This window comes from Pseudomonas sp. REST10 (assembly GCF_029542605.1).
Lineage (GTDB): Bacteria > Pseudomonadota > Gammaproteobacteria > Pseudomonadales > Pseudomonadaceae > Aquipseudomonas > Aquipseudomonas khazarica.
This window is the reverse complement of the sequence record NZ_CP035677.1, coordinates 4,366,927-4,477,475: the sequence shown is the minus strand read 5'-3', so window position 1 is coordinate 4,477,475 and position 110,549 is coordinate 4,366,927. Positions and strand designations below refer to the sequence as shown.

Genomic DNA, 110,549 nt, shown 5'->3' with positions numbered 1-110,549 from the left:
GCCAACGGGTTCCTGCGCCTCGCCCTGGCCGTAGTCGTCAGCGTCGCGCTCCAGGCTGCTGCCGTAGCGGTCGAGCAGGGCGATGGCGGCGGCCCCGTAGACCTCGCAGTTGCGGCAGTGGATGTGGCGCTCCAGGCGCTCGCAGCGCTTGTCGCCAAACACGCCGATACGGTTCCAGCAGTCGTCGACGGCGGGTTGGCTCTGGAGCAGGTCGTGGTCAGTCACGTTCGCCTACCTCGGGGTTCTGGGCGCGTCGGTACAGGCGCTGTGCGCCGGCCAGATCACCCTGGGATTCCAGGTGCGCGGCCAGGTGCGTCAGGGCTTCGCGGTGCTGCGGTTCGAGATAGATCGCCTTGCGGTAGTAGGCGCATGCCTGGTCGCTGCGGCCTGCCGAGTCGCTCAGCAGGCCCAGCCAGTAATAGGCGGTGGCGCTGGGGCCGCTCTGTTGCAGGTGCTGCTCGCTGCGCTGGCGCGCCTCGTCGGTGCGCCCGGCATTGGCCAGGCTGGCGACCTCGGCCCAGATGTCCACGGCAGCGACCTGGGGCGCGGCTGCGACCACGGCCTTGGGCGTGGCGCGGGGCCTGGCCGGCGGCTGCGGGCGGATCGGCGGTGTCGGGAGCGGGCGCGCGCGGCTGACGGCGCCCCGGCCGGGCACGCTCCTGGCGGGTTTGGCCGGGGCCAGGCGGAAGGCGAAGGTCTGTTGCCGTCCCAGCGCCTGCAGGCCGTTCTGGCTGGCCAGGCTGGCTTCGGCAGGGCCGATGAACAGCATGCCGTCGCCCTGCAGCTGGCGCTTGAGCAGCTCCAGCACGCGCACCTGGGTGGGACGGTCGAAATAGATCAGCAGGTTGCGGCAGAAAATGAAGTCATAGGCCGGCTCGCCCGCGAACAGGTTGCTGTCGAGCAGGTTGCCGGTACGCAGCCTGATGCAGTTGCGCACCCGCTCATCAATGAGGAAACCGCCACCCGGCTGCTCGTGGAAGTAGCGCTGGCGAAAGTCCAGGGCGTCGCCACGGAATGAATTGCGTCCGTAGAGGCCGGCGCGGGCCTGCTCCAGCACCTTGTCACTGACGTCCAGGGCGTCGATCTGGAATTGCTGGGGCATGAGGCCGCTGTCGAGCAGCGTCATGGCAATCGAGCAGGGCTCTTCGCCGCTGGAGCAGGGCAGGCTGATCAGGCGCAGCGGACGTGCGCCGTGCAGTTGCGCGTGGCGCTCCAGGGCCAGGCTGCCGAGTGCGTTGAACGACTCCGGATAGCGGAAGAACCAGGTCTCCGGCACCACCACTGCCTCGACCAGGGCCTGCTGCTCGCGCGGCGAGCCGCCGAGCGTGGTCCAGTAGCTTTCCAGGTCGTCCTGGCCGAGCTGATTCATGCGCTGGCGCACGGCACGTTCGATCACGCTGCGCCCCACCGACTCGGCGTCCAGGCCGATGCGGCTCTTCAGCAGGCGTTCGATATGCTCGATCATGGCGTCAGCCCTGTGCCGGCGGCTGGAACAGCAGGGCGCGCATCTCGTCGTCGAGCAGGCCGCCGACTTCGATGCGCTGGATCATGCCGCGGGCGTCGCGTTGCAGCGGGCCCAGGTAACCGGGCTGGCTGGCTTCCAGGCCGCTGGCCTTGAAGGCCTCGGCCGGCAGGCGCAGGGTATCGGTGGCCTGCTCCAGTATCAGCCCGAGCACCGGGGAGCGCTCGCCCAGCTGCGGATCGAAGCGCACCAGCACCACGCGTGTGCTGCTGCGGGGCAGGGCGGGGCGGCCCAGCACCCGGCGACTGAGGTCGATCACCGGGGTGACCCGGCCGCGATGCTCGAACACCCCGGCCACCCAGGCCGGCGCTTCGGGCACCTGCTTCAGGCGCCGCAGCGGCAGCACTTCGACCACCTCCTGCGCCGGGAGGGCATAGCGGTCGTCGCCGAGCTGGAACTGCAGGTGCAGTTCGCCGGCCTGGGCCTTGCTGGAAACCGGCATGTTCAGACCTTGAAGCGACTGACGCCAACACGCAGGTTGTTGGCCACCTGGTTGAGCTCGTCGATGGCGGCACCGGCCTGGCGCAGCGAGTCGACGGTCTGGCTGCTGGCCTCGCTGAGCTGCACCAGCGCCTGGTTGATCTGCTCGGCCCCGGTGGACTGCGCCTGCATGCCTTCGTTGACCATCTGGATGCGCGGTGCCAGGGCCTGGACCTGCTGGATGATCTGGCTGAGCTGATCACCCATCTGGGTCATCTCGCCGATGCCACGGCGTACTTCCTCGGAGAACTTGTCCATGCCCATGACCCCGGCCGAGACGGCGGACTGGATCTCGCGCACCATCTGCTCGATATCGTAGGTGGCCACTGCCGTCTGGTCCGCCAGGCGGCGCACCTCGATGGCCACCACGGCGAAGCCCTTGCCGTACTCGCCGGCCTTCTCCGCTTCGATGGCGGCATTCAGCGAGAGCAGGTTGGTCTGGTCGGCCACCTTGACGATGGTGGTGACCACCTGGGTGATGTTGCCGGCCTTCTCGTTGAGGATCGACAGCTTGCCGTTGACCACGTCGGCCGCGCCCATCACCTGATGCATGATTTCCTCCATGCGCGCCAGACCCAACTGGCCGGTGCCGGCGAGGATCGAAGTCTGCTCCGCGTTGTCGGACACCTCGCCCATGGTCCGCACCAGGTCGCGCGAGGTGGCGGCGATCTCGCGTGAGGTGGCGCCGATCTCGGTGGTGGTGGCGGCGGTCTCGGTGGCGGTTGCCTGCTGCTGACGCGAGGTGGCGGCGATCTCGGTGACCGAGGTGGTCATCTGCACCGCCGAGCGCTGGGCGCTGCCGACCAGGGTCTTCAGCTCGCCCACCATGCTGTTGAAGCCCAGCTCGATGGCGTTGAACTCGTCGCGTCGATGCAGCTCCAGCTTCATCGACAGGTCGCCGCTTTCCAGCGCTTTCAGGCCGTTGACGATCAGGTCGACCGGGTGGGTGATGGCACGCACCAGCAGCCAGCCACAGACTGCCGAGGCGATGATCGCCAGCAGCACGGCGAGCAGCAGGTCGATCTTCAGGCCGAGCACTTCATCGCGGATCGAGCGCGCGGCGTGGTCAGACTGCACGCGATTGTTCTCGACCAGCTCGTCGAGCACCTGCTGCGCCTGGTCCCAGGCCGGGAAGACGTTCTGGATGCTGAATTGGCTGGCCTCCTGTGGCGTGGCCTGTTGCAGCATTTCCCGCAACTGCACATGCTGGCGCAGGTACTGCTGGGCCTGCTGCTCGAAGCGTTCGATGAGGGCGCGGTCGCTGGTCATGCGCACCGTCTGCTGGTACTGCTTGAGCAGTTCCACCAGGCTGCTTTCGATTCTGGCGAACTCCTCCTGGTGGGCGGTCATTACCGTCGAATTCGAGCGCGTCACCAGGTCGACCAGGGTGCGGCGGGTTTCCAGCATATGCCGCGCCCACTCGTTCTGCGTCTTGTTGATGTAGTAGGCACCCGGAACGGAGTCATCGAGCATGCTCTGCGTGCCTTTCTCGATCTGCGCCAGGCGCAGATACGAGGCGCCTGCCAGCAGGGCCAGAATGGCGATGATCAGCAGGAAGCTGCCAATGATTCGATTGCGTACGGTCAGGTTCATCATGTCCATTGGGCCTGGCGGGTCAGGTGTGGTGATCGATTAGAGCATATCGGCGCATGGCCGGTTTGTCCGAGGGTAGCGAATTCGCACTGTCGGCCAGGAGCGAAAGGCAATGAGCATACGCGTGCTGGCGGGTTTTCGGCTCGCATGAGCTGCTGAATTATAAGTGCCTGATTTTCAGGAGTCTGGTCCGGGCGTTGCTTCTGTCACGGGTTGAGGATAAAGCCAGCGTTGCGAGTTCTTTGTCGTCACGTCACCGGGGATCTCTTTTTTGCCCATGGCGCCTTGAGGGCCGCGTTCGACGGACGGGGCCAGGAGGGGCTGTCGAGATTGTGGATCGGCCCCGGGGTTCGCTCGGGTGGGCGGGGAATCTACTTCAGGACGATGATCTTTGAGACCAGCTCGGCGCTGTTCTTTGCCGCCAGTTTCTTCATCAGCCGACCCCGATGCACCTCGACAGTCCGGTGCGAGATATCGAGCCTGCGCCCGATCTCTTTGCAGGTGAGGCCGTTGACGATATGAGCCGCTATTTCACGCTCTCTCGGTGTCAGGTTGACGGTTGGACGAACGACCTGGTCGATGCGCTCGAAGTGCCAGACCATCAGGTGGAAAGGATCCTCCGGCGTCAATGTGTAGCCTCTGGCGCGTGCCCAGAAAACCTCGCCACTGCGGTGCTGCATGAAGCGCTCATCCGAATAGGCACCGTTCTCGGCGTGCCGCAGCCAGTTCAGGCTGCGAGCTCCGATGGCCTGATAGTCCGCTCTCGATGGGTAAAGCTTCAGCAGAAGCTCACCTATCATTTCCTCGCGCCTGTACCCGAACAGGGCTGCAAAGGCATCGTTGAGTTCAAGAATGTAGCGATCCCCGGTAATCATCTGAGGTGCGGGCGAAACCTGAAATGCCAGGCGCTCAAGGTCCTGCAGTTGTCGAGGCGTCGGGGTCGTCATGGCCTTTCACCGTGCAGATGAACTGATCCAGGAAGTATTTCCTCGCAGGCTACCAATCCCTATACGTAGTTGCACGAATGGCAGCGGCTGATGGCGCTGCGGCAAGCTGGGCGATAACGGGTGGACAGGAGACAGGTGCGATTGCCGTGCCCCTGATGACCTGTCGAAAAGAAAGTGCTGCCAAGCGCTGTCGTTGAAAACCCATCAATAAGAAGTGAGGTATGCGACATGAGGTTCGAGAACAAGACGGCCTTTGTCACTGGCGGCGGATCGGGAATTGGCGAAGCCGCGGTGGTTGCACTTGCGGCTCGAGGTGCTCGCGTTGTCGTAGCCGACGTGAATATCGAAAACGCTACTCGAGTGGCCAGGTCGATTCAGGACCAAGGTGGTAGTGCGATGGCGGTGCCGGTCGATGTGTCGGATGCGAGCTCCGTCGATTCGGCCTTCAACGCTGCCGAACACTGGTACGGCAGTACGACCCATCTGTTGCTGAACAGCGCCGGCATCCTGGGTATTCATGCATTCATCGACTATCCGGTCGACCTTTTCAACAAGGTAATGGCGGTGAACGTGACCGGCACCTTCCTGTGTGCCCAGCGCGCAGGACGAAGCATGGTCAAGGCCGGATATGGTCGTATCGTCAACGTGGCATCGGTCAGCGCAGTGCGCGCCGGCATTGGCCGCACGGCTTACGGTACATCCAAGGCCGCGATGGTCGGACTGACCAGGCAGCTCTCGATGGAGCTCGGGCCGCATGGCATCACGGCTAATGCAATTGCCCCTGGCCCCGTTGTAACGCCGATGACCGAGGCGAGTTACACGGCGGAGACCGTCGAGGCGTACACGTCAATGATTCCGGCCCGCCGCCTTGGCGCACTGGATGATATGACGGCGACAATTCTGTTTCTTCTCTCTGATGGCGCTGCATACATCAACGGTGCGTACTTGCCTGTCGATGGAGGGTACCTGGCCAGCGGTGTCGGCAAGACGGGGACGTTGAAGTAGGTGTGCCGCCAGGACAGGTTCGGGACGAGCTGCGTTGAATGCCTTGGCAGTACTTCCTTGGACGTACGGGGCTGTCGGGGCGGCTTGATCTGCGCCGAAGCAAGCATGCAGGACCTGGAATGAGTGAGTCATCAACCTGGCCTGACGGCTGGGGAGAGGGTGGACTCGATCTCGCATGATTGATCATTGAGAAAGTAAGGAAGGTTATGGCACAGACCCAATTGGACGTGGCGCTGGAGCTACCGGCGTCCGTTGACGAACTTGCTGGAAAACTGACCTACGTGACTCCAGAGCATGCTGCGATGGTTGCCGGACGTCGTGCATTCTTCAAATACCGCGATCTGGGACTGACCGATGCCACTGGAGGTCTTGCAAGGGCCCAGGTCACTTGCGCTACCGATGTGATGGAGCAGACAGGGTGGCACTACCACATCTGCGACGTGCACTTTGTCTATGCCCTGCGCGGCTGGATCGAACTTCAATTTGAGGATGGGCGCACGATCCGGGTGGAGACGGGCGAGTCGCTGTACATCCCGCCAGGCCTCAAGCACAACGAAACCGCCATCTCGCCTGACCTGGAACTGTTCGAAATGTCGGTGCCGGCAAAGATGGAGACGGTTGCCTGCGAGCGGCCAGCCCACTTGCCAGCAGATTTCTAGTCCTCTGCACAGCCTCCAGAATCAGGGCCGTTTCAGTCGCAGTGCATCAGGCCCTGGCAAACAGGCTACGTCGCCGGGGCTGTAGTCCTGATCGAACAGCCGCGCGGGTGAGCGCTCGCTCCAGCCCGGGGTAAAGGCGCTGCGTTGCCTGCTCAACAGACACCTCACCAGGGGGCAGCGGCCCGGTCGGATTGTTCCAGGCAATAAAAAAGCCGGCTTGTGGCCGGCTTTTCGGAGGTGGTCAGGGCTTATTTTTGGTAAGCCGCGACTGCCTTGTTGATCAGGCCGCGGGCTTCTTCAGCGCCGCCCCAGCCTTCTACCTTGACCCACTTGCCCTTCTCGAGATCCTTGTAGTTCTCGAAGAAGTGCTTGATCTGTTCGATCAGCAGCGCGGGCAGGTCGGTGTATTCCTGAACGTCCTTGTACAGAACGGTCAGTTTGTCGTGCGGTACGGCAACCAGCTTGGCGTCGCCGCCGGCTTCGTCGCTCATGTGCAGTACGCCGACCGGACGCGCGCGGATCACCGAACCCGGAGCGACCGGGTAGGGGGTCACGACCAGCACGTCGAGGGGGTCGCCGTCGTCAGCCAGGGTGTGCGGGATGAAACCGTAGTTGGCCGGGTAGAACATCGGGGTGGCCATGAAACGGTCGACCATCAGGCAATCGGTGTCGTGGTCGATTTCGTATTTGATCGGCGCGTGATTGGCCGGGATCTCGATGGCGACGTAGATGTCGTTCGGCAGGTCTTTGCCAGCCGGGATCTTGCTGTAGCTCATGGGGGAACTCCCAGGGAGGGCCAAAAAAGTGGGGCGCATTATAGGCGTATTCGCATGGCGTTACTACGTTGGCCTACTCAGCCATTGGTCGCGTTTTCGACCTCCCTGTAGTCGGGGTGCTCCGCCTGCAGGCGCTGCAGCCTGGCCAGGGTGTCCTGGCGGTAGAACAGTGACAGCTGCCGGTAGACCTCGGGAAAGGCCGCTGCCAGCAGGTCCGGGGCGGTGAAGAAGTATTCGCTGGTCACGGCGAAGAACTCCGCCGGGTCTTCGGCGGCATAGGGGTCGATGGCCGTGTGTGCCTCGGGGTCGGCATCCAGTTCGGCATTCATCCGTTCATAGGCCGTCTGCATGGCATTGGCCCAATCGAGCACACGCATGTCCCGGTGCAGGGGCGGCAAGCCGTTGGCAGTGCCATCGAGCATGTCCAGCTTGTGCGCCAGTTCGTGGATGACCAGGTTGTAGCCCTCCCAGCCGCCGCTGGCCACGACGCCGGGCCAGGCCAGGATCACCGGACCCTGTTGCCAGGCCTCGCCGCTGCGGGCGTCATCCCACTCGTGCTCGATGCCGCTGGCGTCGCGATGGCGCTGCGGGCTGAGGAAGTCATCCGGGTACAGCACGATTTCGTGAAAGCCGCGATACCACTCCAGTTCGCCCAGGTGCAGCAACGGCAGCTGCGCCTGCACGGCCAGCAGCAGGCGCTCGACCGGGCCGAGCGCGAGGCCGGACAGCGTGGTCAGGTGCTTGTCGTGCAGGAACAGCACCGCGCGTTTGCGCAGCAGTTGCTCTTCCTCTTCATCGAGGCCGTCGAGAATGGGCAGGTGCCTGCGCACCTCGGCCCACTGGGCGGGATCGATTGGGTTGTGTTCGAGGGTGCGGCGGCGGCGCCAGGCCTTGAAGGACCACATGCAGACAGGCTCATGGAAAAGACCCGTTCACCATAAGTGCGGGTGGCCTTTGCCACAAGTCGGCACAAAGGCTGCAACGCTGGCAGTGACATCGCTGCTACAGGAGGGCGGGGTATGGCGTTGCAACTGCTCGAACATCCCGGCGTCAGTCTGGCGTCCGGCGCGGGACTGGACTTGCCGCAGCAGGCTGCGCGCACGCGGGCCATGTGGCTGGCGGGCCGTCAGCAGCGCCAGCCGTTGCTGCTGGTGATGCTCCTTTGGGCGCGCCACTGCCCCGATGTGGTGCAGTACCTGGAGCGCCACCTCGATGCCTTGTTCGCCGATTTCCGCTGTACCCCGCAAAGCTGGAGCGAGACCCAGGCCGCGCGCCAGGTGCTGGCGGCGTTGAACCTGCAGCTGTTCCGCCGGCGCCAGAACGGGCAGGGCGTGGCCGAGCTGCATGCCGGCATGCTGTTGATCCAGGGCGAGGAACTGCAGTTTCTGCAGGCAGGCAGCGTCGGCCTGACGCGGGTTCGCTGCGGCGCGCCGAGCACCCTGGTCGGGCGTGACGGTCAGGCTCTGGGCGGGCAGGCGGAGCTGGCCCTGGTGCAGCACAGTCTGCTGTTGCAGCGTGACGAGCGGGTGTTGCTGGCGCCGCAGCCGTTGCTCGACGTCAGCGATCTGCAGGCATTGTGCGGTCAGCTCGACGCGTCCCCGGGCGAGCTGCTCCAGCCTCTGCTGCAGGCCCCCGGGGCGGCGGTGCTGCTGCGTGCCGGAGCGGGCGAGGAGTGGCCGGTGCTGGCACCCGTGGCGAGCTGCCCGGCATTGGCCGAGGTGGCGTGCGGTCAGCGGATCGACGGTTGGACGCTGCGCCGCGACTGCGCCTATGGGCCTGCCGGGCGGATGTTCCTCGCCCGTGACGAGGCGGGAAGAGACGCGCTGCTGTGGTTTGCCGAAGAGGCAGCCGACGAGGCGTTCTGGCAGCGTGAGTGGGCGTTGCGGCGCAGCACGCACCAGGCGCTGCCGCAGGTGCTGTCGTCACTGCGTGCCCGCACGCGGGCCTACCTGGTGCTGGCCGCGCCGCCCCGTGGCATGCGCAATCTGGTCGACTGGGTGGCCGCTCAGGGGGCGCCCGATGCGCAAACGCTGCTGAGCGTGCTGGCGCAACTGATCGGCGCCGTGCGCTCGTTGCAGCGCCGGGGCATGCAGGGGCTGTGGCTCAACCCGAGGCAGATCCTGCTGGGCGATGACGGCCGGGTGCTGTTGCTGCCCGGCGCCGCAGCGATTCTGCCCACCGTGGCGCGTCAGCCGTTGCCCGAGCATGCGCTGCCTCTGGCGCCGGAACTGCGCAGCGGGCGTGCCCTGGATGGCCGCGCCGACCAGTTCGCGCTGGCGGCGCTGGCGTACTGGCTGTTGTGCGGGCAATGGCCCGAGGCGGCGCGAGCGGATGTCGGTCCCGGACATTGCTACGTGCCCCTGGCCAACTTTGCCGTGCGCGCCCCCCAGGGCTGGGATGGCGTGCTGGCGCGGGCACTGGCCCCGCAGCCGCAGGCGCGCTTCGAGGCGCTGTCGGAGTTTCAACTGGCCTTGCAACAGCCGTTGCAGCAGCGCCGCAGCCGGGCCTTGCAGCGGCCTACGCTGCAGCCTGCGCGGCTGCTGACCCTGGCTGCGCTCGTGCTGCCGCTGTTGTTGGGCCTGCTGCTGAGCCTGGGCGGGTGAGGCTCAGTCGCTGTTGATCGGCAGCACGTAGTTCTTGAACTGCTCGTCTTCGACGAAGCCGATGGACTCGTAGACCTTCTGCGCGACTTCATTGTCACGGCTGGTGGCCACGCGCATGCGCACCGCGTGGGTGTCCTTGGCCATCTGCTTGGCGGTATGCAGCAGGCGGTCGGCTACCAACTGGCGGCGAGCGTCTTCGGCGACATAGATGTCGTTGAGGATCCACACGCGTTTGAGCGACAGCGAGGAGTAGCTGGGGTACAGCTGGCAGAATCCGAGCAGCTTGTCTTCGTCGTCGGCCAGGGCGAGGTAGATCACCGACTCCTTGCGGCGCAGGCGTTTTTCGAGAAACTTGCGCGAGGACTCCGGGTACGGCAGTTCGTTATAGAACTCGCGGTATTTGACGAACAGCGGGTTCAACAGGTCCAGGTGCTCCAGGGTGGCTTGGACGATGCGCATGGTGGGCCTCGGCTTCTGTCTGTGATGGGGCAGGCGTGACGATGCAGCTGTTGTGCCAGTCGCCCGAACGATGCTGCCTCAAAGCCAGTTGAAAGCGCAATCCAAGCAAGCGTTTGATTCTGTTCGGCTGCGAACCTAGCGTCGGATTCGTGCCGTGGCTCTGCTTGCCAACCTGCCGGCAAAGGCGGCGTGCAGGTCGGTGGTGGGCGGCGGGATGAAGCGCAGGCGGGCGAACAGGTTGCGCAGGTGATGCTCCATCAGGGTTTCAGCACCGGCGTTGTCACCTTCGGTCAGCCGCTCGATCAGTCGCTGCTGCTCATCGCAGGCGCTTGCATCGTAGGGCTGGGTGCGGCTGAGCGCGACATGCAGGGAGGTCTGGCGCAGGAGCCTGGCGAGAAAGTCCCGGAGCCAGGGGTTGTCCGCCAGCGTTGCCAGCTGAAGGTGCACGCCGTTCACAGCTTCGATCAGGCCTGCGTGGTCGCGTCGCTGCAGGCAGTCACGCTGGCGTTGTACCTGGCCGCAGAGGCTTTCGAGTTCGGCCTGTTCCAGGCGGGCAGGGAGCAACCTGAGGATCTGCGTCTCGAGTGACAGGCGGGCCTGCAGCAACTTGCCGGCGCGTTTTGCGCAGGGGCGCGTCACCCGTGCGGGTTGGTTGGCTGGCAGTTCCACGGCGCCATCCTGCGCCAGACGTTGCAGCGCTCGCTGCACGGCGTTGCTGCTCAGGCCGAACAATTGGCCGAGCGTCGCCTTGTCCAGCGCTGCCGCCGGTGCCAGGCGGCGTTGCAGTATGGCGCCCTGCAGTGCCTCGTAGAGCGTCTGTTCCGGCGGTCTGCTCATGCCCTGCGGAGGCTGCTGCTGCTGCTGCGCGGGCGCTGGGCCGGGGGTGATGACTCGCATCGCTGAGGTTCTCCGAGGGCACGAGCCGCGTTCAGGTTTCTGGCAGTTGCAGCTGCAGGTCGAGACGGCTGCCTTCGTTGAGGATGTGCTGGCGCATGGCGCGGCTGGCCAGTTCGCTGTCACGGCGGCGAATGGCGCGCAGGATGGTTTCGTGCTCTTCGAGAACCTGCTCGGCGTGTTCAGGCTCGCGCAGGGTCGGGCCGTCGCTTTGCTCCAGTGCGCCAGCGGTCTGCTGGGACACGCTGAGGAAGATCGGATTGGAGGTGATTGCCACCAGCTTGCGATGGAAGGCCGAGTAGGCCGTGCCCAGCGCCTGCGGATTGCGTTCCTCCACCGCTTCGCGCATGTCCAGAACGAGCAGGCGCAGCTGGCTCAGCGCGCTGTCGTCGATCGACTGCGCCACCAGGCCGGCGATGAATGGCTCCAGGGCGTAGCGCAGTTGCAGCACGTTCTCCAGGGTGGCCGAGCGAGGAATCGCTTGCCGGGCCGCGCCGTCGCGTCGCTGCGGCGAGCTGTCCAGCACCTGCACGCCCTTGCCCGGCAGGGAGCGCAGGACGCCCAGCGTTTCCAGCACGGTGATGGCTTCACGCAGGCTGGGGCGGCTGATCTGGAGTTGCTCGGCCAGCTCTCGTTGTCCTGGCAGCATCTGGCCCACGGCCCATTGTCCGCGCTCTATGGGCTCAAGGAGCTTCTGAACGATCGAATCGACTCGTTTGGATGAGGCGAACATTGAGCCTTCCCCTATGGTTGAAATCGTCTGTGGGCCGCCGTCATCCCTCAGGCGTCTGTCTTGCCGGGGCGAGCCAGTGGCGCGTGTGGGCTGCCGGAGGGCTCGGCGTTGCGCGCTTGTGCATGCTCGGCGATGCAGTGCTGGGCCCGAGTGAGGTCCATGTCGTTCTCCCAGCGGGCGATGGCGACGGTCGCGACGCAGTTGCCGGTCAGGTTGGTCAATGCCCGACCGATGCCCATGAACCAGTCGACCGAGAGTACCAGCACCAGCCCGGCTGCGGGGATGGCGGGAACGGCCGTCAGGGTGGCTGCGAGGATCACCAGGGCCGAGCCGGGAATGCCATGAGCGCCCTTGGAGGTGACCAGCGACACCAGCAGAATGGTCAGCAGGTCACCTGCCGAGAGCGCGGTACCCGTGGCATGGGCGATGAACACCACGGCCAGCGTGAGATAGATCGAGAAACCGTCCAGGTTGAAGGAGTAGCCCGTGGGGATCACCAGGCCGACGGTGGAGCTGCGAATGCCCATGCGTTCCAGCTTGCGCATCACCTGAGGCAGCACGGCATCGGAGGAGGCGGTGCCGAAGACGATCACCAGTTCTTCACGGAAGTAACGCAGAAACGGCAGCAGCGGCAGGCCGCAGACACGCAGGACGCTACCGAGCACCAGCACCACGAAGAGGATGCAGGTGAGGTAGAAGACGGCGACCAGGGCGCCCAGGTGGCTCAGGGATTCCAGGCCGTAGCGGCTGGTGGTGAAGGCCACCGCGCCGAACACCCCGATGGGGGCCAGGCGCACGATCATGCCCATGATGCGGAAGATCACGTGGCTGACCTCGCCGATCAGCTTCGACACCCCGGCCGCCTGCTCGCCCACCAGGTTCAGGGCGCTGCCGAACAGCACGGCGAACAGCAACACCTGGAGGATGTTGTTTTCGGCGAAGGCACTGAATACCGAGGTGGGGATCAGGCCGAGGATGAACTCCACCGGGCCGTGCAGGTGGGTTCCCGAGCTGAGGGCCGCTGCCTCGTTGCCGGACAGGCTGGCCAGGTCGATGTTGGCGCCCGAGCCAAGACCCAGGCCGTAGGCGACGCTCAGGCCGATGACCAGGGCGACCGTGGTCAGTACCTCGAAGTAGATCACCGATTTCAGGCCGATACGGCCGACCTTCTTCAGGTCGCCCGCACCGGAAATGCCGTTGACCACGACGCAGAAGACGATCAGCGCGATGAGCATCTTGATCAGTTTGATGAAGCCATCGCCGAGTGGCTTGAGTTGCGCCGACAGCTCCGGCAGCGCAACGCCGGCGAGGATGCCGAGGATCAGGCCGATGATGACTTGCAGAAATATCGAGCGGGAGCAGAGCTTGAGTAGCATGGCGGGGGTCTCCGTTCGGCGCGCTCGCGGTGCCTCTGGCGGCATGGGTGGCGAGCGCTATTCATTATTGTGGTATTACCGGTCAGACCAGTTGAGCCTACTGCCAAGACTTACCGGTTGGCAAGCGCCGTTTGTCCTGCGTGCCGTGCGCAGAATTCTGCGAGGTGCCGTGATCTTTTCCGCGCGCGCGGGTCAAACGGCTGCTGCGTCGGGCATGGGGTTGGCCTGGGCGCTGTGCTAACCTGCGGCAAGCTTTCCGGGCTGAAGCGGCCCGTTCTTGAGGTCATCCATGCATATCCACGTTCTCGGCATCTGCGGCACCTTCATGGGGTCGCTGGCCGTCCTGGCCAAGGAACTTGGCCACCGCGTCACCGGCTCCGACGCCAATGTCTATCCGCCCATGAGCACCCAGCTCGAAGCCCAGGGCATCGAGTTGCTGCAGGGCTACGATCCGGCGCACCTGCAGCCGGCACCCGATCTGGTGGTGGTGGGCAACGCCATGAGCCGGGGCAACCCCGCCGTCGAGTATGTGCTGAACCAGGGCCTGCCTTACGTCTCCGGCCCGCAGTGGCTGGCTGACCACGTGCTGCAGGGGCGCTGGGTGCTGGCGGTGGCGGGCACCCACGGCAAGACCAGCAGTTCGAGCATGCTGGCCTGGGTACTGGAGCATGCCGGCATGAGCCCGGGCTTCCTGATCGGTGGCGTGCCGCAGAATTTCGGCATCTCCGCGCGCCTGGGCGGGACGCCGTTCTTCGTGGTCGAGGCCGACGAGTACGACAGCGCCTTCTTCGACAAGCGCAGCAAGTTCGTGCATTACCGTCCGCGCACGGCGATCCTCAACAACCTGGAGTTCGACCACGCCGATATCTTCCCGGACCTGGCGGCCATCGAGCGGCAGTTCCATCATCTGGTGCGTACCGTGCCGGGTGAGGGGCTGGTGATCCATCCGGCCAGTGAAACGGCGCTGGCGCGGGTGATCGAGATGGGCTGCTGGACGCCCGTGCAGACCACCGGGGAGGGCGGCCAGTGGCAGGCGCGGCTGCTCGCTGCCGACGGCTCGCGCTTCGAGGTGAGCTTCGCGGGCAAGGTCGAAGGCACCGTGGAGTGGAACCTGACCGGCCAGCACAACGTCGCCAATGCCCTGGCCGTCCTGGCTGCGGCGCGCCATGTCGGCGTGGTGCCGGCCCTCGGCATCGAGGCGCTGGGCCGTTTCGTCAATGCCAAGCGGCGCATGGAAAAGGTCGCCGAGGTGAACGGCATCACCGTCTTCGACGATTTCGCCCATCACCCGACGGCCATCGCCACCACCCTGGATGGCCTGCGCAAGCGCGTGGGTGACGACACGCAGGTGATCGCGGTGATCGAGCCACGCTCCAATTCCATGAAGCTCGGCGCGCACCGTGATGGCCTGGCCGAATCGGCGGTGCAGGCCGACGCGGTGTTCTGGTATGCGCCAGCGAACCTCGGCTGGGACCTGGCCGCCACCGTTGCCGGGGCGAGCAACCCGACCCGTGTGTGCGATTCGCTGGAGGCGATCATCGATGGGGTGAAGGCGCTGGCGCGACCGGGCACCCAGGTGGTGATCATGAGCAATGGCGGTTTTGGCGGCCTGCATGGCAAGCTGGCGCAGGCCCTGGCCTGAGACGCATAACCCGGTGACAGGGCGGGGCAGCCCGCCACCCAGATGAACCGGCGGGGCACACCCGCCCAGTGGAGCATCCATGAGCGGTCCTGAACGCATTACTCTGGCCATGACCGGCGCCTCCGGCGCGCAGTACGGCCTGCGCCTGCTCGACTGCCTGGTGCAGGAAGATCGTGAAGTGCACTTCCTGATCTCCAAGGCTGCGCAGCTGGTGATGGCGACCGAAACCGACGTCGCGCTGCCGAGCAAGCCGCAGGCCATGGCGCAGTTCCTCACCGAGTACACCGGTGCTGCGCCGGGGCAGGTGCGGGTCTACGGCAAGGAAGACTGGATGGCGCCGGCGGCATCCGGTTCGGGGGCGCCGACCGCCATGGTCGTGGTGCCGTGCAGCACCGGGACCCTGTCGGCGATTGCCAGCGGTGCCTGCAACAACCTGATCGAACGCGCCGCCGACGTGGCGCTGAAGGAGCGCCGCCAGTTGATCCTGGTGCCGCGCGAGGCGCCCTATTCGAGCATCCACCTGGAGAACATGCTCAAGCTGTCGAACCTGGGGGTGACCATCCTGCCGGCCTCGCCGGGCTTCTATCACCAGCCGCAGACGCTGGATGACCTGGTGGACTTCGTCGTCGCGCGCATCCTCAACTGCCTGGGCATTCCCCAGGACATGCTGCCGCGCTGGGGCGAACATCACATGGTCTCGGACGACTGACGTGCGCCTCGCCGCCCTGGCGTTGCTGATTCTGGCCATGCAAGGCTGCGCCACGGTGCGTACGCTGGATGCGGCCAAGGCCGACGCGCCGGTGGTGTACGCGGGGACGCGGCTGGACTGGTACGCGCTGAACGGTGGCTGTTGCCCGCTGGAACGCTTCGGCACCGAGGCGCCACGTTATCCGGGGCTGGATCTGCCGGGCAGTGCGCTGCTCGACACCCTGCTGCTGCCGTTCTCCCTGGCCGCTGCGCTGGGCGTGAGCCTGGGTGTCAGCGGCGGCCTCTAGCTTACGCGGGCGTTCAGCAGGCTTCGGTTTCCACTGCCTGGCAGACATCGACCCATTCGGCATCGACCAGCTCGGCCATGCGCCGCGGCGCGATGCGCACCGCGCTGTGGGTAGCGCCGGCCGCCGGCAGCACTTCATCGAAAGCCAGCAGCGAGCGGTCGCAATAGACGCTCAGTGGCGTGGCCAGGCCGAACGGACAGACGCCGCCGACCGGATGGCTGGTCAGCTCGATCACGGTCTGTGCGTCGAGCATCTTGGCCTTGGCGCCGAAGCACTCCTTCATCTTGCGGTTGTCGATACGCGCATCGCCACGGGCGACGATCAGCAGGTCGCGTTCGGCGATGCGGAAGGCCAGGGTCTTGGCGATCTGTCCCGGCGATACACCATGGGCTTCGGCGGCCAGTGCCACGGTGGCGGTACTGGACTGCAGCTCGATGATCGAAATGTCGGGCGCCTTGGCGGCGAAGAAGGCGCGTACAGAGGCCAGGCTCATGAAGCGGTTCCCCAGGGCTGTCGAGGTGGACACGGCACCACGGCCAGTCTTCCGCTGACCAGGCGCGAACCCCTCCCTGGGGCGCCGGTGTGGTTGCGACCACGGCTGAAAAACAAGCGGCCATGCTCGCGCTGCATGACCGCTACGTCAAGGCCCGGTGGCGTCAGTTTGCCAGCAGATGCACCGTTTTTACCGCCTCATCGAGACCATAACGGCCTTTTTCATCGCGGCTTACCCGGCCCATGGCGGTGTCCGGGTCATGGGTGAATACCAGCCGGCCGCCACGGCCGAACAGGTCGGCGAGCAGGGCTTCCTTCTCTTCGATCAGGCCTTCGGGAAAGCGGTCGTAGCCCATGGTGATCGGCAGGTGTACCCAGGGCGCGCCGGGAATCAGGTCGCCGGGGAACACCACCGGCCCACTCGGCATGGCCACCTCCGGCAGCAGCTGGCCCGGGGTGTGGCCATCGCTCCAGTGCAGGCGCCAGTCGGCGCCGAGCAGGTCGCAGTGGCTCGCGCCTGCGTCGATCAGTTGCAGGCGGCCACTGGCTTCGAGCAGGTCCAGCAGCTCCGGGATGTACGACGCACGATCACGCGCATGGGGCTGGCGCGCACGCTGCCATTGCTGGCGGCCGGTGACGAACTGCGCGTGAGGGAACAGCAGGCGCGGCGGCTGGTCGTCCTGCCAGGCGGCGAGCAGGCCGCCGGCGTGGTCGAAGTGCAGGTGGGTGAGCACCACGATGTCGATGTCGGCGTCGCTCAGGCCCAGCGCGGCCAGGCTGTCGAGCAGCACGTGGCGATCTTCCTGCACGCCGAAGCGCTGTTTCAGCTCCGGGCTGAAGAAGGCGCCGATGCCGGTTTCCACCAGGATGTTGCGCTCCTCTTCCTGCACCAGCAGGGCGCGGCAGCCGAGGTCGATGCGATTCAGTTCGTCGGCGGGCATCCAGCGTTGCCAGAGGGCCTTGGGGGCGTTGCCGAACATGGCTCCACCGTCGAGTTTCTGGCTGTTGCCGGTCAGGGTCGTCAGGGTTCGCATGGGATTCTCTTGTTCTTGTCCGGGATTGCAGGGTGGGGCGGTGCTGCCTGAGCCACCCTGCGAGCGATGCAGGCGCAGGGTGGATGGCGCTTTTTACCGCCACCGGCTCCTTTGTTCTAGCGTTCGAGAGCCAGGGCCACGCCCTGGCCGCCGCCGATGCACAGGGTGGCCAGGCCACGACGTGCCTCGCGGCGCTGCATCTCGTGGACCAGGCTGACCAGGATACGGCAACCCGAGGCGCCGATGGGGTGGCCGAGGGCGATGGCGCCGCCGTTGACGTTGACCTTGGCGCTGTCCCAGTGCAGCTCGCGGCCCACGGCGATGGCCTGGGCGGCGAAGGCTTCGTTGGCCTCGATCAGGTCGAGCTGTTCCAGGCTCCAGCCGGCGCGCTCCAGCGCCTTGCAGCTGGCGAACACCGGGCCGATGCCCATCACGGCCGGGTCGACCCCGGCGCTGGCGTGGGCGGCGATGCGCGCCAGCACCGGCAGGCTCAGTTCGGCGGCTTTCTCGGCACTCATCAGCAGTACCGCGGCGGCGCCGTCGTTGAGGGTCGAGGCATTGCCGGCGGTCACCGTGCCGTCGCTCTTGAAGGCCGCCCGCAACTTGCCCAGGCCCTCCAGGCTGGCGTCGGCGCGTGGCTGCTCGTCACGCTCGACGATCAGCGCTTCGGCACCACGGCGGGGTACGGCGACCGGGACGATCTCGGCGCTGAAGCGCCCGGCCTGGATGGCCGCCTGTGCGCGTTGCTGCGAGCGCAGGGCGAAGGCGTCCTGTTCGGCGCGGCTGATGCCGTACTGTTCGGCCAGGTTCTCGGCGGTGATGCCCATGTGATAGTCGTTGAACGCGTCCCACAGGCCATCCTGGATCATCGTGTCGAGCAGTTGCGCATGCCCCATGCGCAGGCCCGTGCGGGCGCCGGGCATGACGTAGGGGGCCAGGCTCATGTTCTCCTGGCCGCCAGCGACGATGATCTCGGCGTCGCCACCGCGAATGGCCTGGGCACCGAGGATCACCGCCTTGAGGCCGGAGCCACAGACCTTGTTCAGGGTCATGGCCGGCACCGTGTGTGGCAGACCGGCGAGCAGGGCGCTCTGCCGCGCGGGGTTCTGCCCGCTGCCGGCAGTGAGCACCTGGCCCAGGATGACCTCGTCCACCTGGGCCTCGTCCACGCCGCTGCGGGCCAGCAGCTCGCGGATCACCATCGCACCCAGCTCCGGGGCCGGGATGCGGCTCAGCGCCCCCTGGAAACTGCCGATGGCGGTACGGCAGGCAGCGACTATCACGACTTCACGCATAAGGAGTCCTCGGCGGAGGCCTGTGCTGCCTCCGCTGCTGAATAAAAAAGCGCGGCGCAAGGCCGCGCAACACGCTCAACCTTCAGAATTGCTCGGCGGCCAGGCCGTACAGCGGCTGGCTGCCGGCGCGAATGCTCGCTTCCAGACTCAGGGTGCGCGGCAGCAGGCGGCTGAAGAAGAATTCGGCAGTGGCCAGCTTGGCGCTGCAGAAGGCTTCGTCCTCGGCCTGTTTGCGCTGCGCCACGGCGGCCATGCGCGCCCACATGTAGGCGTAGGCGACGTAGCCGAACAGGTGCAGATACTCCACCGAGGCGGCGCCCACCGAGTTGGGGTCGGCCTTGGCCTGCTCCAGCACCCAGCCACTGACCGCCTCCAGGCGCTCCAGTGCTTCGACCAGGCGCTCGCCATGGGGCGACGCGTTGGCGTGGGCGAAAGCACGCACTTCACTGGCGAACAGGCGCAGTGCGGCGCCACCGTTGGCCACCACCTTGCGCCCGAGCAGGTCGAGGGCCTGGATGCCGTTGGTGCCTTCGTAGATCTGCGCGATGCGCACGTCGCGCACCAGCTGTTCCTGGCCCCACTCGCGGATGTAACCGTGGCCGCCGAACACCTGCTGGCCATGCACGCAGCTTTCCAGGCCGGTGTCGGTGAAGAAGGCCTTGGCCACCGGTGTGAGCAGCGCGACCAGGGCTTCGGCGTTCTGCCGCTCGCCGGCATCCTCGGCGTACTTGGCCAGGTCCAGCTGCTGGCCGACGTAACAGGCAAAGGCGCGGCCGCCTTCGTTGAGCGCCTTCATGGTCAGCAGCATGCGGCGCACGTCGGCATGCACGATGATCGGGTCGGCGACCTTGTCCTGATTGACCGGGCCGGTGGCGGCACGGCTCTGGATGCGCTCGCGGGCATAGTCCACCGCCGACTGGTAGGAGGCCTCGGCGCAGCCGATGCCCTGGATACCGATGGACAGGCGTTCGTAGTTCATCATGGTGAACATCGCCGCCAGGCCCTTGTTGACCTCGCCGATCAGGTAGCCGGTGGCGCCGTCGAAGTTCATCACGCAGGTGGCCGAGGCCTTGATGCCCATCTTGTGCTCGATGGAGCCGCAGCTCACCGCATTGCGCGCGCCCAGGCTGCCGTCGGCGTTGACCAGCACCTTGGGCACCAGCAGCAGCGAGATGCCTTTCGGGCCCGCGGGCGCGTCCGGCAGCTTGGCCAGCACCAGATGGATGATGTTCTCGGTCAGGTCCTGCTCGCCGCCGGTGATGAAGATCTTGCTGCCGGTAACCTTGTAGCTGCCATCGGCCTGGGGTTCGGCGCGGGTGCGGATGATGCCCAGATCGGTACCGGCATGGGCCTCGGTCAGGCACATGGACCCGGCCCAGCGGCCTTCGTACATCGGCGGCAGGTAGGTGCTCTTCAGTTCCTCGCTGGCGTGGGCGTCGATGGCCAGGCAGGCGCCGGAGCTCAGCGCCGAGTACAGGGCGAAGCTGGAGCCGGCGGCGTAGAGCATTTCCTCGAAGGCCACGGCGAGCATCTTGGGCATGCCCATGCCGCCGTACTCGGGGTTGCCGGAGAGGCCGACCCAGCCGCCCTCGGTGTAGGTGGCATAGGCTTCGCGAAAGCCTGCCGGGGTGCGTACCTCGCCTGCGTGCCACTGCGCTCCTTCCTCGTCGCCGCTGCGGTTGAGCGGGGCGATCAGGGTGCCGGTGACCTTGGCCGCCTCTTCGAGGATGGCGTCGGCGGTGTTGGCGTCGACGGTTTCCGCCAGGGCCGGCAGGCGCGCCCACAGGCTCGGTGCCTGGAACACGTCATGAAGGACGAAGCGCATGTCGCGCAGCGGGGCGTTGAATTCGGGCATGGTGCAACCTCGACAGCAGGGGCGCCGCGACGAGCGCGGCGCGTGTGGAACGAAAAAGCGTCAGTCGGCTTCAGCGGTCTCGCTCGGCTTATCCTTGACGCTGGTGAATTTAAGCAGATGGGTGCGCTCGACCAGAATGTACAGCGCAGCGCCTGCGGCCAGGCCCCAGCCCGCGCCGTAGACGGCGAGCACCACACCCATGGTGCCGGCGATACCGCGTTCGGTGTTGTTGTTCAACTGCTCGAAACCGACCATCAGGCAGATGTAGCCGGTGAGGATCAGCGTCAGCGACAGGGCGATCGGCAGCACCGGCTGGAAGAAGCTGACCAGCGGCAGCATGAACAGCGCGGCGAAGCCGGTGATCCAGAAGGTGCCGGCGCCGCTGTAGATCGAGTCCATCGCCTTGCGTCCGTACTTGTAGCGCTCGGCCATGGTCGCCGCCACGGCCGTCCACAACGGCCCGGCGAGGCCAGGGTAGGGCGCGAGGAAGGCGTGCAGGGCGTTGCGGATGGCGGTGACCAGGTGCACGCGGTCGACGTTGTTTTCGATCACTTCATCGGTGCGCAGTTCATCGGCGCGCTGCATCAGCGACTGGCCGACGATGATGTCGCCGAAGGCGATCACGTAGGCGATCACTGCGGTGGGAACGGCCAGCATGAACACGTCCAGGCCGGGGAAGCCGACGCTGAACGGCAGGTAGTTCCACATCTCGCCGAAGGCCGGCGCGGTAATGCCCCACCTGACGTCCGGCATCTTGTACTCGCCCACGGCGATGCCGATGAAGATGGCGATCAGCATCCCGGGCACCATGCCGTAGTTGACCACCTTGCGCGCCAGCGGCAGGCGCTCGGTCAGGCCCTTGAACGACACCGAGAACATCAGGTACAGGCAGATCAGGCTGCCGAGTACCAGCGAGATCGGCGTATTGGCCAGGCGTCCGCCGGCACTGATCTCGCCCATCAGGGCGGCGATGCCGGCGCCGATGATGATGCCGCCTTTCATCGAGTTGGGGATCAGCCGCACCAGCGTGCTGCCCAGGCGCGTGACGCCGAGGAAGAGGAAGATCACGAACACCAGAAACTGCAGGGCGAACAGCGCCCGGATGGCCTCCGGGCCCGGTTCGTAGTTGCCGAGAAACAGCAGCACCACGGGGATGCCGGGGGTGATCCAGCCGGGCACGAAGGGCACGCCGAGCAGTGCCGGCAGCATGAAGCCGATGCCGCATACCACCACGTAGGCCAGCGCCACGTCGTAGGGCAGGCCGAGGTACTTTTCCAGCAGCGGAATCATCGCCAGGCTGACCACGAACATGATCAGCGCCTGCAGCATTTCGGCGGTTTCCCAGCGGTAGTGGACGAAAGGCAGGCGCACCTTGAACGGGCCGACAGGCCAGTGCGGTTGCTCGTCGCCGTCACGGCGCTTGAAGATTTGCATGAGGGTTCTCCGTCGGCCGCCAGGGCCGGTTCTTGTTGTTGTGAAAACGGTAGGCTGCGGTCTGTGGGCGACGCTCGCGGCTGAAGCCCCTACCACAAAGGGTCAGAGCGCCTTGGCCATGTCGCGCAGGACGAACTTCTGGATCTTCCCGGTGCTGGTCTTCGGCAGCGCCGTGAAGACCACGGTCTTCGGCACCTTGAAGCCGGCCAGGTGCTCGCGGCAGAAGGCCATGATGTCGCTGTCACTGGCCTGCTGGCCGGTCTTGAGGGTGATGAAGGCACAGGGTGTCTCGCCCCATTTCTCGTCCGGGCGGGCGACCACGGCGGCCTCCAGCACGGCAGGGTGGCGATAGAGCACGCCCTCGACCTCGATGGTGGAGATGTTCTCGCCGCCGGAGATGATGATGTCCTTGAGGCGGTCGCGGATTTCCACGTAGCCATCGGCGTGGCACACGCCCAGGTCGCCGGTATGGAACCAGCCGCCCTCGAAGGCTTCGGAGGTGGCGCTGGGGTTCTTCAGGTAGCCCTTCATCACGGTGTTGCCGCGCATGAAGATCTCGCCGATGGTCTGGCCGTCACGCGGGACCGGCTCGAGGGTTTTCGGGTCGGCGACCATGACGCCCTCCAGGGTCGGGTAGCGCACGCCCTGACGCGCCTTGATGGTGGCGCGTTCCTCCAGCGGCAGGTCGTCCCACTCGGCGTGCCAGGCGCACAGGGTCACCGGGCCGTAGACCTCGGTCAGGCCATAGACGTGGGTCACGGAGATGCCCATCTCTTCCACCGCGCCGATCACCTTGGCCGGTGGCGCGGCGCCGGCGACCATGGCCTTGACCGGATGATCGATGGCCGCCTTGGCCTCCGCCGGCATGTTCACCAGCGCGTTGAGCACGATGGGCGCGCCGCACAGGTGGCTGACCTGCTCGTCGCGGATCAGGGTGAGGATCTTCGCTGGGTCGACGCGGCGCAGGAACACATGCACGCCCGCCAGCGCGGTGATGGTCCAGGGGTAGCACCAGCCGTTGCAGTGGAACATCGGCAGGGTCCACAGGTAGACCGGGTGGTTGCCCATGTTCCAGGTCATCTGGTTGCCCATGGCGTTGAGGAACGCGCCGCGGTGGTGATAGACCACGCCCTTGGGGTTGCCGGTGGTGCCGGAGGTGTAGTTGAGGCTGATGGCCTGCCACTCGTCCGTCGGCCACTGCCAGGCGAATTCCGGGTCGCCCTCGGCGAGGAAGGCTTCGTAGTCCAGGTCGCTGACCGCCTGGCCTTCGCCGTACTCGGGGTCGTCGACGTCGATCACCAGCGGCGGATGGTCGAGCATGCCGATGGCCGCGTGGATCACATCGAAGAACTCGCGGTCGGCGATCACCACCTTGGCTTCGCCATGCTGCAGCATGAAGGAGATGGCTTCGGCATCCAGGCGCACGTTGAGGGTGTTGAGCACCGCGCCGATCATCGGCACGCCGAAGTGCGCCTCGAGCATCGCCGGGATGTTCGGCAGCATCACCGCCACCGTGTCGCCCTTGCCGATTCCGCGTCCGGCCAGTGCCGAGGCCAGGCGCCGGCAGCGCGCGTAGGTCTCGGCCCAGTCACGTCGAATCGAGCCATGCACCACGGCCGGGTAGTGCGGGTATACCGCCGCCGTACGTTCGATGAAGCTCAGGGGGCTGAGGGCGACATGGTTGACGGCGGCGCGGCCGAGGCCCTGCTCGTAGATCGACATGGCGGATACACCTTTGGCTGATTGTTAGCTCTGGTTATTCCGGTAATGATGCAGGCATTACCGAATCTTTCTGGCGGTAATTTATAGGGCATTTCTAATTTATATGGAAGTTGTACCAAGGTTTTATAGAATAATTACTATATGAGTCTTTCGAGCGATCAGGCGGCCGTGCCGCTGCAGGCCTGGCTACGCATTCAGCGCGAGGCGCCGTCCCTCAACGAACGGGCGGCGGCTCTGCGCCGCGCCGTGCTGGGTTGCCCGCAGGTGCGCCAGGCCTGGTACCTGGCCTGGCAGCCGGCCAGCGGGACCTATGCGCAGGAGGGCGGCGGCCCGCGCCTGCCGCCGGGGCAGGGCGACCCCCTGGCTGCTGGCGACCAGGTGCTGTTCGAGGCGCTGCTGGCGCAGCCGAGCATGAGCCTGGACGCATTGCGCCAGTTGCCGTGCTGGCTGGCCGGGCGCTTGCGCCGCGCCGCCATCCACCATGGCCAGGCGCTGGCGCTGAGCCTGGAGGACGGTGGCGCGGGGCTGTTGCTGCTGCAGGTGGAGGAAGGCGCCGGGCTGGAGTGGTTGCCCTGGCTGCGTCAGTTGCTGGTGCAGCTGGTTGGCCTGGCTGGCGGCATGAGTCGCAGTGCGCCGTTGCTCTCGGCCGATCCGCAGCCGGCGCTGCTGCTCGACGAACGAGCGCGGCCGCTGGAGTTCAACCAGGCCTTGCAGGCGCTGCTTGGCGAGCGCTCGCTGGCGCAGGTCGAGGCCTTGCTGCCGGTCAACCACCTGCCACTGGTGCGTGCCTGCCTGGAGCAGCGCAGGGCCATCGAGGCGGTCGAAGCGCAGGATGGCGAGCGCATCCTGATCTGGAGTTTCATCCCCGACCTGGCGGAGCGGCAGGTGCTGGCGCGCTGCCGCGAGGCGACCCAGGAGGTGCGTGATCAGCGGGAAGCCGCGCGTGCGCGTCGCCTGTATCGGCTGATCACCGAGAACACCACGGACCTGATTTCCCGCCACACGCCCGAAGGCGTGTTCCTCGATGCCTCGCCCGCCAGCTGGACCCTGCTCGGCTACTGGCCGGAGGAGCTGCGCGGGCGCAGCGTGGACAGCCTGCTGCATCCGCTGGACCAGACCCAGCAGGCACGCCAGGCCTATGAGGCGCTGGAGCAGGATGGCTATCACACCATGACCTATCGGATTCGCCATCGGGACGGCCATTACCTGTGGTTCGAGACCGCCAGCCGTGCCATTCGCGAGACCTATACCGGCGCGGTGGTGGAGGTGGTCAGTGTCTCGCGCGACATCACCGCACGCATCCAGGCCGAAGAGAACAAGCGGCGTCTGGCGGAGGTCGTCGAGGCCAATACCGACCTGGTGCTGTTCATCGAACCGGGCGGGCGCCTGACTCACCTCAACCCCTCGGCACGCCGGGCGCTGGGCATCGCCGCCGAACAGCCGCTACCGACCTTGCCGCAACTGCTGGCCGAGGCCGATCTGGCGCTGCTCGAACGCGAGGGCTGGGCCCGCGCCGATGCCGGCGGTGTGTGGAGCTGCGAGGCGCGCCTGCTGCCGCTGGCGGGGGGCTCGCTGCCGGTGTCGCTGGTGTTGCTGGCGCATCGTGGCGCCGGTGACGAGCGCTACTACTCGCTGGTGGCGCGGGACATGACCGAGCGCGAACTGCGCGAGGCGCAACAGCGTCGCCACCAGGACGAGCTGGCGCACACCGCGCGGCTGGTCACCCTGGGCGAGCTGGCCTCGGGCATCGCCCATGAGATCAACCAGCCGCTGGCGGCGGTGGTCAACTACGCCGGCGCCAGCCAGCGCTACCTGCAGGGCGTCGGCGGCGACCCGGCGGCGACGGACAAGGTGGCCCAGGGCCTGGCGCGCATCACCGAGCACGCCAACCATGCCTCGGAGGTGATCAAGCGCCTGCGTGCCTTCCTGCGCAAGGGCCAGCGGCGCATGCAGGCGCTCGATCTGGCCGAGGTGGCGCGCGAGGCGGTGCGCCTCTGTCACTGGGAAGCCGGTGCCGCGCAGGTGGCGGTGTGCGACGCCTTGCCGGACAATCTGCCGCCGGTGTTCGCCGACCGGGTGCTGCTCGAACAGGTGCTGCTCAACCTGCTGCGCAATGCCATCGAGGCCAATCGTGAAGTGCATGCCGGCGCGGCTTCGCAGATTCGTCTGGAGGCCTGCGAGCAGGACGGCAGCCTGGCGATCCGTGTGCTCGACCAGGGGCCGGGAGTCAGTGACGAGCAACTGGTCAAGCTGTTCACGCCGTTCTACACCAGCAAGGCGGAGGGCCTGGGTCTCGGCCTGTCCATGAGTCGCAGCATCGTCGAGGGCTTCGGCGGGGCGCTGGAGGCGTTCCCGCTGGAGGGCGGCCTGTGCCTGGAGTGCCGCTTGCCGTTGGGCAGGGACGACGAGTCGTTGTCGAACAGTCGCGGCTAGGGCCCCTCCCACGAAGCCTGCACGCTGTGGGAGGGGCTTCTAGCCGCGAGCGATGAAATGCATAACAACAAGAGGAGCTGCACGCGGATGCAACAACTGGTTTATGTGGTCGATGACGACCAGGGCATGCTCGACTCGACGCTCTGGCTGCTGGAGTCGGTGGGCCTGAAAGGCGTGCCCTTCACCAGTGGCCGCGCCTTTCTCGAAGCCTGCGAGGCGAACGCCAATGCCTGCGTGCTGCTGGATGTGCGCATGCCGGGGATGGGCGGGCTGAACGTGCAGGACGAGATGCGTGCGCGCGGCATCGAGCTGCCGGTGATCTTTGTCAGCGGCCATGCCGATGTTCCCATCGTGGTGCGTGCGTTCAAGGCCGGCGCGGTGGATTTCATCGAGAAGCCCTACAACGAGCAGCTGCTGCTCGACAGTGTGCAGCAGGCGCTGGAGCGTCGTGCGCCGGTACCGCGCCGCGATTCACGTCTGGCCGAGGTGCAGGCGCGTCTGGAGCAGCTCACCCCGCGCGAGCGTGACGTGCTGCTGCCGCTGGTGCGCGGCTACACCAACCGTGAGGTGGCCGAGCAACTGCATATCAGCGTGAAGACCGTCGACCTGTACCGCTCGCGGGTGATGAAGCGCATGCAGGCCGAGACCCTGCCGGAGCTGGTGGGCATGGTCATCGCTGCGGGGCTGGTGGATGCGCTGGCGCTGCGGGGCTAGTGGGCCTGCTCGTCGCCGACGCGCTCCAGCCGATAGCCATAGCCGTAGATGGTGAGCAACTGCCAGCCATGTTCGGGCGACAGGCCCAGCTTGTTGCGCAAACGGTAGATATGGGTATCCAGCGGGCGCGAGGAATGCACTTCTTCATGGGGCCAGAAGCGCTCGTAGAAGTACTCGCGTGATAGCGGGCGGCCGAGGTTGTTGAACAGATAACGCGCGATGCGGTACTCCCGCTCGGTCAGCGTCACCGGCTGGCCGGCGCGGCTGACGCAGAGCTCGGCGTCGTCGAACAGCAGGTCGCCGAACTGGTTGCGTTCGGCCTCTGCCGGGCGGACTCCGCCCCGACGGCGCATCACCGCGAGGATGCGCGCCCGCAGCTCGTGCGGGCGAAAGGGCTTGCAGATGTAGTCGTCGGCACCGGCGTTGAGGGCTCGTACCACATCCTGCTCGCTGTCGCGGCTGGTGATCATGATCACCGGTGGCGAGTCTTCCAGGTGCTCACGGCTCCACTTGAGAATCTGCAGGCCACTGATGTCCGGCACCTGCCAGTCGAGGATGAGCAGGTCGTAGCGCTCGCGCTTGAGCCGCCGGAGCATCTCTTCACCGCGACAGAAACAGTGCGTGAGCCAGGGCGCGCGCTGCGACTCGTCCATGCTCTGCAGGGTCTGCTCGAGGCGCTGCAGTTCAGCCGTCTCATCGTCCAGTATCGCCACGCGCATGGCCTGTCCTCCGTTACTTCGCTGCTCTGATCGCCTGGCTGGCGATGAATTCTCGCTGATTCTGAAGAAATGTGACGGATCCCTCAAATCCCGCGGGGTGCTTGCTAGAGTCCGCGTCAAAGGGAGGGGCCCCGGTGTTGTCTGCGGGGCCTGTATCAGGCCGCCAGGGAGAGGGCGGATGTCTGGAGGCAAAGGGGCGTTGATGCGTACAGGAGTCGTGTTGGCATTGGGGTGCTTGGCTCTGTTGTCGGTCACGCCCACGCGTACCCGGGTGTTCGTCGAGGCAGAAGCGGCGTTGCCACGCCAGCCGGTAGGCCATCTCGAGCAGAGGGTCTGGTCCCGTCCTGCGGTGCCGGAACATCTGCTGCTGATCGGCGACGACTACCCGCTGGAGGTGGTGAGGCCGCGCTGGGTCTTCTGAAGACCCTGTCCAGGGACGGTTTGGGCACCCGGATCGGGTGTCCGGGCAGGGAGCCCGCATCGAACCGGTCCGGGATGGACCTTGCCTCGTGGCTCAGGGACTGGCCGTCGGGGTTCCTGGCGGTGGACGGCGTGCCATGGAGGCTGCCGTCGGCTGGCCAGAGGGGCGCAGGGAGGCGCTGCCCCTCGTTCATGTCGTGTGTGCTGGAGTGATGATGATGAATAAATACGCTGCCGAACTGCTTGGTACGTTCTGGCTGGTGATGGGGGGCTGCGGTACGGCCATCCTGTCGGGGTTCGGTGTGGGCCTGCTGGGTATCTCCCTGGCGTTCGGCCTGAGCGTGCTGACCATGGCCTATGCGGTGGGGCATGTCTCCGGTGCGCACTTCAATCCGGCGGTGACGCTGGGTGTGTGGGCCGCCGGGCGTTTTCCGTCGAAAGACGTGCTGCCCTACATGCTGGCGCAGGTGGCTGGCGGCCTGTTGGCCGGGGGCGCGCTGTACCTGATCGCCGCCGCCAGCTCGGACTTCGACCTGGTCGGCTCCGGCTTCGCCGCCAATGGCTATGGCGAGCACTCTCCCGGCGACTACCCGCTGCTGGCGGCGCTGATCTGCGAAGTGCTGATGACCGCGATGTTCCTGCTGATCATCCTGGGCGTCACCTCCGGGCGAGCGCCCACCGGCTTTGCGCCGCTGGCCATCGGCCTCGCGCTGACGCTGATTCACCTGATCAGCATTCCGGTGACTAACACCTCGGTGAACCCGGCGCGCAGTACCGCCGTGGCCTTCTATGTCGGTGGCTGGGCCATCGAGCAACTCTGGCTGTTCTGGCTCGCGCCGTTGCTGGGTGCGGTCCTGGGTGCCGGATGTCACCGCCTGATCGGGCGTGAATGAATTCGCAACGGAGGTGGGCGATGGCAACTATCACATCGATCCATGGTGCGGACGTATCACCTCCGCATGGGCTGACGCATGCCCGGTTGCGCCAGTTGCTGGAGGCGCTGCATGCCCAGCAGCACACCGAGCAGATCATGCAGGCGCGCATCGTCAGCCTGCAGGTCGAACTCGATGGATACCGCAAGCGCCTGCAGCGCCTCAACGGGCTGGCTCACCAGCAACAGCGCCAGGCGCTGACCGATGTGCTGACGAAGCTGCCGAATCGCCGGGCCTGGGAACTGCGCCTGAACGAAGCGCTGGCCTGTCACCGGCGCCACGGCGGCGACCTGCAACTGGCATTCCTGGATGTGGATCACTTCAAACGCATCAACGATGACTTCGGTCATCCGGCGGGCGACAAGGCATTGCGCCTGATCGCCCGGTTGCTGGCGTCGCGTTTGCGCGACAGCGACTTTCTGGCGCGATATGGTGGCGAGGAGTTCGCTATCCTGTTGCCCAATACCGGCCGGGAAGCCGGCTACGCGGTGCTCTCGGAACTGTGCAAGAGCATCGAGTCGGCGCCCTTTCATGTGCGTGGCCGGCGCCTGCGTATCACCTGTTCGGCTGGTCTGGCGTCGTTCTCGGCTGGCGAGTCGGGCGTGGAGACCCTGCGCCGGGCCGATCAGGCCCTGTACAGAGCCAAGAGAAATGGCCGCAATCGCCTGGAGTTGGACTGAGTGACAAGGGAAATGGGGATGCTGGGGTTGCGTGGTGCCTTGAGCGCTGGCGCGTGGTTCTGCAGGGCATTGCTGGTCGTGGGGGCGTGCGCCAGCGTGGACGCATTGGCCGAGCCTGTCGAGGACGGCGAACTGGTCGGCCCGCTGGCTCCGCAGTTGCCCGTCTATGTCCAGTACCTGGAAGGGCGGGCGTGGATAGTCGACGCGCGCGGCGCGGAAACGGCATTGCGCGAAGGCATGCTGGTCGATGACAAGGAAGGTATTCGCACCGAGGACTCCACGTTCGTCAGCCTGGTCAGTGGCGACGGTTCGCGCATCGTCTTGCCGTCCAGCTCCCAGGTCGAACTGCACTGGGAAGAGGAGCACGAACGCCTGCAGATCATGCTGCGCCAGGGCCAGGTCGAATCCTACGTGCGCAAGCAGGCGGAGGACGACGAACACTATCAGGTGCTGACCCCGGTCGGGGTGCTGGGGGTGCGTGGTACCCACTTCCGCGTGCGCATTGCGGAGGGGGAAACGCGCAGCCTGTCCGAGGTGCTCGAAGGGGGTGTCGCGGCGCGTCGCGTCGATGACGAGCAGTCTGCGGTGCTGGTCGGTGCCCGTCAGGGGCTGAACCTGCTGCCACAGGGCGAGCTGCGTCCGGTCGAGCTGCTACCGGCGCCGCGTCTGCTGGGGCAGGGCGGTCGCGACATGAGTTCGGGCAACTGGACACTGCTGCTGCAGCCGCTGCCCGGTGCCACCCGCTATCGCGTGCAGCTGGCCAGCGACGAACAGTTCCTGCGCATTCGCCAGGAGCGTTTTTCCGAGACGCCCAGCGTCAACTTCAGCGGGCTGCCGGTCGACACCTACCATGTGCGCCTGTCCGCCTTCGATGACAATGGCCTGGAAGGCATGACCTCGGTCTACCAGATCCTCTATCTGCCGGCCTGGCGTCGCAATGCCCCATGAGCCGGGGCGCTCGGGCGCCTTCTCGATGTCCGGGCGGCTGTTCCGGCGCATCGTCCGTGAATGGGCGTTGCTGGCGCTGATCCTGCTGCCGCTGGTCGCCTTTCTCGCGCAGGGGCGACTGAGCACGCTCGACAACCTGATCTACGACCGCTTGCTCGGCTGGACCGCGGTGCCGCAGGACTCGCGCTTGTTGCTGGTGGAGATCGATGACCGCAGCCTGGCGGCCATCGGGCGCTGGCCCTGGCCCAGAGGCGTGCATGCCGACCTGATCGAGCGTCTGCACCAGGCGGGGGCCGAACTGGTGTTGTTCGACGTGATCTTCACCGAATCGGCCCGTCCTGAAGAGGATGAGCCGCTGGCCAGGGCCGTCTGCCGTTCAGGCAATCTGCTCCTGCCGCTGCTGCGTGACGGCAGGACCCGGCAGGGCCAGGCCCCGGGTGAGATCCTGCCCTTTTCATCGCTGCGCGAGTGTGCGCTCGGCCTCGGTCACATCAATGTCGAGGCGGATGGCGACGGCGTGGTGCGCTCCGTCTACCTGCACGAGGGCCCGCCGGGGCGAACGCGCCCCCTGCTCGCGCTGCAGGCCTTCGCCCATCTGCAGCCGGGTGCCGCCGCCGAGTTGCCGGGGCGCCCGGACGGGGAACTGCTGGCCGGCTGGCAGCGGCAGAACAGGATCCGCATTCCGTTCTCGCGGCAGTTCCCCGTCGTGCCCTATCTGAGCGTGCTGCGCGGGGAAGTGCCGGACAGCCTGTTGCGCGGTCGCGTGGTACTGGTCGGCGCCAGTGCGCCGGGGCTGGGGGACCGCTACGTCACTCCCGTGGCCGGTAGTGCGGGCGTGACGCCGGGGGTGGCGATCCAGGCCAGCATTCTCAACGGCTTGCTGCAACGGCGCAGCATCGTCGAGCCCGCCGCCTGGGTCACGGCGCTGATGGCCTGCCTGCCGGTGGCGTTGCTGCTGATCGCCTTCCTGCTGGCGCGCTTGCGTCATGCCCTGGCGCTGACACTGCTGATGGCCGCCGCGAGCCTGGCGCTGTCCTGGGGGCTGTTGTCCAGCGGCTGGTGGTGGTCGCCCGCAGCGAGTCTGCTGGGGCTGCTGCTGACCTACCTGCTATGGCACTGGCGGCGGCAGAGTGCGGTCCTGGCCTACTTCGGCTGGGAGCTGGCCCGCCTGGACGCCGAGCCTCGCGTGCTTCCCGAGCAGGACGTGGCGGCTGCCCCCGAGGGGGATGTGCTGCAGCAACGCATCATGGCGCTGGAGCGCGCGCTGGCGCGGGTTCGCGACACCCGCCGCTTCATGACCGAGGGGCTGGAGCAACTGCCCGTGGCGACACTGGTCTGCGATCCGCAGGGGCTGATCCTGCTGAGCAGCGCAAGGGCCCGACACATCGTCGGCGATGCCCGTCTGGGCGGGCAGGTGAACGAGCTGCTGGTCGAGCTTGGCTATCCGCCGGGTTTGGCGGGTGACCTGCGTGATATGGGTGGCGTGGAGTTCTGCAGCCCGTCCGGCCTGCACCTGCGCCTGGAGGTGGCAGCGATGCGCTCTGCCAGCGGAGCGCTGGCGCTGGGCTGGCTGGTGGCCCTGCTCGACCTGAGCGCCGAGCGCGAGGCGCAGGCACAGCGCAGCACCATGCTGCGCTTTCTGTCGCATGACCTGCGAGCGCCGCACTCGGCGATTCTCGCCCTGCTCGAGCTGCAGAAACGCGTGGCGCCGGGTGACGACAGCGTGCTGCAACAGATCGAGGGGCAGGTCCGGCGGGCGCTGGGCCTGACCGAGGATTTCGTTCAGCTGACGCGTGCCGAGTCCGAGGACTATCGCTTCGAGCCGACCCTGATCGGGACGATCGCGCTGGACGCCTTCGAGCAGGCCTGGCCGCTGGGACGCGCCAAAGGCATCGAGTTGGCGCACCGGCTGGACGACGACGAGACGCTGGTCAGCGCCGACCACGGGCTGTTGTGCCGCGCGCTGTTCAACCTGCTGGAAAATGCCATCAAGTACAGCCCGTCCGGAACGCGCGTCGAACTGGCGCTGCGGCTCGAAGGCGACTGGATCTGCTGCAGCGTCATCGACCAGGGGCGTGGTATCGCGGCCGCGGACCTGTCCCTGCTGTCCCTGCCATACCGGCGGCTGGGCGATGTCGAGGCGAGCGAGGGGCTGGGCCTGGGGCTGACCATGGTGCGGGCCGTGGTCGAGCGGCATGCCGGGCATCTGGTCTGCGAGAGCGAGGTCGGTACGGGCAGCCGTTTCAGTATCGTCCTGCCGCGTCTGGAGAGCTGAGCGCTCAGTCTGCCCAGCCGCGATAGACGTGGGTCATGGGCCGGGGACCCTTGAGGTAGCCGCTATCCAGTTGGCGGATGTGAAAACCACCGGCCTGGATCAGCGCCGGTATGTCACGGTCCAGGTGGCAGCCGCCGGCCAGGGGTTTCCACACTGGCGTGAGGCGTCGCTGCCAGCGCACCACTGGCAGGTCGGGTGCCAGGCCGTGTTCGCAGAACAGCAGGCGACCTTCCGGCTTGAGCACGCGGCGCATCTCCCTGAGCGCGGCGACGGCGTCGGGAATGGTGCACAGGGTGAAGGTACAGACGATGTCGTCGAAGCTGGCATCCGCTGCCTGGATCTGCCCCAGTTCCAGGGCGATCATCTCCACCGCGACAGGGCAGCGCGCGGCCCGTTCGCGGGCCAGGCGCTGCATGTCGGCAGAGGGGTCGACCCCAACCACGACCTCGACCCGCTGCGGATCGTAGAACGCCAGATTGAGACCGCTGCCGATGCCGATCTCCAGCACCCGGCCCCGTGCCAGCGGCACGATCTGCGAGCGGGCCTTCATCACCGCCCCCATGCCGCAGGCGAAGTCGATCAGCTGCGGCAGCACATGACGGTCGTAGAAGCCCATGGCCTAGGCTTCGTCCTCATCGTCGTCGTCGTCGTTGTCACCGCGAAAGGCGGCGAAGCACTTGAGGCCATGGCTGACACCGTCACTCTCGAGGTGCCAGCTGTCGTCCTCCTCGCTGTGGCGTGCGGCCTGGACCGAGGCCAGGGAAAACTTCCACAGGCGCCGTTCGCGGCCATCGATGCAGTGCACCTGCAGCAGGGGCTTGGCCGAACTGTCGCTGCCGGCCGTGCCCGCGCTGATCTGTGCCAGCAATTCGGTGTCGAGGTCGAACTGCCAGGCATACAGGCCGTCGATCTCCAGCATGTCGGCGTCTTGCAGGGCTTCGATCAGGCTCGTCGGTTTCATCGTTTCATCCACGGCATCAGCGCCCCAGACGGCGCAGGTCGGAAGACTCTATCACGCGGATACCGTCCTCTTCCTCCAGCGCCAGGCGCCACAAGGCACGGGCCAGGGCGCAGGCGTCGATGCCGCGGTACTTGCCTGGCAGCCAGCGCAGCAGGGGGGCCGCGAGGCGCTCGCCAAGGCGGAATTCATGGCGCGCCCCGAGCAGCAGCGACGGGCGGGCGATGGTCAGTTGCGGCCAGCCCATGGCCTTCAGCGCCTCTTCGGTCTCGCCCTTGACGCGGTTGTAGAACACCGACGAGTTCGGGTTGGCGCCGAGTGCGCTGATCACCACCAGGTGCCGCGCACCCAGCTCGCGAGCCCGGCGGGCGAAGGCCAGGATCAGGTCATGGTCGATGGCGCGAAAGGCTTCCTGCGAGCCTGCCTGCTTGATGGTGCTGCCCAGGCAGCAGAACGCGGTATCGACCTGGCCGGACAGTTGCGGCAGCAGGCCCTGCAGTTCGCCAACCGGGTTTTCCAGGTGTGGGTGGGCTGCCAGGGGGCGACGGGTTGGCGCCAGCACGCGGGCTACCGTCGGTTCGCTGAGCAGGCGATCGAGCAGGTGTTCGCCCGTGAGCCCGGTGGCTCCGGCGATAAGGATGTGCTGCGGAGTCAGATACATGCACTTGTCTCTTGTTCGTTACAACTGAGCTTAGTCGTTCGCTGCAGGGCTGGCCACGGCACTGAGTGCGCGTTCGGCCTGGCTCTGGCGCAGGTTGCGCCAGTGCTGGAGTACACCACGCGGCGCCCAGATCTGCGGTTCGGAGGGTTCGAAACCGTCGCTCTGCTCACGTTCGGCAACTCTTTCCTTGGCCAGTTCAAACGCTCGTTCGAGATTGTCGGTCTCGCCCAGTGCCTCGGCGAACAGGGCGCGGCCGAAATAGGTGAAGTCGTTCTCTTCGCTGCAGCCGAAGGACACCCGGTCGGCACGTGCTGCGGTCATCACCAGGGTCTTCTCGTCCTTCAGCGGCGGGATGAAGCCGCCGGAGTAGCAGGCGGAGATCACCACCACCTTGTTGCGCTGCTTGAGCGGCGCCAGCAGCGCGGCGAGCTCGCTGGCCGGCAGGTCGGCCAGCTGCAGGCGTGGCTGGTCGAGGCTGAGTTCGTGACGGCGCGAGCCGTGGCTGGTCAGGTAGATGAAGATCAGGTCTTCCTCGCCAGTGCGCTCGGCCAGCGTCCGCACCACCCGGGTCAGGTTCTCGCGGGTGGCCAGCGGGCGGTCGGCGAGGTGGTCGCGGTGGTTGACCAGGGTGACACTGGAGAAGGCGCCGAAGCGTTCGCGCATCAGGCTGCTGACGTAGTCGGCCTCACGCATGAACACGCTCTGCTTGCCGTCCCCGGCGAGCGTCAGCGCGTACAGCTCGCGCGCCGGCGTGGACGCCGGGATGGCGGCGATGGTCTCGTCGAGCAGACGTCCCTGCAGCAGCAGGCCCAGTTCGAGGCTGTCCGGCAGCGCCTTGCCCTGCTCGTCGCGGATCAGCCGGCCGCGCTGCCAGGTGCCGACCAGACGGCTGCCATCGGCCTGGGTCAGGGTGCCCTTGCCATTGTATTCCCCGGCGGCGAAGCGCCCCTGGTAGACACTGCCGTCGGCCAGGGTGAGCAGGCCTTCACCGGCGTATTGCCAGTCCTCGAAGTCGCCGAGGTAGCGGGTGCCGTCGCCATCGTTGTATTCGCCGGAGCCCTGCATCACGCCATCGATGAACTCGCCGGCCCAGACTGCGCCGCTGGCGCTCTGGTAGCGGCCCTTGCCGTTGAAGTCGCCGTTGTGGAAGCCACCGCTGTAGGTGTCGCCGTCGGCGCTGCGATAGCTGCCCTGGCCATTGAGCTGCCCCTGGCTGAACGCGCCGCTGTACTGGTCGCCATAGGCATCGTCGCGCACGCCCTGGCCCTCGGGCTGGCCGTCGACGAATTGCCCCTGGAAGCTGCTGCCGTCGGCCATCTCCAGTTTGCCCAGGCCATGGAACTGGTCGTTGCGGAACTCGCCCTGGTAGCGCTGCCCGTGTTGTTCGAACACGCCTTCGCCACTGAAGCGGTTGCGCTCGAACTGGCCCTGATAGCGACTGCCGTCGCTGTAGGTGAGGGTGCCCTGGCCATGGAACATGCCCTGGTGGAACCCGCCCTGGTAGTGCTCGCCACCCGGTCCCTGCCATTCGCCGTCGCCTTCGAGCATGCCGTCCTGGAACTGGCCGACGAACCAGCTGCCGTTGCGGTAGTCCAGGCGCCCGGGGCCCTGCAGCAGGCCATCGACGATTTCACCACGGTACTGGCCGCCATCCGGCAGGGTGGCGTTGGCGGGCAGCAGCGGGCGTGCTTCGTCGCAACCGGCGAGGAGCAGGGCCAGACAGATAGGGAGCAGGCGCAGGGCAGGGGGATTCATCGCGGACATCCAAGTCGGTACGTTGCGAGCAGTATGCCGCAAGCCCGGAGGCTTGCGCTGCTGCACTGCACGCTTTGCCGTCGCAAGGTTGCCGCTTCCGGCGGCGAACGCCGGAAGCGACAACGACTCGGTATGCCCGGGGGGCTCAGACGAAGCAGAGGGTCAGCGGTTCGGCGATGTAGGCAGGTTTCTCCTGGCCTTCGATCTCCAGTACGGCGCGTGCCTTGAGCAGCCACTGGCCGGGGTTCTTCTCGGTGGCGTCGGTCAGCGTCACCACCAGGCGTACCCTGGAGTCGACCTTGACCGGCTGGATGAAGCGTACGCTGTCGAGGCCGTAGTTCACCGCCATCTTCAGGCCTTGCGGCATGATCATGATCTTTTCCATCAGCATCGGTACCAGCGACAACGAGAGGAAGCCGTGGGCGATGGTGGTGCCGAAGGGCGTCAGCTTGGCCTTTTCCGGATCGACGTGGATGAACTGGTGATCGCCGGTGCACTCGGCGAACTGGTTGATGCGCTCTTGATCGATGGTCAGCCACTCGGATTTGCCGAGTTCCTTGCCAACCTGGTCCTTGAGCTCTGCTACGGGTACGAACGGCATAGTTCCTCCTTGAGGACGCGGGTGTTTTTCTTGTGTGCGTGAATCCGTTGCGGCCTAGATCATCATGAGGGCAGCAGTCGGTCAAGCCTGCCTTGGCGCACTGAATGACGCGGCATAGGCCAGCCTGACGAAGCAATACGGAGGCCAGTGACGGCGTATCACGCCTATAATGGCCGACATGCCTCAAAGGATGCCCGGAATCCCCTCGTTCAGTCGGGGTGATGGTCATCGCTCGTCTTCTGGAGACCTCAACCATGCTGCTTCGCGGCCTCTCCTGGCTGGTGCTCTGTCAACTGCTCGGCACCGCTCTCAACGTTCTGCTGCTGCCGATGCTGCCCGGCCCGATCATCGGCATGCTGTTGCTGTTCGTCTTTCTCCTGCTGCGCGGCGAAGTGGGTGAGCCGCTCAGCGTCGCCTCCAGCAGTCTGCTGAAGTACCTGCCGCTGATCCTGGTGCCGCCGGCCGTCGGCGTAATGGCTTACGCCAGCGATATCGCTGCGGATTTCTGGGCGGTGGTCGGCGCGCTGTTGCTGTCGTTGCTGCTGTCGGTGGCGTTTGCCGGCTGGCTGATGCAGAAGCTGATCGAGCGCCAGCAGCGCCGGGAGGACGCATGAGTCCGGACTGGCAGGGCGCCTGGCAGGCGCTGACGCATCACCCGCTGTTCGGCATCGGCATCACCCTGGGCGCCTACCAGCTGGCGATGGCGGCTTACGAACGTACCCGCTGGGTGTTCCTGCAGCCGGTGCTGGTGTCCATGCTCACGGTGATCGGCATTCTCCTGCTCTGTGGCCTGAGCTTCGCCGAGTACAGGAACAGCGTGGCCGCGCTGACCCTGCTGCTCGGCCCGGCCACCGTGGCCCTGGCGGTACCGCTGTATCTCAACCTGCGGCGGATTCGCCAGCTGTTCTGGCCGATCGTCCTGACCCTGCTGCTCGCCGGAACCGTCGCCACCGTGCTCGGTGGGGGGCTGGCCTGGCTGTTCGGTGCCGAGCACCTGATGCTGATGAGCATGGCGCCGAAGTCGGTGACCTCGCCGATTGCCATGCTGGTGGCCGACCAGATCGGCGGTATCGCGGCGCTGGCCGCGGTGTTCGTGATGATCACCGGGGTCATCGGTGCCATCGTCGGGCCGTCGATCCTGCGCCTGTGCCGGGTCCACCATCCGGCGGCGCAGGGCATGGCGCTGGGCATCACCGCGCATGCGGTGGGGACGGCGCGGGCGCTGCAGGACAGCGATGAGAGCGGTGCTTTCGCAGCCCTGGCCATGAGCCTGATGGGGGTGATCACGGCGGTGCTGTTGCCGCTGGCGATTGCCCTGTTCCTGTGAGAGCCTGCCCCACGACCGACCACACGTCGCCTGCGCGGCGTCGAAAACAGGCTGTGAAACCATGAATCTCCCGCTGTTTCCGCTCAACACCGTGCTGTTTCCGGGCTGCGTGCTCGACCTGCAGGTATTCGAGGCGCGCTACCTGGACATGATCAGCCGCTGCATGAAGCAGGGCAGCGGTTTTGGCGTGGTCTGCATCGTCGAGGGCGAGGAGGTGGGCGAGGCCGCCAGCCGTTTCGCCGCCATCGGTTGCGAGGCGCTGGTGCGCGACTTTCAGCAGCGCACCAACGGCCTGCTGGGGATTCGGGTCGAGGGTGGGCGACGCTTTCGTGTCGAGCGGGCGCAGGTCCTGCCTGATCAGCTGACCGTCGCCGAGGTGCACTGGCTGGAGGAACAGCCGGACAGTCCGTTGCACGGCGAGCATGCCGACCTCGCCGCCCTGCATGCGGCACTGGCCGAGCATCCGCTGGTCGCCGGGCTGGAGATGGCGGGGGTGGTCAGCGGCCAGCAGCAACTGGCCAACCAGCTGGCCTACCTGCTGCCGCTGGAGCCGGGGCAGAAGCTGCAACTGCTGCAACTGGACGATCCCGGCCTGCGCCTGGAGCAGCTGCACGCCATGCTGGAGCTGCTTCAGGGCGATGCCTGAACCTCAGTAGGCGTAGCGCAGCAACGCCGTCGACAGTTGCCAGGTGGCCATGCCACCGAGTACCGCCAGGCAGGCTGGCAGCACGATCCACCACAGACGCGCCGGGAGTGCCGGCAGCGGCTGCTGGCGCTGGCACAGGGCGAGGCTGAGGCCGCAGACGGTCGAGGCCAGCAGGGCACCGGCGATGATGTCGCTGGGCCAATGCACACCCAGGTAGACCCGCGACAAGGCGATCGCCACGGCCGGCAGGCTGGCCACCACCAGCCAGGCGAGCCGCAGGCGCGCCGATTGGCCGCGCCCGGCCAGCACGCCGAGCACCAGGAAGAAGGCGAAGGCCGCCGAGCTGTGGCCGCTGGGGAAGCTGAAACTGGTCAGGGGTTCGCTCAGCACATCGGGGCGGGCCCGGGCGAAACCATGCTTGAGCGCCGTGTTGCTCAGCGCCGTCAGCAGCAGGGTGGAGCCGGCGAACAGCAGGTGACGCCAGCGCCGCGCCAGCAACAGCAGGGCGCACAACACAATGGCGGCCGCCAGCTGGGTATGGAAGTCCCCCAGCCGTGTCAGGGTGCCGATCCACTTGTCCAGGTGTGCCTGACGCTGTTCCTGGACCAGGCTCATCAAGCCCTGGTCCAGGGCATCCAGATGCGGCCAGCCGATGACCATGGCCAGCAGCAACAGCAGGCTGAGGCCGCCGCCCAGCAGGCTGGCGCGCGGTTTCTCCGCCAGGCTGGCGTGAATCGTCGCCAGCAGGACCACGCCGATGCCGGCCAGCAGCAACGCGGCTTCGCTCCAGAAACCCTCGGCCATCGGCAGGCGCAGCGCGGCGCCGGTCGCCCAGCCCGGCAGCAGGTAGGCCACAGCCCAGCCGGCGGCGGCGACGAGGCTGACCAGCACGAAGCGCAGCAGCGGCATGTCGAGCATGCCGGCCACCATCGGCAACATCGGCCGCAACGGTCCGATGAAGCGCCCGACCAGCAGGCTGGCCACGCCATAGCGCTGGAAGTACAGCTCCGCGTGGAGGACCCATTGCGGGTGGCGGCGCAGGATCGGCAGGCGCCCGATGTTGTGCTTGAAGCGCCGGCCCAGCGTGTACGACAGCAGGTCGCCGCACACTGCGCCGGCATAGGCCAGCGCCAGCGTCTGCCACAGGCCGAGGACGCCGCTGCCCGCGAGCAGGGCGACGCTGAACAGCAGGACCACGCCGGGCAGGAGGATGCCGACCAGGGCCAGGCACTCGAGCAGGGCGATGAGGAAGATCGCCAGCCCCAGCCACTGCGGGTGGCCGCCCAGCCAGGTGGTCAGGTTGTCCAGCCAGACGCTCATCGCTGCCCTCCCTCCGCGTTCAGCAGTCGATAGTCGCGGCCTTCGACCTGGCCCCGGCGCAACGGGTTGCGTGTGCAGTGGCGGGCAAAGGCGGCATCGACGAAGCGGTAGGGCAGGTGCTCGTCACGCCCCAGGGGGATGCCCAGGCGCGCGCACTGGATGATCGTCTGCGGGCGCTCGCCGACATCCTCGACGAACAGTCGCAGGGGATCGAAATGCTGCGCATCCCACTCCGGCACTTTGAGGCCGAGCGTCTTGCACAGCAGGGTCTGTCCGGCGCAGAGGCGTTCGGGCGGGCGTGGCTGGCCGAGGCGGTCAGGGTTGTTGCGCTGCATGGTGGCGAGCGTCTGTGCGTCGCTGATGGCGTCGAACCAGGGATGTGCGGACTTGATCAGCACGGCGTTGCCAGGGCCGCAGGCGCTGAAGTTCAGCGAGTCGCTGCCACGGGCGTAGTACATGTAGATGTGCCCGCCGCCTTCGAACAGCGCCTTGCGCTTCTCGGTGTAGCCGAGCGAGGCGTGGCTGCCCTTGTCGACCAGGTAGTAGGCCTCGGTCTCGATGATGCGCGCACTCAGCCACTGCTCGCCGACGCGGTGACGGATCACCTTGCCGAGCAGTTCGCGAGCCAGCAACTGGGCGTCGCGGTCGAAGAAGGCAGCGGGCAGTGGCCGGGCGCCAGGCCAGGGCAAACTTAGGGTGGGTTCGGCGGGCATGATCTGTCGCAGGGACTCGTGGCGTTCTACTCTGGGGCCGCGAGCATAACAACAAGAGCCTTAAAAATGCCTGAACGTGTCCGCGCCAGCAGCGCCCATATCAGTCCCTCGGCGCATTACACCGGATATGTCTGGTATCGCCATCGCCTGGCCGATCCGGCCTTCGTCACGCCATTCGGGCGTTTCGTGCACAAGCTGCTGTGGCCGGTGACCTGGGGCGCGCGAGCCGGCTTCGGGCTGGATATCGAGGCCTTTCTGTTGCAACGCCATCTGCAGATCGATGCACAGCTGACCGAGGCGATAGAGCGGCGGGGCGTGCGTCAGGTGGTGGAGATCGCCTGTGGCCTTTCACCGCGTGGCCGGCGCTTCTGCTCGCGTTACCCAGAGTTGCAGTACCTCGAGGCGGACCTGCCGGCGATGGCGGCGCGCAAGCGCCTGTTGCTGCACGGTGAGGGCTGGCTGGATGGCCGGCATCAGGTGCGTGCGGTGGACATCCTGGCCGAACGCGGCAATCAGTCCCTGGCGGCGCTGCTAGCCAGTCTCGATCGCAGTCAGCCGGTGGTGGTGATCACCGAGGGCCTGGTCAACTACTTCCCGCTGGAGCTGATCGAAGGCTTCTGGAGCCGCCTGGCGACAGGACTGAGCGATTTCCCCGAGGCCACCTATCTCACCGAACTCTACCCGGACCTGCGTGAGCATCCGCGTTATCGCCAGTTGCGCTGGGGCGTCGAGCTGATCGGCCGGCTCACCCGGGGCAGCTACCCGCTGCATTACCGCGATCACGCCGAGATCGTCACGGGCTTCCAGCGCTGCGGCTTCGCCCGGGTACAGGTGCTCGATCCCAGTGCCGATGCCGGCAGCCTCGGCCTGCCGGCGGCACGCTTGCCAGGGCTGGTGCGGGTGATCCAGGCACAGGTTTAGGAGCGGGCGCCTGCCGCCGCGAGTCAGGCGCAGGCGGCAGCAGGCTGTGGTGCGGGGTGGAAGCGTTCGGCCAGCGCCTGGCTGGCCGCAGCATCGCTATGCGCGAACACGAAAGCCAGGCCCTGCTCGTCGTGGCGCAGCGGTATCAGGTGCTGTTCAGGCAGGTCGCCGTGACTCAGTCGCCAGCCCCGCTGCGGCTGGTCGGCGGGCAGGTCGCCCTGCAGGCGGCCGCCGAAGAAGCCCAGTTCGCTCAGCTCGACCGCCCAGCGCTGACCCTCGTCATGCAGCAGCACGGCGTGCTGCTGGCGTGGCGGGCGACGCGGCTCGCAGCGCTTCTCCAGGTTCAGCAGCTGGCCCGCGTGCAGGCGCGTGCTGCCGGGACTGCGTGCCGGCAGCGGGCGTTCGCAGAGGAAGGGGCGATACAGGGCGGCGCAGGCTTCGCGCCGTTCGAACTGGGCCAGGTGGTCGGCCTGGTGAATCACGGCACACTCGGCCATGCCGCAGGCCGCAGCGAAGTGGGCGTGCTCCCAGGGCTGGGTGAAATGGTCATGCTCGCCGGCAAGCACCAGTGTCGGGCATTGCGGATGGCTGTCGAAGCCGCTGAAGGCCAGCAGGCGCAGGCTGTTCTGCCGATAACGCTCGACCTCCAGAGGCGAGAGGCGCTGGATCTGCCGCAGCAGCGCCTTGCGAAAGACAGGTGAAACACCGGTTTCCTGCAGGTGCAGAGGATTGAGCAGACCGGTCAGGGCGCCCTGGGCGAATTCGCCCAGGCGACCTTCTTCGAGCAGGGCCAGGCCTTCCTCCAGCATCCGCCGTGCACCCGGCCGGCCGAAAGCGGTGATGCCGGCCAGCAACAGGCGGGCGCAACGCCGAGGGTGGCGGGCGGCGAACAGCGCGGCCAGCGCCGAGCCATAGGACAGGCCAACGGGCATCAAGGCCGGCAGTTGCAGCTGTTCGGCAAAACCGGCGATCAGGTCGGCCAGCTGTTCCAGCTCCAGCTCGGGGGCCAGCTGCAGGTTGCCGCCCTGGCTGGGCAGGTCGAGCAGTATCACGGGATGTTCGCCGAGCAACTCGTCCACCTCTGCGGCGAAGGAGCGAAAGCTCTGGAAGGCGCCGCCCAGCAGGAGCACCGGCGCTCGCGTGTCGCGCTGGCGGGTCGAATAGGCCTGGTAGTGCAGGTGCCAGCCCGCGATCTCGATGACGTCGGGCGGGCTGGCCAGCAGGGTGGCGCTGTAGTCGGTGCGATAACGCAGCATGGGGCACTCCAGTGGCTCTTGTTGTTGTTCTGGGGCGGCACTCGGCGCCGCCTCGCCTGGGCTGGCAAACCTCGATTGCAAGGTAAACATCGGGGGGCGATTTGTTTACCCAACCTTCGGGCGGCGCCGTCTGCCGGGTGTCACCGTTGCACCGCCGGCGCCCGTACCCTGCGCGTGCGGGCGTTACCGCCGGGGCTGCGCGGACGAGCTGTCTACCGCTTGCCAGACGCCGCTGGGCGTGGCCTCGCGAGCCGGCTATAATCAGCCCCTTTTTCCAACTGCCAGACCTCCGCCGCCATGACCGAGTCCGTGCACGCTTACATGACCCGCCTGGGCCAGGCCGCCCGCCAGGCATCCAGGGTGCTTGCCCGTGCCAGCACCGCGCAGAAGAATCGCGCGCTGCAGGCTGCCGCCAATGCCCTCGACGCCGCCCGCGCCGAACTGACCGCCGCCAACGAACTGGACCTGGCCGCCGCCCGTGCCAGTGGCCTGGAGCCGGCGATGGTCGATCGCCTGGCGCTCACCCCGAAGGTGATCGACAGCATGATCGAGGGCCTGCGCCAGGTCGCCACGCTGCCGGACCCGATCGGCGAGATCCAGGGCATGCGCTACCTGCCGTCGGGCATTCAGGTGGGCAAGATGCGCGTGCCGCTGGGCGTGATCGGCATCATCTACGAATCGCGGCCGAACGTGACCATCGATGCCGCCAGCCTGTGCCTGAAGTCCGGCAACGCCACCATCCTGCGCGGCGGCTCCGAGGCGATTCACTCCAACCAGGCGATTGCCCGCTGCATCCAGCAGGGCCTGGCCGAGGCCGAGCTGCCGGCGGCAGCCGTGCAGGTGGTGGAGACCACCGACCGTGCGGCGGTAGGTGAGCTGATCACCATGCCGGCGTTCGTCGACGTGATCGTGCCGCGCGGTGGCAAGGGCCTGATCGAGCGCATCAGCCGCGACGCCAAGGTGCCGGTGATCAAACACCTGGACGGTGTCTGCCACGTCTACGTCGACATCGCCGCCGATCTCGACAAGGCCGTCCGCGTCTGCGACAACGCCAAGACCCAGCGCTACTCGCCGTGCAACGCCATGGAGACCCTGCTGGTGCACGAGGGCATCGCTGCCCGTGTGCTGCCGCCGCTGGCCGCCATCTACCGCGACAAGGGCGTGGAGCTGCGTGGCGATGCCGCGACGCGTGCGCTGCTTGGCAGCGACGTGCTGGAGGCCAGCGAGGACGACTGGTTCGCCGAGTACAACGCGCCGATTCTGGCGATTCGCATCGTCGACTCGCTGGACGCCGCGATCGAGCACATCAATCACTATGGCTCGCAGCACACCGACTCGATCATCACCGAGAACTTCAGCGATGCGCGGCGCTTCCTCACCGAGGTGGACTCCGCCTCGGTGATGATCAACGCCTCCACGCGTTTCGCCGATGGCTTCGAGTACGGCCTCGGTGCGGAGATCGGCATCTCCACCGACAAGCTGCACGCCCGTGGCCCGGTCGGCCTGGAAGGCCTGACCAGCGAGAAGTACGTGGTCTTCGGCGACGGACACATTCGCACATAAATGAACGGACTCGGCGCCCGACGTATCGGCCTGCTCGGCGGTACCTTCAACCCGGTGCACATCGGGCATCTGCGTGCGGCGCTGGAAGTGGCCGAATTCATGGCGCTGGACGAGCTGCGCTTGATTCCCAGTGCCAGGCCGCCGCATCGTGATACGCCACAGGCGACGGCGGAGCAGCGCCTGGCCATGGTCGAGCTGGCGGTGGCCGGCGAGACGCGGCTCAAGGTCGATGACCGCGAGCTGAAGCGCGACAAACCGTCGTACACGGTGGACACGCTGGAGTCGGTACGGGCCGAGCTGGCGCCGAGCGATCAGCTGTTTCTGCTGCTGGGCTGGGACGCCTTCTGCAGCCTGCCCAGCTGGCACCGCTGGGAGGAGTTGCTGCTGCACAGCCACCTGCTGGTGCTGCAGCGCCCCGATGCCGACAGCGAGGCGCCGGAGGCGCTGCGCGATCTGCTGGCGGCGCGCAGTGTCAGCGACCCGCTGAGCCTGGAGGGCGCAGGCGGGCAAATCAGTTTCATCTGGCAGACTCCGCTGGCGATTTCCGCCACGCAGATCCGCCACTTGTTGGCAACCGGCCGTTCCGCGCGTTTTCTCTTGCCGGATGCGGTACTGGCCTATATCCAGGCGCACGATCTGTACCGTGCGCCGCATGCTTGATACGCCGTGCACCTGCGCAGGCGTCCATTACACGAGGCAAACGAGTCATTTATGAGCAAGCAGAACATGCCCAGCGACGAGCTGGTCAAGATCGCCGTGGCGGCGCTGGAAGAGATCAAGGCGACCGACATCACCGTGATCGACGTCAAGGAAAAGACCAGCATCACCGATTTCATGGTGATCGCCAGCGGTAGCTCCAGCCGTCAGGTCAAGTCGCTGGTGGAGAACGTGCTGGAGAAGGTCAAGGAACAGGGCGTGCGTCCGATCGGCAGCGAGGGTCTGGACGGCGGCGAGTGGGCGTTGCTCGACCTGGGCGACATCGTCGTTCACGTCATGCTGCCGACCGCGCGTCAGTTCTACGATCTGGAGCGCCTGTGGCAGGGTGCCGAGCAGAGCCGCGCGCAGCATAGCGCCGAGTAATGCGGATCAAGCTGATCGCCGTCGGTTCGCGCATGCCGCGCTGGGTCGAGGAGGGCTGGCAGGAGTACGTCAAGCGCCTGCCGGCCGAATTGCCGCTGGAGCTGGTGGAAATTCCGCTCAACACCCGTGGCAAGAACGCCGACGTCGCGCGCCTGATCCGCCAGGAGGGCGAGGCCATGCTGAGCAAGGTGCAGCCCGGCGAACGTATCGTCACGCTCGAGGTCCATGGCAAGCCGTGGAGCACCGAACAGCTGGCGGCGGAGCTGGATCGCTGGCGCCTCGATGCGCGCAACGTCAACCTCATGGTCGGTGGCCCCGAGGGCCTCGCCCCCGAGGTCTGCGCGCGCAGTGAGCAGCGCTGGTCGCTGTCGCCGTTGACCCTGCCGCATCCGCTGGTGCGTATCCTGCTCGGCGAGCAGATCTATCGGGCCTGGACCGTGCTGTCCGGCCACCCCTACCACAAATAGTCAGCCGTAACCGATGCCGCAGCCGATTCGCCTCAAGGATCACGAAAAGGACGCTCGCCTGGTCAAGCGCCGCGTGCTCGTCGGTGGTGCGGTCATCCTCCTCCTGACCTGCGTGCTGGTCATGCGCATGTACTACCTGCAGGTCGTGCAGTACGAGCATCACAGCACCCTGGCGGAAAACAACCGCATCCACGTTCAGCCCATTCCGCCGACCCGTGGCCTGATCTATGACCGCAACGGCGTGATCATCGCCGACAACCGGCCCAGCTTCAGCCTGACGGTGACCCGCGAGCGCGCTGGCGACTGGTTGCAGGTGCTGGATACGGTGGTCGAGGTGCTCGAGCTGAGCGACGAGGACCGCGCGCTGTTCGAGCGTCGTGTACGCCAGGGGCGGCGGCCGTTCGAGCCGGTGCCGATCCTGTTCGAGCTGAGCGAGGAGCAGATCGCGCGCGTGGCGGTCAACCAGTTCCGCCTGCCCGGGGTCGAGGTCGCCGCGCAGCTGGTGCGCCACTACCCCCTGCAGGAGCACTTCGCCCACTCGGTGGGGTACGTGGGGCGGATCAACGAGCAGGAGCTCAAGCGCCTGGACCCGACCGAATATGCCGGTACCCACCATATCGGCAAGACCGGTATCGAGCGCTTCTACGAAGAGGAGCTGCACGGCGAGGTCGGCTACGAAGAGGTCGAGACCAATGCCCGTGGCCGCGTGCTGCGCGTGCTCAACCGTATCGACCCGAAGCCGGGCAAGGACATCGTCCTGAGCCTCGACTCGCGCCTGCAGGAAGCTGCCGAGAATGCCCTCGGCGGGCGGCGCGGGGCGGTGGTCGCGATCCAGCCGAAGACCGGCGAGGTCCTGGCGATGGTCAGCCAGCCGAGCTTCGACCCCAACCCCTTCGTCACCGGGATCAGCTTCAAGGCCTACGGCGAGTTGCGCGACTCCATCGATCAGCCGCTGTACAACCGGGTGTTGCGCGGCCTCTATCCGCCGGGCTCGACCATCAAGCCGATGGTCGCGGTGTCGGGACTGGATGCCGGCGTGATCACGCCGACCACGCGGGTGTTCGACCCGGGCTTCTACCAGTTGCCCAACAACAGCCACAAGTACCGCAACTGGAACCGCAATGGCGACGGCTGGATCGATCTCAACCTGGCCATCGCCCGCTCCAATGACACCTACTTCTACGACCTGGCGCACAAGATGGGCATCGACCGTCTGCATGACTACATGAGCCGCTTCGGTATCGGTCAGCGTGTGGCGCTGGACATGTTCGAGGAAACCGCGGGTCTGATGCCGTCGCGCGACTGGAAGCGTGCGCGCTTCCGCCAGCCCTGGTATCCCGGCGAGACGCTGATCCTCGGCATCGGCCAGGGCTACATGCAGACCACGCCGCTGCAGCTGGCCCAGGCCACCACGCTGATGGCCACGCGTGGCAAGTGGATTCGCCCGCACCTGGCCAAGAGCATCGATGGACGGCAGCCGGTGGACCCCAATCCGATGCCGGATATCCAGCTGCGTGACCCCAAGTTCTGGGACTACAGCATCCATGGCATGGAAGAGGTGCTGCACGGTGCCCGGGGGACCGCGCGCAAGGTCGGCGACAGTGCCGTCTACCGCATCGCCGGCAAGAGCGGCACGGCGCAGGTGGTGGCGATCAAGCAGGGCGAGCGCTACGACCGCAACAAGATCCAGGAGCGCCATCGCGACCACGCCCTGTTCGTCGGCTTCGCACCGGTGGAGAACCCGCAGATCGCCGTCGCGGTGATGGTGGAGAACGGTGAGTCGGGTTCCGGCGTGGCCGCCCCCGTGCTCAAGCAGGTCATGGATGCCTGGTTGCTGGACCCGCAGACCGGCCAGCTCAAGGCCGAATTCGCATCGCCGCAGAGTGCTGAGGTCACAGTCAACGATGATCGGTAACTTCGACCGTACGCTTTCCGACGAGGACGTGCTGCGCCGCCGCGCCAGCTTGCTGCAGCGCCTGCATATCGATGGCTGGCTGTTGCTGCTGCTGCTGATCCTCGGTACCGGCAGCCTGTTCATCCTCTATTCGGCCAGCGGCAAGAACATCGACCTGCTGATCAAGCAGGCGTCCTCGTTCGGCATCGGCATGCTCGCCGTGGTGGTCATCGCCCAGTTCGACCCGCGCTTCATGGCGCGCTGGGTACCACTGGCCTACGTGGTGGGCGTCGGCCTGCTGCTGGTGGTGGAGCTGATGGGGCATACCGCGATGGGGGCCACGCGCTGGATCAACATCCCCGGGGTGATTCGCTTCCAGCCGTCGGAGCTGATGAAGATCATCATGCCGATGACCATCGCCTGGTACCTGGCGCGTCACAACCTGCCGCCGCGCTTCAAGCATCTGCTCGTCAGCCTGGCGATGATCGGCGTGCCGGTGGTGTTGATCGCCAAGCAGCCCGACCTCGGCACCTCGCTGCTGATCCTGGCCTCGGGTGCCTTCGTGGTGTTCATGGCCGGCCTGCAATGGCGCTGGATCATCGGCGCGGCAGCGGCGGTGGTGCCGATCGCGGTAGGCATGTGGTTCTTCGTCATGCACGACTACCAGAAGCGCCGCGTGCTGACCTTCCTCAATCCGGAGAGCGACCCGCTGGGCTCGGGCTGGAACATCATCCAGTCCAAGGCCGCCATCGGTTCCGGTGGCGTGCTGGGCAAGGGCTGGTTGCTGGGCACCCAGTCGCACCTGGATTTTTTGCCGGAAAGTCATACGGACTTTATCATTGCCGTGCTTGCCGAAGAGTTCGGCTTGGTGGGCGTCTGCATCCTGCTGCTGTTGTATCTGCTGCTGCTCGCGCGTGGCCTGGTGATCACCGCCCAGGCACAGACGCTGTTCGGCAAGCTGCTGGCGGGGGCGCTGACCATGACTTTCTTCGTCTACGTATTCGTCAACATCGGCATGGTAAGTGGCTTGCTGCCGGTGGTTGGGGTGCCGCTGCCCTTCATTAGCTACGGCGGAACCCATCTGGTCACCTTGTTGTCAGGCTTCGGGATATTGATGGCGATTCACACGCATCGAAAGTGGATCGCTCAGGTTTGATTGGGAGTTTGGATTCAATGCATTCACTGCGCAGTTGGGCAGCTCGGACGTTCATCGGGGCCGGTATGGTAGGTCTGCTCGGCGCGACGTCTCAGGTGCTCGCGGCCGATTACGACGGCTCGCCCCAGGTGGCCGAGTTCATCGAGGAAATGACCCGCGATTACGGTTTCGCCGGGGAGCAACTGGTGAGCCTGTTCGCCGAGGTCGAGCGCAAGCAGGCGATCCTCGACGCGATCTCGCGGCCCGCCGAGAAGGTCAAGCCGTGGAAGGAATACCGGCCGATCTTCATCACCGACAAGCGCATCGCCCAGGGCGTGGCCTTCTGGAAGCAGAACCAGGCCGCGCTGGAGAAAGCCGAGGCCGAGTACGGGGTGCCGGCGCAGTTCATCGTCGCCATCATCGGTGTGGAAACCTTCTATGGCGGCAACACCGGCAACTGGCGGGTGATGGACGCGCTGTCGACCCTGGCCTTCGATTACCCGCCGCGTGCGCCGTTCTTCCGCAAGGAGCTGCGCGAGTTCCTCATGCTGACCCGTGAGGAACAGGTCGATCCGATCTCGCTGAAAGGTTCCTATGCCGGCGCCATGGGCCTGCCGCAGTTCATGCCGAGCAGCTTCCGCGCTTACGCGGTGGATTTCGACGGCGACGGCCATATCAACATCTGGAGCAATCCGACCGATGCCATCGGCAGCGTTGCCAGCTACTTCAAGCGCCATGGCTGGCAGGCCGGTGGCCAGGTGGCCAGCCGCGTCGAAGTCTCGGGTGAGCGCGTCGAGGAGGGCATGACCCAGGGGCTCGACCCGGTGAAGAACGTCGCCGAGCTGCGCGAGCTGGGCTGGACCAGCCAGGACGCGCTTGCCGAGGACGTACCGGTCACCGCATTTCGTCTGGAAGGCGCCGCAGGCGACGAATACTGGTTCGGTTTGCCCAACTTCTACACCATCACCCGCTACAATCGCAGCGTGATGTACGCCATGGCGGTCAACCAACTGGCCGAGTTGCTGGTCGAAGCGCGGGGTAACTGATGAATCTGTCCAAACTGCTGCCACTGGCTGCGTGCATGAGCGCAGCCCTGTTGTTGGCCAGCTGTTCCTCCAATCGAGCGCCGCAGCCAGGCACCGCGCCGGGGCAATCGGCCGGCCTGTCCGGGCCGGACGACTTCAACCGTCCGCACAAGGACGGCGCGCCCTGGTGGGACGTCGACGTCTCGCGTATTCCCGATGCGATCCCCATGCCGCACTACGGCCCGGTCAAGGCGGCGCCCTATACGGTGTTCGGCAAGCAGTACTACCCGATCCAGGACGCGCGCCGCTACCAGGCCGTCGGCCCGGCCTCCTGGTACGGCACCAAGTTCCATGGGCAGGCCACCGCCAACGGCGAGACCTACGACCTGTACGGCATGACCGCCGCGCACAAGACCCTGCCGCTGCCGAGCTACGTGCGCGTCACCAACCTGGAGAATGGCAAGAGCGTGATCCTGCGGGTCAACGACCGTGGGCCGTTCTACTCCGACCGCATCATCGACCTGTCCTTCGCCGCAGCGAAGAAGCTCGGTTATGCCGAGAAAGGCACGGCGCGGGTCAAGGTCGAGGGGATCGACCCGCACGAGTGGTGGGCGCAGCAGGGCCGTCCGGTGCCGATGGTGCTGGCCAACAACCAGCCTGCCAAGGCCGCCGTCGCGCCGCCGCTGGCCAAGCCCGCTCCGGTCGTCGAACAGTACGCACCGCCTCCTGCGCAGCACGCAGCGGCCGTGGTGCCCGTGCAGATCGACGCAAAAAAAAACGATTCACTCGGAGCCTCTGGCCTGTATCTCCAGGTTGGAGCCTTCGCCAATCCGGACGCTGCGGAGCTGCTCAAGGACAAGCTGAGCCAGACCACCAGTGTGCCGGTGTTCATCAGCTCAGTGGTGCGCGACCAGCAGATTCTGCACCGGGTTCGCCTGGGGCCGATCAGCAACCAGGGCGAGGCTGAGCAGCTGCAGAGCAGCGTCCGGGTCGCCAACCTCGGCCAACCGACGCTGGTACGCGGCGACTGATTCGACCCCGCAGGGCCACGGCAGGCGCAAGCGCAATTCTTTCCGGGCCCAGGGGCACTAAACCGGCATTGGCCGGACTAACCCACGTGCTGTCATGATTGGCGGCCGGGGAAAGGCCCCTTCGGGGGCTGTTTCACAATCCACGCAACGATTTTCGAGAGACGGATGAACATCACCAGCTTCGCGCAACGTGCCTTTCTCCTCATGACCCTGTTGGTTTCGCCACTGGTCTGGGCCAGCCCGCAGGTCGTACCTGCACCGCCGCAACTGGCGGCCAGCGCCTATGTGCTGATGGATGCCGCCACCGGCCAGGTGCTGGTGGGCGAGAACGGTGACGAGCGCCTGCCGCCCGCCAGCCTGACCAAACTGATGACCGCCTACATCGCCACCCTGGAAATTCGCAACGGCAAGATCGGCGAGAAGGACATGGTCACCATCAGCGAGCACGCCTGGCGTACCGGCGGTGCCGGTTCGGGCGGTTCGACCATGTTCCTGCCGGTCAACAGCCAGGCCAGTGTCGACGACCTGCTGCACGGCATCATCATCCAGTCCGGCAACGACGCCAGCATCGCCCTGGCCGAGTACATCGCCGGCAGCGAAGATGCCTTCGCCGACATGATGAACGCCACCGCCGAGCGCCTGGGCATGAAGAACAGCCACTTCATGAACGCCACCGGCCTGCCGGACCCGCAGCACTACTCCAGTGCCCACGACATGGCGATCCTGGCCCGCGCGATCATCAACGAGGACGCCGACCACTATGCGATCTACTCGCAGAAGGAATTCCTCTGGAACAACATCAAGCAGCCCAACCGCAACCTGCTGCTGTGGCGCGACAAGACCGTCGACGGCCTGAAGACCGGCCACACCAACGAGGCCGGCTACTGCCTGGTGTCCTCCGCCGTGCGTGACGGTGCGCGCATGATCACCTCCGTGTTTGGCACCACCAGCGAGCAGGCGCGTGCCGCCGAAACCCAGAAGCTGCTGACCTACGGTTTCCGCTTCTTCGAGAGCCGCACCTTCTACCAGAAGGGCGCCGAGCTGGCCCAGGCCACCGTCTGGAAAGGCCAGGCCAGCCAGGTCAAGGCCGGTCTTGCCCAGGACCTGGCGCTGACCATGCCCAAGGGCCAGCTGGAGAAACTGCAAGCCAGCATGACCCTCAACCCGCAGCTGATCGCCCCGATCCAGCAGGGCGACGTGATCGGCAAGGTGGAGGTCAAGCTGGGTGACGAGGTCGTGCACAGCGCCGACCTGGTGGCTCTGCAGTCGGTCGAGGAGGCTGGCCTGTTCGGTCGCCTGTGGGACAGCATCCGCCTGTTCTTCTTCGGCCTGTTCAACTGATAGCTCCGGCCGCCCCCATGGGCGGCCCTTTTCTGGACGGGCCGCGAGCCCGCTGATGCCATGACCGATACCGACGTTCAACCGCCAAAAATCGAATTCCCCTGCGAGCGCTACCCGATCAAGGTGATCGGCACCGCAGGCGATGGTTTCGCCGATCTGGTGATCGAGGTCATCCAGCGCCATGCCCCGGACCTGGATGCGTCCACCCTGGTGATGCGCGACAGCCGCAACGGCAATTTCCTCTCCGTGCAGGTGCTGATCACCGCGACCAGTGTCGAGCAGTTGCAGGCGATCCATGTCGACCTGCGTGCGACCGGTCGTGTGCACATGGTGCTCTGACCTCCATGCCTGAACTCGTTGTGCGTCACCTGGGGCTGGTCGAGTATCAGCCGACGCTGGAGGCCATGCGCCAGTTGACCCGTGAGCGCGATGAGCACACGGCGGATGAGATCTGGCTGCTGCAACATCCCAAGGTGTTCACCCAGGGCCAGGCCGGCAAGGCCGAGCATCTGCTGGCGCCGGGAGATATCCCGGTGCTGCAGGTCGAGCGCGGCGGGCAGGTGACCTACCATGGTCCGGGGCAACTGGTCGCCTACCTGATGCTCGACCTGCGCCGTCTCGATCTGGGCGTGCGCGAGCTGGTCACGGCGATGGAGCAGAGCCTGGTCGAGCTGCTGGCCGGCTACGCCATCGAGGCCGCGCCCAAGGCCGATGCCCCGGGTGTCTACGTCGCCGGTGACAAGATCGCCTCACTGGGCCTGCGGGTCAGTCGTGGTTGTTCATTCCACGGCCTGGCGCTGAACGTCGACATGGACATGACGCCGTTCCTGCGCATCAACCCCTGTGGTTATGCCGGATTGAAGATGGTGCAGATGCGCGATCTGCTGGCCACCCCGCCGGTGTTCGACGAGGTCGCGCAGCGACTGGAACAGGTGCTGCGCAAGCGTCTGGGCTACGCCGCGTAGCGCTCGGCCAGGCATGAAAAAGGGACGCCGCGGCGTCCCTTTTTCTTTCGTGCGGATCGCTCAGTTCAGATTGAGCGCCGGAATCAGGCTGCTGTCGACTTGCTGGCCCGGTACCGGAACGGGAGCGGCCAGGCCCAGGTTGTTCTTCTCGAACACCCGGTCGGCGCGGTAGCTGGAACGCACCAGCGGGCCGGCGGCGACTTCCATGAAGCCCTTCTCCAGGCCGATGTCGCGCAGGCGATTGAACTCCTCCGGGCTGACCCAGCGCTGCACCTTGAGGTGGTTGCGGGTCGGCTGCAGGTACTGGCCGAGGGTGAGGATGTCCACGCCGATGGCGCGCAGGTCGTCCATGGTTTCCAGCACTTCCTCGTCGGTCTCGCCCAGGCCGAGCATCAGGCTGGTCTTGGTCAGTACGTCCGGGCGGTGCTTCTTGGCGTGCTCGAGGACCTTGAGGGTCTTCTCGTAGCCGGCGCGCGGGTCACGCACCACATGCGTCAGGCGTTTGACCGTCTCGACGTTCTGCGCGAACACTTCCAGGCCGGAATCCACGACGCGTTCGATGGCCTGGTGATCGCCATCGAAATCCGGGGTCAGGGCTTCGACCACCACCTGCGGGGTGTTGGCCTTGATTGCCCGCACGCAGGCAGCGTAGTGACCGGCGCCGCCATCGTCGAGGTCGTCACGGTCCACCGACGTCAGGACGATGTAGCGCAGTGCCATCAGCTCGACCGACTTGGCCGTGTTCTGGGGTTCTTCCAGATCCAGCCAGCCGTTGGGGTTGCCGGTATCCACCGCACAGAAGCGGCAGGCACGGGTGCACACCGAGCCCATCAGCATAATGGTGGCGGTGCCGTTGGACCAGCATTCGCCCATGTTCGGGCAGTGCGATTCCTGGCACACGGTGCTCAGGCGATGTTCGCCGACGTTGCGCTTGACTGCCTCGAAGCGGCTGCCGCCCGGCGCCTTGACCCGCAGCCACTTGGGCTTGGGCTCGAAGACCTGGGGTTCGGCCGAGGCACGGCGCTTCTGACCATCCTTGATCGCGGTGATGCCTTGGGCAGTGCGGAATTTTTCGCCGCTGGCGACGGATTTGGGCGAGGAGGTATCGGACATCGGAAATCTGGGCTCCGGTAGAGGCTCCGTGGGGCGGGTGGCTTTTGGCCGCCCGCCAGTCTATCACAGAAGCTGTATGCAGACGCCGGGGCCGTCTGTCGACAAAGTGCCCTGTCGCGCTACGGCTGGGCTGCGCTCAGCGGGCGCGCAGCTGTTGCAGCAGCTGGGTGTTGGGATAGCCGTCGGCCGGCCATTTCAGCTGCAGCTGCAGGGCACGAATCGCCTTGCGCGTGTTGGCGCCGATGATGCCGTCCGCCGGCCCCGGATCGAAACCGGCCTTGGCCAGCAGTTCCTGCAGCTCGATGCGTTCACTGCGGCCGAGCTGGCGTTCGCCCCGGGGCCACTGTCCCTGGACGTCGCTGGGGCGCAGCAGGTTGTCCGCGAGCAGGCCGATGGCCAGGGCATAGGAGGTGGAGTTGTTGTACTTGAGAATGCTGCGGAAGTTGTCCAGCAGGAGGAACGCCGGGCCGCTGTGGCCCGCCGGCAGTTGCAGGCTGGCACGCGCGTTGGCGGCGGCACCGGTGGCCGACAGCGGGCGTACGCCCAGCTCGGCCCATTCGGTGAGGGTGCGGCGCTGCTCCGGATCGGCCAGGGCATAGTCGAAGCCGGCCGGCAGGTTGACCTCGAACCCCCAGGGCTGCCCGCGCTGCCAGCCGGAGGCCTGCAGGTAGTGTGCGGCCGAGGCCAAGGCGTCGGTCGAGGAGTTCCACAGGTCGCGCTTGCCGTCCTTGTCGAAGTCCACGGCGTGCTGGTTGTAGGTCGTCGGCATGAACTGGGTCTGGCCCATGGCGCCGGCCCAGGAGCCGATCATGCGCTCGCCGGAGATGTCGCCGTTCTGCAGGATCTGCAGGGCGGCCAGCAACTGGACGCGCCAGAAGCCCTGGCGTCGCCCGTCATAGGCCAGCGTCGCCAGGGAGCGGATCACGCTGTGGCTGCCGATATTGTTGCCGAAGTTGCTTTCCAGGCCCCAGATGGCCACCAGTATCCGCGCGTCGACACCGTACTGTTGCTCGATGCGCTGCAGGACCAGGTTGTGTTGCGCCAGCAGGACGCGGCCGCGACCTATGCGGCTCGAGGACACGGCGCCATCGAGATACTCCCACACCGGGCGGGTGAACTCCGGCTGGCTGCTGTCGGCCTTGAGTACCGCCGGGTCGGGCGTGATGTCCGCGAACACCCGGTCGAACAAGGCCGCATCGATGCCGGCGGCCAGCGCTTCGCTGCGCAGTGCCTGGCGCCAATCGGCGAAGCTGGGCACCAGGCTGTCGGCATGGACCTGATTGACGGCTGGAGTGACGGCGGTCGGGAGATTTTCGGCTGGAGCCTGAGCGCAGGCAGCCAGTAGCAGGAGAGGAAGCAGGGCCAGGGCGCGACGGGGAAGCTGGTGTGGCATGTCTATCTCAGGGCATATAAGCAGGTCGCTACCTTAGCACGCTCAGGCCGCAGGCTGGGCTATCCATGAGCTGAACAACCCCATAAAGCAAGAAGCCTCCCAATTCTGGGAGGCTTCGCGGCGGTAACTGCCTTTGCCCTTCAATGGTCGCTCCTGACGGGAGCGGAACAGGGGCTGGGCGACGATGGATTTGGCCTTGTTCGGCCGTTTGCCGTTCTTCTTGCTCATGCTGTCTCTCTCCTGGCTCGTCTGCGCCGATGCAGACGGCGCGGACTATGCGCCGCTGTACAGAGAATGTCCAGATGAGGACGGCGAAATCCCGGGTTACAGGCTCAGGCGCTGGCCAGCCAGTTGCAGGCTCAGCAACGCCAGGTTGCTCCAGGGATCGCCGGGCGCCTGGCCCTTGATCTGCGCGTCGATCTGCTGGGCCTGTTGCAGCAGCAGGCCCCAGCGCTTGCTGCTGTGGCGCTGCAGGGCCTTGGAAACCAGCGGGCGGCGCTTGTCCCAGACCGGTGGGCGGGCGCTGGAGAAGGCCTTGTCCAGGGGGATGCCCTGGCTGTGCTGGTGGGCGATGCCGGCGAGCAGGCGTATCTCGCGAGCCAGCGCCCAGAGAATCACCGGGGGCTCGACGCCTTCGCCGCGCAGCCCTTCGAGCACGCGCAGGGCATGCGCGGCGTCACCGGCGAGTGCGCAGTCGATCAGGCCGAAGACGTCGAAGCGCGCGCTGTCGGCGACGGCGGCCTGGACGGTTTCGGCGTCCACCTGGTTGCCTTCGGCAAGCAGTTTGAGCTTCTCGACTTCCTGAGCAGCCGCCAGCAGGTTGCCTTCCACCCGCGCGGCGATCATTTCCACCGCGTCGGCACTGGCGCTCAGCCCGGCCTGAGCCAGACGCTGGCGCACCCACTGCGGTAGCTGGTTGGCATCCACCGGCCAGATCTGGATGAACTGGCAGGCCGGGCCGTCGATCAGCGCCTTGGCCCATTTGCTTTTCTGCGTGCTGCCATCGAGCTTGGGCAGGCTCAGCAGCAGCACGGTGTCTTCCGGTGGGCGGGCGAGGTATTCGAGCAGGGCTGAGGCGCCCTTGTCGCCGGGCTTGCCCGAGGGCAGACGCAGTTCCAGCAGGCGCTTCTCCGCGAACAGGGACAGGCTGGCGCCAGCCTGCAGCAGGTTGCCCCAGTCGAAGTTGGCTTCGGCGTTGAACACCTGGCGTTCGCCAAAACCCTGCTGACGGCAAGCCTGGCGGATGGCGTCAGCAGCCTCCTGGCAGAGCAGCGGCTCGTCGCCACTGATCACGTAGACAGGGGCGAGCGAACCCTGCAGGTGTTTGCCGAGTTGGGCGGGGGCAAGCTTCATCGCGCTGAGGTCATCGAGGCAGGAGGGCAGGGGGCTGCAGGCGCAGCCCCGGGGCCGTTACTGAGCCGGCAGTTCGATGGGCGACTGCTGCGGCGCGACCTGGCTTTCGCGGGCATTGCGCGCGGCTTCCAGTGCCTCGGCTTCTGCCTTGGCGCGCGCTTCGGCGGCCTGCTGCAGCTGGTCCAGCTGAGCCGGGGTGATCTGTTGCAGGCGCAGGCTGAGTTGCTGGATCAGCTCGCGGCGCAGCTCGTTGCGCAGTTGCAGGGCTTCCTGGTCCGAGCCGGTCAGGTTGTTGTCATCCTGCATGTAGTAGTTCTGCACTTCGACCTGGCTGTTGCTCAGCAGCAGGTTGCGCGTACCACGGATTTCATAGTCCAGCGTCAGGGTCAGCTCGTACTCGGCACTGCGGGCGCCGCCGCTGAAGCTGGCCGTGCGACGATTCTCGGACTCTCTGACGAGAACCAGCTTGTAAGGTGCGCCCGGATGGACGTTGACGTCGTTGTTCTCCAGGACTTCGCGCAGCTCCTGCACGGTCTCGCCGTAGGCGTTGCGTGCGCTGACGTCGAGTTCCTTGAGAGCGAACTGGGCATCGCCAGTGCCGCGCAGCTGGAAGCCACATGCGCTGAGCAGGCCGGCCAGGCCGATGATCAGCAGATTCCGTTTCATCATTCTCATATCCCCTTGGCGGATCAGGGCGCCAGCCGAAGTCTGGCGCCGAGCTTAATCAGTTGGCGACGATGTTGACCAGCTTGCCCGGTACCACGATGACCTTGCGGATGCTCAGCCCTTCAGTGAAGCGCAGCACGTTCTCGTTGGCACGTGCGGCGGCCTCGACCTCCTCGCGGCTGGCGCTGGCCGGTACCTCGATCTGTCCGCGCAGCTTGCCGTTGACCTGCACCACCAGGGTCAGGCTGTCCTGCACCAGGGCAGTCTCGTCGACCTGCGGCCACTGGGCATCGATCACCGCATCGCCGTGACCGAGACGCTGCCACAGCTCGTGGCTGATGTGCGGGGTGATCGGCGCCAGCAGCAGGGTGACGACCTGCAGGCCTTCCTGCACCAGGGCACGATCCTGCTCGGTCGCGGTGGCGGCTTTTTCCAGCACGTTCATTAGGGTCATCACCTGGGCGACGGCGGTGTTGAACTTGTGGTGCTGGCCGATATCGTTGCTGGCCTGCTTGACCGCCAGGTGAATGGCGCGGCGCACGGCCTTCTGCTCGTCGCTCAGGGCGCTGATATCCAGCGGGCCCGGCAAGCCGGCACTGACGTGGGCCTGGGCCAGGCGCCAGACGCGGCGCAGGAAGCGGTTGGCACCCTCGACACCGGCGTCCGACCACTCGCAGCTCTGGTCGGGCGGCGAGGCGAACATCATGAACAGGCGGCAGGTGTCGGCGCCGTACTGGTCGATCATGTCCTGCGGGTCGACACCGTTGTTCTTCGACTTGGACATCTTCTCGGTGCCGCCGATTTCCACCGGCAGGCCGTCGCTCTTCAGCTTGGCGCCGATGACCTTGGCCTTGGCGTCACGCTCGACCTCGACATCGGCCGGGTTGAACCAGTCCTTGCCGCCGTTCTCCAGGGGGCGGTAGTAGGTCTCGGCGACCACCATGCCCTGGGTCAGCAGGTTCTTGAACGGCTCGTTGGAGCTGACCAGGCCTTCGTCGCGCATCAGCTTGTGGAAGAAGCGCGCGTACAACAGGTGGAGGATGGCGTGTTCGATACCGCCGATGTACTGATCCACCGGCAGCCAGTGATTGGCCGCGGCCGGGTCGACCATGCCGCCCTCGTAGTTCGGGCTGGCGTAGCGGGCGAAGTACCAGGAGCTTTCCACGAAGGTGTCCATGGTGTCGGTTTCGCGCTTGGCCGGCGCACCGCATTTCGGGCAGCTGCAGCTGTAGAACTCGGGCATCTTCGCCAAAGGCGAACCGGCGCCGTCCGGCACCACGTCTTCGGGCAGCACGACCGGCAGCTGGTCTTCCGGCACCGGTACGTCACCGCAGGCGTCGCAGTGGATGATCGGGATCGGGCAGCCCCAGTAGCGCTGGCGGCTGATGCCCCAGTCGCGCAGGCGGAACTGGGTCTTGCGTGCACCGTGCGCGCTGGCTTCCAGGTCGCCGACGATGGCGTCGAAGGCGGCGCTGAAATCCTTGCCGTCGTACTTGCCGGAGTTGATGGTGGTCAGGCCGGCCTTGTCGCCGTACCAGTCCTGCCAGGTGCTGGCGTCGTAGTCCTTGCCTTCGCCGGCGTACACCTGACGGATCGGCAGGTCGTACTTGTTGGCGAATTCGAAGTCGCGCTCGTCATGTGCCGGCACGGCCATGACCGCGCCTTCGCCATAGCCCCACAGCACGTAGTTGGCGACGAACACCGGCAGCTTGTCGCCGGTCAGCGGGTGGATGACGAACTGGCCGGTGGCCAGGCCCTTCTTCTCCATGGTGGCCATGTCGGCCTCGGCCACGGAGCCGGCCTTGCACTCGGCGATGAAGGCCTGCAGTTCGGCACTGTTCTCGGCGGCGCGCTGCGCCAGCGGGTGCTCGGCGGCCACGGCCACGTAGGTGGCGCCCATCAGGGTGTCGGGGCGGGTCGAGTAGACTTTCAGCTGGCCAGCGCTGCCGATGCTGTCGACGTCGTAGTCGAAGGCGATGTCGGCACCGAAGCTCTTGCCGATCCAGTTGCGCTGCATGGTCTTGACCTGCTCGGGCCAGCCATCGAGCTCATCCAGGCTGCTCAGCAGCTCTTCGGCGTAAGCGGTGATCTTGAAGTAGTACATCGGGATTTCGCGCTTCTCGATCAGCGCGCCCGAACGCCAGCCACGGCCGTCGATGACCTGCTCGTTGGCCAGCACGGTCTGGTCGACCGGGTCCCAGTTGACGGTGCCGTTCTTGCGGTAGATCACACCCTTCTCGAACAGGCGGGTGAACAGCCACTGCTCCCAGCGGTAGTAGTCCGGCTTGCAGGTGGTGACTTCGCGCGTCCAGTCGATGGCCAGGCCCAGCGACTTGAGCTGGGACTTCATGTAGGCGATGTTCTCGTAGGTCCATTTGGCCGGTGCCACCTGGTTCTTCATCGCGGCGTTTTCCGCCGGCATGCCGAAGGCGTCCCAGCCCATCGGCTGCAGCACGTTCTTGCCCTGCATGCGCTGGTAGCGGGCGATCACGTCACCGATGGTGTAGTTGCGCACGTGGCCCATGTGTAGCTTGCCGCTGGGGTAAGGGAACATCGACAGGCAGTAGAAGGTGTCCTTGCCGGGTTGTTCGCTGACGACGAAGGAATTCTGCGCGTCCCAGTGGGACTGCGCGGCGGCTTCTATTTCACGGGGCGAGTACTGTTCGTGCATGGCTCTGGCGCTGAAGGAAAGGGACTTTCGGAAAACGTCGTAGCATACATGAGCGCCGTCTATCGAGGGAAACCCAGATTGTCCCGTGCTCGCCGTTTGTCGCGGCACCGCGCCGCTTGCATGGCCTTCGCTAAGCTTTGTTAAAGGCCCGCAATCGGTGGGGCTCGCGAGGTGTTCGATGGTTGATGCACGGCAAACGGAGCGGGGCGCCGGTCTCTATGAACGGTTGCTGCAGCGCCTCGCCCTGGCGCTGGAGGAGGCCGACACGGCCAGTCGTCTGCATGCCGAGCCGATGCGCGAGCTGGAACTCGATGGCCTCAGTCCGGCCGAACTGGAATTGATCCGTGCCTACCTCAACCGTGACCTGCACTGGCTGCGTGGCTGGCATGCGGCGGCCGAGGAGCTGGCCCTGATCCAGCGGCAACCCATGCGCAGCGCCAAGTCCGCAGGCGGCAGGCCGCTGGGCAGGCTCAAGCCCATGGCGAAACGTCGCCAGGCACTGTGCTGCGCGCTCTGCGGTGCGCCGGTGAGCTGGCATCGGGGGCAGGATGCGCAGGCGTGTCAGGCCTGTGGCTCGAAGCTGTTTCGTAGCGGCAACCCCCGCTAGCAAATGCCTGGGCGCGACCGCGCAAGCGCTGTGCGTCTCACTCGGCATCTCAGTGACCTGCTAGGCTTGGGCGCCCCGGAGGTGCCTGATGCCGATTCGCTACATCCTCAAACAATTGCTGATGCCGCCAGGCGTGCTGCTGCTGGCGATACTGCTCGCCTGGTGGCTGCGCCGCAGGTTCCCGCGCCTGGCGACGCTGTGCTTCCTGTTCGGCTTTGGCGGGCTCTGGCTGATGAGCCTGCCCGCCGTCATGCAGTGGGGCGCCAGCCTGCTCGAACGTGAACCCGTGCTGGCCGAGGAGCAGTGGCCAGGCTTGGCGCAGCGCGCCGATGCCATTGTCATCCTGGGCGCCGGGCGCGAGCAGAACGATCCCGGCTGGGGCGGTGCCGACCAGCCGGGATTGATGGCGCTGGAGCGCCTGCGTTATGCCGCGCGCCTTGCCCGGGCCTCCGGCTTGCCACTGGCTGCGAGCGGTGGCCTGCACTATGGCCAGCCGCCCAGCGAGGCGGCGTTGATGGCCGATTCGATGGCGCGCGATTACGGCCTGACCATCCGCTGGCTGGAGGAGGACAGTCGTACCACCTGGGAGAATGCGCTGTTCAGTGCGCAGCTGCTGCAACCGCAGGGCGTCCGCCGGGTCGTGCTGGTGACCCAGGCCTGGCACATGCCACGGGCGCGCTGGTGTTTCGAGCAGGCCGGCTTCGAGGTGATCACTGCGCCCATGGGCTATCTCAGCGCGGGTTACGCCCGGCCAATGGGCGGCTGGCTGCCCGAGTCACGCGTGATCTCGCAGAGCAGTCAGCTGCTCAACGAGGCCATCGGTCTGTTCGCCTATCCGCTGGCTCATGGTCGTGACTGAGCGTGCCGGCGCCGGCTTGCCAGCGATCTTGCGAGCACCTTGGCCGCACTGATCGCCCGCAAGCGGGCTCCTGCGAAGTGTCTCTACAGCGTTTTGGCCATGCGGCTGGCCAGCAGCGCCCAGCCGAGCAGCAGGGCGCAGAGAATGGCCAGCGGCCAGATGCGCCATTGCAGGTACGGGGTCAGCCCGCGCATCGGCAGGACCTCGCCGTACAGCACACCGCGCTCGAACTGCGGCAGGCTGAACTGGATGCGGCCCTGCGGGTCGATCACCACGGTCATGCCGTTGTTGGTGGCGCGGATCATCCAGCGCCCGGCCTCCAGCGCCCGCATCTGTGCCATCTGCAGGTGCTGCAACGGGCCGATGGAGGTGCCGAACCAGGCATCGTTGCTCACCGTCAGCAGGATGTCGCTGTCCGCCGCCAGTGCCGCCGCGAATTCCGGGTAGACCACCTCGTAGCAGATGAACGGCGCGATGCTGTACCCCTTGGCCAGCAGCGGCGGCTGCTCGGCCGGCCCGCGGGCGAAGTCGGACATGGGCAGGTCGAAGAATGCGATCAGCCCGCGCAGCAGATCCTGCAGCGGCACGTATTCGCCGAACGGCACCAGTTTCTGTTTCAGGTAGGTGCCTTGGGCGTCGCCCAGGCTGGTGATCGCGTTGTAGTAGCGCTGTTCGCCGCGTTCGTTGGACTGGCGCACCGGCACGCCGGTGATCAGCGCGCTCTGGCGATCACGGGCGAAGCGATCCATCACGCCGATGTAGCCCTGGGCCAGGTCCTTGAGGACCGGGATGGCGGTTTCCGGCCAGACCAGCAGGTCCACCTGCTCCGCGCTGAAGCTGAGGTCGCGATACAGCGCCAGCTGTGCATTGAGCTGGGCAGGGTCCCACTTCATGTTCTGCTCGACGTTGCCCTGCACGGCCGCCACGCTGAGGCTGTTGCCGGAGGGGTAGGTCCAGCTGTGCCCCTGCAGTGACAGGCCGGCCACCCAGGGCGCGATGAGCAGCGCCAGGGCGGCGATGTAGCGTGGCTTGTGCGGGCGCAGTCGCTCGAGGTTGACGATCAGGGCGGCGGAGAGCGCGATCAGGAAGGACGCCAGCCACACGCCGCCGACCGGGACCAGGCCGTTCAGCGGGCCGTCGAGCTGGCTGTAGCCTGCGTAGAGCCAGGGGAAACCGGTGAGGAACCAGCCGCGAAACACTTCCTGGAGGACCCACAGTGCGGCGAATGCCAGGGCATCGGCCAGTGGCGCCTCGCTGCGCCGTAGCCAGCGCGCCCAGAGTGCGGCGGTCAGGGCGAAGAACAGGCCCAGGCCGGCGACGAAACCCAGGGTGAGGATGCCGGCCAGGGCAGGCGAGGCGGCGCCGTAGTCATGGATGCTGACGTACACCCAGCTGGTGCCGGAGGCGAACAGGCCGAAGCCGTAGCTCCAGCCGCGCAGCGCCGCCTGCTTCGGGCTCAGCTGGCGCAGCCCCAGGTAGAACAGGGCGATGGACAGCACGGCCAGTGGCCAGAGATCGAAGGGCGCCAGAGCCAGGGTGGTCAGGGCGCCGGCGCCACAGGCGAGCAGGTGGCCGGGCCAGCCCGGACGGGTGATCCATTGCAACATGAGCAGATCCTTGGATGCGGGGTGGCGCAAGGGTAGGGGGAGGGCGATGCAAGCGGCAAGCCTCAAGCCGCAAGTAAGCGCGGCTTGAGGCTGATTGTCGGGGTCTTGCGCGCCGCGACGCGCAGGACGACCGGCAGTCAGCCGCTTGCAGTCGTCAGCGACTGACCGGGGTCAGGCGCAGCAGGTGGATGCGCCGGCTGTCGGCGTTGAGCACGCGGAAGCGGAATTCGCCGATCTCGGTCACTTCGTTGCGCTTGGGCAGGTGGCCGAAGGCGTTCATCACCAGGCCGCCGACGGTGTCGTACTCGTCATCGGAGAACTCGCTGTCGAAGGTTTCGTTGAAACTGTCGATGGGCGTCAGGGCCTTGATCAGGTAATCGCCGGACGGCAGCGGCTTGATGTAGCCGTCCTCTTCGACGTCATGCTCGTCCTCGATGTCGCCGACGATCTGTTCCAGTACGTCCTCGATGGTCACCAGGCCGGCGACGCCGCCGTATTCGTCGATCACCACGGCCATGTGGTTGTGGTTGGCGCGGAACTCGCGCAGCAGCACGTTGAGGCGCTTGGACTCGGGCACGAAGGTGGCCGGGCGCAGCAGGTCCTTGATGTTGAAGCTGGGCTGCTCGCCCTGCAGGATCAGCGGCAGCAGGTCCTTGGCCAGCAGGATGCCGATGACGTCGTCGAGGCTTTCGCCGATCACCGGGTAGCGCGAGTGCGCGGCGTCGATGATGGCGGGGAGGAATTCGCGGGGAGTCTGGCTGGCCTTGATGCTGATCATCTGCGAGCGCGGCACCATGATGTCGCGTACCTGCAGGTCGGCGACCTGAATGGCGCCTTCGACGATGGTCAGCGCCTCGCTGTCGAGCAATTTGTTCTGGTGGGCATCGCGCAGGACTTCCAGCAGTTCCTGGCGGTTTCTCGGCTCATGAGCAAAAGCCTGGGTCAGCTTGTTGAACCAGGACTTCTGCTCGTTGCTCGATCGGTCTTCGCTCATGGCGTTTTACTCGGGATCCTTATCAATAGGAGATTCGTCGTCCGCATACGGGTCGGCATGACCCAGTTCGGCGAGCAATTGTCGTTCCAGATCTTCCATCTCGAGGGCTTCATCTTCCTCGATGTGGTCATAGCCCAGCAGGTGCAGGCAGCCGTGGATCACCAGGTGGGCCCAGTGTGCCTCCGGCGTCTTGCCCTGTTCGGCCGCTTCGCGCTCGACCACCGGTACGCAGATCACCAGGTCGCCCAGCAGCGGGATGTCGAGAATGCCTTCCGGCACGTCGGCGGGGAAGGACAATACGTTGGTGGCGTAGTCCTTGTGTCGCCAGGTGTGGTTGAGTTCGCGGCCCTCGGCCTCGTCGACCAGGCGGATGGTCAGCTCTGAATCGGCCGTGCGCTGGCGCAGCGCCAGTTCGCACCAGCGTCGCAGCAGGGCCGCGTCAGGATGCTGGCCGTCTGTGGCCAGCTGCAGATCCAGCTCAAGCATCCTTGCCCTCGGTCTTGCTCTGCTGGCGGGCATCGTGGCGCTCGTAGGCCTCGACGATGCGCTGCACCAGCGGGTGGCGGACCACGTCCTTGGGCAGGAAGTGGGTGAAGCTGATGCCGGGGACGTCGCGCAGCACCTCGATCACGTGCGCCAGGCCGCTCCTGGTACCGCGTGGCAGGTCGACCTGGGTGATGTCGCCGGTGATCACGGCAGTGGAGCCGAAACCGATACGGGTGAGGAACATCTTCATCTGCTCGACGGTGGTGTTCTGACTTTCGTCGAGAATGATGAAGCTATTGTTGAGCGTGCGCCCGCGCATGTAGGCCAGCGGGGCGATCTCGATCACCTGCTTTTCGATCAGCTTGGCCACGTGGTCGAAGCCGAGCATCTCGTACAGGGCGTCGTACAGCGGGCGCAGGTAGGGGTCGATCTTCTGCGCCAGATCGCCGGGCAGGAAGCCGAGCTTCTCGCCGGCTTCCACCGCCGGGCGTACCAGCAGGATGCGCCGCACCTGCTCGCGCTCCAGCGCGTCCACCGCGCAGGCCACGGCCAGGTAGGTCTTGCCGGTACCGGCGGGGCCGATGCCGAAGTTGATGTCGTTGTCGAGGATCGCCTTGACGTAGCGCTGCTGGTTGGCGCCGCGCGGCTTGATCACGCCCTTGCGCGTGCGCAGGGTCACCTGCGGGGTGTTGCTCGGGTTGACCAGCTCCTCGACCCCGGACTCCTGCAGGTACAGGTGCACCAGGTCCGGCGACAGTTCGGTGGCCTTGGTTTCGCGGTACAGCTTGCGCAGCAGGGTTTCGGCGGCCAGGGTCTTGTCGGCGCTGCCGAGCATTTCGAACTGGTTGCCACGGTTGCGGATTTCCAGGCCGAGGCGTTCCTCGATCAGGCGCAGGTGCTCGTCGAACTGGCCGCAGAGATTGGCGAAACGGCGGGCCTCGAAGGGCTCGAGGGTAAAGCGATGGGGTTCTAGAGAGGCGTTCAAGGTGATGTCGTGATCGTCACTTGGCTGGGTAGTTGAAGGCAGCATAACGCTGGCTGCCCACAACGCAAAGTGTGGGCGAGCGCGACGTTAGTGGAGGGTCTCGGCGTCCAGCAGGGTGCCACGCAGCGAGTGCGGCAGGGCATCGTCGATGTGCACGTCGACGAACTGGCCGATCAGGCGCGGGTTGCTGGCGCGGAAGTTGACGATGCGATTCTGCTCGGTGCGGCCCTGGAGCATGCCCGGGTCCTTCTTCGAGTAGTCGCTGACCAGGATGCGCTGCACCGTGCCGACCATGCGCCGGCTGTTCTCGAAGCCGTTCTGGCTGATGCGGTGCTGGAGCAGGGCCAGGCGCTGTTTCTTCACCTCGTCCGGGGTGTCGTCGAGCAGGTCGGCGGCCGGCGTGCCGGGGCGCGAGCTGTAGATGAAGGAGAAGGAGAAGTCGAAGCCGACGTCATCGATCAGCTTCATGGTCTGCTCGAAATCCTTTTCGGTCTCGCCGGGGAAGCCGACGATGAAGTCCGAGCTGATCAGGATGTCCGGCACCGCTGCGCGCAGCTTGCGGATGCGCGACTTGTACTCCAGCGCGGTGTGGTTGCGCTTCATCGCCGCGAGGATGCGGTCGGAGCCGGACTGCACCGGCAGGTGCAGGTATTTGACCAGCTGCGGAATCTCGGCGTGGGCCTGGATGATCGCGTCGGAGAACTCCAGCGGGTGGCTGGTGGTGTAGCGGATGCGCTCGATGCCGTCGAGGGCGGCCACGGCGTGCAGCAGTTCGGCGAAGTCGGCGATGCGACCATCCGGCGTCTCGCCGCGGTAGCCGTTGACGTTCTGCCCGAGCAGGGTGACTTCCTTGACGCCCTTGTCGGTGAGCTGGGTGATCTCCAGCAGCACGTCGGCCAGTGGCCGGCTGACTTCCTCGCCACGGGTGTAGGGCACCACGCAGAAGGTGCAGTACTTGCTGCAGCCTTCCATCACCGAGACGAACGCGCTGGGGCCGTCGACGCGCGGCTCGGGCAGGCGGTCGAACTTCTCGATCTCGGGGAAGCTGATGTCCACCTGGGCGGTCTTGGTCACGCGCGCGGCGTCGATCATTTCCGGCAGGCGGTGCAGGGTCTGCGGGCCGAACACCACGTCGACATAGGGCGCGCGGTCGCGAATGGCGGCGCCTTCCTGACTGGCGACGCAGCCGCCGACACCGATCACCAGGTCCGGGTTGGCCTGCTTCAGTTCGCGCCAGCGGCCGAGCTGGGAGAACACCTTGTCCTGGGCCTTCTCACGGATCGAGCAGGTATTGAGCAGGATCACGTCGGCTTCTTCGGGCTTTTCCGTAACCTCCAGGGCCTGATGCTCGCCCAGCAGGTCGACCATGCGCGAGCTGTCGTACTCGTTCATCTGGCAACCGTGGGTTTCGATATAGAGCTTCTTGGTCATGGCACTGTCTGAGGTGGTTAAAAAATGACCGCGCATTATAGGGGAGAGGCAGGCAACAGGCTACAAGCGGCGAATGGCTCCCGCGGCTCAGGTAGCCCGGATGCAATCCGGGGCGGGATGTCCTGGGGCACTGCATCCCCGGAATGCATCCGGGCTACGCTAGCTTGCAGCTTTCGGCCTTGTGCTATCCTGCGCGCCCCGTTTTTCCTGACTTCGAGTCTCCATGAGCAAGCGTGACCCCATCTACAAGGTGATTTTCCTCAACCAGGGCCAGGTGTACGAGATGTATGCCAAGCAGATCTTTCAGAGCGATCTGTGGGGCTTTCTGGAGGTGGAGGAGTTCGTCTTCGGCGAGCGTAGCCAACTGGTGGTCGACCCCAGCGAGGAGAAGCTCAAGGCGCAGTTCGAGGGCGTGGTGCGCAGCTTCGTGCCGATGCACGCGATCATCCGCATCGACGAGGTGGAGCGCCTGGGCACGGCGAAGATCAGCGAAGCCAAGGGTGGCGGCAACGTGATGCCGTTCCCCATGCCGATGCCGGACAAATAACGGCAAGAAGGCCGCAAGCCATAAGTTGCAAGTGGGTTCGGTGTAGGCGTGGCTGTTACCTGGGACTTGCCGCCTGCGGCTGCGTTTCTAGGGCAGCGGCGAGAAGGGCGAGCGACCTTCGGCGGTCTGCAGCTCCAGCAGGTAGCTGCGGAAGATCTGCCCCAGCACCTGGCTGGCGATTTCCAGCTCGTCGCGACGCATCTGCGCCGATACCAGGTCGGCGCTGTCCATGGCTTCGTCCGAGCCATTGACCGACGCCATCTTCAGGACGATATAGGCCTGCACGTTGTTGGCCGGTACGCCTTCACCACGGAAGAACATGGTGCCCAGGCGCAGTTGCGCTTCGGCGTGGCCCTGCAGCGACGCCCGCTCGAACCAGGTCAGCGCCTGCTTGAGGTCACGCGGGGTGCGCTTGCCATCGTAGTAGTACTCGCCGAGCTCGAAGGCCGCCTGCATATCGCCGCCACGCGCCATTTCCTGGCAGCTCGCCAGGGCATCGGGCATATCGTCGGGGGTGGCGTTCAGGGCGCAACTGCCGGTTGCGGGGATCAGCAGGGAGTTGCCGCCTGCGGATGCAAACAGCGGGAGGAAAAGCAACAGGCAGCCCAGTGACAGGGTGCGGCCGGTGCGGTTCATCTGGATAACGGGACCTCGGCAGTTCAGGGCGGGAGACATGCCCGGTCGACGCGATGCGTGTCGACCGGCGCATTATGGAATAAACCGCCCGCTTGTTACAAAGCCTGTTTCGTCGCACTTCCCGGCAGGCTCAGCAGCAACCAGGCCAGCAGCGGATAGGCCAGTGCAAGCAGCACGTGGAACAGGTCCACGCGCAGCAGCGGGCCGATCTTGCCCGTGCTGCCCACTCCGATGCCGGCGAGCAGGAACAGGCCCACGACACCGACGGCGGCGAGCAGTGCGCGGCGCTGCGGCCATTGCATGGCACCCGCATAGAGAATCAGCACCAGGGTAAGCAGATTCAGCGCCAGGCGGTAGTCCTTGAGGTAGCCGAGCTGGCGGAACAGCTCGAAGAAGGCGCACAGTCCGAGCAGGATGCGTCCCCAGTTCGGTCGGCTCCAGGCCCAGCCACGGCCCAGCGCCAGAGCCGCAGCGCCCAGCAGTGGCAGGCCGAGGAAGGCGCTGGCCTGACTCAGCCACAGGTGTGCGCCTTGCCAGCTCGGGTCGAAGCCGTAGCGCACCACGCCGACGCTGGCGGCCGCCGCCGGCAACAGGAAGCCCAGCAGTGCGCAGAACAGTGCCGGCTGATCGCCTTCGCCATGACGCCCGCGTGCCCGGCCGATGAGCCAGGCGCACGTGGCGCAGGCGATGGCCAGCAGGGCATCGCTGCAGGCGGTGCTGTACTGCATCAGGCTTTTTTCAGTTCGGCAAAGGCGCGCTCGGCCGCAGCGAAGGTGATCTCCAGTTCCTTGTCGCCATGGGCGATCGAGGTGAAGCCGGCTTCGAAGGCGCTTGGCGCCAGGTATACGCCACCCTCGAGCATGAGGTGGAAGAAGCGGTTGAAGCGCGCGCTGTCGCTGGCCATCACGTCGGCGAAGGTGACGATGTCGTCGGCGCCGCTGAAGTACAGGCCGAACATGGCGCCTGCCTGCGTGGTGACGAACGGAATGCCGGCGGCATCGGCACGCTCCTGCAGGCCGGCGAGCATGCGCGAGGTGTAGTCGCTCAGCTCGGCGTGGAAGCCCGGGCGGCTGATCAGCTTGAGGGTGGTCAGGCCGGCGGCCATGGCCAGCGGGTTACCCGACAGTGTACCGGCCTGGTAGACCGGGCCGAGCGGGGCGATGCATTCCATGATCGCGCGCTTGCCGCCGAAGCAGCCGACCGGCATGCCGCCGCCGATGATCTTGCCGAAGGTGGTCAGGTCGGGGTCGACGCCGTAATGCGCCTGGGCGCCGCCGAGGGCGACGCGGAAACCGGTCATCACTTCGTCGAAGATCAGCACCACGCCGTGCTTGTCGCACTGCTCGCGCAGGCCCTGGAGGAAGCCCGGCGCCGGCGGTACGCAGTTCATGTTGCCGGCCACCGGCTCGACGATGATGCACGCCACTTCGTTGCCGACCTGGGCCAGGCACTCGGCCACGGCGTCGATGTCGTTGAAGGGCAGGGTCAGGGTGTGCTTGGCGAAGGCCGCCGGTACGCCGGCAGAGTTCGGCACGCCCTGGGTCAGGGCGCCGGAGCCGGCCTTGACCAGCAGGCTGTCGGAGTGACCGTGGTAGCAGCCCTCGAACTTGATGATGCTGTCGCGGCCGGTGTAGCCACGGGCCAGGCGGATGGCGCTCATGGTCGCCTCGGTGCCGGAGCTGACCATGCGCACCATCTCCATCGACGGCACCAGGCCGCACACCAGCTCGGCCATCTCGGTCTCGAGCGCGGTCGGTGCGCCGTAGGAGAGGCCGTGGTCGAGCTGGCGACGGACCGAGTCGAGCACTTCAGGATGGCTGTGGCCGAGGATCATCGGGCCCCAGGAGCCGACGTAGTCGACGTAGCGCTTGTCGTCTTCATCGACCACGTACGCGCCTTCGGCATGCTTGAAGAACAGCGGGGTACCGCCGACGCTGCGGAAGGCGCGTACCGGCGAATTGACGCCGCCGGGGATGTGCTTCTGGGCGTTGGCGAAGAGGATCTCGGAGCGGGACATGACGGGTTCTCTCTACAAAAGGGTCAATCGAACAGCGCCGTGAAGGCGCGGGCGCGGTCTTCCACCTCGGAGGCGGAGTCCGCAGCGAACAGGGCGTGGATCACGGCGACCATGCTGGCGCCACGGGCGATCAGGCCGGGGGCGGTGTCCAGGCTCACGCCACCGATGGCGACGATGGGCCGGTCGAAGCGCGCACGGGCCTGATCCAGCAGCTCCACGGTGGCGGCAGGGGCGCCGGGTTTGGTGTTGGAGTTGAAGAAGCGTCCGAAGGCGATGTAGCTGGCGCCCTCGGCTACGGCGCGCTCGGCCAGCTCCAGTTGGGCATGGCAGGTGCCGCCGATCACGCAGTCGCCGCCCAGGCGGGCACGGGCCGCGGCCAGCGAACCGTCGCCCTGTCCCAGGTGCAGGCCCACGCCCAGGCGTGCGGCCAGCTCCAGGTCGTCGTTGATGATCAGCGTGGCACCGTGGCGCTGGCACAGCTCGGCCAGCGCCTGGGCCTCATCGAAACGGCGGGCGTCGTCGCCGGACTTGTCGCGGTACTGCAGCAGGCGCGCGCCACCGCGCAAGGCCGCCTCGGCGTAGGGCAGCAGCTTGCCGCCGGCCAGCAGCGGGGTGTCGGTGATGGCGTAAAGGCCGCGCAAGGTCATGCGCCGAAGTCCAGGGGCAGGCGGCGCGGCACGTACTGGCCGTGACCCGGCTGTTCGGCGTCGCGCAGGGTGCGCCAGGTGTAGTCGAGGGCGCTGCGCACGGCGCTGACCAGTTCCTCGCCCAGGGCCAGGCGGCCCGCGAGCGTGCTGGCCAGGGTGCAGCCGGAACCGTGGTAGCTGCCGGGCAGGCGGGCGCAGGTGAAGGTGTGGCGGCTGCCATCGCGGCCGTACAGGCGGTTGTGCACCTCGGCTTCGTCGCCGTGGCCGCCGGTGATCAGCAGGTGTTCGATGAAGGGCAACAGCTTGTCGGCGCACGCGTCGGCGCTGCCGTCTGGCAGTTCGGCGAGGATACGGGCTTCCGGCAGGTTCGGTGTGGCGATGGTGGACACGGCGAACAGCCGCTCGCGCATGGCGTAGCCGACGTCGTCCCTGCCCAGCGAGCCGCCGCCGCCGGCACGCAGCACCGGGTCGCAGACCAGCGGTACGCCGGGCAGCTGGCTCATCACCTCGAGCACGGTATCGACCATCTCCACCGAACCGAGCATGCCCAGCTTGACCGCCGCGACCGGCAGGTCGGCGATCACGGCGCGGGCCTGGGCCAGCACCCAGTCGCGGTCGAGCACGCGGAAGTCGCTGACATTGACCGTGTCCTGCACGGTCAGCGCGGTTACCGTCGGGGCGGCGTGGCAACCCTGGGCGAGCAGGGCTTCGATATCGGCCTGCAGGCCGGCACCACCGCTGGGGTCGTGGCCGGACATGCAGAGCACTACGGGGCGGGAGTTTGGCGTTTTCATGGTGCGCGAGCTTATCACTAACCAGGCTCAGGCGGCTGCACGGCATGCCTGGCATTAGCCTTTCTGATTCTCGTCTGTATTGGCGTTCGCCTGCCTGGAAGTGGCATCATGCGCGGTCCTGCCGCCTTGCCCGATTGCTGCCGATGCCTCTGCGTACCTGCCTGATCATGATGACCGCCCTGGCGGTGATCACCGATAACCTGATCATCCCGTTCTACCCACAGTATTTCGCCGAGCGCTTCGGCAATCCGCCGGAACAGTACGTCGGCCTCTACCTGGCCGTGGTCAGCCTGGTGGTGATGGCGGTGTTTCCGCTCTGGGCGCGCCTGGCCAAGCGCGTGCACCCGGTGCGGATCCTGATCAGCGCGCAGTTCATGGCCGGCAGCCTCACCGCTGCCTGCTACTTCATCGACTCGCTGCCGCTGTTCTGGGTGGTGTCGCTGGTAATGGTGCTGTTCAAGGGCAGCTACCTGCTGATGTACCCCTACGTGATGAGCCTGCAGCAGCAGGACAACCACACGCAGACCATCGGCACGCTGTCGGTGGTGGTGCACTTCGGTGCCATTCTCGGTGCCGCGCTGGGTGGCCTGGTCCTGCAGGTCATGAACATCGGCGATGTGTTCCTGGTGATGGCGGCCGGCGATTTCATCCAGATGGCCATCTGCATGCACCTGGTGCGCGGCTACCTGCCCGCGCCCGGCGAGCAGCCGGCGAGCGACGAGGCGCCGGTGCGCAACACGGCGCGCAGCCTGCCGGCCATCTACCGGCTGTGCGTGGTGATGCTGCTGTTCTACTGCGTGGGTTACATCACTCGCCCGTTCTTCGCCGTGTACTGGCAGCAGGTGGTGCACTGGAACAGCGAGATGGCCGCTGGCTTCGTCTATTCCCTGCCGGGAGCGGTGGCCGTGCTGGCACTGTGGTGGGGGCGTCGTGCGACCCGGCAGGGCAACACCCGTGACGGCATCCTCGCCGGCCTGCTGCTGGGCGCCGTTGCCACCTTCATCCAGGGCTTCGCCGACCAGTGGCTGATCCTGCTCGGGCGGGTGCTGTTCGGCTGGGCGCTGTATCAGGTCACGGTGCGCCTCGATGCGCTGCTGTTCGAGCTGAGCTCGCCGGAGCACTACGCGGTGGACTTCAGCAAGATCAACATCTTCCAGTGCCTGGGCAACATGGGCTCGGCCTACGGTGCCGGCCTGCTGGTCAGTCATTACGGCCAGGTCGTGCCGTTCTGGGTGGGGGCGGCCGGCCTGGTGCTGACGGCTGCGCTGTTCCCCTTGCTGGTGCGCAAGCCCGGCACGGCGTGAGACTTCAGTGGCGAATGATAATTTGATGCATATGCGTATCGATGATTAAATTCGCCCCTCTTTATCTCATGTCGCCCGGATTCGTCGCGATGCCCGACCTTCACCCCCTGTTCGATGTGACCGTGCGCAGCCTGGCGGGGACCTCGTCGTGCTGAAGCTGCGTGATATCGAAGTGCGCCGTGGCGAGCGGGTGACCCTGGCCCTGGACGAGCTGCATCTCGAGGGTGATCGCTTTACCGTGATCCTCGGCCACAACGGCTCGGGCAAATCCACCCTGATGAACCTGCTGGCGCGTCAGCTGGAGCCGACGCGTGGCAGCCTGCTGCTCGACGATCAGCCCCTGGCGCGCTTCTCCGCCCGTGACTTCGCCCGGCGCGTGGCGTTCCTCCCGCAACATCTGCCGGACGTCGCCGGGCTGACCGTGCGCGAGCTGGTGCGCCTGGGACGCTTCCCCTGGCGCGGCCTGCTCGGCCGCTGGCGCGCCGAGGACCATGCGGCGGTCGATCAGGCACTGGCGCAGACCGATGTTGCCCACTACGCCGAGCAGCTGGCTGACGGCCTGTCCGGTGGCGAGCGGCAGCGGGCATGGATTGCCATGCTGCTGGCCCAGCATTCGCCGCTGCTGCTGCTCGACGAGCCGACCTCCGCGCTGGACCTGGCCCACCAGTACGAGCTGATGGGCCTGCTGCGCCAGCTCAACCGCGACAGCGGTCGTGGCATCGTCGCCATCCTGCATGACATCAACCTTACCGCACGGCATGCCGACCGGGTGATCGCGCTGAAGCAGGGACGCATCTTCTTCGATGGCAGCCCGGACGAGCTGCTCGACGGGCCGCTGCTCAGCCAGCTCTACGACATCGACATCGAACTGATCGAGCAGCCCGGCGGCGCCCGCAAGATTGCCGTGGTGGCCTGAACGTGGCGGCAGTCTCGGCGCCGGCACGCCACGTTCTGACACTGCTCGCGCTGCTGCCGCTGATGCTGGTGCACCTGTGGCTGGCGGCCGAGGTCGCGCCGCTGGAGCTGTGGGCGCTGCTGGGCGCGCCGGCGCAGAGCTTCGCGTTCCTCCAGCTGCAGCTGTCGGCGTTGCCCAGGCTGAGCATGGCGTTGCTGACGGGCGCGGCGCTGGGCCTGTCCGGCAGCCTGTTGCAGCAGATCACGCAGAATCGCCTGGTGTCGCCGATGACCATTGGCGCTTCGTCCGGCGCCTGGCTGGGGCTGGTCCTGGCCACGCTGCTGCTGCCCGCCTTCGCCGCCGAGCAGGGGCAGTGGGCGGCCCTCGGCGGTGCCCTGGTGGCCGTCGGCCTGGTGCTGCTGATCGCCGGTCGCAGCGGTATCGGCGGCCTGCCGCTGGTGCTCGGTGGCATGGCGATGAACCTGCTGCTGGGAGCGCTGGCAGCGGGACTGGTGCTGATCAACAACCAGTACACTCAGGGCCTGTTCGTCTGGGGCGCGGGTGACCTGGCGCAGATCGACTGGCACTGGGTGCAATGGCTGTGGCCCAAGTTGCTGCTGGCGCTGCCCGTGCTGGTCCTGGCGCCGCGTCCGCTGAGCCTGCTGCAGCTGGGTGGCGACGCCGCCCAGGCGCGCGGCCTGGCGCTGTGGCCGGTGATGCTGGCGCTGTTCCTGGCGGCGCTGTGGCTGTGCTCGGTGTCGATCACGGCGGTCGGCCTGATCGGCTTCATCGGCCTGCTCACGCCCAACCTGGCGCGCCTGCTCGGTGCCCGCAGTGCACGCGACGAACTGCTCTACAGCACCTTGCTCGGCGCCTTGTTGCTGCTCGCCACCGACGCACTGGCGCTGCTGGCCAATCATATCGGCGGCCAGCTGGTGCCCAGTGGTGCGGCTGCCGCGCTGATCGGGGCGCCGGTGCTGCTGTGGATGGCCCGTCGGCACCTGGCGGCCGAAGACCCGCATGGCCTGCAGTTGCCGGCAGGGGCCGAGCGCTTCGGCTGGCGCAGCGCGCTGTGGGTGGCGGCGTTCGCCCTGCTGGCGCTGACGCTGGCGCTGACGCTGGCACTGGGGCTGGCCCGTGGCCTGGACGGCTGGCGTCTGCAGTGGCCGTCGGCGCTGGTCTGGTCGCTGCGCTGGCCGCGTGTGCTGACCGCCGCGTCGGCGGGGGCGGGCCTGGCGATATCCGGCCTGCTGCTGCAGCGCCTGCTGCGCAACCCGCTGGCCAGCCCGGACATCCTCGGTCTGTCGGCCGGCGCCACCCTGGCAGTGATGGTGGCGCTGATGCTGTTCGGCGGCGGTGTGCTCGGCGCCGTGGCCCCGCTGGCGGCCTTCCTCGGCAGCCTGGCGGTGCTGATCGTGCTGATGCTGCTCGGCCGACGGCATCGCTACTCCCCGGCGTTGATGGCGCTGCTGGGCATCTCTCTCGGTGCGCTGCTCAATGCCGCGCTGCAGTTCGTGCTGGCCAAGGGCTCGGGGGACTCCTTCGCGCTGCTGGGCTGGCTGGCCGGCTCCACCTACCGCTCCACGCCCGCGCAGGCGCTGTGGCTGAGCGCCGGTGTGCTGTTGCTGGGCGGCCTGGCCGCAGTGTTCCAGCGTGCCTTGACGCTGATCGGGATCGGCGACGGCGTGGCGGCCAGCCGTGGCCTGGACGTGCCGCGCCTGCGCCTGGCGCTGCTGGTCCTGGTGGCGCTGCTCTGCGCGCTGGTCACCAGCCTGCTCGGGCCGGTGGCCTTTCTCGGCCTGCTGGCGCCGCACATCGCCGTACTGCTCGGGGCGCGGCGGGTGCTGCCGCAACTGCTGCTGGCGGCGGCGCTGGGCGCGGTGCTGATGCTGCTGGCGGACTGGGCCGGGCGCACGCTGATCTTCCCGTTGCAGATTCCGGTGGGCATCGTCGCCTCGGTACTGTGCGGCGCCTACTTCGTGTACCTGCTGATTCGCGGGAGGCTGGCATGAGAGCCGGATTGTTCGGTCTGCTGCTGCTCTGGCTGACGCCCCTGTGGGCCCAGGATGCGCCGCGGGTCGCGGCGCTGAGCTGGGAGGCGGCGGAGCACCTGCTGATGCTCGACGTCACGCCGCTGACCGTCGCCGATGCCGGCGACTATCGCACCTGGGTGGTACGGCCGACCCTGCCGGATGGCGTGCCGTCGGCCGGCTCGCGTCTGGAGCCGAATCTCGAGTTGCTGGCCGAGCTGCGGCCACAGCTGATCGTCATCGCGCCCCAGCTCGAAGACATCCGTCCGTTGCTCGAACGCATCGCGCCAGTGCAGCTGTACCCGGGCTTCGGCCAGCAGCACGACAACCAGCAGGCGCAGCGCGAAGCATTCCTCGATCTGGCGCGTGCCCTTGGGCGTGAGGCGCTGGCCAGGCGTCGCCTGCAGGCGATGGATGCCGAACTGGTGCAGCTGCGTGAGCGGCTGCAGGTGCATTTCGCGGGGCAGCTGCCGGCGGTGACGGTGATTCGCTTCTCCTCGCCGGCAGCCGCCTTCATCAACGGTCCCAATTCCATGCCGCAGCATGCGCTGACGCTGCTCGGCCTGCAGCCGGCGCTGCAGCTGGAGCCCAGCCCCTGGGGCATCACCCAGGTGCCCATCACCACGCTGGGGCATATCGAGCGCGGCGTGGTCCTGCACATCGAGCCCTTCGCCCAGGAGGCGCAACTGTTCGCGTCGCCGCTGTGGCAGGCGATGCCTTTCGTGCGGGGTGGACGCTTCGCCGCGATGCCCTCGACCTGGACCTACGGTGGGGTGTTTTCCCTGCAGTACCTGGCCGAATCCATCAGTGGGGCATTGCTTAAACTGCCTGCCGAATCTGGCAAATAGCCTCGACAGTCCCTAGAGTAGGGCGATTCGAATATAAGTCTGCCCTGCGTGGCGATATCGATCATGGGCTGATGGGAGTCCGATATCGTTCGACAGGTGATAGTGGAGTCGTATGTCCCGGCTGCTCGCGCTCGTCATGAGCCTCGTTTTTTCCTCGCTCGTGGGCGCTGTCACCTTCGACGAACAGGTGCGTGCCCTGCCGCTGGGGCAGAGCATGTACGTCTTCGAAGACGTGCGCGGTGATGCCAGCATCGACGACGTTTCCTCGCAGGCGGTGCAGGGCAGCTTTCGCCTGCATGACAAGCCCGTGCTCAATGCCGGCTATTCGCGCTCGGTGTTCTGGTTGCGCCTGGACCTGCAGTACCTGCCCCGGCAGGAGCAGGGCGCGCGCAGCTGGCTGCTGGAACTGGCCTACCCGCCGCTCGACCATCTGGAACTCTACCTGCCCGATGACAGCGGCAGTTTCGCCCTGGCCCAGCGCACCGGCGACGCACTGCCATTCGACAGCCGGCAGATTCGCCAGAACAACTACCTGTTCGAGCTGAGCCTCGAACCGGGGCAGACCAAGCGCATCTACCTGCGCCTGGAGAGCCAGGGCTCGATCCAGGCGCCGCTGACCCTGTGGTCGCCCAATGCCTACCTGGAAGAGCAGCCAGGGCGCATCTACGTGCTCGGCATCATCTACGGCGTGCTGCTGGTGATGCTGGTGTACAACCTGTTCATCTTCCTCAGCGTGCGCGACACCAGCTACCTCTACTACATCCTCTACATCGCCTCGTTCGGCCTGTACCAGATCTCGGTCAACGGTGCCGGCATCGAGTACTTCTGGCCCGACAGTCCCTGGTGGGCGAATGCCGCGACGCCATTTCTGATTGGCTCCGCCGCGCTGTTCGGCTGTCAGTTCGCCCGCAGTTTCCTGCACACCGCCGAGCACAGCCCGTGGGTCGACCGCCTGCTGCTGGTGCTCATGGCCTGTGGTGCCGCAGTCATGATCCTGGCGCTGTGCATCAGCTACGCCACGGCCCTGCGCCTGGCCACCTACCTGGCCCTGCTGTTCACCGTGGTGATCTTCGCGGCCGGCATCCTGGCCTGGCTGCGCGGCATGCGTGTGGCGCGCTACTTCATCTTCGCCTGGACCGCCTTCCTCGTCGGCGGCATCGTCAACACGCTGATGGTGCTGGGCTATGTGCCCAACGTCTTTCTCACCATGTACGCCAGCCAGATCGGCTCTGCGCTGGAGGTCGGCCTGTTGTCGCTGGCGCTGGCCGACCGCATCAACGCGATGAAGGAAGAGCGCACGCGCATCCTGCAGGAGGCCGGGCGCAAGCTGGAGGCGCTGAACCAGGAGCTGGCGGACAGCAACCGCTTCAAGGACGAATTCCTCGCCACCGTCACCCATGAGCTGCGTACGCCGATGAATGGCGTGATCGGCTCGCTGGAGCTGATGCAGACGGTGAAGATGGACGTCGAACTGGAGCAGTACCAGAAGACGGCTGCCGCCTCGGCGCGCGACATGATGCGCATGGTCAACGACATCCTCGCCCTCACCGAACTGCAGGCCGGCAAGCTCTACCCCCGGCGCGACGCCTTCAGCCTGCGCGGGCTGCTCGACGGGCTGTGCGCCCAGTACGCCCCGCGCGCCGAGGACAAGGGGCTGAGTTTCACTCTGGAGCTGGATGACAGCCTGCCGGACACCCTCGAAGGGGACGCCGCCAAGCTGGCGCAGGCGCTGGGCTACCTGCTGGACAACGCCATCAAGTTCACCAGCGAGGGCGGCGTGACCCTGGAAGTCGGCCGGGCCGGCAGCATTGGCAGCAACCTGCCGCTCAGCGTGGTGGTCAGCGACAGCGGGATCGGCTTCGCCCATGTCGAGGGGGACCTCTACCAGCGTTTCCACCAGCTCGACGGCTCCATGACCCGCAAATATGGCGGACTCGGCATTGGCCTGGCGATCTGCCGGCACCTGGTCGACCTGCTCGGCGGCAGCCTCAGCCACGAGTCGCAACCCGGCGTTGGCAGCCGCTTTCGCCTCAACGTGCCGCTGACCTTGCCCGAGCAGCCTGTCACGCCGGTCGCCCGTTTGCCGCGCCAGTCGAGTGGTACGGTGCAGCGCCAGGCGCAGCAGTGCACGGTGCTGATCGTCGAGGACAACGCGATCAACCAACTGGTGACACGCGGCATGCTGCTCAAGCTCGGCTACCGCGTGCGCACGGCCGACAACGGCGCGGAGGCTTTGACGCTGCTGCGCGAAGAGTCCGTGGATGCCGTGCTGCTGGATTGCCAGATGCCGGTCATGGACGGCTTCGCCACCTGCCGGGCGATCCGTGCCCTGCCTGGCTGCGCCGAGGTGCCGGTGCTGGCGATCACCGCGCACAGCCACAGCGGCGATCGCGAACGCTGCCTGGCCGCCGGCATGAGCGACTACCTGGCCAAGCCGGTCAAGTTCGAGGAACTGCGCGTGCTGCTGCACGACTGGGTGTTGTGCCGCCCGGCGGCAGTTTCCGGCGGCTCCGCGCCGCTCTGAGGGACACTCGGGTGCCGTCCTGACCCGCGCCGCCTGGTGAGGCGGGTGCTCCCGCTCCGTTCCTCTCCTCGCGGCAGGCGCCGCTGACTGCGGGGCTGACGAGCCGCCACTTGCTTCCCGGTTCGTCCGCAGATTTGGCCGGATCACCCCTTTAGACATGGTCTGAATCCTGATTCACTGGGAAAAAGTGAATCAGGATTCAGACCATGGCCTATCGCACCACCGAAGCCCGACTGGACCGCGACCAGGCGCAGCGCCAGCTCATCCTCGCCTGTGCCCTGCAGCGGGTCAGCGCCGGTGGTTTTGCCGCGCTGACCATGCAGGCGCTGGCCGAGGATGTCGGTATCGCCACCGGCAGCCTGTACCGCCATTTCCGCAGCAAGGGCGAGCTGGCAGCGGAAGTCTTCGCCAGCGCCAGTCAGCGTGAGGTCGATGCCCTGGCCAGCGCCCTGCGCGGCACGGGCAGCGCGACGCAGCGCCTGCGTGGCGGCCTCGAACAATTCGCTGCCCGCGCCTGGCACAGCCGGCGTCTGGCCTTTGCCCTGATCGCCGAACCGGTCGACCCGGAAGTCGACGAGCAGCGCCTGCTCTACCGCGAGGCCTATGCCGAGCTGTTCATCGAGCTGCTCGAGGAGGGCGTTCGCGTCGGCGAGTTTCGCGTCGAACGGATTGGCCTGGTGGCAGCCTGCCTGGTTGGCGCCATCGCCGAAGCCCTGGTCGGACCGCTGTCCCCGCCAGCCCGCGCCGCCCGCGAAGCCGGACAACCCACACTGGAACTGGCGCAGGTCAGCGCCGGCCTTGCCACCTTCTGTCTGCGCGCCGTCGGCGCCGAGGAACCCACGCGATGAAACCCAGCCTGCACGCGGAAACCCACGAGGTGTTCAACCAGGTACCGAGCCTGGACGGCGCCAATCTCTACCGCCTCGACCTGCCGCTGCAGGAGTGGATTCGGCGCTACGACGGCGGCTGGGCGGACGAGCGCCTGAGTGCCTACGGCGCCCTGGCCGGTGGCGCGCTGATGCAGGCGGGCTTCCTCGCCAACGAGAACAAGCCGGTGTTCAAGAGCCATGACCGCTATGGCAACCGCATCGACCTGATCGAGTTCCACCCGGCCTATCACGAGCTGATGCGCACGGCCATCGAGCATGGCCTGCCGTCGCTGCCCTGGACCGATCCCCGAGCTGGCGCCCATGTCGCCCGTGCCGGTCTCACCTACCTGCACAGCCAGGCCGAGGCCGCCAGCGGTTGCCCGCTGACCATGACCTTCGCCGCCGTGCCGGCCATCAGTCTGCAGGCCAACGTCGCCGAGCAGTGGCTGCCGAAGATCCTCGCGACCGAGTACGACCCGCGCAACCTGCCGATGGAACAGAAGAGCGGCGTCACCATCGGCATGGCCATGACCGAGAAACAGGGCGGCACCGACGTGCGTGCCAACACCACGCGTGCCTATCCCATCGGCCTCGGCGGGCCGGGGCAGGGCTACGAGCTGGTCGGTCACAAGTGGTTCTGCTCGGCGCCGATGTGCGACGCCTTCCTGACCCTGGCCTACACCGACCGTGGCCTGTCCTGCTTCCTCCTGCCGCGCCATCGCCCGGATGGCTCGCGCAACGAGTTCTATGTCCAGCGCCTGAAGAACAAGCTGGGCAACTGGGCCAACGCCTCCAGCGAGGTGGAATACCGTGGCGCCTTCGCCTGGATGCTGGGTGAGGAGGGGCGCGGCGTGCCGACCATCATCGAGATGGTGGCCATGACCCGCTTCGACTGCATGGTCGGCTCCAGCAGCCTGATGCGCCAGGCCCTGACCCATGCGGCGCACCACTGCGCGCATCGCCAGGTCGGCGGCAAGCTGCTCGCCGAGCAGCCGCTGATGCAGAACGTGCTGGCCGACCTGGCGCTGGAAAGCGAGGCGGCGCTGGCGCTGTGCATGCGCATGGGCCGGGCGCTCGACCATCAGCATGACGAGCAGGAGGACAAGTTCGCTCGCCTGGTCACCGCCGTGGGCAAGTACTGGATCTGCAAGCGCGCCCCGGAAATGATCTACGAGGCCAGCGAATGCATGGGCGGTGCCGGCTACGTCGAGGAAACCATCATGCCGCGCCTGTACCGCGAAGCACCGGTCAACTCGATCTGGGAAGGTTCGGGCAACGTGCAATGCCTGGACGTGCTGCGCGCGCTGTCCAAGGAGCCCGGCGTGCTCGACGCGCTGTTCACCGAGCTGGGTGACGGCCATGGTGATGCCCGCCTCAAGGCGCATATCCAGCGCCTGCAGGCGGACTTCCGTGACACCGCCGACATCCAGTACCGCGCACGCCAGCTCACCGAGGACATGGCCGTGGCACTGCAGGCCAAGTTGCTGCTCGAGGCGGGCAACAGCCTGGTGAGCGATGCCTTCATCGCCAGCCGTCTGGAAGGGCGAGGGCGGGTCTACGGGACCTTGCCGCGTGGCGTCGATGTCGAGGCACTGCTGGCGCGCAGCACGCCACACCTGGCCTGAGGTTCAGGCATCGATCGCCTGATGCGCTGTTTTTTGGCGCAACAGGCGAGTAATCTGGCGGCCGATGGTTCTGCGTGCGCACGCGTCACGCGGATGAAAAGGGAACAGGGTGCGGCGACTCTCGCCAAGGCCCTGGCTGCCCCCGCAACTGTAAGCGGCGAACGACACCCCTTGTGCCACTGACGATGGTCGGGAAGGCGGGTGAAGTGGCAAGCCGTGAGCCAGGAGACCTGCCATCGCTCACGGGCGTATTGCCCTTTCTCCCATCCGAATCGTCGCGCGGTGGGCGCGGCCAAGGAACCCCAATGCATATCGAACCCGGTGTCGTCGAAGGCGCCAAGATCCTGCTCAGCTACGCAACCGCCGTCAGCGCTCTCGGCCTCACCGCCAAGCTCGCCCTGGACAGCATCCGCAACAACGGCGGCGTCGCCGCACTGGCACTGCGCAGCCTGCTGACCACTGCGCTGGTGTTCTGCTTCTTCGAGGTTTTCCCGCACCACGCCGTGGGCGTGTCCGAGGTGCACCTGATCCTCGGCTCGACCCTGTTGCTGCTGTTCGGCGCCGGCGCCGCCGCCATCGGCCTGGCCGCCGGCCTGCTGCTGCAAGGGCTGTTTTTCGCGCCCTTCGACCTGCCGCAGTACGGGATGAACGTCACCACGCTGCTGGTACCGCTGTGGGGCATCAGCCTGCTGGCCAAGCGCATCGTCGCGCCGGGCACCGCCTACGTGGACCTTTCCTACAAGCAGGCGCTGGCGCTGTCGACTGCCTACCAGGGCGGCATCGTCGCCTGGGTGGCATTCTGGGCCGTCTATGGCCATGGTTTCTCCGCCGAAAACCTGGCGGCGGTGGGCAGCTTCGGCCTGGCCTACATGAGCGTGATCCTGGTCGAGCCGCTGATCGACCTGGGCGTGCTGGCGGCTGCCAAGACGCTGTCGCGTTTCAGCCAGGGGCCACTGTTCAACGTGCGCCTGCACCAGGCGGCCTGATTCCGCTGATCAGCGGCGGCGCTGCCAGATCATCTGGCCGCTATTGCTCTCGGTGACCAGGTACTGGTCACTGAAGCGGTAGTAGGCCGCCGGGCGATAGTCGGGCGCGCCGCTCAGACGCACCATCAGCAGGCCGTCCTGACTGCGCCAGTGGCCGCTGTACTGCACTTCGCCCGGGCTGTCGTAGCTCCACTCGGCGCCACCTGCGGCGGAGCGGCTCCACTGCGTGACGCTGCCGTCCGGGTTCAGCTGCAGCGTCATCACGCTGTTGAACGAGGCGAAGCTGGCGCCGCCGCTGTTGACGATCTTCTCGTGCACCCAGGTACCGATCAGCGCCGGGTCGTGAATGACGGCGACGGCAGGCGCCTGCTCGGCCTGCGCCGCTTCGCGCTGGAACAGGGCCTGGCGCTCCAGCACCTGCCCGTTGCGCGGGTCGCGTGCGGCGATCGAGGCGTTGAGCATCGCGTTGGCGTAGGTGGCATTCATGTTCGCCAGCAGCAGGCCGGAGCGTGGATCACTGATCTCGGCGCGCAGCAACTGGCCGTCGTAGTGGCCCCTGAGGGTCAGGCGCAGGCTGCGGTTCTCCACATATTGCCCCTCCACCTGATCACCCTGCTGGTGCAGGATCAGCTCGGCGGGCTGACCGTCGAGCGTCGCCTGGTAGTGGCCATCGAGTTCGCCGGCACGGGCGCCGAGACACACGGCGACGGCCAGCAGCAGGCAGAGTGCTCGAAGCATGGGGGTGACCTCTGGGCAATTGCTGCAAGCCTAGCTGCTGGCATCGTGCCGCGAGCGTCGTCGCGCTATGTTTTCGTCGGCGTATGCAGGCAAGATAGGGATGTCCGTTCAGTCAGGAAGATGCATCGTGAAAGCCTGCTCAGATGATTTCATCGTTGTTCACACCCCCGAGGAGGCGGTGGACCGTCTCGCCGCCCTGCACCAGGAGGCCACTGGTGCGTTGAGCCAGGCGCTCAAGCGTTATCTCAAGGAGCGCATCCGTCCGGACGCCAGCGAGCACTGCCTGTTCCGCTACCCCGAGCTGCGCCTGACCTACCTGTGCCAGGGCGAGGTGCCGACCACCGTGCGCGCCTATGCCAAGGTGCAGGTGCCGGGAACCTACGCCATCACCGTGACCCAGCCGGCAGCGTTCCGCAAATACCTGCTGGAGCAGTTGCGCCCGCTGATGAACGATTTCACCCTGCGCGTGGAAGTCGGCCGCAGCCAGCAGAACATCCCCTATCCCTACGTGGTCGAGGGCGGCGATGAGCTGGCCGGCAGTGGCGTGACCGCCGCCGAACTGGCGCGGGTGTTCCCCAGCACCGATCTGTCCGCCGCCACCGATGGCACGGCCGATGGCCTGTACGACTGGGAGAACATCGACCCGCTGCCGTTGGCGCTGTTCGATGCGGCGCGCACCGACTTTTCCCTCAAGCGCATCCAGCACTACACCGGCAGCGACTGGCGCCATGTGCAGCCGTGGATCCTGCTGACCAACTATCACCGCTATGTCGATCAGTTCATCCGCCATGGCCTGGACATGCTGGTGGGCAACTCGCGCTTCAGCCGCATGGTGCTGCCGGGCAACGTGGTGATCAGTCGCGGCATGACCGAAGGCGAGATGCAGGCGATCATCGAGAACGTGGTCTGGCACCGCTACCAGATGCCGGCCTATCACCTGCAGGCCGAGGATGGCCACGGCGTGACCCTGGTCAACATCGGCGTCGGCCCGTCCAACGCCAAGAACATCACCGATCACCTCGCCGTGCTGCGTCCGCACTGCTGGCTGATGATCGGCCACTGCGGCGGCCTGCGTCAGTCGCAGACCATCGGCGACTACGTGCTGGCGCACGCCTACATGCGCCGCGACGGCATTCTCGATCGCGTGCTGCCGCCGCATATCCCGCTGCCGGCGCTGGCCGAGGTGCAGCAGGCGCTGCAGGAGGCGGCCAAGCTGGTGACCGGCGAGCAGGGTGACGAGCTGAAGAAGCGCCTGCGCACCGGCACCGTGCTGACCTACGACGACCGCAACTGGGAGCTGCGCTGGGCCCAGGAACGACCGCTGATCAACCTGTCGCGCGCGGTGGCGGTGGACATGGAAAGCGGCACCATCGCCGCGCAAGGCTACCGCCTGCGGGTGCCCTACGGCACGCTGCTGTGCGTATCGGACAAGCCCCTGCACAGCGAGATCAAGCTGCCCGGCGCGGCTGGCGCCTTCTACGAGCGCGCCGTGACCCAGCACCTGCATATCGGCATCGCCGCGCTGGAGCTGATGCGCAGCCAGCTCGACTCGCTGCATTCGCGCAAGCTGCGCAGCTTCGACGAGCCGCCGTTCCGCTGACGAGTACCTGCGTGGCCTGGCGCACAGTCCGGCCACGCAGTGGCGACGCCGCATCGCGCTTTGCCTTAGACTGACGCGCATCATGGATGAACGAGGCAATACGCATGGAACAGGCGCGTCTGCTGCTCACCGCGTTGTGGGAGCCCTTCAGTTTTCTCAGTCTTTTCCTCTACACCGGCCTGGCCTTGTTGCTCGGCGCGGGCGCCGGCCTGCTGCTGGCGTTCAAGCTGCAGCGCCTGGGCTGGCTGGCACGCAACAAGCGCTGGCACCACTGGCTGCTCAAGCTCTATTTCCTGCTGTTGCCGCTGGCCGGTGGCTTCCTCGGTTTTCAGGGCGGGATGCTGTACGGCAGCCAGCAGCAGATCTACCGCCATCTCGACAGTTATGCGCCGCTGGTGCAGACCTTGGCCGACGAGGTCTGGAGCGACTTCCAGGCTTATGTCGAAACCCAGGACGAGCAGGGCCAGCTGGCGGTACGTGATGTCAGCGTGCAGGCGCTGCTCGATCAACTGGCGATGGACTACCTGCACAGCGAGCGCCAGGCGGAGGCGGCGCTGCGTGCCGACGCGTCGACCGCCGAGCGGATTGCCCTGGACCTGCTCGACCGTCTGCGCGCCAGCCTGCTGGGCAAGGCCATTGGCGAGCTGGCCGTGGAGAAGACGGCCCGCTACAGCGGGCTCGACGAGAAAGTGCTGACGCAGGTGCTGGATGCGCGTATCGGGCAACTGTTCCAGGCCGACTTCCTGCTCGGCCTGCTCAAGCGGCAGATCGGTCATGTCTTCAAGCCGTTCTACATCGCCCTGCTGATCCAGCTTGGCCTGTTGCTGGCGCTGGTCGCAGCGGAGTGGGGCGTCTCCCGCTGGCTGTGCCAGTTGCCTGCGCGCCAGCCGGCCGAGCCGCTGGCGCAGCTCTGATCTCAGGCTGCGGCGGCCTCGTCGCAGAGCAGCTCCGCGAGCACTGCCCGGTCGATGTTGGCGCCGCTGAGCACCACGGCCACGCGCTGCCCGGCGTTGCGCTCGCGCTCCTGCATCAGCGCGGCCAGGGCGGCGGCACCAGCGCCTTCGGCGAGGTTGTGGGTGTCTTCGTGGTAGCTGCGGATGGCGTCGCGGATCTCGTCGTCGTCGACCCGCACGATGCGCGCTGCGCCGGCACGAATCATGTCCAGCGCCAGCTGCTGCGGCTGGCGACAGGCCATGCCGTCGGCCAGGGTGTCGGCGCGTTCGGTCTGTACCAGACAGCCTTGTTCGAAGCTCTGCGCGTAGGCATCGGCGCCAGTGGCGACCACGCCGACGATCTCGGTGTCGAGGCCGAGCAGGTCGCGGGTGCGGATCATCCCGCAGATGCCCGAGCCGAGGCCGATGGGTACGTAGACCCGACGCAGGTTCGGCACCGCCTCCAGCAATTCCAGGGCGTAGGTGGCGACGCCGCGCACCAGGTCCTCGTGCAGTGACGGCACCCAGTGCAGGCCGTCGCGCTCGGCCAGGCGTGCCGCCTCGGCGCGTGCCTCATCGAAGTCGCGGCCATGCTCGATCACCTCTGCGCCAAGGGCGCGCATCGCGGCGTTCTTCTCGCGGGCATTGCCGTGCGGCACCAGGATGCGGATCGCCAGTCCCGCCGCGCGTGCAGCCAGCGCCAGGCTCTGGCCATGGTTGCCGCGGGTGGCGGTGACCAGGCCACGGACCTGTGGCTCGCGGCGCAGCAGTGCGTCGATGTAGACCAGGCCGCCGCGCACCTTGAAGGCTGCGGTCGGCGCATGGTTCTCGTGCTTGACCCACACCTCGCAACCGCTGCGCTCGCACAGCAGCGGCCAGCTCAGCTGCGGCGTGGGCGTCATGTGACGGTGGACCAGTTGGGCGCTCTGGCGCAGTTGGGTGAGGTCGAACATGGCAGGGGCTCCGGGTGACGTTGACTCGGATGCTAGTGCGGCGCATTGTATGGGTAAATATTTATATTGCATGGCAAGCAATGTGGCTCCCTGATCTGCAAGACAGCGCCTTACCCACCTACCTGGCATTGGTCGAGGCCATCGCCACGGCGATCGGTCGTGGCGAACTCAAGCCTGGCGAACGTCTGCCGCCGCAGCGCCGCCTGGCCTGGACGCTGGGCATCAACCCGAGCACGGTGATGCTCGCTTACCGCGAGGCGGCCCGGCGCCACCTGGTTTCCGGCGAGGTCGGCCGTGGCACCTACGTACTCACTGGTAGCCGCGAGGCCAGCCTGTTCCGTCTCAAGCAGCCGACCGCAGCCGGGGACCTGATCGACCTGTCGACCAACGTCCCGGTGCACGACCCGGACAACCGCGACCTTTCCACCAGCCTCGCGGCGCTGGCGGCCCGTGGCGAGCTGGATATGTTGCAGTCCTATCCCTCGGCGGCACTGGTCGAACGCGCGCACCTGGCGGGCGCCAGCTGGCTGCGACGACGCGGTCTGGAGCTGGCACCCGGTGGCCTGCTGCTGTGTGCCGGTGCCCAGCAGGGGGTGTCGGCCGCTCTGCTGGCACTCTGCGAGGCGGGTGAGCCGATTCTGGTGGAGCGCTACACCGCGCCGGGGATCAAGGCTGCCGCCCGCCAGCTGCGCCTGCCGCTGCACGGTGTGGCGATGGACCGGCATGGCGTCCTGCCCGATGACCTCGATCGCCAGGCGCGTGCCACGGGTGCCCGCGTGGTGGTGCTCACCCCTTGCCTGCAGAATCCCACCGGCGCCAGCCTGGATGGCGAGCGCCGTGCCGCCATCGCCGAGGTGGCCAGGCAGCGTGGGCTGTGGCTCGTCGAGGATGATGTCTACGGCGTGCTGGGCAGTGAGGCGCCCCTGGCGGTGCAACTGCCCGAACGCTGCCTGCTGATCAGCAGCCTGTCCAAGAGCGTGGCGCCGGGTCTGCGCCTGGGCTTCATCGCCGGAGCGCCGCAGTTGCTCGAGCGTATCGATCGCGAAGCCCAGGCCACGCGCTGGGCGGTGGCGCCGCTGAGCCTGGCGCTGGCCTGTGAATGGATCGAGAGCGGCCTCGCCGAACAGCGTCTGGCCTGGCAGATCGACGAGATGCAGCAGCGCTGGCGCCTGGCCGCGCGTGTGCTGGGGGCGCGCATGCCGCAGGGCAGGGCGGTGGCACCGCACCTGTGGCTGGACGTCGAGCCGCCCGTTGCGCTGGCCGAGGCCTGTCGGCAGAAGGGCGTGGAGGTGGTGCCCGCCGAGGTGTTCGCGGTCGAGGCCAATCCGGGGCACGCCGTCCGCGTGAGCCTTGCCGCTGCGCTCAGCCGGGCGCAGCTCAAGCAGGCGCTGGAGGGGATCTCGGCCGCCTGGCCTATCGGCTGAGGGCCATGTGCAGGATCGGGAACGGCCTGCCGCCGCCATCCAGGCGCGAGCGATCCGTGACCACGAATCCCAGGTGCTGATAGAAGCCCACGGCCTGCGGATTCTGCTCGTTGACGTCGACCCGGGTCGCACCCAGCGCGTCGATGGCATGCTGCATCAGGCGTCTGCCCACGCCCTGGCCGTGGCTGTGCGGATCGACGAAGAGCATCTCCACCCTGTCCTCGGCATGACCGAGGAAACCGAGTATCCGCCCGGCCTCATCGCGGGCACAGGTCAGCTGTACGGCGGGGAAATACTGCTCGCGCAGCAGCGGCTTGATCACCTGCAGATCGCTTTCCGGGAGAAAGTGATGGGTGGCACGTACCGCCGCCTCCCAGATCTCCACCAGGGTGGGCAGGTCATCGGGCGTGGGGGTGTCGAGAGTCAGGGGCATGGCGATCGCCGCTCACGGAAAAAACAGGGCGCAGAGCATGCCAGCTCTGCGCCCGTGCTGTCACCGGCTGGCGTCCAGTACCACGCGGTAGCGCGCCTTGCCGCTGCGCAGGTGATCGATGGCGGCGTTCACCTGGCTCATGGGGAAGTGCTCGACCTGCGGCAGGATCTGATGGCGGGCGCAGAACTCGAGCATGCTCGCCATGCTCGATGGCGAGCCCACCGGCGAGCCGGACAGGCTCTTCTGTTGCGGGATCAGGTTGAACACATGCACCGGGATCGCGCTCGGCACGATGCCGACGAAGTGCAGGCGGCCCTTGCCGCGCAGGGTGCCGAGCAGGGCGATCCAGTCGAGGTCGGCACTGGCCGTGACCAGGAGAAAGTCCAGGCTGCCGGCAATCGCCTTCATCGCCGCGCTGTCGGTCGAGGCCACGACCTTGTGCGCGCCCAGGCGCTTGGCCTCGTCCTGCTTGTTCAGCGACGAGGTGAAGGCCGTCACTTCGCAGCCCCAGGCATTGAGGAAACGCAGCGCCAGGTGGCCAAGGCCGCCGATGCCAACGACGCCGACGCGATCGGTGGGCTTGATGTCGAACTCCAGCAGCGGGCTGAACACCGTGGAGCCGGCGCAGAACAGCGGCCCGACCAGCGCCGGGTCGAGTCCGGCGGGCAGCGGCACCGCCCAGGCCCAGTGCGCCCGCAGGCGGTCGGCGAAGCCGCCGTGGCTGCCGACGATGGTCGGCTTCACCGAGCGGCAGAGCTGGTGCGAACCCTCCATGCAGGAGCCGCAGTGCATGCAACTGCCCTTGTACCAGCCGATGCCGACGCGCTGACCCAGCTCGAGGCCGCGAACCTGCTCGCCGAGGCGCACGATGCGGCCGACCACTTCATGGCCGGGGATGAAGGGGTAGCGGGCATTGCCCCATTCGTTGTCGATCATCGACTGGTCGGAATGGCAGATGCCGCAGTACTCCACTGCGACCTCGACCTCTTCGGCGCCGAGTGGCCCGGGGTCGTAGCTCAGGCGCTCCAGCGGCGCCTTTGGGGCGGTGGCGGCCCAGCCGGTGAAGGTGGCGAGTTCGGCGCTGCTGCTCATGGACGGCTCCTGAGTGCTGAAGGTGAATCAGCAGCTTAGTCGCTGTGTCGAGCTGTGGAAGCACCATCAGCGCCGCTTATCGTGGGTTACACTGCACGACCCTGTTCCGCTGAAGCCCGTTGCATGTCGCGCCCTCGTCCTCCTGCCAAGTCTCGTCCTGCTGCGCCACGCCGTGTGGCCAAGGCGCCGCCCGCGCAACCGCGCCTGCTGCTGCTGAACAAGCCGTTCGACGTGCTTACCCAGTTCAACGACGACCAGGGTCGCGCCACGCTGAAGGATTTCGTCGACCTGCCCGGCGTGTATCCGGCCGGACGCCTGGATCGAGACAGCGAGGGCCTGCTGCTGCTGACCAATGACGGTCGCCTGCAGGCGCGCATCGCCGATCCCAGGCACAAGCTGCCGAAGACCTACTGGGTTCAGGTGGAGGGTGAGCCGAGTGACGAGCAGCTGCAGCAGCTGCGCAGCGGCGTGACGCTCAACGATGGCCCGACGCTGCCGGCCGAGGCCCGCCGTCTGGCCGAGCCCGAGCTGTGGCCGCGCAACCCGCCGGTACGCTTTCGCAAGAGCGTGCCGACCGCCTGGCTGGAGTTGGTGATTCGCGAGGGGCGCAATCGCCAGGTGCGACGCATGACTGCCGCTGTCGGCCTGCCCACGCTGCGGCTGGTGCGCGTGGCCATCGGCCCCTGGCGTCTGGAAGGGCTGCAGCCTGGCCAGTGGCGCGAGGTCGCGGCCAGGCTGGAGTGACACTCAGGCGTTTTGTCGCAGCGCCCGGGTGCCGGCGAACATGATCTGAGTCAATAACCGGCCTTGATCACGGCGATACCTTTGTTCAGCACTTCACGCCAGGCCTGACGCACATCGGCGTCGCATTCCTTGTCGTGTTCGCTGATGGTCAACAGCAATGCGTCGAGCCACAGGTCGTAGAGTTCGGGGCGGATGTCCAGATGCTGGCGCGAGTGCGACTCGCCGAGGGCGCGCAACTTGGTGTCGGGCATGCCACGGGCGTGCATCACCAGGTTGAGGATGCCCTGGCGCAGCAGCTGCTTCTGCGCGGTCATGTCGGTGTCGACGAACTTCTCGCGGATCAGTGGTGAACTCGCAAGGAAATGGCGGTAGAAGCTGTCGAAGAAATCTGGGCTGGCGCAGCAGCGTCCATAGCTTTGCATCACCAGATTGGCGGCGCTCATGTGAACTCCTTGTTAACAACGGGCCGTTTCTGCTGACGGCTTGGGGTCGGTGAGAATTGTGTGGGGCGGATGGCGGCTTCAGCCGTGGATGCCGCGCGCGGTCTCGATGATGTAGGTGATGATCGGCTTGGCCAGGAAGGCGAACAGGCACAGTCCCAGGCCGAGGAACAGGATGGCGGTACCCAGGCGGCCGGCCTTGGACTTCTTGGCCAGGTCCCAGATGATGAAGAACATGAACAGGATCAGTCCGCCCACCAGGACGTACATCATCAGCGCTTCGAATTGTTCGGTTTCCATGGAGCCTCGTGATTCGGATGGAAAACGCGGGGCTGGCATTATACGCGCCCTGATCCAGAGCGCGTCGTGATCCTGTACTCCCTGCGACCTTCAGTCGCGCAGGTGTTGCAGCGGCAGCTGAGTGCTGGAAAGGATCTGCTGCAGCACGAAGCTCGAGCGCACGCTGGACACCCCGTCGATGCGGGTCAGCGTACCTAGCAGCAGCTTCTGATAGTGATCCATGTCCGGCACCACCACCTTGAGCTGGTAGTCGGCATCCATCCCGGTGACCAGGCAGCACTCCAGCACCTCGGGGCACTTGCGGATCTCCTCCTGGAAATGCTCGAAGCGCTCCGGCGTATGCCGGTCCATGCCGATCAGCACGTAGGCGGTCAGGCTCAGGCCGAGTTTCTTGCGATCCAGCAGGGCGACCTGGCCGGTGATATAGCCATCGTCTTCCAACTGCTTGACCCGGCGCGAGCAGGGGGAGGGCGACAGGCCGATGCGTTCGGCGAGTTCCTGGTTGGACAGGGCAGCGTTGCGCTGCAATTCGGCGAGAATGTTCAGGTCGTAACGGTCTAGTTTGTCCATTTTTCTACTGGCTCATTATTGGATTGCGATAAATAGTGCTCCTTTAGCTGTAAATTGCGCAATCGATAAGTTTGTAAGCAATCTTAGCAATCTTATTTCGGCGCCATGGGCGTAAGCTTTCTCTCAGTTTCACGGCCCGGACGATAAGTCCTACCGGCATCGCCCAACCAGGTGAGTCGGCGCCGACGGTCCTACCGGATCGCACCGGCACCCGGGTCCGCACTGCCCAACCAGGCGGGCGACGAAAGCGGCGACAACACCGCCAGCACCGGACAGATTTCCCGAGGGGGCCGCGAGGCCCCTTTTTTATTGCCCGCTGTCTGGCAGGGGCTGGTGGGGGGATCAGTGCTTGACCACTTCCTGCGGGTCGGCATGCACCAGCACTTCGGCACGTGGGTAGCGCTCGTGGATGGCCTTCTCCACGGCTTCGCAATGCTCATGCGCCTGCGACAGGCTCATCTCGCCGGGAAGCTCCAGGTGCAGCTGGACGAACCAGCGCGTGCCGGAAACGCGGGTGCGCAGGTCATGCGCGCCGAGTACGCCGGGGACGGCGCATGCCAGTTCGTGCATCTGCGTGCTGACGTCGGCGGGCAGCTCCTCGTCCATCAGCACGGCCACCGCGCCGCGAACGATGCTGATGGCGCTCCAGAAGATGTAGAGGGCGATGCCGATGGCGAAGAGGGCGTCCATCTGCAGCCAGCCGAAGCGGGTCAGGAGCAGGGCGACGAGGATGCTGCCGTTGAGCAGGATGTCGGAGCGGTAGTGCAGGGAGTCGGCGTGGATCGCCGTGGAGCCGGTTTCGCGCACCACCTTGCGCTGAAAGGCCAGCAGGCCGATGGTCAGCGCCAGGGCCAGCAGCATCACGGCGATGCCGGCTCCTTCGGTTTCCAGTGGTTGCGGCGTCTGCAGGCGCTCGAGGCCCTGCATGCCGATGAGGATGGCGCTGACGCCAATGAACAGCGCCTGGCCGAGCCCGGCCAGAGCCTCGGCCTTGCCGTGACCGTAGCGATGGTCCTCGTCGGCAGGGCGCAGGGCGAAATGCACGGCGACCAGGTTGATCAGCGAGGCGGCGCTGTCGAGCAGCGAGTCGGTGAGGCCGGCCAGCAGGCTGACCGAGCCACTCAGCCACCAGGCGACGGCCTTGGCCAGCACCAGGGTCAGCGCCACAGCGAGCGCGGCCCGGGTGGCCAGGCGCATCAGCCTGGCATGCTGCGGATCGTGCATGGACTCAGGCCGCCGGGCGCAGGCCGTAGGCGGCCAGCTGTTCGCTGCTGCCGCTGTGCTGGATCAGGCGCGGGTCGTCCAGCGGCAGCTGGTGGCCGGTGCTGGTTTCGATCAGCGCCTTGAGCGCCAGCGGGTCGACCTGGCCGTCAGCACCGACCAGTTGCTTGAGCTGTTGCGGGTCGACCTGAGCGGTCTGCCCTTCCGGCAGATAGATGGCGCCGGTGGCGAAGTCCACGGCGAAGGCGATCAGCCCGGGGATGACGTAGAACAGGATGCCGATGGCGTTGGCGCCGGCGATCACGGGGTCGATCCTGCCCTCGATCTGGCCGCGACGATCCGGGTAGAAGATCGAGCCGCAGGCCGTCAGTTGAGCCAGCAGGGTCGCGGCGACGACGCCAGCGATGACACGGGATTTCGTGCGCATGAGCACCTCCAGAAAAAGTGGCGCAACTATAGCAGTTCGCCATTGCAAAACCGCGACGTGCACGCGGTTGCCAATGAGACCGGTCAGGGCGCCGGCGGTTCGCCATGCCGAGCTGCTCTATAATCGCCGGCTCGCTGTGGAGATATGATGAACACCCTGCCTATCGACGTCCTGTTACCTGCCTTGCGCGCGGCCCTGAGCGAACGCCACGAAGTGGTGCTGGAGGCCCCGCCCGGCGCCGGCAAGACCACCCGCGTACCCCTGGCCCTGCTCGATGCTCCCTGGTTGGCCGGGCAGACCATCGTCATGCTCGAACCGCGTCGCCTGGCCGCGCGGGCGGCTGCCGAGCGTCTGGCCAGCGAGCTGGGCGAGCGCGTCGGGGAGACGGTGGGCTATCGCATCCGCCTGGACAGCAAGGTGGGGCCGAACACCCGTATCGAGGTGGTCACCGAAGGTATTCTCGCCCGGCGTCTGCAGGACGACCCGGCGCTGGAAGGCGTCGGCCTGGTGATCTTCGACGAGTTCCACGAACGCAGCCTGGATGCCGACCTGGCCCTGGCGTTGACGCTCAACGGCCGCGCCATGTTCCGTGCGCAAGACACCGGCGAGGCGCCGCTCAAGGTGCTGCTGATGTCCGCCACGCTGGAGGGCGAGCGCCTGGCCAGCCTGCTGGGTGATGCCCCGGTGCTGCGCAGCGAAGGCCGCATGTTCCCGGTGGATATCCGCTGGGGGGCGCCGTTCCAGGCTGGCGAGTGGATCGAACCCCGGGTGTTGCAGACCGTTCAGCAGGCACTGGCCGACGAGCCCGGTAGCCTGCTGGTGTTCCTTCCCGGGCAGGCGGAGATTCGCCGGGTGGCCGAGCAACTGGGCGAGGTCCTGGCAGGGCGCGACGACATCCTGCTCTGCCCGCTGCATGGCGAGCTGGACCTCGACGCCCAGCGCGCGGCCATCGACCCGGCGCCTGCCGGCAAGCGCAAGGTGGTGCTGGCCACCAACATCGCTGAAACCAGCCTGACCATCGACGGTGTGCGCGTGGTGGTGGACGCCGGTCTGGCGCGCGTCCCACGCTTCGACCCCGCCAGCGGCATGACCCGCCTCGACACCCAGCGCATTTCCCGTGCCTCCGCCACCCAGCGTGCGGGGCGCGCAGGGCGCTTGCAGCCCGGCGTGTGCTACCGGCTGTGGTCGCAGAGCCAGCACGAACAGCTCAGCGCCTATTCCACGGCGGAAATCCTCCAGGCCGATCTCGCCGGTCTGGCCCTGCAACTGCTGCGCTGGGGCGTGACGCCACAGGAGCTGAGCTGGCTCGACATGCCACCACAGGCCACCTATGCCCAGGCGCTCGATCTGCTGGGACGGCTTGGCGCCCTGGATGCGCGCGGCGCCTTGAATGCCCACGGGCAGGCCATGGCCGAGTTGCCCAGCCACCCGCGAATCGCCCATCTGTTGCTGCGTGGCCAGGCCTTGGGGCTGGGCGCATTGGCCTGTGACCTGGCGGCGCTGCTGGCGGAACGCGACATCCTGCGCGGTGGCGGCACCGACCTGCACAGCCGCCTGGCCCTGCTCGGCGGGGAAGGCCGCGTCGCACGTAACGCACAGGGCGCCGTGCAGCGCGCCCGGCAACTGGCCCGGCAGTTCCGCGGGCAGCTCAAGGGGAAGCCGGTGACGCAGGCGGTGAGGGACCCCGATCAGCCGCGCTGGCTTGGCTGCCTGCTGGCGTTCGCTTACCCCGATCGCATCGCCCAGCAGCGGCGTGCCGGTGGCGCCGACTACCGCCTGGCCAATGGCCGCGCCGCGCAGTTCGGCGAGGCCGATGCCCTGATGAAGCACGAATGGCTGGTGGTGGCCGACCTCGGCAGCCGCCAGGGGCAGCGCGAGGAGCGCATCTACCTGGCGGCCGATCTCGACCCGGCGCTGTTCGCTGGCGAGCTGGCCGAGCAGGTCGAGGAACAGGAGGTGCTCGACTGGGACGAGCGCGAAGGTGCGCTGCGTGCCGAGCGCCAGCGCAAGGTCGGCGAGCTGGTGCTGGAGCGCCAGGCCCTGGCCTCGCTCGATGAGTCGGCGCGCTGCCGGGCGCTGGTTGGCCTGGTGCGGCGCAAGGGCCTGGAGCTGCTGCCCTGGACGCCCGAGCTGCGCCAATGGCAGGCGCGCGTGGCGCTGCTGCGCGAGCTGGACCTGCAGGCGCAGGGGCAGAGCGAATGGCCGGACCTGGCCGATGCGGCGTTGCTGGCCAGTCTCGATCAGTGGCTGACGCCGTTCCTGGGCAAGGTCAACCGACTCAGCCACTTCGCCGGCCTCGACCTGCCGGCGATCCTGCAGACGCTGCTGCCCTGGCCGCTGCCGCAACGCCTCGACGAGCTGGCACCGCGCGCGCTGAGCGTGCCGTCCGGTTCGCGCATCGCCATCGACTACACGGAAAACCCGCCGGTACTCGCGGTGCGCCTGCAGGAGCTGTTCGGCCTGGCGGCCACGCCGCGCATCGCGGGCGGTCGCCTGGGCCTCAAGTTGCACCTGCTGTCGCCGGCGCGCCGGCCGGTACAGGTGACCCAGGACCTGGCCAGCTTCTGGGCCTATACCTACCTGGACGTGAAGAAGGACCTGAAGGGGCGCTACCCGAAGCACTACTGGCCGGACGACCCGCTGATCGCCGAGCCCACGGCGCGCGCCAAGCCACGCAAGTAGGGGCGCGCCGCTCAGCCGCCTTCGTTGCGCAGCCGGGCCGCGAGGCACACCTCCAGGCCATCGGCGTGGACGATGAACTGCAGGCTGCAGCCGCAGCGTTCGGCGATGGCCTTGACGATGGACAGGCCCAGGCCGCTGCCGTCGCTGTCGGCGCTGCGCCAGAAGCGCTCGGTGACGCGTTGCAGGCGCTCGGGGGTGATGCCCGGGCCCTGGTCGCGGATGCTGAAACGCACGCGACCCTGGCCGTCGCGTGCGATGTGCAGGTCTACCTGGGTGCCTGGCCTCGTGTGCCGGCGGGCGTTCTCCAGCAGGTTGCGCAAGGCAGCGATGGCCAGGGCCGGGGGCATGGCCAGGCACTGCTCGGACAGGTCGTCGGCAACACTCAGTTCTATGGCCGCGCCCGGCTTGTGCGTCGCATCGGCGATGGCCTGCTGCGCGATTTCCAGCGGGCGGCATGGCAGGCCTTCATCGAAGGGCAGGTTGCCTTCGACCCGCGCGAGCATCAGTAGCTGTTCGAGTATGCGCTGCAGGTGATCGGCGCCTTGTTCGGCCATGGCGATGGCGATCCGTGCCGGTTCACCCTCGGTCATGGCCGCGACCTGCAGGTGGGTTTTCACCGCAGTCAGTGGGCTGCGCAGCTCGTGGGCGGCATCGTCGGTCAGGCGCCGCTCGCGCTCCAGGGTGGCGCCGATGCGCTGGAACAGCTGGTTCTGTGCCTCCACCAGCGGCGCCAGCTCGGCGGGCAGGTCGGTCAATGGCAGCGGTTCGCTGGCGTTGGCGCTGCGTCCGGCGAGCGCCGCCCGGATTCGCTCCAGCGGCGCCAGGCCCCGTCCCAGGCCGACCCAGAGCAGGGCGAGGCTGCCGAGCAGGGCGACCGCCACCGGCACCGCAGCGGCCAGCAGGATCGAGCGCTGCAGCGTGGCCCGTTCATCCAGGCGGTCGGCGGTGGTGATGCGCAGGTCATCCTGGATCAGGGTGAAGCTGCGCCACAGCTGGTCACCGATGACCTGATCGTGGAAGCCCTGCTGGCTGGCATCGAGCATGTTCTCCGGCGTCGAGTGGCTGCGTGCCAGCACCTCGCCGCGCAGCGAGCTGATCTGGCAGGCCAGGCCGTTGGGAATGCCCAGCTGCTCTGCGCTCAGGCGGGTGCTGCCGTCCTGGCTGGTGCGCGCCTGCGGCAACTGCACCAGCAGGCCGGCGACCATGCGGGCCGAGGCGGCCAGGCGTTCGTCGAGCGACTGCAGCAACTGGCTGCGCAGGTCGTAGAGCATCCAGGTGGCGGCCAGTGACCAGAGCAGCACGAAGGCGGCACCGAGGCCGAGGGTCAGACGCAGGCGCAGGCTCATCGGGGCTGTTCCTCGTGGCCGGCGGTGCCGAGCCGGTAGCCCAGGCCGCGCACGGTCTCGACGATGCCGTTGCCGAGCTTGCGGCGCAGGTGATGGATGTGCACGTTGAGGGCATTGCTCTCGACGTCATCGTCCAGGCCGTACACCGAGTCCTTGAGGTGCTCGCTGCTGAGAATCCGCCCCGGATTCTGCAGCAGCGCCTGCAACAGCGCCTGCTCGCGCCGCGACAGGTCGACGGGGACGCCGGCGAGGCTGACGGTGCAGCGGGTCGGGTCGTACTGCAGCGGGCCATGCTCGATCAGGTGCGTGGTCCTGCCGGCTGCGCGGCGCAGCAGGGCATGCAGGCGTGCGGCCAGCTCGCGCAGGTCGAAGGGCTTGGTCAGGTAGTCGTCGGCACCCGCCTGCAGGCCGGCGACACGCTCGGCCACGGCGTCGCGCGCGGTGAGGACCAGCACCGGCAGGGCCAGGCCGTCACGGCGCAGGCGGCGCAGCAGGTTCAGGCCGTCTTCGTCGGGCAGGCCGAGATCGAGGATCAGCAGGTCGAAGTGACTGTGCTGCAACAGGCTTTGCGTCGCCGCCGCGCTGGCCGTGTGGGCGACGGTGAAGCCCTGTGCCTGCAGGCCTGCGATCAGGCCACTGGCGATCAGCGAGTTGTCTTCGGTGAGGAGCACGTGCATGTTCGAAAGGGCACAAGAAGGGCGAGTCGACAGTATCGCTCATCCCGATTAAGACAGGATTATCGGCGCTGCCCCGGGCACTGTTAATCGCCTGTTAATTGCCCTCTGGCATGCTCGACGCATCCTGGATTTCAAGGTGCCCGCATGCGTGTCGTCATCCTCCTGCTGAGCCTGTTCTGTGCCTCCGTGTTCGCCGCACTGCCGTTCGACGGCCCGCGCGCGGACGAGGAATTCCTGCCTGTCGATCAGGCGTTCGTGTTCGATGTGCAGCAGCAGGACGGGGACGCGACGACACTGAGCTGGGACATCGCGCCGGGCTATTACCTGTATCGGCAGCGCCTGAAGTTCATCGGTCTGGCGGACGCGCATGCCCCTGAACTGCCCACGGGGCTGGCGCATGAGGACGAGTACTTCGGCGCCTCGCAGATCTACCGTGACCGCCTGCAACTGAGCCTGCCGGCCGAGGCCCGTGGGCGTATCGAGGTGCAGTGGCAGGGCTGTGCCGATGCCGGCCTGTGCTACCCGCCGCAGAGCCGCACCCTCGACCTTGGCGGTGGCGGCGCCATCAACGTCGCCCAGGCCGACGACCTGGCCCTGCTCGACGGCCTGCAGCAGCAGGCGCTGTGGCTGAGCATGGCGGTGTTCTTCGGCCTCGGCCTGTTGCTGGCGTTCACCCCCTGTTCGTTGCCGATGCTGCCGATTCTGGCCGGCATCGTGGTGGGCAGCCGGGCTTCGCCGGCGCGTGCTTTCGCCCTGGCAGGCAGCTATGCGCTGAGCATGGCGCTGGTCTACGCCCTGCTTGGCGTCGTCGCCGCGCTGCTCGGGGCGAACCTGCAGAGCCTGTTGCAACAGCCCTGGCTGATCGCCTCGTTCGCGGCGCTGTTCGTGGTGCTGGCGTTGCCGATGTTCGGCTTCTTCGAGCTGCAGCTGCCTGCCGCGCTACGTGACCGCCTGGAGCGGGCCGGGCGTGGGCGCGAGGGCGGCAGCCTGTTTGGCGCCGGGTTGCTCGGGGTGCTTTCCGGGCTGCTGGTCGGGCCTTGCATGACCGCGCCACTGGCGGCTGCGCTTCTGTTCATCGGGCAGAGCGGCGATCTGTTGCAGGGCGGCCTGGTGCTGTTCGCCCTCGGCCTGGGTATCGGTACGCCGCTGGTGTTGCTGGTGACGCTCGGCCAGCGTTTCCTGCCCCGTCCCGGGCCGTGGATGGAGCGGGTCAAGGCGGTGTTCGGGTTTCTTTTCCTGGGCACCGCGCTGTACCTGCTGCAACCGCTGCTGGGCGAATCCACCTGGCTGGCGCTGAGTGGTGCCTGGCTGGTGCTGGCGGCCAGCAGCCTGTTGCACCTGGCAGGGCAGCTGCAGCGGCAGCGTGCGCTGGCCCACGCCGGCGCCGCGCTGCTGGGCCTGTGGGGCGTGGCGATGGTGCTCGGGGCGGCGGGCGGTGGGCATGACCCGATGCGGCCGCTGGGGGTGTTCAGCGCCGTGGCGGCGCCGCAGACCGAGGCGCGCAGCGCGGGTTTCGTCGATGTGCGCGAGCCCGAGCATCTGCAGCGCGAACTGGAGGCGGCGAAGGCCAGTGGGCAGTGGGTGCTGGTGGACTACTACGCCGACTGGTGCGTGTCGTGCAAGGTCATGGAGCGCGAGGTCTTCGGCAATGCCGAGGTTCAGGCGCGCCTGGCGCAGGCGCGTAAACTGCGGCTGGACGTCACCGCGCCGGGCGCCGCGAGCAATCAGCTGCTCGGCCGCTATCGCGTGCTGGGGCCGCCGACGCTGCTGCTGATCGACCCGGACGGCGCGGAGCGACGCCAGCAGCGCATCACCGGCGAGGTCGATGCCCGGCAGTTCATCCAGGTATGGGACAGTGCGATGGAGCGTGGCTGATGTTGACGATGGATCTAGGACCGCTGGCGCTCGGCGTCGGCCATGTGTTGCTGCTGGTCAGCCTGCTGCTGGCCACGCTGGTCGGCTGGTGGCTGGGGCGCAAGCGCCAGGTCAACCCGGAGGCGCTGATCTTCCGTTTGTTGCTGGCGGCCCTGCTGGGCGCACGCCTGGCGTTCGTCGCCCTGTATGCCGGGCACTACCGGGATGCGCCCTGGCGGGTGATCGATATCCGCGACGGCGGCTTCATCGCCTGGGGCGGTCTGCTGGCCGCCGCCCTGCTCGGGGGCTGGTACCTGTGGCGCCGGCCCGAGCTGCGCACCGCGCTGGGCGCCGGCATGGCCACCGGGCTGCTGGTGTGGGGCATGGGCAGCCTGGTGCTGCATACCCTGGAGCGCGGCACCCGTCTGCCGGACCTGGCTCTGCGCGATGTCCAGGGCCGCTCGGTGATGCTGCGCGAGCATCTGGGGCAGCCAATGGTGATCAATCTCTGGGCCACCTGGTGCCCGCCCTGCCGCCGCGAGATGCCGGTGCTGGCCGAAGCGCAGCGCCTGTATCCGCAGGTGACCTTCATGTTCGCCAACCAGGGCGAGGGTGCTGGTGAGGTCCGCACCTTTCTCGCCAGCCAGACGCTGCAACTGGACAACGTGCTGCTCGACAGCAGTGGGCGCCTGGGGCAACTGGTCGGTTCGCGAGCGTTGCCCACCACCCTGTTCTACGACGCCGAGGGCCGCCAGGTCGGCAGCCATCTCGGCGAACTGTCCAGCGCCAGCCTGGCGCGGGCACTGGAAACCCTGAAAACGGACGAATGATCATGCAACCAATCAAGTCTCTAGTTCTGCTCGCCACGCTGCTGGCGCCGTTGGCGCAGGCCGCCGAGCTGCCTGCCGCGATCAAGGCTGTCGAAGGCCGTGGGGCCAAGGTGGTCGGCACCTTCGAGGCCCCCGGCGGGCTGCAGGGTTATGCCGCCCGCTACAACGGCCAGGGGCTGGCGCTGTACCTGACGCCGGATGGCGAGCACGTGCTGATCGGCACGCTGCTCGATGCCAAGGGCGCAGACCTGACGGCGGAGCCGCTGGAGCGCCTGGTCTACAAGCCGCTGGGCGAGGAAATGTGGCAGCGCTTGCAGAGCAGCACCTGGATCGCCGATGGCGACGACAAGGCCAGCCGGGTGGTCTACGTTTTCTCCGACCCCAACTGCCCGTACTGCAACCTGTTCTGGCGCCAGGCGCGGCCCTGGGTCGAGGCCGGGCGGGTGCAGTTGCGCCATGTCATGGTCGGCATGCTGCGTGCCGACAGTCCGGGCAAGGCCGCAGCGCTGCTCGCGGCGCAGGATCCGCGTCAGGCGCTCGGCGAGCATGAGGCGGCCGGGCGCGAGAGCAAGCTGCAGGCAGTGGCGAAGATTCCCGGCACGATCGCGGCCCAGCTCGACGCCAACCTGGCGCTGATGGGCGAGATGGGCGGCGAGGCGACGCCGGCCATCTACTACCTCGACGAGCGGGGCCGCCTGCAGCAGCACAAGGGGGCACCACGCCCGGACAGCCTGGAAGCCATCATGGGCTCGGCGAAACCCTGAGGCATGCGGGCAGTGGCCGCTGTCAACGGCACAGCAGGCCACCCAGCTCGCTCGGCACGCGGCCGGTCCAGCGCTTGAACGAGCGGCGGAAGTTGGTGATGTCGTTGAAGCCCAGGCGCTGCGCCACCTCGTCGTTGCTGCAGCCCTTGACCTGGTAGAGGTACAGCGCCAGTTCGCAGCGGGCCCGGTCGAGCCGTTCCTGGAAATGACTGCCGTGCTTGCTCAGCTTGCGCTTGAGGGTCGCCGGGCTGGTGGCGAAGGCCTCGGCCACTCGCTCCAGGCTCAGCGGCTGGTGGATATGGGCGCTGAGGTGGGTGTGCAACTCGTCGAGCAGGCTGCCCTGCCAGCCCCATTGCGCGAGCTGCTGGTCGCACTGCTGGCGGGCGATGTGCGCGCCGGTGGCACCGGCGTGCGGCCAGGGGCGCAGCAGGTATTCGCGGGGCAGGCTCATCACCGTCGATGGGCGATCGAAGCTCAGCTCGTCGCTGAGATGCACCCAGTACTGCTCGACATGGCGTGGTTCGGCGTAGGCGAACTGCAGGCGCCAGGGCAGGCGTTCGTGTTGCTGGCGGCGGGCCAGGGCGACCACCGCGGTCATGCTCGCCTCCAGCAGAAAGGGCAGCTGCTCGGCGGCGCCGCAGCTGTCGCGCCAGTACAGGTGCAGGTACTGCTCGTCGAGGTGCAGCACCGGCGTCAGCAGGGGCGAGAGCAGGGCACGGTAGCGGCCGAGGTCCTGCAGCGCCTGCAGCAGGTTGTCGGCCTGCTCCAGCAACTGGCTGGCGGCGCCATAGTGGCCGGGCCACAGGCGCTGGCCGAACAGGAAGCTGCTGTCCGGCGCGTCCAGCAGGCGCCTGGCGTTGGCGATCAGGCGCAGGAACTGCGCGGGGCTGACCCGTGCCCGGCCGGTGACGATGTCCTCGTAGAACAGCTCGCAGCCCCGCAGCAGGTGATGGCTATCGATGCCCCGTGAACGTGCCAGGTCGATCAGCACGGCGGGCAGGTCATGAGCGGCGATGAAGCGACTGTCGCACTCGTAGCCCATGGCGCTCACGCACTGTGTGCCAGACGCGGCTTGGCCCGCGCCAGCGTCAGGTTGAGGCGCTTGAGCAGCTGCTCCTCGTCATCGTCGAGGGCCATGACCGCGGCCACGGTGGCCCGCAGTTGCAGGCGTTCGCCATGGTGCTGGCTGCGATGGGCGAGGCTGGCGATGCTCTGGCGCAGCTCGGCGGCGATGCTCAGTGCCTGCTGTTCGCCGGTGTTCGGCAGCACGGCGACGAAACGGTCGCCGGCCAGGCGGCAGAGCATGTCCTGCTGGCGCAGGTTGAACAGCAGCAACTGGGCCACCACCTGCAGCACCTGGTCGCCTTCGGCCTGGCCGTAGCGCTGGTTGAGCAGGCTGAAGTCGTCGAGGTCGATGGCCACCAGCGACAGCGGCTGATGCTCCGCGCGCGCCTGTTGCAGCGCCTGCTGCAGATGCTGGCGCAGGTACTGGGCGCCGGACAGCGGGGTGAGCTTGTCGAACAGGCGATGGTCGCGCTGCAGGTGTTCGCGCTTGCGCATCTGCGCGCTGATGGCGCGCTGTTCCTGCTGCAGGTGGTACATGCCGAGCGTCAGCAGCAGCATGCCGAGCGGCATCGGCGCGGTCTCCAGCCAGTTGTCCCAGACCGTCTCCTGCGGCAGGCGGATGAACTCGTCGAGGCTGTCCATCCACATCGAGAAGGCGATGCAGCACAGGCCCAGCGACAGCAGGCGGGTGACCCAGCCGGCCGGGCGGCCACTCAGCAGCATGATCAGCCAGCCGCAGAGGATCAGGCAGGTGCCGCCTTCGCCTGCCACGTCCATCCAGTTGATCTCGGCCCAGGACTTGATCTCGCCCGCACCGAGGTAGAGCAGCAGCCCGGCGTTGGCCGCCAGCAGCAGGCCGGCCAGGGTCAGGCCATGCAGTTTCAGCAGTGCTTTCATGGTTGATTCTCCCGGCAATGTCCGTCCGTGGCCGAGCATGCCGGAGGCAGGTCTCATTTCGATGACAGTCATTTGTCCCTCGCGCTGCAGGGCAGGCCGTCCGGGCCGGCGTTCCGGGTGCAGTAGCGCTCGGTCGGGGTAGCCAGGTCGGGCTCGTGCAGGGTCTTGTGGCCGCTGGCGTCGCGCTGGATGTCGAAGGCGTCGTAGAGCCGGTCGTCGGCGCTGTAGGCCCTGACGCTGAGGCGGTTCTGCGCCACGCTGATGGTCTGGTACAGCTGGGTGTCCTCGGCGCTGCGGTCCGGCTGGCTGTGGGCGCGATCGTTGAGGCCGTACATCTTCGAGCCGGTCACCGAGACCATGTACACCGGGCCGATGGCCTGCTGGTTGCGCAGGGCCTGGCGCGTGGCGGCGCGGCCGGCGACATGGGTCAGGCGGCTGTAGCAGTGGTCGTGGCCCTGCAGCACCAGATCGACGCCATGGCGTTCGAACAGGGGCTGCCAGGCGGCCTTGAGTGGTTCGCTGTCCTCGGGGCGGGCGCAGGTGTAGATCGGTTGGTGCATGACCACGATGTTCCAGCGCGCCTGGCTGCTCTGCAGTGCGTTCTCCAACCAGCGGGTCTGGGCCTCCAGGGTGCCGAGGTCGAGTGCCGAGGTGCCGTCCAGCACCACGAAGCGTACGCCCTGGTAGTCGCTGACGTAGCTGGTCTCGGTCACGCCCTCGGCGCCGTTGCGTGGCAGGGCGAACTGGGCAGGGAAGTGCGCGCCGAGCGTGCGACTCTCGCTGCCGTCGGGCAGCAGGTCGTCGAGGTATTCGTGATTGCCGACGGCGACCAGTTGTGGGATGGCGGCGTAGGCCCAACTACCCGCCTGGTTCCACTCGCCCCATTCGTCGTCATGGGCGAGATCGTCGCGCGAGGCCACCAGGTCACCGGCATGCACCACCAGCGCCGGGCGGGCGACGCTGCGCAGGGCCTGGCGAATGCTGCGCGAGGCGACCTCGAGGATGCCGTTCTGGGTATCGCCCAGGTAGATGAAGCTGAAGGGAGCGAAGGTGCGGCTGGCGGTGCGGAACTGATGCCACTCGCTCCAGCCCGCGCTGCCTTGCACCCGGTAGGCATAGGCGGTATCCGGGCTCAGGCCGTCCAGACGTACCTGATGGTAGAGGGACGGGCCGTTCTCGGCGTCCAGGCGGCGACTGCTGCCACTGAGCTGGCGGGCCTTGGCCACCACCTGCGGGCCGGCCAGGGCCGGACCGAACTCGAGCACGGCTCTGTCCTGGCGCAGGTCGGTACGAAAGCTCACGGCCATCTGCGTGGCCGCGTCGGCGCCGGGCGTCAGCACGATGCGGTCCGCCAGGTTGCCGGCGGCATAGGGTTGGCCTGGCGAGCGTGGCAGCGGCGGCTCGGCGTGGGTCAGGGGGCTGCTCAGGGCAGTGGCCAGCAGCGTGGCCAGCAGCAGGGGGCGATGCATGTGCGGTTTCCTTGGCTGATCCGGAAGTGCGTTCGGCGCCAAGGAAACAAAGGCGCATGACGGTTCGGTTACCGCGCCGGGGGTCGATTCGGCTCAGGTGAAAGGTGCCGTGCAGGGCGATTTTTTCAGCCTGGATTAAGCCGGTGCGGGTTCGTGGGCGCAGTGGTGCCGCTGTCCACCCGGCGCTGGCCGCTCCGATTCCCGCGCAGAGCCTCGGTCAACGCGGCATGGCCGGGTCATTTCAGCTCAGAACCCCGGTGAAACCGCCACGAAACAGGCTTTCAGGGCCTGCTCCGGCAGGGGCTGTCACGCAAGTGCCACAAAGCATTCCTAGCTTTCGCTGCCATCGCCTGGTGTCGCCAGGGGCCATTGAAACGAGGGATTCAAGGTGGCAAAGCCATTTCGTCATATCCGCACAGCGGGATTCAACGTCAGCCTGCTGGCCATCGCCATCAGCGCCGCACCGGTCTGGGCCGAGGAGGCGGTCGAGCGCGTCGAGGTGATCGGCCAGGCGGCGAGCATCGACAAGGCGCTGCAGGAACAGAAGAGCGCCGACAGCATCAAGAGCGTGGTGCATGCTGACGGCGTCGGCCAGTTGCCCGACGACAACGCGGCCGAGGCCCTGCAACGCATTCCGGGGCTGTCGGTGGAGCGCGACCAGGGCGAGGGGCGTTTCGTCAGCGTGCGCGGCATCGCCCCGGACCTCAACAGCGTGACCATCAACGGCACCCTGGTGCCGGCCCCGGAGGGCGACCGCCGTGCGGTGGCGCTGGACGTGTTGCCGGCGGAGCTGGTGCAGTCGCTGTCGGTGGTCAAGAGCCTGACGCCGGACATGGACGCCAACTCCCTGGGCGGCACCATCGAGGTGGAGAGCCTCTCGGCCTTCGACCATGACGGCCTGTTCTACACCCTCTCCGGCGAGGCCAGCCACGACACCAACGTGGACAAGACCAGCCCCAAGTTCTCCGGCGCCATCAGCGATCGTTTCAGCCTGGGTGAGGGCACCGACAACTTTGGCGTGGCCGCGGCATTCAGCTGGCAGAAGCGCAAGTTCGGCTCGGAGAACGTGGAGACCGGCGGCGCCTGGGATTTCGACGATGGTGCGCGGCTGGAGGAGGTCGAGCAGCGTGACTACCAGATCACCCGTGAGCGCACCGGCTTCGGCCTGAACTTCGACTATCAGCCGGACGACTATTCCAACTATTACCTGCGCACCCTGTACAGCAAGTTCAAGGACACCGAGACGCGCAATGCCGCCGGCATCGAGTTCGACGATGCGCAGCTGTCCGGTGAGCGCGGCGATGGCGAAGGCTGGCGCGAGCTGAAGTCGCGTGAAGACACCCAGGAAATCCAGTCCTACGTGTTCGGCGGCGAGCGCATGATCGACCTGTGGACCATCAGCGGCCAGGCCGGCTACAGCCAGTCCACCGAGAAGGACCCGGGCGGCATCGCCGGCGCCAAGTTCGTCGGCGACTTCACCGGCATCGGTTTCGATGGCACGCGCAAGCCGCACCTCGTTGCCGGCGGCGCGTTCTACGATCCGACCGCTTTCGAACTCGACGAGGTGGAGTGGGAGAAGGTCAGCGGCAAGGACAAGGAAAAGAACATCCGCCTCGACCTGGCCCGTGACTACGACCTGGCCGGCAACGCCGCGCAGGTGAAGTTCGGCGGCAAGCTCAGCCGACGCGACAAGACCAGCGATACCGAGGTCTGGGTCTACGACGATTTCACCGGCGTCGGGCTCGACGGCTTGCAGAGCGGCAGCGTCGACTACTCGCTGGGCCGCTTCGGCGACGGCATCAGCGCCGGCGCCATCAAGAACCTGATCGGCGGGCTGGATCGCAGCCAGTTCTACGACGAGGAGAACTCGCGCATCAACGACTTCGACATGCGCGAGGACATCAACGCGGCCTACCTGATGAACACCCTGGATGTGGACGACTGGCGCTTCATCGCCGGCCTGCGCTACGAGGGCACCGAGTTCGAGGCCAAGGGCACCGGCCTGCGCGATGGCGTGTACGAGGACAGCCAGAGCCGCAACCGCTACGACCACTGGCTGCCGGGCCTGCATGCGCGCTACCAGCTGTCGCCGTCCACCGCGATCCGCGCCGCCTGGACCAACAGCGTGGTGCGCCCGACCTTCGGCCAGCTGGCGCCGGGCTTCGCCATCGACGGCGCGGACGCCTCCTTCGGCAATCCCGATCTCAAGCCGCTGGAGTCGATGAACCTCGACCTCGGCATCGAGCATTACATGGGCCGTGCCGGTGTGGTCTCGGGCTTCCTGTTCTACAAGGACATCGACAACTTCATCTACAACACCGACCTGGCCGGCAGCGGCGAGTGGATCGGCTTCGACGAGGCGCTGACCTTCGACAACGGCAGCAGCGCCAAGCTGTATGGCGTCGAACTGGCCTACTCGCAGAAGTTCGACTGGCTGCCGGCGCCGTGGAACGGCCTGCTGCTGGGCGCCAACCTGACCCTCAGCCAGTCCGACGCGAGCATCGAAGGCCAGGGCACCAAGCGCTCCATCGACCTGCCCAACCAGTCCGACACCGTCGGCAACTTCATGCTCGGCTGGGAGGACGAGCGCTTCAACCTGCGCCTGGCCGCCAACTACAAGTCCAGCTACCTGTACGAGATCGGTGCGGTGGAGGACAAGCGCCATGACCTGTACGTCGACGATCAGGTGTTCGTCGACATCAAGGCCGGCTACTTCATCACCCCCGAACTGCAGCTGACGCTCGAGGCGCAGAACATCACCGACGAGTCCTACTACGTCTACACCGGCAGCCGCCGCTACAACGCCCAGTACGAGGAGTACGGCCCGACCTACAAGATCGGCCTGACCCTGACCCATTTCTGAGCGCTGCGTGTTTCAGGGTGGACAACGCGTTCTCGTCCACCGGAAGGCGCTCGCCACACCGACATCTTCAATGGCCTGGCCCGTCGCCACTCGGCGGCAGCGGGCCGGGCCACCGTTACCAGGAACTCTTCATGCGTTTTTCCAACCTGTCCCTGCTGGGGCTCTGCATCACCCTGGCCGCGTGCCAGAGCCATGAGCCGCAAGAGGCCGTCTCGGCCGCGCCTAACGTCGTGCTCAGCGACGCGCTGATCGCCAGCGAAAACACCCAGTGGCTGGCGCCGCTGCCCTTTCTGCCGGGGGCCGAGCGCCTGCAGGTCGGCGCCCGCAGCCTGCAGGTCGTCGATGCCGATGGCCAGGTGCTGAGCGAACTGGCGGGGCGTTTCGCTACCCTCGACCAGCGTGCCGACGAGCGTGGCGTGCTGGTCGCCACGCTCGACAAGCGGCGTCAGCAGGCCCTGCTGGTGCGCCTCGACGAAACGCAGCAGTGGAGCGCGCCGCACTACCTGCCGAAGACCCGCTTCGCCATCGAAGGGCTGTGCCTGTATCGCGATGAAGCGCGCAACGACTTCCTCTTCCTGGTCGGCGAGGAGGGCATCGGCGAACAGTGGCTGGTGGCCGAGCACGGCCGGCCGCTGGCGCAGGCACAGCGGGTGCGGGCGCTGAGCCTGCCGCCGCAGAGCAGCTTCTGTCAGGTCGATGACAGCTCCGCCAGTCTCTACGTCAACGAGGAAGGCGTGGGCCTATGGCGCTACGCCGCCGCTGCCGAGGCGCCGCTGCTGCGTGAGCCGGTGGAGCTGGTCGCGCCCTTCGGCGAGCTGCAGGACGCCGGCGGCATGGCGGTGCTGCCCGATGCCCTGCTGCTGCTGGATCCGGCCGCCGCCAACCTGCATCTGTTCCAGCGCCACGCCGCACAGTGGCAGCGTGCCGCTGTACTGAACCTGGCCGGGCTGGACGAGCCGGAGCAGGTCAGTGCCCGGCGCACGGCGCAGGGGCTCGAGCTGCTGCTGGTGGCCGACGATGGCGCCCGTCGCGCCGCGCTGAACTGGCAGCCCGAGAGCGCTGAAGCGCCACCGGCGGTGCCGGTGGTCACCCCCCTGGTGCAGAGCGAGGTCGCGCCGAGCCTGGGCGATGCGGCGGACGACCCGGCGATCTGGGTCAATCACGCACAGCCCGAGCGCAGCCGTGTGCTGGGCACCGACAAGCAGGGCGGTCTGCTGGTCTATGACCTGGCCGGCAGGCAACTGCAGGACCTGCGCGTCGGCCGGCTGAACAACGTCGACGTGCGCAACGGCTTCCAGCTTGGCGCGCGCCGGGTCGACCTGGCGGTGGCCAGCAACCGCGATCACAACAGCCTGCAGCTGTTCGCCATCGACCCCGCCAGCGGTGAACTCGGCGAGATTGGCCAGATCCCCACGCCACTGCGGGAGATCTATGGCCTGTGTCTGTTCAAGGATCGCCAGGAGACCATTCACGCCATCGTCAACGACAAGGACGGCAGCTTCCTGCAGTACCGCCTGAGCGGTGCCGGCGGCAAGGCCAGCGGCCAACTGGTGCGCCGTTTCCGCACCGCGACCCAGCCGGAAGGCTGCGTGGCGGACGACCGCAACGAGCGCCTGTACATCGGCGAGGAGGACGTGGCGGTGTGGACGCTCGATGCCCGTGCCGACGCCCCGGCCGAGCTGGAGCAGGTCATCGCCGTGGGCGGCCCGCTCGAAGACGACATCGAGGGCTTGGCCCTCTATCAGGGGCGGCAGCGTGACTACCTGCTGATCTCCAGCCAGGGCAACGACAGCTATGTGGTGGTCGAGGCGCAGGCGCCCTACAGGCTGCGCGGCAGCCTGCGCATCGGCCTGAACGCCGAACGCGGCATCGACGGGGCTTCGGAGACCGATGGCCTGGAGGTGACTTCAGCCAACCTCGGCGGCCCCTGGAGCGCTGGTCTGCTGGTGGTGCAGGACGGCCGCAAGCGCATGCCCGAGGGTAACCAGAACTACAAGTACGTGCCCTGGACGGCGATCGCCGCCGCGCTGGGCCTGGAATGAGAC

105 protein-coding genes and 1 riboswitch (1 of these 106 running past the window's edge) are annotated in these 110,549 nt (G+C 66.9%); of the genes, 49 read left to right on the top strand and 56 right to left on the bottom strand.

Going from position 1 to position 110,549, the window contains the following annotated elements:
* The 5 genes from EWH21_RS21110 to EWH21_RS21090 all read right to left on the bottom strand — a co-directional run.
* On the bottom strand, positions 1–225 hold the 5' portion of the coding sequence (locus tag EWH21_RS21110) for a chemotaxis protein CheW (protein WP_277699258.1). It extends 456 nt beyond the left edge of the window; the window shows 225 of its 681 coding nt (coding positions 1–225); its start codon is at positions 223–225; its stop codon lies beyond the left edge, outside the window.
* On the bottom strand, positions 218–1,465 hold the full coding sequence (locus EWH21_RS21105) for a CheR family methyltransferase (RefSeq protein WP_277699257.1): 1,248 nt from the start codon (positions 1,463–1,465) through the stop codon (positions 218–220). The genes EWH21_RS21110 and EWH21_RS21105 overlap by 8 nt, the downstream gene beginning before the upstream one ends.
* A 4-nt stretch (positions 1,466–1,469) precedes the next feature.
* A complete protein-coding gene (locus EWH21_RS21100; protein ID WP_179554955.1) occupies positions 1,470–1,964 on the bottom strand; it encodes a chemotaxis protein CheW in 495 nt (164 codons plus the stop codon).
* A gap of 2 nt (positions 1,965–1,966) precedes the next feature.
* Positions 1,967–3,598 (bottom strand): methyl-accepting chemotaxis protein, encoded by a 1,632-nt coding sequence (locus EWH21_RS21095; RefSeq protein ID WP_277699256.1) that lies wholly within the window; start codon positions 3,596–3,598, stop codon positions 1,967–1,969.
* 368 nt (positions 3,599–3,966) lie between these two features.
* Positions 3,967–4,542 carry a LuxR C-terminal-related transcriptional regulator gene (locus EWH21_RS21090; RefSeq protein WP_152489675.1) on the bottom strand — a complete coding sequence of 192 codons (576 nt, stop codon included), beginning with the start codon at positions 4,540–4,542 and terminating at the stop codon, positions 3,967–3,969.
* 228 nt (positions 4,543–4,770) lie between these two features.
* Here EWH21_RS21090 and EWH21_RS21085 point away from each other — a divergent pair, with 228 nt between their 5' ends.
* Both EWH21_RS21085 and EWH21_RS21080 read left to right on the top strand, forming a co-directional pair.
* Positions 4,771–5,547 carry an SDR family NAD(P)-dependent oxidoreductase gene (locus EWH21_RS21085; protein WP_277699255.1) on the top strand — a complete coding sequence of 259 codons (777 nt, stop codon included), beginning with the start codon at positions 4,771–4,773 and terminating at the stop codon, positions 5,545–5,547.
* A gap of 206 nt (positions 5,548–5,753) precedes the next feature.
* Positions 5,754–6,206 (top strand): cupin domain-containing protein, encoded by a 453-nt coding sequence (locus EWH21_RS21080; protein WP_277699254.1) that lies wholly within the window; start codon positions 5,754–5,756, stop codon positions 6,204–6,206.
* A gap of 248 nt (positions 6,207–6,454) precedes the next feature.
* On the opposite strand, the gene ppa is transcribed toward EWH21_RS21080, so the two are convergent.
* Together ppa and EWH21_RS21070 are read right to left on the bottom strand one after the other, a co-directional pair.
* Positions 6,455–6,982: an inorganic diphosphatase gene (gene ppa, locus EWH21_RS21075; protein ID WP_013717208.1), complete on the bottom strand. Its 528-nt coding sequence runs from the start codon at positions 6,980–6,982 to the stop codon at positions 6,455–6,457.
* Between the two features lie 77 nt (positions 6,983–7,059).
* Positions 7,060–7,887 (bottom strand): zinc-dependent peptidase, encoded by an 828-nt coding sequence (locus EWH21_RS21070; protein ID WP_277699253.1) that lies wholly within the window; start codon positions 7,885–7,887, stop codon positions 7,060–7,062.
* A 114-nt stretch (positions 7,888–8,001) separates the two neighbouring features.
* Here EWH21_RS21070 and EWH21_RS21065 point away from each other — a divergent pair, with 114 nt between their 5' ends.
* Positions 8,002–9,585 (top strand): protein kinase, encoded by a 1,584-nt coding sequence (locus tag EWH21_RS21065; RefSeq protein WP_277699252.1) that lies wholly within the window; start codon positions 8,002–8,004, stop codon positions 9,583–9,585.
* Between the two features lie 3 nt (positions 9,586–9,588).
* On the opposite strand, the gene EWH21_RS21060 is transcribed toward EWH21_RS21065, so the two are convergent.
* The 4 genes from EWH21_RS21060 to EWH21_RS21045 form a co-directional block, all read right to left on the bottom strand.
* Entirely contained in the window at positions 9,589–10,044 is a 456-nt protein-coding gene (locus EWH21_RS21060) for a GNAT family N-acetyltransferase (RefSeq protein WP_047591094.1), read from the bottom strand.
* A 135-nt stretch (positions 10,045–10,179) separates the two neighbouring features.
* On the bottom strand, positions 10,180–10,881 hold the full coding sequence (locus tag EWH21_RS21055; protein ID WP_277699250.1) for a GntR family transcriptional regulator: 702 nt from the start codon (positions 10,879–10,881) through the stop codon (positions 10,180–10,182).
* A 91-nt stretch (positions 10,882–10,972) separates the two neighbouring features.
* Positions 10,973–11,671: a FadR/GntR family transcriptional regulator gene (locus tag EWH21_RS21050; protein WP_037051497.1), complete on the bottom strand. Its 699-nt coding sequence runs from the start codon at positions 11,669–11,671 to the stop codon at positions 10,973–10,975.
* A gap of 47 nt (positions 11,672–11,718) precedes the next feature.
* A complete protein-coding gene (locus EWH21_RS21045; protein WP_277699249.1) occupies positions 11,719–13,047 on the bottom strand; it encodes a C4-dicarboxylate transporter DctA in 1,329 nt (442 codons plus the stop codon).
* 289 nt (positions 13,048–13,336) lie between these two features.
* On the opposite strand from EWH21_RS21045, the gene mpl reads away from it, so the two are divergent.
* From mpl to EWH21_RS21030, 3 genes are all read left to right on the top strand, one after another.
* On the top strand, positions 13,337–14,689 hold the full coding sequence (gene mpl / locus EWH21_RS21040; RefSeq protein ID WP_037051503.1) for a UDP-N-acetylmuramate:L-alanyl-gamma-D-glutamyl-meso-diaminopimelate ligase: 1,353 nt from the start codon (positions 13,337–13,339) through the stop codon (positions 14,687–14,689).
* A gap of 79 nt (positions 14,690–14,768) precedes the next feature.
* Positions 14,769–15,398, top strand: coding sequence for a flavin prenyltransferase UbiX (gene ubiX, locus EWH21_RS21035; protein ID WP_037051506.1), 630 nt, complete (start codon positions 14,769–14,771; stop codon positions 15,396–15,398).
* Between the two features lie 37 nt (positions 15,399–15,435).
* The gene (locus tag EWH21_RS21030) at positions 15,436–15,684 is read left to right on the top strand and encodes a YceK/YidQ family lipoprotein (RefSeq protein WP_172979230.1); all 249 of its coding nucleotides are present in this window, start codon (positions 15,436–15,438) and stop codon (positions 15,682–15,684) included.
* Positions 15,685–15,697: 13 nt separating this feature from the next.
* Here EWH21_RS21030 and EWH21_RS21025 read toward each other — a convergent pair whose 3' ends face one another.
* The 6 genes from EWH21_RS21025 to EWH21_RS21000 form a co-directional block, all read right to left on the bottom strand.
* Positions 15,698–16,177 carry a YbaK/EbsC family protein gene (locus EWH21_RS21025; protein ID WP_037051508.1) on the bottom strand — a complete coding sequence of 160 codons (480 nt, stop codon included), beginning with the start codon at positions 16,175–16,177 and terminating at the stop codon, positions 15,698–15,700.
* A 163-nt stretch (positions 16,178–16,340) separates the two neighbouring features.
* A complete protein-coding gene (locus tag EWH21_RS21020; RefSeq protein WP_047591085.1) occupies positions 16,341–17,210 on the bottom strand; it encodes an MBL fold metallo-hydrolase in 870 nt (289 codons plus the stop codon).
* Between the two features lie 116 nt (positions 17,211–17,326).
* The gene (locus EWH21_RS21015) at positions 17,327–18,505 is read right to left on the bottom strand and encodes an acetyl-CoA C-acetyltransferase (protein ID WP_277699246.1); all 1,179 of its coding nucleotides are present in this window, start codon (positions 18,503–18,505) and stop codon (positions 17,327–17,329) included.
* Between the two features lie 82 nt (positions 18,506–18,587).
* Complete coding sequence (locus EWH21_RS21010) at positions 18,588–20,360, bottom strand: acyl-CoA dehydrogenase C-terminal domain-containing protein (RefSeq protein WP_277699245.1); 1,773 nt, start codon at positions 20,358–20,360, stop codon at positions 18,588–18,590.
* A gap of 60 nt (positions 20,361–20,420) precedes the next feature.
* Positions 20,421–21,794, bottom strand: coding sequence for a solute carrier family 23 protein (locus EWH21_RS21005; protein ID WP_152489653.1), 1,374 nt, complete (start codon positions 21,792–21,794; stop codon positions 20,421–20,423).
* Between the two features lie 102 nt (positions 21,795–21,896).
* Entirely contained in the window at positions 21,897–23,516 is a 1,620-nt protein-coding gene (locus tag EWH21_RS21000) for an acyl-CoA synthetase (protein ID WP_047591075.1), read from the bottom strand.
* Positions 23,517–23,657: 141 nt separating this feature from the next.
* Between EWH21_RS21000 and EWH21_RS20995 the strand changes: the two genes are divergently transcribed.
* Both EWH21_RS20995 and EWH21_RS20990 read left to right on the top strand, forming a co-directional pair.
* On the top strand, positions 23,658–25,949 hold the full coding sequence (locus EWH21_RS20995) for a PAS domain S-box protein (RefSeq protein ID WP_037051521.1): 2,292 nt from the start codon (positions 23,658–23,660) through the stop codon (positions 25,947–25,949).
* A gap of 87 nt (positions 25,950–26,036) precedes the next feature.
* The gene (locus EWH21_RS20990) at positions 26,037–26,663 is read left to right on the top strand and encodes a response regulator transcription factor (RefSeq protein ID WP_277699244.1); all 627 of its coding nucleotides are present in this window, start codon (positions 26,037–26,039) and stop codon (positions 26,661–26,663) included.
* Here EWH21_RS20990 and EWH21_RS20985 read toward each other — a convergent pair.
* Positions 26,660–27,382 (bottom strand): response regulator transcription factor, encoded by a 723-nt coding sequence (locus tag EWH21_RS20985; protein ID WP_277699243.1) that lies wholly within the window; start codon positions 27,380–27,382, stop codon positions 26,660–26,662. The two genes, EWH21_RS20990 and EWH21_RS20985, sit on opposite strands and share 4 nt — an antisense overlap.
* A 235-nt stretch (positions 27,383–27,617) precedes the next feature.
* Here EWH21_RS20985 and EWH21_RS20980 point away from each other — a divergent pair, with 235 nt between their 5' ends.
* The 5 genes from EWH21_RS20980 (at position 27,618) to EWH21_RS20960 (ending at position 32,637) form a co-directional block, all read left to right on the top strand.
* Entirely contained in the window at positions 27,618–27,803 is a 186-nt protein-coding gene (locus EWH21_RS20980; RefSeq protein WP_150606650.1) for a hypothetical protein, read from the top strand.
* Between the two features lie 217 nt (positions 27,804–28,020).
* The gene (gene aqpZ / locus EWH21_RS20975; protein ID WP_277699242.1) at positions 28,021–28,695 is read left to right on the top strand and encodes an aquaporin Z; all 675 of its coding nucleotides are present in this window, start codon (positions 28,021–28,023) and stop codon (positions 28,693–28,695) included.
* Between the two features lie 20 nt (positions 28,696–28,715).
* A complete protein-coding gene (locus tag EWH21_RS20970; protein WP_277699241.1) occupies positions 28,716–29,414 on the top strand; it encodes a GGDEF domain-containing protein in 699 nt (232 codons plus the stop codon).
* 18 nt (positions 29,415–29,432) lie between these two features.
* Positions 29,433–30,362, top strand: a complete 930-nt coding sequence (locus tag EWH21_RS20965) for a FecR domain-containing protein (RefSeq protein WP_277699240.1) — start codon at positions 29,433–29,435, stop codon at positions 30,360–30,362.
* Positions 30,352–32,637, top strand: coding sequence for a CHASE2 and HATPase_c domain-containing protein (locus EWH21_RS20960; RefSeq protein ID WP_277699239.1), 2,286 nt, complete (start codon positions 30,352–30,354; stop codon positions 32,635–32,637). Before EWH21_RS20965 ends, EWH21_RS20960 begins: the two co-directional genes overlap by 11 nt.
* 4 nt (positions 32,638–32,641) lie before the next feature.
* On the opposite strand, the gene EWH21_RS20955 is transcribed toward EWH21_RS20960, so the two are convergent.
* The 5 genes from EWH21_RS20955 to EWH21_RS20935 form a co-directional block, all read right to left on the bottom strand.
* Positions 32,642–33,253 carry a class I SAM-dependent methyltransferase gene (locus tag EWH21_RS20955; protein ID WP_134675760.1) on the bottom strand — a complete coding sequence of 204 codons (612 nt, stop codon included), beginning with the start codon at positions 33,251–33,253 and terminating at the stop codon, positions 32,642–32,644.
* A gap of 3 nt (positions 33,254–33,256) precedes the next feature.
* Positions 33,257–33,598, bottom strand: coding sequence for a DUF5629 family protein (locus EWH21_RS20950; protein ID WP_047584641.1), 342 nt, complete (start codon positions 33,596–33,598; stop codon positions 33,257–33,259).
* 16 nt (positions 33,599–33,614) lie between these two features.
* On the bottom strand, positions 33,615–34,256 hold the full coding sequence (locus tag EWH21_RS20945) for an oxidoreductase (RefSeq protein ID WP_277699238.1): 642 nt from the start codon (positions 34,254–34,256) through the stop codon (positions 33,615–33,617).
* 30 nt (positions 34,257–34,286) lie between these two features.
* Positions 34,287–36,011: a C13 family peptidase gene (locus tag EWH21_RS20940; protein ID WP_277699237.1), complete on the bottom strand. Its 1,725-nt coding sequence runs from the start codon at positions 36,009–36,011 to the stop codon at positions 34,287–34,289.
* Positions 36,012–36,156: 145 nt separating this feature from the next.
* Positions 36,157–36,612 carry a MaoC family dehydratase gene (locus tag EWH21_RS20935; protein WP_047584648.1) on the bottom strand — a complete coding sequence of 152 codons (456 nt, stop codon included), beginning with the start codon at positions 36,610–36,612 and terminating at the stop codon, positions 36,157–36,159.
* A gap of 254 nt (positions 36,613–36,866) precedes the next feature.
* On the opposite strand from EWH21_RS20935, the gene EWH21_RS20930 reads away from it, so the two are divergent.
* From EWH21_RS20930 to EWH21_RS20920, 3 genes are all read left to right on the top strand, one after another.
* A complete protein-coding gene (locus EWH21_RS20930) occupies positions 36,867–37,226 on the top strand; it encodes a CidA/LrgA family protein (RefSeq protein WP_037051546.1) in 360 nt (119 codons plus the stop codon).
* A complete protein-coding gene (locus tag EWH21_RS20925) occupies positions 37,223–37,939 on the top strand; it encodes an LrgB family protein (RefSeq protein ID WP_277699236.1) in 717 nt (238 codons plus the stop codon). Before EWH21_RS20930 ends, EWH21_RS20925 begins: the two co-directional genes overlap by 4 nt.
* 61 nt (positions 37,940–38,000) lie before the next feature.
* On the top strand, positions 38,001–38,585 hold the full coding sequence (locus tag EWH21_RS20920) for an LON peptidase substrate-binding domain-containing protein (protein WP_037051551.1): 585 nt from the start codon (positions 38,001–38,003) through the stop codon (positions 38,583–38,585).
* Positions 38,586–38,588: 3 nt separating this feature from the next.
* On the opposite strand, the gene EWH21_RS20915 is transcribed toward EWH21_RS20920, so the two are convergent.
* Positions 38,589–39,905 carry a bifunctional DedA family/phosphatase PAP2 family protein gene (locus EWH21_RS20915; protein WP_277699235.1) on the bottom strand — a complete coding sequence of 439 codons (1,317 nt, stop codon included), beginning with the start codon at positions 39,903–39,905 and terminating at the stop codon, positions 38,589–38,591.
* On the bottom strand, positions 39,902–40,618 hold the full coding sequence (locus EWH21_RS20910; RefSeq protein WP_277699234.1) for a DNA-3-methyladenine glycosylase: 717 nt from the start codon (positions 40,616–40,618) through the stop codon (positions 39,902–39,904). Before EWH21_RS20910 ends, EWH21_RS20915 begins: the two co-directional genes overlap by 4 nt.
* 66 nt (positions 40,619–40,684) lie before the next feature.
* Between EWH21_RS20910 and EWH21_RS20905 the strand changes: the two genes are divergently transcribed.
* The gene (locus EWH21_RS20905; RefSeq protein ID WP_037051561.1) at positions 40,685–41,539 is read left to right on the top strand and encodes a class I SAM-dependent methyltransferase; all 855 of its coding nucleotides are present in this window, start codon (positions 40,685–40,687) and stop codon (positions 41,537–41,539) included.
* Positions 41,540–41,562: 23 nt separating this feature from the next.
* On the opposite strand, the gene EWH21_RS20900 is transcribed toward EWH21_RS20905, so the two are convergent.
* Positions 41,563–42,792 carry an alpha/beta hydrolase gene (locus EWH21_RS20900; protein ID WP_277700639.1) on the bottom strand — a complete coding sequence of 410 codons (1,230 nt, stop codon included), beginning with the start codon at positions 42,790–42,792 and terminating at the stop codon, positions 41,563–41,565.
* Positions 42,793–43,092: 300 nt separating this feature from the next.
* Between EWH21_RS20900 and EWH21_RS20895 the strand changes: the two genes are divergently transcribed.
* From EWH21_RS20895 to lipB, 11 genes are all read left to right on the top strand, one after another.
* Positions 43,093–44,358: a glutamate-5-semialdehyde dehydrogenase gene (locus tag EWH21_RS20895; protein WP_047584659.1), complete on the top strand. Its 1,266-nt coding sequence runs from the start codon at positions 43,093–43,095 to the stop codon at positions 44,356–44,358.
* Positions 44,359–45,018, top strand: a complete 660-nt coding sequence (gene nadD, locus EWH21_RS20890) for a nicotinate-nucleotide adenylyltransferase (protein ID WP_037051567.1) — start codon at positions 44,359–44,361, stop codon at positions 45,016–45,018. It abuts the gene before it with no gap.
* Between the two features lie 66 nt (positions 45,019–45,084).
* Positions 45,085–45,438: a ribosome silencing factor gene (gene rsfS / locus EWH21_RS20885; RefSeq protein ID WP_037051781.1), complete on the top strand. Its 354-nt coding sequence runs from the start codon at positions 45,085–45,087 to the stop codon at positions 45,436–45,438.
* A complete protein-coding gene (rlmH, locus tag EWH21_RS20880; protein WP_013717179.1) occupies positions 45,438–45,905 on the top strand; it encodes a 23S rRNA (pseudouridine(1915)-N(3))-methyltransferase RlmH in 468 nt (155 codons plus the stop codon). Before rsfS ends, rlmH begins: the two co-directional genes overlap by 1 nt.
* Before the next feature lie 13 nt (positions 45,906–45,918).
* Complete coding sequence (mrdA, locus tag EWH21_RS20875) at positions 45,919–47,820, top strand: penicillin-binding protein 2 (RefSeq protein WP_277699233.1); 1,902 nt, start codon at positions 45,919–45,921, stop codon at positions 47,818–47,820.
* Between the two features lie 31 nt (positions 47,821–47,851).
* Complete coding sequence (gene rodA / locus EWH21_RS20870) at positions 47,852–48,955, top strand: rod shape-determining protein RodA (RefSeq protein WP_197738866.1); 1,104 nt, start codon at positions 47,852–47,854, stop codon at positions 48,953–48,955.
* Between the two features lie 17 nt (positions 48,956–48,972).
* Positions 48,973–49,980, top strand: a complete 1,008-nt coding sequence (gene mltB, locus EWH21_RS20865) for a lytic murein transglycosylase B (protein ID WP_134675751.1) — start codon at positions 48,973–48,975, stop codon at positions 49,978–49,980.
* Positions 49,980–50,990: a septal ring lytic transglycosylase RlpA family protein gene (locus tag EWH21_RS20860; protein WP_175252576.1), complete on the top strand. Its 1,011-nt coding sequence runs from the start codon at positions 49,980–49,982 to the stop codon at positions 50,988–50,990. The genes mltB and EWH21_RS20860 overlap by 1 nt, the downstream gene beginning before the upstream one ends.
* A 165-nt stretch (positions 50,991–51,155) precedes the next feature.
* Complete coding sequence (locus EWH21_RS20855; RefSeq protein ID WP_047584668.1) at positions 51,156–52,331, top strand: D-alanyl-D-alanine carboxypeptidase family protein; 1,176 nt, start codon at positions 51,156–51,158, stop codon at positions 52,329–52,331.
* A gap of 60 nt (positions 52,332–52,391) precedes the next feature.
* Positions 52,392–52,670 (top strand): DUF493 domain-containing protein, encoded by a 279-nt coding sequence (locus tag EWH21_RS20850; protein WP_047584670.1) that lies wholly within the window; start codon positions 52,392–52,394, stop codon positions 52,668–52,670.
* 5 nt (positions 52,671–52,675) lie between these two features.
* Positions 52,676–53,296 (top strand): lipoyl(octanoyl) transferase LipB, encoded by a 621-nt coding sequence (lipB, locus tag EWH21_RS20845; RefSeq protein ID WP_277699232.1) that lies wholly within the window; start codon positions 52,676–52,678, stop codon positions 53,294–53,296.
* 60 nt (positions 53,297–53,356) lie between these two features.
* Here the strand turns inward: lipB and lipA are convergent, their stop codons facing one another.
* The 6 genes from lipA to leuS all read right to left on the bottom strand — a co-directional run bounded on the left by lipA (position 53,357) and on the right by leuS (position 60,492).
* Entirely contained in the window at positions 53,357–54,409 is a 1,053-nt protein-coding gene (lipA, locus tag EWH21_RS20840; protein WP_047584674.1) for a lipoyl synthase, read from the bottom strand.
* A 136-nt stretch (positions 54,410–54,545) separates the two neighbouring features.
* On the bottom strand, positions 54,546–55,802 hold the full coding sequence (locus EWH21_RS20835; protein WP_277699231.1) for a lytic murein transglycosylase: 1,257 nt from the start codon (positions 55,800–55,802) through the stop codon (positions 54,546–54,548).
* Positions 55,803–55,844: 42 nt separating this feature from the next.
* On the bottom strand, positions 55,845–56,030 hold the full coding sequence (arfA, locus tag EWH21_RS20830) for an alternative ribosome rescue factor ArfA (RefSeq protein ID WP_047584678.1): 186 nt from the start codon (positions 56,028–56,030) through the stop codon (positions 55,845–55,847).
* Positions 56,031–56,126: 96 nt separating this feature from the next.
* Positions 56,127–57,155, bottom strand: a complete 1,029-nt coding sequence (holA, locus tag EWH21_RS20825) for a DNA polymerase III subunit delta (RefSeq protein ID WP_152489634.1) — start codon at positions 57,153–57,155, stop codon at positions 56,127–56,129.
* A gap of 57 nt (positions 57,156–57,212) precedes the next feature.
* Positions 57,213–57,824, bottom strand: coding sequence for an LPS assembly lipoprotein LptE (lptE, locus tag EWH21_RS20820; protein ID WP_152489633.1), 612 nt, complete (start codon positions 57,822–57,824; stop codon positions 57,213–57,215).
* A gap of 55 nt (positions 57,825–57,879) precedes the next feature.
* On the bottom strand, positions 57,880–60,492 hold the full coding sequence (leuS, locus tag EWH21_RS20815; RefSeq protein ID WP_277699230.1) for a leucine--tRNA ligase: 2,613 nt from the start codon (positions 60,490–60,492) through the stop codon (positions 57,880–57,882).
* A gap of 178 nt (positions 60,493–60,670) precedes the next feature.
* On the opposite strand from leuS, the gene EWH21_RS20810 reads away from it, so the two are divergent.
* Both EWH21_RS20810 and EWH21_RS20805 read left to right on the top strand, forming a co-directional pair.
* The gene (locus EWH21_RS20810; RefSeq protein ID WP_277699229.1) at positions 60,671–61,099 is read left to right on the top strand and encodes a hypothetical protein; all 429 of its coding nucleotides are present in this window, start codon (positions 60,671–60,673) and stop codon (positions 61,097–61,099) included.
* Positions 61,100–61,187: 88 nt separating this feature from the next.
* A complete protein-coding gene (locus tag EWH21_RS20805) occupies positions 61,188–61,958 on the top strand; it encodes a YdcF family protein (protein WP_277699228.1) in 771 nt (256 codons plus the stop codon).
* A gap of 83 nt (positions 61,959–62,041) precedes the next feature.
* On the opposite strand, the gene lnt is transcribed toward EWH21_RS20805, so the two are convergent.
* The 5 genes from lnt to miaB form a co-directional block, all read right to left on the bottom strand.
* On the bottom strand, positions 62,042–63,565 hold the full coding sequence (gene lnt, locus EWH21_RS20800; protein WP_152489629.1) for an apolipoprotein N-acyltransferase: 1,524 nt from the start codon (positions 63,563–63,565) through the stop codon (positions 62,042–62,044).
* A gap of 154 nt (positions 63,566–63,719) precedes the next feature.
* Positions 63,720–64,559 carry an HlyC/CorC family transporter gene (locus EWH21_RS20795; protein WP_047584688.1) on the bottom strand — a complete coding sequence of 280 codons (840 nt, stop codon included), beginning with the start codon at positions 64,557–64,559 and terminating at the stop codon, positions 63,720–63,722.
* Positions 64,560–64,565: 6 nt separating this feature from the next.
* Complete coding sequence (gene ybeY / locus EWH21_RS20790) at positions 64,566–65,045, bottom strand: rRNA maturation RNase YbeY (RefSeq protein ID WP_047584690.1); 480 nt, start codon at positions 65,043–65,045, stop codon at positions 64,566–64,568.
* The gene (locus tag EWH21_RS20785; RefSeq protein WP_047584692.1) at positions 65,038–66,030 is read right to left on the bottom strand and encodes a PhoH family protein; all 993 of its coding nucleotides are present in this window, start codon (positions 66,028–66,030) and stop codon (positions 65,038–65,040) included. The genes ybeY and EWH21_RS20785 overlap by 8 nt, the downstream gene beginning before the upstream one ends.
* A gap of 87 nt (positions 66,031–66,117) precedes the next feature.
* The gene (gene miaB, locus EWH21_RS20780) at positions 66,118–67,461 is read right to left on the bottom strand and encodes a tRNA (N6-isopentenyl adenosine(37)-C2)-methylthiotransferase MiaB (protein ID WP_047584694.1); all 1,344 of its coding nucleotides are present in this window, start codon (positions 67,459–67,461) and stop codon (positions 66,118–66,120) included.
* A gap of 223 nt (positions 67,462–67,684) precedes the next feature.
* On the opposite strand from miaB, the gene EWH21_RS20775 reads away from it, so the two are divergent.
* Positions 67,685–68,008: a DUF1820 family protein gene (locus EWH21_RS20775; RefSeq protein ID WP_004424773.1), complete on the top strand. Its 324-nt coding sequence runs from the start codon at positions 67,685–67,687 to the stop codon at positions 68,006–68,008.
* A gap of 87 nt (positions 68,009–68,095) precedes the next feature.
* Here EWH21_RS20775 and EWH21_RS20770 read toward each other — a convergent pair whose 3' ends face one another.
* The 5 genes from EWH21_RS20770 to EWH21_RS20750 all read right to left on the bottom strand — a co-directional run bounded on the left by EWH21_RS20770 (position 68,096) and on the right by EWH21_RS20750 (position 72,102).
* Complete coding sequence (locus EWH21_RS20770; protein ID WP_037051613.1) at positions 68,096–68,644, bottom strand: tetratricopeptide repeat protein; 549 nt, start codon at positions 68,642–68,644, stop codon at positions 68,096–68,098.
* 95 nt (positions 68,645–68,739) lie between these two features.
* Positions 68,740–69,372, bottom strand: a complete 633-nt coding sequence (locus tag EWH21_RS20765) for a hypothetical protein (protein ID WP_277699227.1) — start codon at positions 69,370–69,372, stop codon at positions 68,740–68,742.
* A complete protein-coding gene (gene hemL / locus EWH21_RS20760; protein WP_037051619.1) occupies positions 69,372–70,661 on the bottom strand; it encodes a glutamate-1-semialdehyde 2,1-aminomutase in 1,290 nt (429 codons plus the stop codon). Before hemL ends, EWH21_RS20765 begins: the two co-directional genes overlap by 1 nt.
* A gap of 23 nt (positions 70,662–70,684) precedes the next feature.
* Positions 70,685–71,308 (bottom strand): thiamine phosphate synthase, encoded by a 624-nt coding sequence (gene thiE / locus EWH21_RS20755; RefSeq protein WP_277699226.1) that lies wholly within the window; start codon positions 71,306–71,308, stop codon positions 70,685–70,687.
* On the bottom strand, positions 71,305–72,102 hold the full coding sequence (locus EWH21_RS20750; protein ID WP_277699225.1) for a hydroxymethylpyrimidine/phosphomethylpyrimidine kinase: 798 nt from the start codon (positions 72,100–72,102) through the stop codon (positions 71,305–71,307). Before EWH21_RS20750 ends, thiE begins: the two co-directional genes overlap by 4 nt.
* 143 nt (positions 72,103–72,245) lie before the next feature.
* Between EWH21_RS20750 and EWH21_RS20745 the strand changes: the two genes are divergently transcribed.
* From EWH21_RS20745 to EWH21_RS20710, 8 genes are all read left to right on the top strand, one after another.
* Positions 72,246–73,406 carry an MFS transporter gene (locus EWH21_RS20745; protein ID WP_277699224.1) on the top strand — a complete coding sequence of 387 codons (1,161 nt, stop codon included), beginning with the start codon at positions 72,246–72,248 and terminating at the stop codon, positions 73,404–73,406.
* Positions 73,407–73,554: 148 nt separating this feature from the next.
* Complete coding sequence (locus EWH21_RS20740; protein WP_277699223.1) at positions 73,555–74,322, top strand: ABC transporter ATP-binding protein; 768 nt, start codon at positions 73,555–73,557, stop codon at positions 74,320–74,322.
* 2 nt (positions 74,323–74,324) lie between these two features.
* Positions 74,325–76,313, top strand: a complete 1,989-nt coding sequence (gene fhuB / locus EWH21_RS20735) for a Fe(3+)-hydroxamate ABC transporter permease FhuB (RefSeq protein ID WP_277699222.1) — start codon at positions 74,325–74,327, stop codon at positions 76,311–76,313.
* Positions 76,310–77,179, top strand: coding sequence for an ABC transporter substrate-binding protein (locus tag EWH21_RS20730; RefSeq protein ID WP_277699221.1), 870 nt, complete (start codon positions 76,310–76,312; stop codon positions 77,177–77,179). The genes fhuB and EWH21_RS20730 overlap by 4 nt, the downstream gene beginning before the upstream one ends.
* Before the next feature lie 136 nt (positions 77,180–77,315).
* Entirely contained in the window at positions 77,316–79,703 is a 2,388-nt protein-coding gene (locus EWH21_RS20725) for a hybrid sensor histidine kinase/response regulator (RefSeq protein WP_277699220.1), read from the top strand.
* Between the two features lie 206 nt (positions 79,704–79,909).
* Positions 79,910–80,551, top strand: coding sequence for a TetR family transcriptional regulator (locus tag EWH21_RS20720; RefSeq protein ID WP_277699219.1), 642 nt, complete (start codon positions 79,910–79,912; stop codon positions 80,549–80,551).
* The gene (locus EWH21_RS20715; RefSeq protein WP_277699218.1) at positions 80,548–82,197 is read left to right on the top strand and encodes an acyl-CoA dehydrogenase family protein; all 1,650 of its coding nucleotides are present in this window, start codon (positions 80,548–80,550) and stop codon (positions 82,195–82,197) included. The genes EWH21_RS20720 and EWH21_RS20715 overlap by 4 nt, the downstream gene beginning before the upstream one ends.
* 48 nt (positions 82,198–82,245) lie before the next feature.
* Positions 82,246–82,450, top strand: a riboswitch (cobalamin riboswitch).
* Between the two features lie 52 nt (positions 82,451–82,502).
* Positions 82,503–83,183, top strand: a complete 681-nt coding sequence (locus EWH21_RS20710) for an energy-coupling factor ABC transporter permease (RefSeq protein WP_047591527.1) — start codon at positions 82,503–82,505, stop codon at positions 83,181–83,183.
* 9 nt (positions 83,184–83,192) lie between these two features.
* Here EWH21_RS20710 and EWH21_RS20705 read toward each other — a convergent pair whose 3' ends face one another.
* On the bottom strand, positions 83,193–83,921 hold the full coding sequence (locus EWH21_RS20705) for a hypothetical protein (protein WP_277699217.1): 729 nt from the start codon (positions 83,919–83,921) through the stop codon (positions 83,193–83,195).
* Positions 83,922–84,048: 127 nt separating this feature from the next.
* Here EWH21_RS20705 and amn point away from each other — a divergent pair, with 127 nt between their 5' ends.
* Together amn and EWH21_RS20695 are read left to right on the top strand one after the other, a co-directional pair.
* Positions 84,049–85,521, top strand: coding sequence for an AMP nucleosidase (gene amn, locus EWH21_RS20700; protein ID WP_047591523.1), 1,473 nt, complete (start codon positions 84,049–84,051; stop codon positions 85,519–85,521).
* A gap of 104 nt (positions 85,522–85,625) precedes the next feature.
* A complete protein-coding gene (locus EWH21_RS20695) occupies positions 85,626–86,435 on the top strand; it encodes a hypothetical protein (RefSeq protein ID WP_277699216.1) in 810 nt (269 codons plus the stop codon).
* A 2-nt stretch (positions 86,436–86,437) separates the two neighbouring features.
* On the opposite strand, the gene EWH21_RS20690 is transcribed toward EWH21_RS20695, so the two are convergent.
* On the bottom strand, positions 86,438–87,406 hold the full coding sequence (locus tag EWH21_RS20690) for a threonine dehydratase (protein ID WP_134675733.1): 969 nt from the start codon (positions 87,404–87,406) through the stop codon (positions 86,438–86,440).
* Between the two features lie 80 nt (positions 87,407–87,486).
* On the opposite strand from EWH21_RS20690, the gene EWH21_RS20685 reads away from it, so the two are divergent.
* Entirely contained in the window at positions 87,487–88,830 is a 1,344-nt protein-coding gene (locus EWH21_RS20685) for a PLP-dependent aminotransferase family protein (protein WP_152489615.1), read from the top strand.
* Here EWH21_RS20685 and EWH21_RS20680 read toward each other — a convergent pair.
* Together EWH21_RS20680 and EWH21_RS20675 are read right to left on the bottom strand one after the other, a co-directional pair.
* A complete protein-coding gene (locus tag EWH21_RS20680; protein ID WP_134675731.1) occupies positions 88,820–89,263 on the bottom strand; it encodes an acetyltransferase in 444 nt (147 codons plus the stop codon). The genes EWH21_RS20685 and EWH21_RS20680 overlap by 11 nt on opposite strands.
* Before the next feature lie 60 nt (positions 89,264–89,323).
* Positions 89,324–90,355: an NAD(P)-dependent alcohol dehydrogenase gene (locus tag EWH21_RS20675; RefSeq protein ID WP_037051661.1), complete on the bottom strand. Its 1,032-nt coding sequence runs from the start codon at positions 90,353–90,355 to the stop codon at positions 89,324–89,326.
* A gap of 174 nt (positions 90,356–90,529) precedes the next feature.
* Here EWH21_RS20675 and EWH21_RS20670 point away from each other — a divergent pair, with 174 nt between their 5' ends.
* Positions 90,530–91,099, top strand: coding sequence for a pseudouridine synthase (locus EWH21_RS20670; RefSeq protein ID WP_047592187.1), 570 nt, complete (start codon positions 90,530–90,532; stop codon positions 91,097–91,099).
* Positions 91,100–91,149: 50 nt separating this feature from the next.
* Here EWH21_RS20670 and EWH21_RS20665 read toward each other — a convergent pair whose 3' ends face one another.
* The 5 genes from EWH21_RS20665 to EWH21_RS20645 form a co-directional block, all read right to left on the bottom strand.
* A complete protein-coding gene (locus EWH21_RS20665) occupies positions 91,150–91,542 on the bottom strand; it encodes a globin (RefSeq protein WP_037051667.1) in 393 nt (130 codons plus the stop codon).
* Positions 91,543–91,620: 78 nt separating this feature from the next.
* Entirely contained in the window at positions 91,621–91,839 is a 219-nt protein-coding gene (locus EWH21_RS20660) for a DUF2788 domain-containing protein (RefSeq protein WP_037051671.1), read from the bottom strand.
* A gap of 90 nt (positions 91,840–91,929) precedes the next feature.
* Entirely contained in the window at positions 91,930–92,409 is a 480-nt protein-coding gene (locus tag EWH21_RS20655) for an Lrp/AsnC family transcriptional regulator (protein WP_037051675.1), read from the bottom strand.
* A gap of 342 nt (positions 92,410–92,751) precedes the next feature.
* Positions 92,752–93,633 (bottom strand): cation diffusion facilitator family transporter, encoded by an 882-nt coding sequence (locus tag EWH21_RS20650; protein ID WP_277699215.1) that lies wholly within the window; start codon positions 93,631–93,633, stop codon positions 92,752–92,754.
* Positions 93,634–93,637: 4 nt separating this feature from the next.
* Positions 93,638–94,057 (bottom strand): hypothetical protein, encoded by a 420-nt coding sequence (locus tag EWH21_RS20645; protein ID WP_047592185.1) that lies wholly within the window; start codon positions 94,055–94,057, stop codon positions 93,638–93,640.
* Between the two features lie 147 nt (positions 94,058–94,204).
* Here EWH21_RS20645 and hrpB point away from each other — a divergent pair, with 147 nt between their 5' ends.
* Positions 94,205–96,739 (top strand): ATP-dependent helicase HrpB, encoded by a 2,535-nt coding sequence (gene hrpB / locus EWH21_RS20640; protein ID WP_277699214.1) that lies wholly within the window; start codon positions 94,205–94,207, stop codon positions 96,737–96,739.
* 11 nt (positions 96,740–96,750) lie between these two features.
* Here the strand turns inward: hrpB and EWH21_RS20635 are convergent, their stop codons facing one another.
* Complete coding sequence (locus EWH21_RS20635; protein ID WP_277699213.1) at positions 96,751–98,085, bottom strand: ATP-binding protein; 1,335 nt, start codon at positions 98,083–98,085, stop codon at positions 96,751–96,753.
* Positions 98,082–98,762, bottom strand: coding sequence for a response regulator transcription factor (locus tag EWH21_RS20630; protein ID WP_047592179.1), 681 nt, complete (start codon positions 98,760–98,762; stop codon positions 98,082–98,084). The genes EWH21_RS20635 and EWH21_RS20630 overlap by 4 nt, the downstream gene beginning before the upstream one ends.
* Positions 98,763–98,906: 144 nt before the next feature.
* Here EWH21_RS20630 and dsbD point away from each other — a divergent pair, with 144 nt between their 5' ends.
* Genes dsbD through dsbG form a run of 3 tightly spaced genes read left to right on the top strand, consistent with a single transcriptional unit; the run spans position 98,907 to position 102,210 of the window.
* The gene (gene dsbD / locus EWH21_RS20625) at positions 98,907–100,637 is read left to right on the top strand and encodes a protein-disulfide reductase DsbD (protein ID WP_277699212.1); all 1,731 of its coding nucleotides are present in this window, start codon (positions 98,907–98,909) and stop codon (positions 100,635–100,637) included.
* The gene (locus tag EWH21_RS20620; protein WP_277699211.1) at positions 100,637–101,446 is read left to right on the top strand and encodes a TlpA disulfide reductase family protein; all 810 of its coding nucleotides are present in this window, start codon (positions 100,637–100,639) and stop codon (positions 101,444–101,446) included. The genes dsbD and EWH21_RS20620 overlap by 1 nt, the downstream gene beginning before the upstream one ends.
* On the top strand, positions 101,443–102,210 hold the full coding sequence (gene dsbG / locus EWH21_RS20615; protein ID WP_172979182.1) for a thiol:disulfide interchange protein DsbG: 768 nt from the start codon (positions 101,443–101,445) through the stop codon (positions 102,208–102,210). The genes EWH21_RS20620 and dsbG overlap by 4 nt, the downstream gene beginning before the upstream one ends.
* A gap of 22 nt (positions 102,211–102,232) precedes the next feature.
* Here dsbG and EWH21_RS20610 read toward each other — a convergent pair whose 3' ends face one another.
* The 3 genes from EWH21_RS20610 to EWH21_RS20600 all read right to left on the bottom strand — a co-directional run bounded on the left by EWH21_RS20610 (position 102,233) and on the right by EWH21_RS20600 (position 105,641).
* Complete coding sequence (locus EWH21_RS20610; RefSeq protein WP_277700638.1) at positions 102,233–103,252, bottom strand: AraC family transcriptional regulator ligand-binding domain-containing protein; 1,020 nt, start codon at positions 103,250–103,252, stop codon at positions 102,233–102,235.
* Between the two features lie 5 nt (positions 103,253–103,257).
* Positions 103,258–104,172: a GGDEF domain-containing protein gene (locus EWH21_RS20605; RefSeq protein ID WP_277699210.1), complete on the bottom strand. Its 915-nt coding sequence runs from the start codon at positions 104,170–104,172 to the stop codon at positions 103,258–103,260.
* 68 nt (positions 104,173–104,240) lie between these two features.
* Positions 104,241–105,641, bottom strand: coding sequence for a metallophosphoesterase family protein (locus EWH21_RS20600; RefSeq protein WP_277699209.1), 1,401 nt, complete (start codon positions 105,639–105,641; stop codon positions 104,241–104,243).
* 388 nt (positions 105,642–106,029) lie between these two features.
* Between EWH21_RS20600 and EWH21_RS20595 the strand changes: the two genes are divergently transcribed.
* The gene (locus EWH21_RS20595) at positions 106,030–108,504 is read left to right on the top strand and encodes a TonB-dependent receptor (RefSeq protein ID WP_277699208.1); all 2,475 of its coding nucleotides are present in this window, start codon (positions 106,030–106,032) and stop codon (positions 108,502–108,504) included.
* A gap of 131 nt (positions 108,505–108,635) precedes the next feature.
* Positions 108,636–110,546 (top strand): phytase, encoded by a 1,911-nt coding sequence (locus EWH21_RS20590; protein WP_277699207.1) that lies wholly within the window; start codon positions 108,636–108,638, stop codon positions 110,544–110,546.
* Positions 110,547–110,549: the final 3 nt, after the last annotated feature.

What these genes read in the sequence shown, in the direction of transcription:
- EWH21_RS21105 (WP_277699257.1), bottom strand. Translation starts at nt 1,465, where the DNA reads ATGATCGAGCATATCGAACGCCTGCTGAAGAGCCGCATCGGCCTGGAC.
- EWH21_RS21100 (WP_179554955.1), bottom strand. Translation starts at nt 1,964, where the DNA reads ATGCCGGTTTCCAGCAAGGCCCAGGCCGGCGAACTGCACCTGCAGTTC.
- EWH21_RS21095 (WP_277699256.1), bottom strand. Translation starts at nt 3,598, where the DNA reads ATGATGAACCTGACCGTACGCAATCGAATCATTGGCAGCTTCCTGCTG.
- EWH21_RS21090 (WP_152489675.1), bottom strand. Translation starts at nt 4,542, where the DNA reads ATGACGACCCCGACGCCTCGACAACTGCAGGACCTTGAGCGCCTGGCA.
- EWH21_RS21085 (WP_277699255.1), top strand. Translation starts at nt 4,771, where the DNA reads ATGAGGTTCGAGAACAAGACGGCCTTTGTCACTGGCGGCGGATCGGGA.
- EWH21_RS21080 (WP_277699254.1), top strand. Translation starts at nt 5,754, where the DNA reads ATGGCACAGACCCAATTGGACGTGGCGCTGGAGCTACCGGCGTCCGTT.
- ppa (WP_013717208.1), bottom strand. Translation starts at nt 6,982, where the DNA reads ATGAGCTACAGCAAGATCCCGGCTGGCAAAGACCTGCCGAACGACATC.
- EWH21_RS21070 (WP_277699253.1), bottom strand. Translation starts at nt 7,887, where the DNA reads ATGTGGTCCTTCAAGGCCTGGCGCCGCCGCCGCACCCTCGAACACAAC.
- EWH21_RS21065 (WP_277699252.1), top strand. Translation starts at nt 8,002, where the DNA reads ATGGCGTTGCAACTGCTCGAACATCCCGGCGTCAGTCTGGCGTCCGGC.
- EWH21_RS21060 (WP_047591094.1), bottom strand. Translation starts at nt 10,044, where the DNA reads ATGCGCATCGTCCAAGCCACCCTGGAGCACCTGGACCTGTTGAACCCG.
- EWH21_RS21055 (WP_277699250.1), bottom strand. Translation starts at nt 10,881, where the DNA reads ATGAGCAGACCGCCGGAACAGACGCTCTACGAGGCACTGCAGGGCGCC.
- EWH21_RS21050 (WP_037051497.1), bottom strand. Translation starts at nt 11,671, where the DNA reads ATGTTCGCCTCATCCAAACGAGTCGATTCGATCGTTCAGAAGCTCCTT.
- EWH21_RS21045 (WP_277699249.1), bottom strand. Translation starts at nt 13,047, where the DNA reads ATGCTACTCAAGCTCTGCTCCCGCTCGATATTTCTGCAAGTCATCATC.
- mpl (WP_037051503.1), top strand. Translation starts at nt 13,337, where the DNA reads ATGCATATCCACGTTCTCGGCATCTGCGGCACCTTCATGGGGTCGCTG.
- ubiX (WP_037051506.1), top strand. Translation starts at nt 14,769, where the DNA reads ATGAGCGGTCCTGAACGCATTACTCTGGCCATGACCGGCGCCTCCGGC.
- EWH21_RS21030 (WP_172979230.1), top strand. Translation starts at nt 15,436, where the DNA reads ATGCAAGGCTGCGCCACGGTGCGTACGCTGGATGCGGCCAAGGCCGAC.
- EWH21_RS21025 (WP_037051508.1), bottom strand. Translation starts at nt 16,177, where the DNA reads ATGAGCCTGGCCTCTGTACGCGCCTTCTTCGCCGCCAAGGCGCCCGAC.
- EWH21_RS21020 (WP_047591085.1), bottom strand. Translation starts at nt 17,210, where the DNA reads ATGCGAACCCTGACGACCCTGACCGGCAACAGCCAGAAACTCGACGGT.
- EWH21_RS21015 (WP_277699246.1), bottom strand. Translation starts at nt 18,505, where the DNA reads ATGCGTGAAGTCGTGATAGTCGCTGCCTGCCGTACCGCCATCGGCAGT.
- EWH21_RS21010 (WP_277699245.1), bottom strand. Translation starts at nt 20,360, where the DNA reads ATGCCCGAATTCAACGCCCCGCTGCGCGACATGCGCTTCGTCCTTCAT.
- EWH21_RS21005 (WP_152489653.1), bottom strand. Translation starts at nt 21,794, where the DNA reads ATGCAAATCTTCAAGCGCCGTGACGGCGACGAGCAACCGCACTGGCCT.
- EWH21_RS21000 (WP_047591075.1), bottom strand. Translation starts at nt 23,516, where the DNA reads ATGTCGATCTACGAGCAGGGCCTCGGCCGCGCCGCCGTCAACCATGTC.
- EWH21_RS20995 (WP_037051521.1), top strand. Translation starts at nt 23,658, where the DNA reads ATGAGTCTTTCGAGCGATCAGGCGGCCGTGCCGCTGCAGGCCTGGCTA.
- EWH21_RS20990 (WP_277699244.1), top strand. Translation starts at nt 26,037, where the DNA reads ATGCAACAACTGGTTTATGTGGTCGATGACGACCAGGGCATGCTCGAC.
- EWH21_RS20985 (WP_277699243.1), bottom strand. Translation starts at nt 27,382, where the DNA reads ATGCGCGTGGCGATACTGGACGATGAGACGGCTGAACTGCAGCGCCTC.
- aqpZ (WP_277699242.1), top strand. Translation starts at nt 28,021, where the DNA reads ATGAATAAATACGCTGCCGAACTGCTTGGTACGTTCTGGCTGGTGATG.
- EWH21_RS20970 (WP_277699241.1), top strand. Translation starts at nt 28,716, where the DNA reads ATGGCAACTATCACATCGATCCATGGTGCGGACGTATCACCTCCGCAT.
- EWH21_RS20965 (WP_277699240.1), top strand. Translation starts at nt 29,433, where the DNA reads ATGCTGGGGTTGCGTGGTGCCTTGAGCGCTGGCGCGTGGTTCTGCAGG.
- EWH21_RS20960 (WP_277699239.1), top strand. Translation starts at nt 30,352, where the DNA reads ATGCCCCATGAGCCGGGGCGCTCGGGCGCCTTCTCGATGTCCGGGCGG.
- EWH21_RS20955 (WP_134675760.1), bottom strand. Translation starts at nt 33,253, where the DNA reads ATGGGCTTCTACGACCGTCATGTGCTGCCGCAGCTGATCGACTTCGCC.
- EWH21_RS20950 (WP_047584641.1), bottom strand. Translation starts at nt 33,598, where the DNA reads ATGAAACCGACGAGCCTGATCGAAGCCCTGCAAGACGCCGACATGCTG.
- EWH21_RS20945 (WP_277699238.1), bottom strand. Translation starts at nt 34,256, where the DNA reads ATGTATCTGACTCCGCAGCACATCCTTATCGCCGGAGCCACCGGGCTC.
- EWH21_RS20940 (WP_277699237.1), bottom strand. Translation starts at nt 36,011, where the DNA reads ATGAATCCCCCTGCCCTGCGCCTGCTCCCTATCTGTCTGGCCCTGCTC.
- EWH21_RS20935 (WP_047584648.1), bottom strand. Translation starts at nt 36,612, where the DNA reads ATGCCGTTCGTACCCGTAGCAGAGCTCAAGGACCAGGTTGGCAAGGAA.
- EWH21_RS20930 (WP_037051546.1), top strand. Translation starts at nt 36,867, where the DNA reads ATGCTGCTTCGCGGCCTCTCCTGGCTGGTGCTCTGTCAACTGCTCGGC.
- EWH21_RS20925 (WP_277699236.1), top strand. Translation starts at nt 37,223, where the DNA reads ATGAGTCCGGACTGGCAGGGCGCCTGGCAGGCGCTGACGCATCACCCG.
- EWH21_RS20920 (WP_037051551.1), top strand. Translation starts at nt 38,001, where the DNA reads ATGAATCTCCCGCTGTTTCCGCTCAACACCGTGCTGTTTCCGGGCTGC.
- EWH21_RS20915 (WP_277699235.1), bottom strand. Translation starts at nt 39,905, where the DNA reads ATGAGCGTCTGGCTGGACAACCTGACCACCTGGCTGGGCGGCCACCCG.
- EWH21_RS20910 (WP_277699234.1), bottom strand. Translation starts at nt 40,618, where the DNA reads ATGCCCGCCGAACCCACCCTAAGTTTGCCCTGGCCTGGCGCCCGGCCA.
- EWH21_RS20905 (WP_037051561.1), top strand. Translation starts at nt 40,685, where the DNA reads ATGCCTGAACGTGTCCGCGCCAGCAGCGCCCATATCAGTCCCTCGGCG.
- EWH21_RS20895 (WP_047584659.1), top strand. Translation starts at nt 43,093, where the DNA reads ATGACCGAGTCCGTGCACGCTTACATGACCCGCCTGGGCCAGGCCGCC.
- nadD (WP_037051567.1), top strand. Translation starts at nt 44,359, where the DNA reads ATGAACGGACTCGGCGCCCGACGTATCGGCCTGCTCGGCGGTACCTTC.
- rsfS (WP_037051781.1), top strand. Translation starts at nt 45,085, where the DNA reads ATGCCCAGCGACGAGCTGGTCAAGATCGCCGTGGCGGCGCTGGAAGAG.
- rlmH (WP_013717179.1), top strand. Translation starts at nt 45,438, where the DNA reads ATGCGGATCAAGCTGATCGCCGTCGGTTCGCGCATGCCGCGCTGGGTC.
- mrdA (WP_277699233.1), top strand. Translation starts at nt 45,919, where the DNA reads ATGCCGCAGCCGATTCGCCTCAAGGATCACGAAAAGGACGCTCGCCTG.
- mltB (WP_134675751.1), top strand. Translation starts at nt 48,973, where the DNA reads ATGCATTCACTGCGCAGTTGGGCAGCTCGGACGTTCATCGGGGCCGGT.
- EWH21_RS20860 (WP_175252576.1), top strand. Translation starts at nt 49,980, where the DNA reads ATGAATCTGTCCAAACTGCTGCCACTGGCTGCGTGCATGAGCGCAGCC.
- EWH21_RS20855 (WP_047584668.1), top strand. Translation starts at nt 51,156, where the DNA reads ATGAACATCACCAGCTTCGCGCAACGTGCCTTTCTCCTCATGACCCTG.
- EWH21_RS20850 (WP_047584670.1), top strand. Translation starts at nt 52,392, where the DNA reads ATGACCGATACCGACGTTCAACCGCCAAAAATCGAATTCCCCTGCGAG.
- lipB (WP_277699232.1), top strand. Translation starts at nt 52,676, where the DNA reads ATGCCTGAACTCGTTGTGCGTCACCTGGGGCTGGTCGAGTATCAGCCG.
- lipA (WP_047584674.1), bottom strand. Translation starts at nt 54,409, where the DNA reads ATGTCCGATACCTCCTCGCCCAAATCCGTCGCCAGCGGCGAAAAATTC.
- EWH21_RS20835 (WP_277699231.1), bottom strand. Translation starts at nt 55,802, where the DNA reads ATGCCACACCAGCTTCCCCGTCGCGCCCTGGCCCTGCTTCCTCTCCTG.
- arfA (WP_047584678.1), bottom strand. Translation starts at nt 56,030, where the DNA reads ATGAGCAAGAAGAACGGCAAACGGCCGAACAAGGCCAAATCCATCGTC.
- holA (WP_152489634.1), bottom strand. Translation starts at nt 57,155, where the DNA reads ATGAAGCTTGCCCCCGCCCAACTCGGCAAACACCTGCAGGGTTCGCTC.
- lptE (WP_152489633.1), bottom strand. Translation starts at nt 57,824, where the DNA reads ATGATGAAACGGAATCTGCTGATCATCGGCCTGGCCGGCCTGCTCAGC.
- leuS (WP_277699230.1), bottom strand. Translation starts at nt 60,492, where the DNA reads ATGCACGAACAGTACTCGCCCCGTGAAATAGAAGCCGCCGCGCAGTCC.
- EWH21_RS20810 (WP_277699229.1), top strand. Translation starts at nt 60,671, where the DNA reads ATGGTTGATGCACGGCAAACGGAGCGGGGCGCCGGTCTCTATGAACGG.
- EWH21_RS20805 (WP_277699228.1), top strand. Translation starts at nt 61,188, where the DNA reads ATGCCGATTCGCTACATCCTCAAACAATTGCTGATGCCGCCAGGCGTG.
- lnt (WP_152489629.1), bottom strand. Translation starts at nt 63,565, where the DNA reads ATGTTGCAATGGATCACCCGTCCGGGCTGGCCCGGCCACCTGCTCGCC.
- EWH21_RS20795 (WP_047584688.1), bottom strand. Translation starts at nt 64,559, where the DNA reads ATGAGCGAAGACCGATCGAGCAACGAGCAGAAGTCCTGGTTCAACAAG.
- ybeY (WP_047584690.1), bottom strand. Translation starts at nt 65,045, where the DNA reads ATGCTTGAGCTGGATCTGCAGCTGGCCACAGACGGCCAGCATCCTGAC.
- miaB (WP_047584694.1), bottom strand. Translation starts at nt 67,461, where the DNA reads ATGACCAAGAAGCTCTATATCGAAACCCACGGTTGCCAGATGAACGAG.
- EWH21_RS20775 (WP_004424773.1), top strand. Translation starts at nt 67,685, where the DNA reads ATGAGCAAGCGTGACCCCATCTACAAGGTGATTTTCCTCAACCAGGGC.
- EWH21_RS20770 (WP_037051613.1), bottom strand. Translation starts at nt 68,644, where the DNA reads ATGAACCGCACCGGCCGCACCCTGTCACTGGGCTGCCTGTTGCTTTTC.
- EWH21_RS20765 (WP_277699227.1), bottom strand. Translation starts at nt 69,372, where the DNA reads ATGCAGTACAGCACCGCCTGCAGCGATGCCCTGCTGGCCATCGCCTGC.
- hemL (WP_037051619.1), bottom strand. Translation starts at nt 70,661, where the DNA reads ATGTCCCGCTCCGAGATCCTCTTCGCCAACGCCCAGAAGCACATCCCC.
- thiE (WP_277699226.1), bottom strand. Translation starts at nt 71,308, where the DNA reads ATGACCTTGCGCGGCCTTTACGCCATCACCGACACCCCGCTGCTGGCC.
- EWH21_RS20750 (WP_277699225.1), bottom strand. Translation starts at nt 72,102, where the DNA reads ATGAAAACGCCAAACTCCCGCCCCGTAGTGCTCTGCATGTCCGGCCAC.
- EWH21_RS20745 (WP_277699224.1), top strand. Translation starts at nt 72,246, where the DNA reads ATGCCTCTGCGTACCTGCCTGATCATGATGACCGCCCTGGCGGTGATC.
- EWH21_RS20730 (WP_277699221.1), top strand. Translation starts at nt 76,310, where the DNA reads ATGAGAGCCGGATTGTTCGGTCTGCTGCTGCTCTGGCTGACGCCCCTG.
- EWH21_RS20725 (WP_277699220.1), top strand. Translation starts at nt 77,316, where the DNA reads ATGAGCCTCGTTTTTTCCTCGCTCGTGGGCGCTGTCACCTTCGACGAA.
- EWH21_RS20720 (WP_277699219.1), top strand. Translation starts at nt 79,910, where the DNA reads ATGGCCTATCGCACCACCGAAGCCCGACTGGACCGCGACCAGGCGCAG.
- EWH21_RS20715 (WP_277699218.1), top strand. Translation starts at nt 80,548, where the DNA reads ATGAAACCCAGCCTGCACGCGGAAACCCACGAGGTGTTCAACCAGGTA.
- EWH21_RS20710 (WP_047591527.1), top strand. Translation starts at nt 82,503, where the DNA reads ATGCATATCGAACCCGGTGTCGTCGAAGGCGCCAAGATCCTGCTCAGC.
- EWH21_RS20705 (WP_277699217.1), bottom strand. Translation starts at nt 83,921, where the DNA reads ATGCTTCGAGCACTCTGCCTGCTGCTGGCCGTCGCCGTGTGTCTCGGC.
- EWH21_RS20695 (WP_277699216.1), top strand. Translation starts at nt 85,626, where the DNA reads ATGGAACAGGCGCGTCTGCTGCTCACCGCGTTGTGGGAGCCCTTCAGT.
- EWH21_RS20690 (WP_134675733.1), bottom strand. Translation starts at nt 87,406, where the DNA reads ATGTTCGACCTCACCCAACTGCGCCAGAGCGCCCAACTGGTCCACCGT.
- EWH21_RS20685 (WP_152489615.1), top strand. Translation starts at nt 87,487, where the DNA reads ATGTGGCTCCCTGATCTGCAAGACAGCGCCTTACCCACCTACCTGGCA.
- EWH21_RS20680 (WP_134675731.1), bottom strand. Translation starts at nt 89,263, where the DNA reads ATGCCCCTGACTCTCGACACCCCCACGCCCGATGACCTGCCCACCCTG.
- EWH21_RS20675 (WP_037051661.1), bottom strand. Translation starts at nt 90,355, where the DNA reads ATGAGCAGCAGCGCCGAACTCGCCACCTTCACCGGCTGGGCCGCCACC.
- EWH21_RS20665 (WP_037051667.1), bottom strand. Translation starts at nt 91,542, where the DNA reads ATGAGCGCCGCCAATCTGGTGATGCAAAGCTATGGACGCTGCTGCGCC.
- EWH21_RS20660 (WP_037051671.1), bottom strand. Translation starts at nt 91,839, where the DNA reads ATGGAAACCGAACAATTCGAAGCGCTGATGATGTACGTCCTGGTGGGC.
- EWH21_RS20655 (WP_037051675.1), bottom strand. Translation starts at nt 92,409, where the DNA reads ATGGACAAACTAGACCGTTACGACCTGAACATTCTCGCCGAATTGCAG.
- EWH21_RS20650 (WP_277699215.1), bottom strand. Translation starts at nt 93,633, where the DNA reads ATGCACGATCCGCAGCATGCCAGGCTGATGCGCCTGGCCACCCGGGCC.
- EWH21_RS20645 (WP_047592185.1), bottom strand. Translation starts at nt 94,057, where the DNA reads ATGCGCACGAAATCCCGTGTCATCGCTGGCGTCGTCGCCGCGACCCTG.
- hrpB (WP_277699214.1), top strand. Translation starts at nt 94,205, where the DNA reads ATGAACACCCTGCCTATCGACGTCCTGTTACCTGCCTTGCGCGCGGCC.
- EWH21_RS20635 (WP_277699213.1), bottom strand. Translation starts at nt 98,085, where the DNA reads ATGAGCCTGCGCCTGCGTCTGACCCTCGGCCTCGGTGCCGCCTTCGTG.
- EWH21_RS20630 (WP_047592179.1), bottom strand. Translation starts at nt 98,762, where the DNA reads ATGCACGTGCTCCTCACCGAAGACAACTCGCTGATCGCCAGTGGCCTG.
- dsbD (WP_277699212.1), top strand. Translation starts at nt 98,907, where the DNA reads ATGCGTGTCGTCATCCTCCTGCTGAGCCTGTTCTGTGCCTCCGTGTTC.
- EWH21_RS20620 (WP_277699211.1), top strand. Translation starts at nt 100,637, where the DNA reads ATGTTGACGATGGATCTAGGACCGCTGGCGCTCGGCGTCGGCCATGTG.
- dsbG (WP_172979182.1), top strand. Translation starts at nt 101,443, where the DNA reads ATGATCATGCAACCAATCAAGTCTCTAGTTCTGCTCGCCACGCTGCTG.
- EWH21_RS20610 (WP_277700638.1), bottom strand. Translation starts at nt 103,252, where the DNA reads ATGGGCTACGAGTGCGACAGTCGCTTCATCGCCGCTCATGACCTGCCC.
- EWH21_RS20605 (WP_277699210.1), bottom strand. Translation starts at nt 104,172, where the DNA reads ATGAAAGCACTGCTGAAACTGCATGGCCTGACCCTGGCCGGCCTGCTG.
- EWH21_RS20600 (WP_277699209.1), bottom strand. Translation starts at nt 105,641, where the DNA reads ATGCATCGCCCCCTGCTGCTGGCCACGCTGCTGGCCACTGCCCTGAGC.
- EWH21_RS20590 (WP_277699207.1), top strand. Translation starts at nt 108,636, where the DNA reads ATGCGTTTTTCCAACCTGTCCCTGCTGGGGCTCTGCATCACCCTGGCC.